A 111,360-nucleotide genomic window follows, 5' to 3' on the forward strand; every position below is an offset into this window, starting at 1 on the left:
GCGAGCGCACGTTGATCGCGGCGGCGGGCACTTCGATCATCGCGCCCAGCGGCAGTTTCTCGGGCAGGTCGATGTTCTCGCGCTTCAGGTCCTGCCGCGCCAGCTTGAACAGTGTGCGCACCGCGATCAGTTCGTCCGGCTGGGTCACCATCGGCACCAGCACGCGCATCGGGCCGTAGCAGGCGGCGCGCAGGATGGCGCGGATCTGCGTGGTGAACACCGCAGGGTAGCGCAGCGACAGACGCACGCCACGCACGCCCAGCGCAGGATTGTCTTCGCCGCGCATCACCAGGCCGGCGGCGTCGGCCTTGTCGGCGCCGAGGTCCAGCGTGCGGATCGTGACCGGCAGGCCGCCCATGCCCAGCACCAGGTCGCGGTAGGCATTGAACTGCTCGTCTTCCGTGGGCAGGCCTTTGTGGCGCAGGAACAGGAATTCGGTGCGGTAGAGGCCCACGCCGTCGGCGCCGCGCGTGCGCGCCAGCGCAACATCGGTGGGTGTTTCCGCGTTCGCCAGCAGGCGGATGGCCACTTCGTCGCGGGTGCGCGTGGCCGCGTTGGCAAGCGTGGCCAGGCGGCGGCCCTCGGCGGCGGCCTCGCGCTGCCACGCGCGGTAGCGGGCGAGGTCCTGCGCGGTGGGGTGCACGATGGCCTCGCCGCGGTCGGCGTCGAGCAGGATCAGGTCGTCGTCGTGCAGCAGCGACAGCGCATCGCGCGCGCCCACCAGCATCGGCAGGCCAAGGCTGCGCGCGAGGATGGCGCTGTGCGAGTACGCGCTGCCGGAACTGGTGACCGCGCCGAGCAGGCCGTTGCCGGCCAGCTGGGCCATGTCGGCCGGTGCGATGGTGTCGGCGATCAGGATCTCGCCCACGCGCGCAGCGATCTTGCGTTCTTCCGGTGTGGTGTGGCGCTGCAGGGCCGAGACCACGCGGGCGATGACCTGGTCGATGTCCTCCTTGCGGCTGCGCAGGTAGGGATCGTCCATCGCCTCGAACACTGCGGCCAGGCGATCGCGCTGTTTCTTGAGCGCGGCGGCGGCGCGGTAGTGGCCGATCTTCACCAAGTCGTCGAGGCCGCGCAGCAATTCGGCATCGTCCAGCAGCAGGCTGTGCGCGTCGATGAACTCGTTGACCTCGCGTGCCAGCGCGCCGTGCAGCTTGCCGCGCAGTTCGCGCAGCTCCTGCCGCGCCGTGTCCAGCGCGCGATGCAGGTGCTCCAGCTCGGCTTCGACTTCGTCCTCGGCCAGCGGGCGGTTGTCCACGGCGTAGCGGCTGGGGCGCACCAGGCGTGCGCGCCCCAGCGCCATGCCGCGCGAGGCCAGGGTGCCGGGCAGGACATGCCTCATTCCGATCAGGCTCCTTCGTCGAATTTGCGGTCGAAAAGATCGGCCACGGCATCCAGCGCCGCCTGCTCGTCCGGGCCATCGGCGCGGATCGTCAGCGACGTGCCGATGCCGGCGGCCAGCATCATGACGCCCATGATGCTCTGCGCGTTGACTTCGCGGCCCCTATTCAGCAGCAGCACGGTGGATTTGTAGCCCTGCACCAGTTGCACCAGCTTGGCCGAAGCGCGCGCGTGCAGGCCGAGTTTGTTGGAGACGACGATTTCTTTTTCAAGCATGGGTCAGGCTTTTCGAGAATGGCTCATGGACAGGCTTTGTCGATGAAGATGCCGCCGCGGCCGCCGCTGGCCGCGATCTCGGCTAGTTCGTCCAGCGTCTTGTCGGAGTAATTGAGCACGCGCAGCAACATCGGCAGGTTGAGGCCGGATACGCAGCGCAGACGCACGCCCAGCGAGCTGAGCGACAGCCCGATATTGCAGGGCGTGGCGCCGTAGAGGTCGGCCAGCACCAGCACGCCCTCGCCCTGGTCGAGCGCACGCGCATGGCGCGCGGTGAGCGTGCGCATCACGTCGGGATCGGCCTGCGGCGGCACTTCCACTGCCTCCACCTGCAAGGGCAGTTTCGGCATCACGTGATGGGCGGCGGAAATCAGTGCCTGGCCGACCGCCTCGTGGGTCATCAGCAGCACGCCGACGCTCATGGCCGTGCTTCCGTCTGGTTGGTTTGTCGCGGCGACATGGCAGTCAGTCCAGCTCACGGTGGAAGGTGAGCACGCCTTCGCGCGTAGCGCGGTAATGCGCGGCGAGTTGCTCGACGAGGTATACCGAGCGATGGCGGCCGCCGGTGCAGCCGATCGCGATCGTGACGTAGCTGCGGTCGTCCTGTTCGAAGCGCGGCAACCATGCATCCAGCCAGCGCGTGGTGTCGGCGAGGTATTCGTTGACCAGCGGCTCGGCTTCGAGGAACTCGCGCACCGGCGCGTCCTTGCCGGAGAGCGGGCGCAACTTCGGTTGCCAATGCGGGTTGGGCAGGCAGCGCGCGTCGAACACGAAATCCGAATCCAGCGGCAACCCGCGCTTGAACGCGAAGGACTGGAACATCAGGGTCATGCCCTCGGTGGCCTGCGCGTAGCCCGTAGCGACCAGCCGGCGCAACTGGTGCACGTTGAGTTCGCTGGAATCGATCACCTTCTCGGCAATCGCCATCAGCGGGCGCAGCAGGCGGCGTTCCTCTGCGATCGCGTTGGCCAGCGACTTGCCGCGCGTGGCGAGCGGATGGCGACGACGGGTTTCCGAATAGCGCTTGAGCAGCACATCGTCGCTGCAGTCGAGGAAGATCAGGTGCAACTGCACGCCGGTGGCGGCCAGTTCGGAAAGCGCCTCGGGCAGGTGTTCGAGGTCGGCGCCGCGATTGCGCACGTCCACGCCCACCGCGATGCGCCGGTAACGGCCCGCGCCGCGTCCCGCCGCGTCCACCAGTTGCGGCAGCAGCGAGGGCGGCAGGTTGTCCACGCAGTAGAACTCCAGATCCTCCAGCGCGCGCAGGGCCACCGTCTTGCCGCCTCCGGACATGCCGGTGAGCACGATCAGGTGGGTTTCGTGCGGGTTGGTGAACAGGTTGCTCGGTGTGGATTCTTCGATCATGAACAGGCTCTACTCACCATGGCGGCAGCCGGCGCAGCTGATGCGCCTGGCGGTCGATGAAGGTCTGCGCCGGGTCGATGCCCTTGCTCTTCAGCGCGTGGCTGCGCACGGCTGCTTCGACCAGCACGGCGATGTTGCGGCCCGGCGCCACCGGGATGGTGATCATCGGCACCCGCACGTCGAACACCTCGCGGTGGCCGGTGTCGCCGGTCAGGCGGGTCAGCGCGTCGATGTCCTCGCCTTCGCGCAGCGGCTTCAGGTGGATCACCAGCCGCAGGTACTTGGACGGCTTGACGGACATATGGCCGAACATCTCGCGCACGTTGAGCACGCCGAGGCCGCGCACTTCCAGCAGGTCCTGCAGCAGCTCGGGGCAGGTGCCGTCGATCACGTCGGGTGCGATCAGGGTGAACTCGGTGGCATCGTCGGCCACGAGCCGGTGGCCGCGGCTGATGAGTTCCAGCGCCAGTTCGCTCTTGCCGGAACCTGCCTCGCCGGTGATCAGCACGCCGATCGAGAACACTTCCAGGAACACGCCATGCAGGGTGACCTTGGCCGCCAGCTGGCGTGCGAGGTGGTACTGCAGGAAGGTCAGCAGCTCATGCCCACGCTTCGAACTGACCCACAGCGGGGTGTCGGTTTCCTCGGCCACCTCGCGCAGATCCGAGGGGATGGTCTGATCCTTGGTGACGATCATCGCTACCGGACGGGTGGCGGCGATCTTGTGGATCGCTTCCCAGCGCTGGCGCGAGTCCATGGCGTCGAGGAAATTCAGTTCCTCCGAGCCGATGATCTGGATCTTGTTCGGGTAGATGACGTTGAGATAGCCGATCAGCGAAGGTCGGCGCGATTGCGCCACGTTGGGTTCCAGCATGCGCGATTCGCCGCGCATGCCGGCGATCCAACGCAGCGCCATGCGCTCGTTGACGCCGTCGAAGAGTTGTCGTGCGGTGAGCCGATCCAAGCTTCGGTCCTTTGCGTCGCGCGCCGCGCGTGGAGGTTGCGGCGGAGCAGGGCCATTGTGCCAGCTTGGGGCGGAGCTGTGCGGGGAAGAGCAGGCCGCCCGTGCGCTGGGCGGCCTGCGGCAAGCGTCAACCGTACTGCACTTCCGTGCGCGTGGCGCGATGGTGCTTGTCCACGATCTTTTCGCGGTGGCGGCGCAGTTGTGCCACCAGCTTGTCGAACAGTGCGTCGATGGAGGCGTACATGTCCGCCTCGGCGGCCTCGGCGTGCAGGGTGGCACCCGTGATACCCAGCGTGGCATCCGCGCGATGTCGCAGCTTGTCCACCGAGAGGATCACGGCGAGGCTGACCAGCTTGTCATCGAGGCGGTGGAGGCGGTCGAGCCTGGACTCGACGTGTTGACGCAGCGCGGGGGTGACATCGATCTGCTGGCCGCTGAGTTGGAATTGCATGGTACGCCTCCTCTGGTGGTGCAGGCCGCGTTTCGCGGCGGGATCGGCGCGCTTCGGTGGATGCGGGCGCGCCTTCGAACATCCTTCGCTACAAATATGAGAGCGTTTTTCCGGGGAGCAAGTTCCCTGCTCAACTCTTGCGCTGGCGTTCGCTGGAACTCGGGATGCGCAATCCCTCGCGATATTTGGCCACGGTGCGTCGCGCGACCTGGATGCCTTTGCTTTTCAGCTCTGCGGCCAAGGCCTGGTCGGACAGCGGCTTGCGCGGATTCTCCGCATCGATGAGCTTGCGCAGCATCGCCTGGATCGCCGTGGCCGAGGCGCTGCCGCCGTCTTCGGTGGAGACGCCGCTGGAGAAGAAATATTTCAGCTCGAAAGTGCCGCGCGGCGTATGCAGGTACTTGCGCGTGGTAACGCGCGAGATGGTGGATTCGTGCATGCCAACCTCCTCCGCCACTTCGCGCAACACCAGTGGATGCATTGCCTCCGGCCCGTAGTCGAGGAAGGCACTCTGTCGCCGCACGATGGCGCCGGCCACCTTGAGCAGGGTTTCGGCACGCGACTCCAGGCTCTTTAGCAGCCAGCGCGCCTCCTGCAGTTGGCCCTTCATCCAGTTGGCGTCGTCGCCGCGCGCGCGGGCGATCAGGTTGCAGTAGTGCTGGTTGAGGCCGAGCCGCGGCTGCGCGTCCGCATTCAGGCGCACCTGCCAGCGACTGCCTTCGCGCACGGCATAGACGTCCGGCGCCACGTATTCCACCGGGGTGGCGTCCAGCGCCGCGCCGGGGCGTGGGTCGAGGCTGCGGATCAGGGTGGCGGCGGCGGCCACTTCTTCCTCGTCGGCGCGAAGCTTGCGCGCGAGTTTCGCGACGTCGTTGCGTGCAAGCAGTTCCAGTTCGTTTTCCACGATGGCGAGCGCCAGCTCGCGTTGCGGCGTGCTGGGGTCGAACTGCTGCAGCTGGCTGCGCAGGCAGTCGCGCAGGTCCAGGCTGGCCACGCCCAATGGGTCGAAACCCTGCAGGCGGCGACGCACGGCCTCGATCTCGGCGAGACTGGCGTCGAGGTTGTCGGGCAGCGCCGTGCGCACGGCTTCGATGCCGTCGGCGAGATAGCCGTCGGCGTTCAGCGCGTCGATCATCACCGTGGCGATGGCGGTCTGGCGCGGGTTGAAGCCGGCCAGATTGAGCTGCCACAACAGATGCTGCTGCAGGGTTTCGGGCGCGGCGTTCTGCGGCTCGAAGTCTTCGTCGCCACGCGCGTTGCCGCTGGCGGAGCTGCTGGAAAAGTCGATGGGGGTTTCGACATTGCCGCCGCCGTCGTCGGTCCACTCGGCACTGTCGTCGGCGTCGATGCCGTGGTCGGTGACGGCCTCGGCGGGGCCGGGCGTCTGCGCGTATTCGGCTTCCGGTGCGGCTTCGTCCGCGCTGGCGTCGCTGTCTTCGCTCTCGTCGGCGAATTCCAGCAGCGGGTTGCCTTCGGCGATTTGCCGCAGTTCGGTTTCCAGCTCAAGTTGCGACAATTGCAGCAGCCGGATCGCCAGTTGCAGTTGCGGCGTCAGGGTGAGCTGCTGATGGAGACGAAATTGCAGTGCAGGTTTCATGCCGGCCCGTGGAATGGACTGGCAGTCATCCTACTCCGCAGCCGGCGGGCGCGGCCATAGCCAGTTCGCCCGCCGTGAAGCCAACGTCAAAGTTTGAATTCGCGACCCAGATAGACCTCGCGCACCTTTTCGTCGGCGAGGATATGGGCGGGCGTGCCGCGCGACAGCACCTCGCCCTCGTTCATGATGTAGGCGCGGTCGCAGATGCCCAGTGTTTCGCGCACGTTGTGGTCGGTGATGAGCACGCCGATGCCGCGTTCCTTGAGGTGGCGCACGATGCGCTGGATCTCGCCCACCGAAATGGGGTCGACGCCCGCGAAGGGTTCGTCCAGCAGCATGTAGCGCGGGTTGGCGGCCAGGGCGCGGGCGATCTCCACGCGGCGGCGCTCGCCGCCGGACAGGCTGATGCCCTTCTGCGTGGCGATGTGGCCGATTTTCAGCTCGTCGAGCAGCTTCTCCCGTTCGACTTCGCGCTGCTGCTGGGTGAGGCTCTCGCGCAATTCCAGCACGGCCATGATGTTGTCGGCCACGCTGAGCCGACGGAACACCGAGGCTTCCTGCGGCAGGTAGCCGATGCCCAGGCGTGCGCGCAGATGCATCGGCAGGCCGGTGATGTCCTGCTGGTCGAGCTTGATCGTGCCGCCATCGGCTTCGATCAGGCCCACGATCATGTAGAAGCAGGTGGTCTTGCCGGCGCCGTTGGGGCCGAGCAGTCCCACCACCTCACCCTCGCGGATGGAGAAGGCGAAATCGCGCACCACCTGGCGCGCCTTGAAACTCTTTTGCAAACCTTCGGCGGACAGCATCGATCAGTTGCCCTTTGCCGGTGCGGCGGGTTTCGCCGGAGCGGCGACTGCCTTGGGGGGCAGCTTGCCGGCCACCGGCTCGTTGTCGGGCACCGGCATCGCGGTGGGCGGCTTGGCGCAGACGACCGGCGCGCCCGTGGTGTTCTTGGGCAGGATCACGCCATGCACCAGGCCGTTGCTGGCGGTGTCGCCGGTGATGTAGTTGGTGTTCTGGTTGTAGGTGAGCTTGTCGCCATGGAATTCGCCACGGCACTGCTGCACCACCACCGCGTTGCCGATGAGCACGGCGATGTTGTTGACGTTGTCGTAGTCCAGGGTGGCGGCGTCGCCGGTCACCAGGTTGTTGTTCTCGTCCAGTTCCTGGATGTGCGCCGGATGGCCGGGCGTGCCGGTGACCACCACGCGCGATACCTGCTGGTCGCCATCGAGGTAGATCTTGGCGATGTCGCCGGTGAGCAGCATGGTGCCCTGGGTGATCCTGACGCTGCCGGTGAGCGTGGTGACCGTGTTCGGCGCGTTGTAGGCGTCGGTCTTCACGGACCAGGTGTTCATCAGCTGCTGGCGATCCGACTTTTTGGCGCTGGCCGCCAGCGGAGCCAGGGCGAGCAAGGCCGCCACGCAGGCAATGCCGAGAGCCTCACGATTTGCGTTGCGGACGCGGGCGCGGCGGGAAGGTGCCATGGCTTGCATCGAACAGCTCCAGATGGTTTTCGTTGAGGTTGGCACGCATGCCGATGCCGTCCAGTGTACGGGCGCCCTGCACGGCGTGCGCCGCTTCGGCCGTCACCATGCGGTTTTCCTTCGGCCAAGCGGTGACTTCGGAAGTGTCCAGGGTCGCCATGTCCACCGGCTGGCCCTTGGCATCGGTGTAGGCGGCGCGCTGCATGTGCACCGGGCCCTGCAGCTTGATCAGGGTGCCGCTCTTGTCCACCCAGCCGTACAGCGAATGGCCGTCCCAGTCCGGGATGCCGGGCTTCTTGGGGGAGATCTGGAAGACCGGTGCGTTGATGTACAGGGTGTCATCGTCCTCGCGGCGCTCCATATGGGGCGCCTGCATGCGGAATGCGAGCAATCCTTCGGGGTTGTACGACCACATCTTGGCGTTGTAGAGCACGTAGCCCGAGCGCGGCGGCCCCACGAAGTCGTTCTCCTTGGGTGTCCCGACCACCCACCACAGCAACACCTGGGCGAGCCCGGCGGCCAGCGCCACCAGCACGATCATGGCGGGCAGCTTGCGGTCGCGGAACCAGAGCCGCAGGGAGGCGATCACTGCCAGCGCTCCCGCTCGGCGGCGCTCTTGCCCTGCGCGTGCAGGATCAGGTCGCAGGCTTCGCGCACTGCGCCCATGCCGCCGGGCAGGCGGGTCTGCCAATGCGCGGCCTCGGCAACCCACGGGTGCGCGTTGGCCACCGCCACGGCGAGGCCGGCGATGCGCATGGGCGGCAGGTCGGGCAGGTCGTCGCCGACGAAGGCGGCCTGCTCGGGCGCGAGACCCAGCGCTTCCAGCAGGGCGGTGAAGCAGGCGTGCTTGTCGGCCTGCCCCTGGTAGACGTGGGCGATGCCCAGTTCTTCGGCGCGCAGCGCCACGGGGTGGCTGATGCGCGCGGTGACAATGGCGACCTGCACGCCGTTCGCCTGCAGCCGCTTCAGGCCGAGGCCGTCGTGGACGTGGAACACCTTGGTTTCGCGGCCGTCCTCGCTGTACCAAAGCCGGCCATCGGTGAGCGTGCCGTCCACATCGAACGCAGCCACGCGGATTTTCGCGGCACGGGCGAGGAGGTCGGCGGGGAGATCGGCCAGATACATGAGTCGGTTCGCAGAAGTGGCGGGAGAGATAAACGTGCGATCAGACCACGCGTGCACGGAGCAGATCGTGAATGTTGAGCGCGCCGACCACGCGCCGCTCGTCGTCCACCACCAGCAGGGCATGGATCTGGTGCTTCTCCATCAATTGCGCGGCCTCGGCGGCCAGCTTGTCGGGGCCGATGGTCTTGGGGCCGCGGGTCATCAGCGCCGCCACGGTGGCGTCGCGCAGGTTCACCCCCTCGTCGTCCAGGGCGCGGCGCAGGTCGCCGTCGGTGAACACGCCGAGCAATTGCTGCTGTTCATCCACCACGGCGGTCATGCCCAGGTGCTTGCGGGTCATCTCCACCAGGGCGGCGGTAAGGCTGGCCTCGGGCGGCACGCGCGGCACGTCTTCGCCCGAGTGCATCACGTCGCTGATCCTGAGCAGCAGGCGGCGCCCCAGGCTGCCGGCGGGGTGCGAGCGGGCGAAGTCGTCCGAGGTGAAGCCGCGTGCCTCCAGCAAGGCGATCGCCAGCGCGTCGCCCAGCACCAGTGCTGCCGTGGTGCTGGTGGTCGGGGCCAGGCCCAGCGGGCAGGCTTCGTTGCTGATGCTGCCGTCGATATGCACGTTGGCCTGGGTAGCCAGCGAAGAAGTCGGTTTGCCGGTGATCGCGACCAGCGGAATGCCCTGGCGCTTGATCATCGGCAGGATGAACAGCAGCTCGTCGGTCTCGCCGGAATACGAGAGCGCCAGCACCACGTCGTCGGGCTGGATCATGCCGAGGTCGCCGTGGCTGGCCTCGCCGGGGTGCACGAAGAAGGCCGGGGTGCCGGTGGACGCCAGCGTGGCGGCGATCTTGCGCGCCACATGGCCCGATTTGCCCATTCCGGTGACCACCACGCGGCCGCGGCAGGCCAGGATCAGCCGGCAGGCTTCCGCGAAGGCGCCGTCGATGCGCGGCCCGAGTTCGGCAATGGCCGCGGCCTCGGTGGCGATCACCGCACGGGCGCTGCGCACGATGGCTTCGGGTGCGAGTTCGATGGCGGCGTGCGGGACGGGACGTGGGTTCATGGGGGCTCGATACGGGGCGCGGGAATGCCCATGGCGGGATCGCTGTCGTTTCTGCGACAGGGGATTTCCATTACCATGGCATATTCGCATTTTAACGTCACAAGCCGACGCGATGCCGATTCCGGTCGCGTCCGCCGCCCTTTGCTCGTGGAAGCCCGATGGACCCAGCACGCATCCAGACCCTGATCGAAACCGGCCTGCCCGGCGCGCAGGCTGAGGTCAGCGGCGACGATGGCGTGCACTTCGAGGCCACCGTGGTCGCCAGCCAGTTCGCCGGCAAGCTGCCGCTGGCGCGGCATCGGCTGGTCTATGCCACGCTGGGCGAACTGATGGGCGGCGCGATCCACGCATTGGCATTGAAGACGCTGACCCCCGAGGAAGCCGCCGCGCGCCGAGGGTGATTTCCGCTCTTATTGAAAAGTCCGGCACGGATGCCGGTTCTTCTTCGCGCTCATGGAGGAGCGTACAAGTTTAGGACACCGTTCGATGGCCAAGATCCTGATCAATGGCGGCGTGCCGCTCCAGGGCGAGGTAGGCATTTCCGGCGCGAAGAACGCCGTGCTGCCCATCCTCGCCGCCTGCCTGCTGGCCGATGCGCCGGTCAGCATCGGCAACGTGCCGCACTTGCATGACGTCACCACCTTCATCGAGCTGCTCGGCCAGATGGGCGTGCAGCTGGTGCTGGACGACCGCATGAAGATCCACGTCGATCCGCGCACCACCAGTACCTGCATCGCTCCCTACGACCTGGTGCGTACCATGCGCGCCTCGATCCTGGTGCTGGGGCCGCTGGTGGCGCGCTTCGGCCAGGCCGAGGTGTCGCTGCCCGGCGGCTGCGCGATCGGCTCGCGCCCGGTGGACCAGCACATCCGCGGCCTGCAGGCGCTGGGCGCCGAGATCACCGTGGAGAACGGCTACATCAAGGCGCGCGCCAAGCGGCTCAAGGGTGCGCGCATCGTGATGGACATGGTCACCGTCACTGGCACCGAGAACATCCTGATGGCCGCCACGCTGGCCGAAGGCACCACGGTGATCGAGAACGCCGCGCAGGAGCCCGAGGTGGTGGATCTCGCCCATTGCCTGATCTCGATGGGCGCGAAGATCGAAGGCGTGGGCACCTCGACGCTGGTGGTCCATGGCGTTGACCGCCTGCACGGCACCGACTACCAGGTGCTGCCCGACCGCATCGAAACCGGCACCTTCCTGGTCGGTGCGGCGATGACCGGCGGCAAGGTACGCGCCCGCGGCGCGCGCGCCAACACGATGGACGCGGTGCTGGCCAAGCTGGAGGATGCCGGTGCGCACATCTCCAGCGGCGAGGACTGGATCGAACTGGACATGGGCGGCCGCCGGCCGAAGGCGGTCAACATCACCACCGCGCCGTATCCGGCGTTCCCCACCGACATGCAGGCCCAGTTCACCGCGCTCAACTGCGTGGCCGAGGGCATCGGCATCATCACCGAGACGGTGTTCGAAAACCGCTTCATGCATGCCCATGAGCTGCAGCGCCTCGGCGCCGACATCCAGCTCGAAGGCAACACCGCCGTCATCAAGGGCGTGAACCAGATGAGCGGTGCGCCCATCATGGCCACCGACCTGCGCGCCTCCGCTTGTCTGGTGCTCGCCGGACTGGTGGCACAGGGCGACACCACGGTGGACCGCGTGTACCACATCGATCGCGGCTACGAGAACATCGAGGAAAAGCTGGGCACGCTGGGCGCACGCATCCGGCGTCTACCGAACTGAGCTTTGGTTGTGCGGGCACATGGGCCGGGTATGCCATGTGCCAGCGCAGACCGTGGAACCTCTGCGATCTCCGTCTGTCTGGCACCGGAAGTTATTTGAGCGAGTGCCCTATGGCTGCGAATAGCTCACGAGTTCCAGCGTGAGATTGCCGCCATCCTTCTGGGAAATCTTGACCGGCACCGGATATTTCGCCGGCACATACCAGGCGTTGAAATCGCGTTCTTGATCGGTGCGATCCACGCGTACGGCATCGAACGAACCGGCGGGCACGCTGACCTTTTCGCTGGCGGCCACCTTGAACGTCTGCATCTCGACAGCCTGCCTGCCGCCGACGCCGAAGGTGGCGCTTTTCGCGCCGTCACGCAGCGCGACGCCCAACGCCAGCGGCAGCGTATTGCGTTCCACCATGCCCGGTTGCATGGGATAGCTGTGATGCTTGCCGTTGTCATCCATTTGCACGGTATTGCCCTGCACGACGAGTTCGCGGTTCTTCGGCTTGAACGAAGAGGCGAAGGCGTACTTGTATGACACCGCCTGCGGTACCTGGCCGGCCCAGGTGAAGTGCGACACTTCCGACGTGCTGGCACCGAAGGCGGCGGCGAGGCCGGAAGTGCCGGTGACCTTGTCGGTGTATTCGAACTGGCCGTTGCCGACTGGCTTCAACGTGAGCTTGGCTTCGCCCATCGGCTCGCCACCCTGCAGCACGTGGTAGGTGGCGGTGAAGGACTGCGGCACGCTCGCGGCGGAAACAGCCGTGGCGGACAGGACGAAGGCTGCGGCAAGGCCGGCGCGGAGGAGGGAGATTTTCATTCCGCCGAATATAGGCCGTGTGGCTGAATGCCGCACGACCTGTGTATCTACGAAAGCTGCGCCAGCGTGAGCGGCGCGGTCACCGGTCGGCCATCGAACATCGCTTCGCCGTTCCAGCGCAGGCGGCCGCGGGCGATGGCCCCGACTACGGCGGGCAGCAGCCGGTGTTCTTCGGCAAGCAGGCGATCGGCAAGCGAAGCTTCGGTATCGCCCGGGCCGACCGGGATGCGTGCCTGCGCCACTACCGGGCCGCCGTCCAGTTCGGCGGTGACGTAATGGACGCTGGCACCGTGCTCGGTGTCGCCGGCTTCGAGGCAGCGGCGGTGCGTGTGCAGGCCGGGGTACTTCGGCAGCAGCGACGGGTGGATATTGATCGCGCGGCCTTCCCATTGGGCCACCACAGCGGCGTCGATCACGCGCATGAAACCGGCCAGCACCAGCAGTTCCGCGCCACTGGCCGCGACGCGCGCGAACAGGGCGCGGTCGAAGCTGGGTCGATCCGGATAATCCTTCGGGTTCAGTGCCAGCGTGGGGATGTGCGCCGCCTCGGCCAGCCGCAGCGCGCCGGCAGATGCCTTGTCGCTGCCAACCAGCACCATTTCCACCGGCAGCCCACCGGCATCGCGCGCCGCGACCAGCGCAGCGAGGTTGCTGCCGCGGCCGGAGGCGAGCACGGCAACCTTGAGGAGGGACTGGCTCACGACAGGCTCAGCCGATATGGACGCGCTCGTCGTCCGTGGCCTTGACCACTTCGCCGATCACGCGGCTGGAAAGCCCGTGCTTGCCCAGCAGGGCGGACGCCGCAGCCACCGCGTCGCGCGGCAGGATCACGGTGAAACCCACGCCGCAGTTGAAGGTGCGCCACATTTCCTCGCGCGCTACCTTGCCCTCGCGTTGCAGCCAGTCGAATACCGGCGGCAGTTCGATGCTGTGGGCGTCAAGTGCGAGGCCGAGGCCGTCGGGCACCACGCGGATGATGTTTTCCTTGAGACCGCCGCCGGTGATGTGGGCCATGCCGTGGATGGACGCACCCTGCGTGGCGATCAACTCCAGCATCGGTTTCACGTAGATCGTGGTGGGGGCCATCAGCGCGTCGACGAGCTTCACGCCGCCCACGTCGAGGTCCAGCGGGCTGCCGGCACGTTCGAGGATCTTGCGGACCAGCGAATAGCCATTGGAATGGGGGCCGCTCGACGCCACGCCCAGCACCACGTCGCCGGACACGATGCCGTCGCCCGAGAGCAGCGCGGCTTTTTCCACCGCGCCCACGGTGAAGCCGGCAAGGTCGTATTCGCCGGGCGGATACATGTCCGGCATCTCGGCGGTCTCGCCGCCGATCAGGGCGCAACCGGCCAGCTCGCAACCCCTGGCGATGCCGCCCACCACGGCAGCGGCCGTGTCCACGTCCAGCTTGCCGGTGGCGAAGTAGTCCAGGAAGAACAGCGGTTCCGCGCCCTGCACCAGCACGTCGTTCACGCACATGCCGACGAGGTCGATGCCGATGGTGTCGTGGCGGTTCAACTGCTGGGCGAGCTTGAGCTTGGTGCCCACGCCGTCGGTGCCGGAGACCAGTACCGGCTCCTTGTATTTGCCGCCCAGGTTGAACAGGCCGCCGAAACCCCCCAGTCCGCCCATCACTTCGGGACGGCTGGTGCGCTTCACCAGCGGCTTGATACGTTCGACCAGGGCATTTCCGGCGTCGATATCGACGCCGGCGGCGCGGTAGGTGAGGGCGTCGGACATGGCGGAAACCGGCGTGGGAAACGCGCAATTCTACTGCATGCGGACGGTTGCCGACGCGGTCGTGCGCCAGTTCCTTGTACAGCGGCATGGACGCCGCGGGGGCGATTGGGCAGACTTCCGTGGTATTCCCCGCCAAGTGCCCCGCCGATGCGCCCGTTCGCCATGCGCCTGCCGCGCCTGTTCTTCATCGTCCTGCTGCTGGGCCTGGCCGGGTTGCCGCCCCTGCATGCGCAGACCGTATCGCCGTATTCGGTGACGGTGCCGGTGACCGACACCAGCGACACCCAGCGTGGCGCGGCCTTCGCCAGCGCGCTCAGCCAGGTACTGGCGCGGGTGGCCGGCGGCCAGGATCTGCGCGGCAAGGCGGGTTACGACGATGCGTTGAAGAACGCCGCAGCGCTGGTGCTGCACTTCCAGTACGCACGCACCACCGGCGGCATGAACCTTTCGGTGGATTTCGAGCCGGGCGCGGTGCGCCACCTGGTGACCCAGCTCGGCGTAACGGACAGTGTGGGCGGCAAGCCGCCGGTGTTGTTGATGGTGCGCGGCAGCGACGGCCAGTTGCTGGACAAGGACGCGCTGGCCAGCCTCGCCGGTGCCGCCGCCGCGCGCGGTTATGGCGTGACCTACGTCGATCCCTCGAACGCACCCGATCCGGCCAAGGTGGACGCCGCCGATCCTGCCACCCTGGTGGCGATCAATCAGCAATACCACACCGGTCTGGTGCTGCTGGGCAGCCTGCACGACGGCGGCGCCGACTGGACGTTGGTGTCCGGCGGCAAGGCGCAGCACTGGAACGACAAGGCCGCCACCGAAGACGCGCTGATGACCGATGCCGGCAACGGCATGGTCGACCGCATCGGGCAGCAACTCAACGTGATCGGCTCCACCGTCAACGACGAGAAGCTGTGGGTGAGCGGCCTCGCCAGCGCGATGGACTATGCGAACCTGCTCAGTTTGCTGCGCAACGATCCTTCGGTGCGTGGCGTCGCCATGTTGGGCGCGGACAACGACGGCATGTTGTTCGAGGTGAAATCGGTGATGCCGGCCGATGCGCTGGCTGCGAACCTTGCGGCGAGTGGACGGTTGATTCGCAGCGAGGCGCATCCGGATACGGATGCCAGCCTGCAGTGGCTGCACTGATCTCGCATGCAGGCTCCTCGCGATACCACGCACACCTGCATGCGAGTTGCCCGCGAAGGCCCGCGCATCCATGTGCGGTCATATGCGGACCCTTCGCAAAATCCCGCACGTCTCCGTGCGGACTCTTCGGGAGAGCCGGTTTTGCATAGGGCCTTGGGATGATGAACCACGACGCCTATCGCCGCTGGCAGATGCTGGCGATCATCGCGGTCATCGGCTTTCTGCTGTGGCGGCTGGCCCCGATGCTGACGCCCTTCGTGGTGGCGGCGATGCTGGCCTATCTCGGCGATCCGCTGGCGGACCGGCTGGAGCGCCTGCACATGGGCCGCACGCTGGCGGTGACCATCGTGTTCCTGGTGCTGCTCCTGCTGCTGGGCGGTGCCTTGCTGCTGCTGATACCGCTGATCTCGCACCAGGTCGAAAACCTGATCCAGAACGTGCCGCGCTACGTGGACTGGGCTGAGCACACGGCGTGGCCATGGCTGCAGGTGAAGCTGCACCTCGATCCGCGCACGTTCGACAGCGACCAGCTGATCGCCACCATCAAGGAGCACATCGGTTCAGTGGGCGGCGTCGCCGGCCTGGTGCTGGGCAAGGTGTCGCGTTCCGGTCTGGGTTTCGTGCTGTGGCTCACCAACCTGGTGCTGGTCCCGGTGGTGGCGTTCTACCTGCTGCGCGACTGGGATCGGCTGGTAGCGGCCATCGACCGCCTGTTGCCGCGTTCGATCGAACCCACCATCGCCCACCTTGCGCGCGAAACGAATGCCGTACTTGGCGCGTTCGTGCGCGGCCAATTGCTGGTGATGCTGGCGCTGGGCGTGTACTACGGAGGCTCGCTGTCGCTGGTCGCCGGGCTGTCGGTGGGTGCGCTGATCGGCATGGTCGCTGGCCTGCTGAGCTTCGTGCCCTACCTCGGGTTCATCACCGGCTTCGGCGCGGCCATCATCGCCGCACTGGTGCAGTACGGCGACTGGAACCATGTGCTGATTGTCTGCGGCGTATTCGTGGTGGGGCAGTTGCTGGAAGGCTACGTATTGGTGCCCAAGCTGGTGGGAGAGAAGATCGGCCTGCATCCGGTGGCGGTGATTTTTGCGGTGCTGGCCGGCGGCGAGCTGTTCGGCTTCCTCGGTGTGTTGCTGGCGTTGCCGGCCGCGTCGGTGGTGATGGTGTTGTTGCACTATCTGATGGAGCGTTACCGCCTGAGTGAGCTGTACACCGAAGAGGGCGAGGCCGACCCCGCCATCCATGAGACCGTCGTCGAAGTGGATGTCGCCGTGAGCACTGCGTCTGACGCGGGGGAGACCGCGTCGCCGCACGAGCCATCCGCCCGGCCATGATTCCGCAGCTGCCGCTTGCGTTGCGCTGGCCGCGCCGCCAGCGATTCGAACATTTCCATGCCGGCGCCAACGCCGCCGCACTCGCCGCGGTTGAACGGCTCGCGCGCGAGGCCGCTGCGCCATGGCTGTACCTGCATGGACCGGCGGGCAGCGGCAAGAGCCATCTGCTGATGGCCGCATGCCAGGCCGCCGGCGACGCCGGGCGCAGCGTGCAGTACCTGCCGCTGGCGAAGTTTGCCGATCATGCCGCCGCGATCCGCGGCGTTGCGGGCGGTGCCTTGCTGGCGCTGGACGACCTCGGCGCCATCGCCGGCATCCGCGAGGCCGAGCACGCGCTGTTCGACCTCTACAACCGCGCCAAGGCGGAAGGCGCAGCCCTGCTGTTCGCTGCCGAAACCACGCCTGCCCAGTTGGGCCTGGGGCTGCCCGATCTTCGCTCGCGCCTCGGCGCCTGCACCCAGCTCGCGCTGCGACCGCTGGACGATGCCGAACGCCGCGACGTGCTCAAGGCGCAAGCCGCACTGCGCGGCATCGAACTGGACGAAGGCGTGCTCGACTGGCTGTTCGCCCGCCATACCCGCGACCTCGGCGCGCTGCTGGACCTGCTGGACCGGCTGGACCAGGCTTCGCTGGCGGCGCAGCGGCGGGTGACGATCCCGTTCCTGCGCGAGCTGCTGAAATAGCCGCAGAAGCCAACTGCACCCATGGTGGATTGCCCATGCCCGACATCCAGTTCAGCAGCGACGAGAAGGAAATTCTCGTGCGCAAGATCAAGCTCTACTTCACGGAAGAGCTGAAGCAGGAGATCGGGCGCTTCGATGCCGAATTCCTGCTGGATTTCTTCGCGGGCGAAATCGGCGGCTATTTCTACAACCGCGGCCTGTACGACGCCCAGGCCATCCTCTCGGGCAAGCTGGACGAGCTGGGCGAAGCGATCTACCAGTTGGAGCGGCCGACCGAATTCCGGCGGTGAGGCCCGGTCTGCAACAAGGGTTTTCCTTGCGAAATTTGCCGGGTGAGCAGGAAGATGGGCCGCACGAATCGCGACGGAGACGCCTCCAATGTCATGGATGCATGCCGGCCTGCTTGCTCCAGCGCTTCTCCTGGCAGCAGGCGCGGCCGATCCGTCGTCGTATGCGGCCACGCACCCGGCGGCCTATGCGGGAACCTACGTTCTTCGCGTGTGCCATGGCCCATGCACCGCAACGCCCGATTTCACCGGAACACTGGTGTTGTTCGAGCGTCCGATACGGAATGCGCAGGGGCGTCTCTTTCGTGCCGACCTCGACACGCAATATGCCAACGGCTGCTTCGTCTGGTCGAAAGCAACAGGCGGCCCGTTTGGCAACGAGCGGCGCGGCTTCTTCTCATGGGCGTTGTTTGAAGGTGCCGCTGATCTTGAGCTGATGCGTTCGCCGGATGGTGGTTACCGAGTACGCATGCAACTGACGCCGAAAGGCTTGCGTGGCGAAGCTGGGATCTGGGTTGATCCAGGCCCCGCAGATGCGGGGCACGAGGCTCGAGATCAATTGATTGCTGAGCGTTTGGGTGAGCCGGATATCGCCGCGTGCAATTCGCCGCCTTGATCTGGTGGTTCCGGTCGAGTGATCAGGCTTTCAACAACTCTGGTGTCGCCTGGGCGCCGATCGCGTCGGTCATCGCCTTCGCCACGTTAAGGTTGCCGGCGATGATGTTGCCGCTTTCGGGGATGCCGTCGCGGCCGGCGAAGTCGCCGTAGCGCCCGCCCGCCTCGTGCACCAGCAGCACGCCGGCGGCCATGTCCCAGGGCTTGAGGCCGATCTCGAAGTAGCCGTCGTAGCGGCCGGCGGCGGTATAGGCGAGGTCAAGCGCGGCGGAGCCGGAGCGGCGGATGTCCTCGGCCTGGCCGAGCAGGGCGCGGGTCATCGCGAGCTGCGCGTCGAGGTGGGCGCGCTGGCGGTAGGGAAAGCCGGTGGCGATCATCGCGCCGCCCAGGTTCTCGCGCTTGCCGACGCGGACGCGCGTCGGGCCGGTGCCCTTGTCCAGATAGGCGCCGTCGCCCTTGCTGGCGGTGAACAGTTCGCCACGCAACGGATCGAACACCACTCCATAGACCGGCACGCCCTTGTCCAGCATGGCGATGGAGACGCTGAAATGCGGGATGCCGCGCAGGTAGTTGTGGGTGCCATCCAGCGGGTCGATCACCCAGGTGAGCGGGTTCTTCTTGCCGATGGCGCCGCTTTCCTCGGCGAGGATGCCGTGGTCGGGGTAGGCGCGGCGCAGTTCCTTGACGATCTCGGCCTCGGCCAGCTTGTCGACCTCGGAGGCGAAGTCCATGCGCTGCTTCTCGACGACGGCGAGGCCTTCGATGCGGTTCATGTAGCGCAGGATCACGTTGCCGGCGGCGCGCGCGGCGCGCACCGCGATGGTGATGGCGGGTCGGGTCATGGCTTCGGCTGTCGAAAGAACGGGTTGCGGCCGGCGATTCTAGCAGATATGGCCATCTGAACCATCAGGGATGGTGAAGGTCACCTGCTTGGCGTGACGCATGTTGTTTCGAGGTGTGCGTGGCTGACAAGCGGTGCTGCATACTGAGCAGATTGGCTTCCATGTGGTCATATCAAGGGGGAGTAAATGACTGTTCGTCAGTTGGTTGGTCTCGGTTTGCGCCTGCTAGCTTTGTGGCTCTTTTTTGGAGCGCTAACTTGTTTCGGGCAAATTGGATCTGTCATGACGCGGGGTGCCGGCTTCACGTCGTCGCCGGTGATTACTGGATCTGTTGTGGCATTGGCATTCCTGTTGTTTGGTCTGATGTTTTGGATATTCAGTGATGGCATAGCAGGCGCGTTGTTATCCGGACTTTCAAAGGACGTACAGATACAGATAGGGGCCTCCGACTTAATGGTTGTCGGGTGTGCGCTCACGGGCCTGTGGTGGCTAAGGAGTGCTGCGCTGCCACTAATTTCGATATGGCTCAGGTCTCTATACCTTTCAACGACGACGACGGATCAGTCGTCGTTGGACGTGATGAGTGCGTCTACCCGAATTGACTGTGGTCTCTGTTTGCTTCAAATCGTCATAGCGTTAGCTCTTGTATGCCGTCCGCGATGGATTGCCAGTCGGCTGCTACGCGATACCGAACGAACTCCTCGTGAAACACATGAAAGCGAAAGATCAATGGGGTCATAAGTTGATGCCGATGACCGAAATTCACGACCTTACCTCCCTGTTCCGCTTCGTGCTGGTACGCACCTCCCATCCGGGCAATATCGGCGGCGCGGCGCGGGCGATACGTACCATGGGCTTCACGCGGCTGGAACTGGTGGCGCCGCAGCGTTTCCCCGACCGCGAGGCGGACGCGCTGGCGGCGAACGCGGTGCAGGTGCTGGCCGAGGCCGGCGTGCACGAGACCCTGGTCGAGGGACTTTCCGGGGCGAGCTTCGCGCTGGGCCTGTCCGCACGCCGACGCGGGGTGAACCTGCCGGAGCTGTCGCCACGCGAGGGGGCCGCGCAGGCGCTGGCCGCAGCCGCGCGCGGCGAGCAGGTGGCGCTGCTGTTCGGCAACGAGCGCACCGGCCTGGAAAACGAGGAGCTGGCGACCTGCCATGCGATGGTGCGCATTCCCAGCGTGGACGACTTCAGTTCGTTGAACCTTGCACAGGCGGTGCAGGTGATGGCCTACGAACTGCGCCTGGCGATGCTGGGCGATGCGCTGCCTGTGCCGCCGCCCGAGAACGACGAGCCGCCCGCCGATGCGGGGCAGATGGAACGCTTCTACGCCCATCTTGCCGAGACACTGGACGACATCGACTTCCACAAGGGGCGCGAGCCGACCACGATCATGCTGCGGTTGCGGAAGCTGTTTCAGCGTGCGCAGCCGGATCAGCGCGAGTTGCGTGTGCTGCACGGGATTCTGGCGGACGCGCAGCGGATGGCGATGCTGGCACGCGGAAAACGGTAGGAACACACCCTGTGCGCGATTGCCTTTCGCTTCGATCAGAGCGAAAAGCAATCGCGCACAGGGTGCACTCCTACCCTTCGGCTTCGTCCGTGCTCTCGCGCGTGGGTTCGCGGGTGACCAGCAGCTTGTCGATGCGCGCGCCGTCCAGATCCACCACTTCGAAGCGGATGCCTTGCCAGGCGAACACCTCGCCGACTTGCGGAATGTGACCGAGCGCGGCCATCACCATGCCGGCGGCGGTGCGGAATTCGTGCTCGGCTTCGCCGGGCAGGTGGTCGAGGCGCAGCAGTTCGCGCAGGTCGTCGGTGGCCAGGCTGCCGTCGATCAGCCAGCTGCCGTCGGCACGCTCGACGATGGGCGCGTTTTCCGCGGTGTCGCCGTGGGCGAGCTGGCTGGCGCCGACCACAGCGGCGAGCAGGTCGTTGACGGTGACCACGCCCTCGATGTCGCCGTATTCGTCCACCACCAGCGCCAGCGGGGTTTCGGCGTCGCGGAACTCTTCCAGCAAGTCGAGTGCACGCGCGGTGGCCGGCACGTACAGCGGCTTGGCAAGGTGCTCGAACAGTTGCGGGCGGCCCTCGGCGAAAGACTGCAGCAGGCGCTTCACTTCGACCACGCCCACCACCTCGCTCTCGTCGCCGCGGTACACCGGGTAGCGCGAGTACGGCGTCTGCCGCAGCACTTCCACGTTCTCCTCGCGCGGCGCGGCCATGTCCAGCCACGCAATACGCACGCGTGGCGTCATCACGCTGTCCACGCTGCGGTCGCCGAGACGCAGCACGCGGTTGACCATGGCGTGTTCGTCCGCGTCCAGCACGCCCTGTTCGGCGCTTTCGGCCACCAGCAGGCGGATTTCCTCTTCCGTGGCGGCGGCATGGCTGTGGCCGCGCACGCCCAGCGCGCGCAGCAGCAGGTTGCTGGCGGTGTTGAGCAGCCACACGAACGGCGCGGTGGCGCGCGACAGCAGCAGCATAGGAATGGCCACGATGGCCGACACCTTCTCCGGTGCCGACAGCGCCAGGCGCTTGGGCACCAGTTCGCCCACCACGATCTGGATGAAGGAGATCAGCACGAAGCCCAGCACCACGCCGATGATGCGGGCGTAGGGCTCCAGCCACGCGGCGTGGCCACCGTGCAGCAGGTCGGCGATGTGCGCGCCCAGTGCGTCGCCGGCCACCGCGCCGGTGACCAGCATCATCAAGGTGATGCCGACCTGGATGGTGGAGAGGAAATATTCCGGATTCTCGGCATGCCGCAGCGCCACCGTCGCGCGGCGGCTGCTGCGCGCCATCTGCTTGAGGCGGCTCTTGCGCGAGGCGACCAGCGCCATCTCGGACAGCGCGAAGAAGCCGTTGCACAGGGCGAGCACGAGGACGAGCGCGATTTCGGTCAGCATCGCGTGGGGCGTGAGGCGGAATGCATTGAGGGAGTTTAGCGGCTAAACCGGCGCCGTTACGGGGCGCCATGCTGCGATGCGAGGTAACTGTCCTGTAACATCGCCGCCATTCGACCCAAGGCGCGACCCGCATGTTTTCACTGCAGACGATCTTCGGCAAAGGCGACAAGTTCTACGGCTTGCTGGAGCAGAGCGCCGAGGCGGCGCACGAAAGTGCCAAGGCGCTGCACGCGCTGGTCACCCAGGCCGATCACGCGCCGGTGATGGCCGCGTTCGCGGCGACCCGGGCGCGTGAGAAATCGCTGGCCTCGAAGATCAGCGAGGAACTGGTGAACACCTTCGTCACCGCGCTGGATCGCGAGGACATCGAGGCGCTGAATTCGGCCTTGTACAAGATCCCCAAATCGGTGGAGAAGTTCGCCGAGCGCTACGACATCGTGTCCGTGCGCCTGCAGGGCGTGGACTTCGGCCAGCGTGCACTGGTGCTGGAGCGCTCCGCCACCGTGGTGGTGGAGATGATCGGCGAACTGCGTCGCGGGCTGCGCATCGATCCGGTGAAGAAGCTGCAGGACCGCCTGCAGACGCTGGAATCCGAAGGCGACCGCATGCTGCTGGCGCCGTACCGCACGCTTTACGTGGAAGGCAACGACGCCATGAAGGCGATGCTCGCGAAGGACTTGTTCGAGCTGATCGAGAAGGCCATCGACAAGTGCCGCGACGTTGGCAACATCGTCTATTCGATCGTGCTAAAGAACTCATGAGCCTCGGACTCGTGGCAGTGGTGGTGCTGATCGCACTCGCCTTCACCTACATCAACGGCTTCCACGACACCGCCAACTCGATCGCCACGGTGGTGGCGACCAAGGTGCTCACGCCGGGTCAGGCGGTGCTGCTGGCGGCGGTGACCAACCTGATCGGCGCGCTGTGGGGCACGGCGGTGGCGGCCACCATCGCCGCCGGCATCGTCAACACCGGCGTGGTCGAGGCCGGTCCGCAGTTGCTGATCTGCGCACTGCTGGCAGCCATCGTGTGGAATCTCATCACGTGGTGGCTGGGCCTGCCTTCCAGCTCCAGCCATGCCCTGGTGGGAGCGCTGGTAGGTGCGGCAATGGCTGAAGCCGGCGACCATTTCAACGCGGTGATCTGGTCGCAGGGCGGCGCGCACTGGTGGCTGGGCAAAGGCGTGATCCCGAAGGTGGTGGTGCCGATGGTGGTGTCGCCGTTCGCGGGCCTGGTGATCGGCTTCCTGCTGATGGGCGGCCTTTATGCATTGTTGGCGTGGTTCTCGCGCCGCAGCGGCTGGTTGCGGCTGCTCGGCCGCACGCCCTTCGTCAACAGCTTCTTCGGCAAGGCGCAGATCGCCTCGGCCAGCGCCATGGGCCTGGCCCACGGCATGAACGACGCGCAGAAGAGCATGGGCATCATCGCGCTGGCCCTGGCCAGCGCCACCGCGGCGGGCCAGTTCGATCATCTGCCGGGGTGGCTGCATTTCCTGCGCATCAGCGGCTCCGCCCACGGCGGCTTCGTGGTGCCGGCGTGGGTGGCGGTGGTTTGCGCGCTGACCATGGCCGGCGGTACGGCTGGTGGCGGCTGGCGCATCATCAAGACACTGGGCCACAAGATGGTGAAGCTGCATCCGATCAACGGCTTCGCGGCCGAGGGCAGTTCGGCCATCGTGATCCTGGGCGCTTCGGCGTTCGGCCTGCCGGTGTCCACCACCCACGTGGTGTCGTCCGCGATCATGGGCGTGGGCTCGGCAAAGCGTTCCAACGCCATCCGGTGGTCGGTGGTGGAACGCATGGTGTGGGCATGGATCCTCACCTTGCCGATCACCGCGCTGGTCGCATGGGGCTTCGTCCGGATCGCCCGCCTGCTGGGCTAGGAGCGTGGGCGGTAGAAGCCGTCCAGGCTGCGAAGCCCGCCACGCAGTCCATTTTCCCGCCGCTTCTTGGCCCATAGCGCCGACTATGGGCCGGCGAACCGTCGAAAAACTGTCCTCGCGCGACAGGCTTCTCGCCGCGAACGTTTCTACCGCCCACGCTCCTAGAACGCGTCGCTGCCGCTGGCGACCAGTTGTTCGAGCTGGTCGCCCAACCGGCCCAGTTCCACGATCAAGCGCTGCAGCTCGCCCTCATCGAGCAATTCGTAGGGGCGGTTTTCGCACAGGTGCAGGTAGGGCGCGCCATCCAGGTCGGCCACGGCGAGGAAGCCGCAGCGCTGCTCCCAGTTGAAGCGCAGGCAGCGCTGCGCATCCGTGCCCGCCAACGGGCCTATGGGCGTGGAGATGCGCAGATAGCGGTGGCCCGATTCGGTTTCCAGTTCGGCCAGATAGATGCCCTGATGGCGGCCATGCGGCAGGCTCAGATCGAAGCTGATGAGGTAGGGATCGTTCTGGCGCAGCCCGTGCAAGCTGCCCAGGTGGGAACGCACGGCTTCGAAGTGGTGCATAGGTTGCCCCCGAGGCTGACCATGGCGCTGCTACTCTGACACGTTTGCCACCCGGCTTGGTCAAGGCTCTGTTATCGCCATGCAAGACAGCCACGCCCGCGTCTATGCCGCCATCGCCGCGATTCCACCCGGGCGCGTGGCCAGCTACGGCGCCATTGCCGCCCGTGCCGGCCTGCCGGGGCGGGCGCGGCTGGTTGGCAAGCTGCTGGGCGAAGTGCCCGATGGCATGGAGTTGCCGTGGTTCCGCGTCCTGCGTTCCTCGGGCGAGATCGCCCTGCCCAAGGGCAGCCGCGGCTTCCGCGAACAGGTGCGGCGGTTGCGCGCCGAGGGTGTGGAAGTGAAGAACGGCCGCGTGGCGCTCAGCGCGTTCGGGCTGGATGCCGATCTCGACCGTGCGCTGTGGGGCGCTATTTGAGCGGGGTCGCAGCGAATCAGGTCGACGCGATGCCGGCCGCACCGAACGCGGCGGGGCCATGCATACGTTTCGAATCCTGTTTTCGAATGCTGCGCGACCGAGCCCGTCAGCCCAGGCGGGTGCGCCACAGCAGCAGCCATGACGTGCCCCACAGCACTGCAGCCATCACCAAGCCCACGCATAGCAGGCGCAGCGCCATGTCGGGAATCAGCAGGCAGGCAAGGACGCCGAGTACGCTGAAGATGCCGGTGCCGTAATAGATCGGTGCGGCGAATACGCGGGCCAGCGGCAGAAAGTGGATGCCGACGATGAGTGCCGCCGTCGCGGGTATCCACAGCCCCAGTCCGCCGCGCGCAAGCAACACCGAGCTGATGGCGATCAGCGCGGCCTCGGCTCCGAAGATGATGCCGAACCAGATGCCGGCGCGTTTGCCGGCTGCGGATGCGGCTGGGTCGTCGGCGCTGCGGGTTCGGCGCGTTGCCAACAGGCGGGCGGCGCACAGGCCGAGCAGGGCGATGGTTGCGACCATGGCGCCCGGTATGGCCCAGGCGGAGCGGGCGTTCCAGTTGAGCAGCGCGGCAAAACACCAGGCCGCACCGCCTGCACCGAGCACGGTCGCGCCGCTGAGGATGCCGCGCGTACGCGCCACGTTCGTTTCGTCCACTTTTCCCAGTAGCAGCGACATGGCAGGTACCCCGTCAAGGCATCGGAAGAAGCGGATGCGCTACGTCGCGCACCCAGCCGGATGCGGTGATTCTGCGAGCCTCGCCCCTGCGCCGGCAGTGACGCTTGTCATCCGCTTGCCGTGAAACCAGGCAGGAGGCGGAGCGCCGTGTCGGCATGGGTATCGTCACGTCCCCTGTTCGAAAACGGGTTGGGTAGCGCGTATTTGTCCTGCCTGTCGCTCAGACCGTCGGCTTGTCGAAGCGACGGATGAAGTCGCGCACCTGCGGATAGACGATCTCGCGCCAGCGTCGGCCGCTGAAGATGCCGTAGTGGCCGGCACCCTCGATCACCTTGTGCGCCCGGCGCTTGGCCGGGATGCTGCTGCACAGATCGTGCGCGGCCTGGGTCTGGCCGAGGCCGGAGATGTCGTCCAGCTCGCCTTCCACGGTGAACAGGGCGCTGGTCCTGATCGCGGCAGGCGTCACGCGCTCGCCGTTCACGTCCCACAGGCCGCGCGGCAGCAGGAACTGCTGGAACACCGCTGCGATGGTGTCGAGATAGAACTCCGCCGGCAGGTCGAGCACGGCGTTGTATTCGTCGTAGAACTTGCGGTGCGACTGGGCGTCGTCCAGGTCGCCGCGCAGCAGGTTCTCGTAGAAATCCCAGTGCGATTGCAGATGGCGGCCCGGATTCATCGCGATGAATCCGGCATGCTGCAGGAAGCCTGGATACACCTCGCGACCGCGGCCGGGATAGTTCGGCGGCACGGTGTGGATCACGCTGCCCTTGAACCACGACAGCGGTTGCGTAGTGGCGAGATTGTTGACGCTGGTTGGGCTGCGCCGCGGGTCGATCGGGCCGCCCATCATGGTAAGGCTGCGCGGCGTGGGCTCGCCGCGCGCCGCCATCAGCGATACCGCTGCCAGCACCGGTACGGTGGGCTGGCATACCGAGATCACGTGCAGCGATTCGGCGCCGATATGGCGGATGAAGCGCTCGATCAACGCCACGTAGTCGTCCAGTCCGAACGGTCCCGCCTCTGCCGGCACCATGCGCGCGTCCACCCAGTCGGTGACGTACACCTTGTGCTCGCGCAACAGGGTGCGCACGGTGTCGCGCAACAGGGTGGCGTGGTGCCCGGACAGCGGTGCGACCACCAGCACTACCGGGTCGTTCTTCATCGTCTCGACGATGGCCTGCTCGTCGCTGAAGCGCTTGAAGCGCTTCAGCTGGCAAAACGGCGTATCCAGCGCCACGCGCTCGATCACCGCGATCTCATGGCCGTGCGCTTCGACCTGATGGATGCCGAAAGCCGGCTTCTCGTAATCCTTGCCGAGGCGATGGATCAGCTCATAGCCGGCGGCCAGCCGTTGCGTGGCAGGCCAGGAGGCGAACGGGTTGTTCGCATCGTTGAGCATCTGCGCGCTGGCGTCGGCGAAATGGCTGAGCGGGCCCAGGAAGGCGCGTTGCCACTCGTGGATCTGATAGAGCATGAGGCGATCCGCCTGGCTAAAAGTTCGCCATTTTAGCGCGGACCGCCGATTTCTGCTGCGCCGCCGCATGACGGCCGCCGGATCGCTCAGGAGGCGGGCAGGCGACGTACTTCGGTATCCGCGGCGATGTCGTGCAGCGCACGGCGGCGCGGATCGAGCAACGCCACCCCGAACCACAAGGCCCACGCAGCCAGCACCGCCCACAGCGTCGTGTGCAGGCCGAGCGTCGGCTCCAGCGCCAGCAGCAGCATGGGCGCGGCGGCCGCCGATACGCGAACCACGGCTTGCAGCAAGCTGATCGTGCCGCCGTCGTCGCGGCTCACCCGGATGCGCCAGGGACGCATGCCGACGGTCTGGCCGCCGCGCCGCCAGGAAGCGACGAAGTACGCAGCCACCACCACGCATTGCAGTGCCTGATACCACAGCGGAACCATGGCATGCGTGCCAGTGGCGATCAGCTCGCCGCCGGTGGCGAGCTGACACAGCAGGCCGACCACCATCACGATCGCGACCACGATCAGGAGGTCGTAGACCAGCGCGACCAGGCGACGCCACAGCGGGCAGGGCAGGTTGGCGGCGTTCATCGGGCGGCTTGCACTCGCTTGGCGCCATGTCCAGCATGGCGCGCATGAAGAAGGAAGATTCTCCCAGTATCGCCGAAGCAGATGCCGCGAACATCGACGCCTTCATCGAGCGCGTGTGGTCGGAGGACGGCCTCGCCGACCGCACGCTGGAGGCGTATCGCCGCGATCTCGAAGCGCTTGCGCGCTGGCTGGCCGGGCGCGGGCGATCGCTGCACGATGCGCGGCGCGAGGACATTTCCGCCTACCACGGCATGCAGCCGGCGGCGGTGCGCTCGATGGCGCGGCGGCAATCGGCATTTCGCCGCTACTACGCGCTCCGTTCACGCGAGACGCCGGGTGCAGACGACCCCACGTTGCTGATCGAGCGTCCGCGCATGCCGCGCAGCCTGCCCAAGGCGCTGGCCGAGCGCGAGATCGAGGCCCTGCTGAACGCGCCGGACACCGACGGCATGTTGGGCCTGCGTGATCGCGCGATGCTGGAGCTGATGTACGCCTCGGGCCTGCGTGTGTCCGAACTGGTGGAGTTGCCGCTGGCCGCGTTGAACCCGCGGCAGGGTGTGCTGCGCATCACCGGCAAGGGCGGCAAGGATCGTCTCGTGCCGGTGGGCGAGGTCGCGCTGGGTTGGATCGAGAACTATCTCGCGAGCGCGCGGCCCGCGCTGGCGAGAGGACGCCAGCCCGTGGCGCTGTTCCTCAGCAAGCGTGGCGAAGGCATGACGCGGCAGATGTTCTGGACGCTGGTGAAACGCCATGCGCTCAAGGTCGGCATCCAGTCGAAGCGCATCTCGCCGCACGTGTTGCGCCACTCCTTCGCCACCCATCTGCTCAACCACGGCGCGGACCTGCGCGCACTGCAGATGCTGCTGGGCCATAGCGCGCTCAGCACCACGCAGATCTACACCCTGGTCGCGAAGGAGGGGTTGAAGCGGCTGCATGCACAGCACCATCCGCGTGGTTGAGACGCCGGTTCACAGGCGAGAAGGGCGGTTGTGCGAAAATCGGGACGCTGCCGTCTCCCCGCGGCCATCGAGGTGCAAGATGTTGAAGAAGTTGTTGCTGGCCGCGTGCGTCAGCGGATTCGTCCTGACTGCCTGTGCGGCCGGCAACTCCGCTGCGGCCACGACGCTGGGTAGTGGCGTCGACGCATCCGCGGTGCAGGTGGTGCAGCGGGCACTCGCCAAGCTGGCGCCGGGCGTGCAGGTGGACGTGGTGAACCGTGCGCCGCTGCCCGGTTTCTACCAGGTGATCGCCTCCGGCCAGCTGCTTTACGTGAGCGCCGACGGCAAGTACCTGATGAACGGCGAACTGGTCGATCTCGACGCGAAGAAGAGCGTCAACGATGCCGCGTGGGCGGCGTTTCGCAAGGCCGAGCTGGCCAAGGTGCCGGCAGCCGCGCGCATCGAGTACGCACCCGCCAATCCGAAATACCGCATCACCGTGTTCACCGACGTCACCTGCCCGTATTGCCGGGTACTGCACGAACACATGGCCGAGCTGAACCAGGCCGGCATCGCGGTCGACTACATGGCATGGCCGCGCTCGGGCGTGGAAGACGAGACGGGACGCCCCACGGAAACCTACAAGGCCATGGTGTCGGCCTGGTGTGCCGCCGACCCCAAGGCCGCGCTCGATGGTGCGTTTGCCGGGCGCGAACCCAAGCCCGCCAGTTGCGCCAACCCTGTGCAGCAGGAGTTTGATCTGGGCATGCGGCTGGGCGTCAACGGCACGCCGGCCATCTTTACCGCCAGCGGGCGCCAGATTGGGGGCTATCTCACGCCGTTGCAGTTGCTGCAGGCGTTGCAGAAGGATTGAGCTGGTGCAGGCAGTCGCCGGAAACCGCTCCGTCGCTTGCAACAAAATCCCGAACCTGCAACGAAAAGCGCCAAAAGACCGCCAAAACGCCATGCAGGCGAGCCGCCGCGGCTCCTCGGTCGCACAAACATCCGGGAGAGCACCCCTCCCCCGGTTATGCCGTACTGCAGCATCAGCTAGAATGTGCGTTTCCACTCGCATAGCTCCGTTCCCCGCATGATCGCACTCGACGGGCAGAGCGCCCTTTCGTCCTTCCGCCTCGAACGCCTCAACGCCCGCCTCGATGCACTGCATCGCGGGGCGCACGTGCAGGCGGCCTGGTACGTGTATTTCCTCGATGCCGCCGCGCCGCCGGAGGGTGCGTTGCGCCAGCGCCTGCTGGAAGTACTGGAGGCCAAGGATGCCGCTCCCGCACCGGCCACGCTCTGGGTAGTGCCACGGCTGGGCACGATCTCGCCATGGTCGAGCAAGGCCACCGACATCCTGCATGGCGCCGGTTTCGACCTGCGCCGGGTGGAGCGCGGAATGGCGTGGCAGCTCGCCGGCATGCCTGCGGCGAATACGCCTGCCCACGACGCGGTGCTGAGTCTCCTGCACGACGCGATGACCCAGTCGGTGCTGGATTCGCTGGCTGGCGCGCAGAGCCTGTTCCTTGCCGGCCAGCCAGGCGATCTGGTGCATATCGCGCTGGGTGGCGACGCCGGGGCGGCGCTTTCGCGGGCAAACAAGGAACTGGGCCTGGCGCTGGCCGAGGACGAAATCGACTATCTCGCCGCGCGGTACGCCGAACTGGGCCGCGACCCTACCGACGCCGAGCTTTTCATGTTCGCCCAGGCGAACTCCGAGCACTGCCGCCACAAGGTGTTCAACGCCAGCTGGACGGTGGACGGTCAGGAACAGGACAAGAGCCTGTTCGCCATGATCAAGAACACGCACCAGCATTCGCCCGCTCACACGTTGTCCGCCTACAAGGACAACGCGGCGGTGATCGAAGGCAGCATCGGCAAGCGCTTTTTCAGCGACGAGAGCGGTGTGTGGCGCGCGCGCGAAGAGCAGATCGACTACGCGATCAAGGTCGAGACGCACAACCATCCCACCGCCATCGCGCCGTGGCCCGGCGCTGCGACGGGTGCCGGTGGCGAGATCCGCGATGAAGGCGCGACCGGCCGTGGCGCCAAGCCCAAGGCCGGCCTTACCGGCTTCTCGGTATCCGATCTGCGCATCCCCGGTCGTCCGCAGCCGTGGGAAGTGGATCGCCCGTTGCCGCCGCGCATGGCCAGCGCGTTCGAGATCATGCGCGACGGCCCGCTGGGTGCCGCGGCGTTCAACAACGAATTCGGCCGTCCGTGCCTCGGCGGTTATTTCCGCACCTACGAGCACGAGACCGGCGAAGCCGGCGTGCGCCGCGGCTACGACAAGCCCATCATGCTGGCGGGCGGTCTCGCCAACATCCGCAGCGCGGATGTGCAGAAGCACGAGATCCGGCCCGGCCACGCGGTGATCGTGCTGGGCGGTCCGGCGATGCTGATCGGCCTCGGCGGCGGCGCGGCCTCCTCGGTGGCTTCCGGTGCGTCGAGCGCCGAGCTGGACTTCGCTTCCGTGCAGCGCGACAACGCCGAGATGGAGCGCCGCTGCCAGCAGGTGATCGACGCCTGCTGGGCGCGCGGCAGCAACAATCCCATCGTCAGCATCCACGACGTGGGCGCGGGCGGCCTGTCCAATGCGATTCCCGAACTGCTCAACGATGCCGGCGTGGGCGGCGAGATCGACCTCTCCAAAGTGCCCTGCGACGATCCTTCGCTGTCGCCGATGCAGGTATGGAGCAACGAGTCGCAGGAACGCTACGTGCTCGGCATCGCGCAGGAAAACCTGCCGGAGTTCGAGGCGTATTGCGTGCGCGAACGCTGCCCGTACGCCGTGGTCGGCACGGCCACGGAAGCGCGCGTGCTGCGCGTCACCGATCCGCGCCGCGACCTCACGGTGATCGACCTGCCGATGGACGTGCTGTTCGGCAAGCCGCCGCGCATGCATCGCGAGGCGAAGCGCATCAAGCCGCGCGTGGACCTGGTGCCCGACCTCACCGGCATCGGCATGGACGAGGCGCTGTTGCGCGTGCTGCGCCTGCCCACCGTGGGCAGCAAGAGCTTCCTGATCAATATCGGCGACCGCACCGTGGGCGGCCTCAATCACCGCGACCCGATGGTCGGTCCGTGGCAGGTGCCGGTGGCTGATTGCGCGGTGACGATGGCGGATTTCGACGGCTATCGTGGCGAGGCGATGGCGATGGCCGAACGCGCGCCGGTGGCGCTGCTCGGCAGTGCCGATGCCGCGCGGCTGGCCGTGGGCGAAGCGATCACCAACCTCGCCGCGGCGCCGATTGCTTCGCTGGGCGAGATCCGTTTGTCGGCGAACTGGATGGCTGCGGTGAATCACCCCGGCGACGACGCCGCATTGTTCGATGCGGTGAAGGCCGTCGGCATGGAGCTGTGCCCGCAGCTGGACATCTCCATTCCGGTGGGCAAGGACTCGCTCTCCATGCAGACCGTGTGGAAGGACGGCGCGACCGCACAACGTACTGTTGCGCCGGTGTCGCTGGTCATCACCGGCTTCGCCCGCGTGGACGACGTGCGCCGCACGCTCACGCCGCAGCTCAAGCTCGACCGCGGCGACACCGACCTGTGGCTGCTCGACCTCGGCGCCGGCCGCGACCGTCTCGGTGCCTCCGCGCTGACCCAGGTGTTCAACCGCAGCGGCGGCGTGCCGCCGGATCTGGACGACGCCAAGCGCCTGCGCTCGCTGTTCGAGCTGGTGCAGGAGGCGAACCGCAGCGGCCTGCTGCTGGCTTACCACGACCGTTCCGACGGCGGCGTCATCGTCACCCTGCTGGAGATGGCCTTCGCTGGCCACTGCGGCCTGGAAATCCAGCTCGACGGCTGGGCCGACGCCGCGCTGCGCGCGCTGTTCAACGAGGAACTGGGCGCGGTGCTGCAGGTGGCCAAGGCGAACCGCGAAGCCTTCGAGGCGCTGCTGGTGAAGCACGATCTCGCCGGCATGAGCTATCGCATCGGCCGCCCCAAGGAGAAGCTGGGCATCAAGCTCTTCGCGGGCGGCGAGACGTTGTTCAAGTGGAACTGGAGCACCTTGTACCGCGCGTGGAACGAAACCAGCCACGCCATGCAGCAGTTGCGCGACAACCCCGCCAGCGCGGACGCCGAACTGGAATGGCGGTTGGACGACGCCGATCCCGGCCTCAATCCCAAGCTCACGTTCGACCCGGCAGAAGACATCGCCGCGCCGCTGATCCACGCGGCGATCGCCGGTGGCGCGAAGCCGCGCGTGGCGATCCTGCGCGAGCAGGGCGTCAACGGCCAGGTGGAAATGGCCGCCGCGTTCACCCGCGCCGGCTTCGAGGCGGTGGACGTGCACATGTCCGACCTCGCCAGCGGGCGCATCAAGCTCTCCGACTTCCGCGGTTTCGCAGCATGCGGCGGCTTCTCCTACGGCGACGTGCTCGGTGCGGGCCGCGGCTGGGCCACTTCGATCCTTTACAACGACTACCTGCGCGCGGAGTTCACCGCGTTCTTTGCCGACCCGACGAAGTTCGCGCTGGGCGTGTGCAACGGTTGCCAGATGATGAGCCAGCTCAAGGACATCATCCCCGGTGCGCAGCACTGGCCGAAGTTCCTGCGCAACGCCTCCGAGCAGTACGAGGCGCGCGTGGCGACGCTGGAGTTGCTGGATTCGCCCAGCCTGTTCTTCAAGGGCATGGCCGGTTCGCGCATCCCGGTGGCGGTGGCGCATGGCGAGGGGCGTGTGCATTTCCCCAACACGTGCAGCCCGTCCAAGGCGCAGGCTGCGGTGCGTTTCGTGGACAACCGCGGCAAGCCGACCGAACACTTCCCGCTCAATACCAACGGCTCGCCCGGTGGCCTGGCTGGCTTCACCGCCGCCGATGGCCGCGTGACCATCCTGATGCCGCATCCGGAGCGCGTGTTCCGCAGTGTGCAGATGAGCTGGCATCCGGAGAAGTGGGGCGAGGATTCGCCGTGGATGCGCATGTTCCGCAACGCTAGGGTGTGGTGCGGCTGAGCAAGCCCGCATAAAGGTGCCGGTAGCCGATGGCTGCCGGCGCTTCCTCTCCGGGCGAGACGGAATGGCCGACCTGGTACACCCGCTGCACATTTCCTGCCGCATACTTGCGCCGTGAACATACCTTCTCCCTTCTCGCCATTGCCGCTCAGCGTCATCGTGGTGTCCGCCGACAGCGGCCCGGGGCTGCGCGACTGCGTGCGCCACGTGCTTGCCTGCACCACGTCGCTGGAGCTGTTGCTGATCGACAACGCCTCGGCTGACGGCGTGCCGCAAGCGGTGGCGCGCGCGCGCGAGCACGATCCGCGATTTCGATTGATCCAGAGCCATACCAACCTCGGCTTTGGTCGGGCGGTGAACCGCGCGGCGGCGCAGGTGAAGGGCGAGTTGCTGCTGGTGCTCAATCCCGATTGCCTGCTCGAGCAGACCAGCCTCGACCGCCTGCTTGCCGTGTTCGCGAGCGAGAAGCAGGTTGGCCTGCTTGGCGCCGTGGCCTGCGATGAGCAGGGCGTGCCCGATCCCGCCTCGCATCGGCGCGATCCGCTGTTGCGTCGCGCGCTGGCCAGCCTCTCCGGCGGCAAGGGCGAGCGTGTCGAAGTCGAGGGCGCGATGCCGGATGGTCTGGTCGAAGCCGAGGCGGTGTCCGGCGCATTGATGCTGCTGCCGCGCCACGTGTTCGAGCGGTTGCATGGTTTCGACGAGGGTTATTTCCTGCATTGCGAGGATCTGGACCTGTGCCGCCGCGTGCGCGATGCCGGCTGGCGCGTGATGCTGGCGGGCGACGTGCGCGTACCGCACACCAAGGGCGGGTCCAGCCGGCACCGGCCGATTTTCGTGAGTCGCCACAAGCATCGCGGCATGTGGCGCTGGTTCCGCAAGTTCGATCCCGCCGCCCGCAATCCGCTCGTGGCGGCAACGGTGTGGCTGGGCATCTGGGCGCACTTTCTTGTGCAGCTTCCCGGCCAGCTGATGCGAAGAGCGTCGGGAAAATAGGCGAGCGATCCGCGGCATCACGCTTCTCCCACGTCACCCCGCCACTCCTCGCCCGATGACCTCACGCACCAGCTTCCTTCCCACCCTCGGCCTGCTGGCGATGACCGCCGTGTGGGGCTCCACCTTCGTGCTCATCAAGGACGTGGTGGCGCGCATGCCGGTGGCTGATTTCCTGGCCGTGCGCTTCGCCGTCGCTGCGCTGGCGATGCTGGCGTTGTTCCCTCGCCATGTCTGGCGCCTGGGACGCACGGGCATGGTGCGTGGCCTCGCGCTGGGCGCCATCTACGGTTGCGGCCAGTTGCTGCAGACGTGGGGGCTGGCATTGATCTCGCCCAGCGTCAGCGGCTTCGCTACTGGCATGTACGTGGTGTTCACGCCCATCCTCGCGACGCTGCTGCTTGGTCAGCGCATGGCTGGCGTGGTGTGGTTCGCGGTGGGGTTGGCCACGGCAGGCCTCGCATTGCTTTCGCTCAACGGGATGTCGGTGGATGCGGGCGTATGGCTCACGCTGGCCTCGGCCGTGCTGTATGCGCTGCACATCGTGTTGCTGGGACAGTGGTCGCGCCCGGACGTGGCCTTCGGCTTGACCTCGTTGCAAATGGTCGCCATCGCACTGGTCTGCCTGCTCGCCACGTGGCCGCACGGCGGCCCCATGCTGCCGCCGGACCGCGCCGCATGGCTGGCCGTGCTCTACATGGGGCTGGTCGCCGGCGCCGGCGCGATTCTGGTGCAGACCTGGGCGCAGGCCCACCTGCCCGCCACCCGCGCCGCCATCGTGATGACCACCGAGCCCGTGTTCGCCGCCGCCTTCGCGGTGGCCTTGGGCAGCGACGTGCTTACCTGGCGCATGCTCGCCGGTGGCGCACTGGTGCTGGGGGCGATGTATCTGGTGGAACTGATGCCGCGCCGGTCAGCGGCCTTGGGGGCGGAGGCGGCGCATCACGAGGTGTGAGAGCGGACGGGCTCGAGTGGCCTGCCCGGCGCCACTTTGCGCATCTCCCGCGTATGCAGCGCCACACGTACCAGATACACCACGATCACTACGTTGCCGACCAGCGTGGCGAATTTCACCCATCCGAAATGGCGCACTGTCTCGTAGAGCTCCAGCGGTATCAGCGAACCCGTGGCGATCACGGTGAACCATTCCGCCCAGTACTTGCCCATCAACAGGCCTACGCCCTCGATGCCGAACAGTACCGCGTAGACCAGCGCCACCAGTCCCACTGCCACGAAGCGGCTGGGGCCGAAGTTCTGCAGTGCATCCACCAGGCGCCAGCGCAGTTCGTTGCTGTCGGTGAGCGTCAGGTGTCCCAGCCAGTACACCAGCCGGTCGAAGTTCTGCTGGTGCTCTAGGTGGAAGGCGGCAATGGCCACCAGCACGAGGCAGGTGGTCTTGATGATTTCGTAGACCGCGATCACTCGCAGGCCGGTGCGATGTTGCGAAGGGGTTGTGATGGCGGTTTTGGTATGGAGCATGAGGAACCGTTCAGGGCGCGCTCAAGGGCGCGGCGTTGGTGGCGTGGCATGCAGCCAGCCAGTGCTGGAATTCTTCCGCGGGCATGGGCATCCCGATGAAATGGCCCTGCATGAGGTTGCAGCCCAGCGCGGCCAGCATGGTCCGTTGCTCGTCGGTTTCCACGCCCTCGGCCACAGTGATCATGCCCAGCCGCTTGCCGATGTCGACGATGAAGCCGGCCAGCGGGTTGGTGCTGTCGGGCTGCAGCGCGACGACGAAGGAGCGGTCGATCTTCAACTCGTCCAGCGGTAACTGCTGCAGGCTGGCGAGCGACGAGTAGCCGGTACCGAAGTCGTCCAGCGACAACCGGAAACCTGCATCGGACAGCTGTTGCAGCGTCTGCCGGGCCGCATCGAAATCACCCAGCAGGGCGCTCTCGGTCAACTCAAGGGTCAGCGCGGAGGGTTCGATGCCCGCGGCCAGGACGCGCGCGGCGAGGTCGTCCGCGAACTGCGGCTGGGCGATTTGCCAGGGGCTGACGTTAATCGAGAGATGGATGCCGTCGGCGAGGCCCAGTCGGTACCACTCCCGCAACTGGCTGCAAGCGGCATCGACCACCCACTGGCCCAGGGCGTGGATCAGCCCGGTTTCCTCGGCAATGTGGATGAAGCCGCCGGGCAGTAGCATGCCGAGCGTCGGATTGCGCCAGCGCAGCAGGGCTTCGGCACCGGCAAGCCGGCCCTCGGCATCCACCTGCGGCTGGAAGTACAAAGTCAGTTCGTCGCGCTGCAGGGCAAGGCGCAGGCCACGTTCCAATTCCAGCCGGGCATCCGCCTCGGCCTGCATCTGCGGTTCGAACAGCCGCGCCGCATGGCGCCCGGAGGTCTTGGTGCGATGCAGGGCGATGTCGGCGCGTCGGACGATGTCGGCGGCACTGACGCCGGCGTCGGGAAAGGTCGCCACGCCGATGCTGGCGCCGATGGCCAGCGGGCGGCGCTCGATCACCAGCGGCTTGGCCAGGTGGGCGAGCACGTGCGTGGCCATGGCCATGCCGCGTCGCGCGGCGGTGGCGGCGTCGGCCGAGGAAGGGCTCAGCAGCACCAGGAATTCGTCACCACCGAGCCGCGCCACGGTGATGGCATCAGGCACCGCATCGGGCAGGCGTTCGGCGACGGCCTGCAGCAGCAGGTCGCCGAAGCGGTGACCCAGCGATTCGTTGATGGTCTTGAAATGATCGAGGTCGACCAGCAGCACGCTGCCGTGCAGACCGTTGCGCGTGGCATCGTCGAGCAGGCCGCATAGCCTGTCCTGCGCATGCAGGCGGTTGGGCAGGCCGGTCAACGCGTCGTACCAGGCGGCGTGGCGCAGGCTTTGTTCGGCCTGGTGGCGCGTTGCCGCTTCTGCACGCAATTGCGTGGCCGTGCGTTCGAGTTGTGCCGTATGCATGCGCATCTGACCGACCAGCGACAGGCCCATCAATAGCACGAAGGAGAGGAAGGCGAAGGCATCGGTGGCGGGGTAGGGGCGCCCCATCGCGTCGATCACGACGCTGCTCCACAACAGGGCGAGGAACTGCACCAGCAGGCAGGCCAGCAGCATGCCGCCGCGCAGACGCTGACCATCCATCACGCATTGGCGGGATGCGCGGTAGAACGCCCACGCGAAGGCCGCATAACAGAGCCAGTAGAACACCTGCCCGGATGCCGAGTGCGCGCCATCGATGGCGTAGAGCGTTTCGCCCCAGGGCAGTTGTATTGGCATGCGCGTCCGTACCGAGGCGTACAGTACGGTGCCCGGTTCGAGCAGGTTGAGCACGGACATGGCCAGCGTCAGCAGCAGCACAACCATGACCAGACGCTGCGACATGGGCCGGTTCGTGTAGCCTGCGACGAAGAACATCAGCGTCGGCAGCGCGAGCAGGACGGTGCCGGCCAGCACGCGCAGGGCGCGCATGGCCTGGGGCAGCGTCTGTGCGGAGTAGATGCCTACGCGGCCGAGCGCGATCACCGCGACGCACAGGCACAGCACGGCGAAGGCCAGGGACGTGCGGTCGCTCCCGCGGCGCCAGCCGACCAGCAGAAACTGGATGCCCGCAGCCACCGCTACCGCGGCCGTGGCGATCAGCGCGGTGGCGAAGTAACCGAAGTTGGTGAAGTTCGTCGCTACAGGCATGCATTGCACCTGGAAGCCGGCGCAACCGCCGCCGGCGTCCGTCGGGAAACGCGCGGCCCCGCCTGATTGCTGCGGCGGGGCCACGAAAGCCTGACATTCTAGGGCCTGTCGGCGGCTTATAAGCGCTGCTCATGAGCTCACCGTGCGGAATGCCCGGAGATCGTGAACGGATTCTCAGCAGCAGCGTCCGCCACCGCCCTTGTAGCGAGCTTCCTGCCGCTCGCGGAAGAATTCGGCGTAGCTGGGCACCCTGCGCTCGGGATGATGCTCGCGCAGGTGTCGCACGTAGGCGTCGTAGTCGGGTATGCCGCAGCAGAGGCGGGCGGTTTGCACCGCCCACTTGCGTACGGATTGCAGTCGCGCCTGGAGGTTCATGGCGTCAATGATGCGCGGCCAGGCTCGCCCCTGTCAGAGCCACGTACGGTTCCTCATGGGCCGTGGGGTGGTTGGTGTGCCAGGCCTGCAACAGGGCGCGCAGACAGAACAGCGTCATCACCACGACCAGTGCCATGAAGATCGCAGTCATCGCCATGTCGACGCGATTGTTGGTGATGATCTGCTGCATGGCCGCCGCGGTCTTGGCCGGCGCCAGCATCTGCCCTTGCGCCAGCGCGGCGGCGTACTTGTCGGCGGCCGCGGTGAAGCTGATCGGCCCGACCAGCTTCTCGTAGCCGGCCGCCAGTGTGCAGGTGATCAGCCAGATCGCCGGGACGCCGGGCACCCATACGTAGCGTTCGCGCTTCAGCTTCACCACCACCACCGTGGCCAGCATCAGCGCAATGGCGGCGAGCATCTGGTTGGCGATGCCGAACAGCGGCCACAGCGTATTGATGCCGCCCAACGGATCGACCGCACCCTGGTAGAGGAAGTAGCCCCACAGTCCCACGCAGATCGCGGTGGCGAGCAGGTTGCCAGACCACGATTCGGACTCCTGCAGGGGCTTGTGGATGAGGCCGGCGATCTCCTGGATCATGAAGCGGCCCACGCGGGTGCCGGCATCCACCGTGGTGAGGATGAACAGCGCCTCGAACAGGATGGCGTAGTGGTACCAGAACGCCATCATGCCTTCGCCCGGCAGGATGTTGTGCAGCAGCTGCGCCATGCCCACCGCGAGCGTGGGTGCGCCGCCGGCGCGGCTGAGGATGCTCTGTTCGCCGACGTCCTTCGCGGTCTGCACCAGCGCATCCGGAGTCACCACGAAGCCCCACTGGCTGATCACCTGTGCCGCGTGTTCCGCTGTTGTGCCGATGAGCGCGCCCGGCGCATTCATCGCGAAATACACGCCCGGGTGCAACGACACTGCCGCCACCAGCGCCATGATGGCCACGAAGGCCTCGCACAGCATGCCGCCATAACCGACCAGGCGCGCCTGGCCTTCGTTCGCCAGCAGCTTGGGCGTGGTGCCCGAAGCGATGATCGAATGCCAGCCCGACACCGCGCCGCAGGCGATGGTGATGAACAGGAACGGGAACAGGTTGCCCTGGAACACCGGGCCGGTGCCGTCGATGAACTTCGTCACCGCCGGCATCTGCAGCATCGGCGCGGCGAGGAAGATCGCCAGCGCCAGCAGGGCGATGGTGCCGATCTTGAGGAAGGTGCTGAGGTAGTCGCGCGGCGCCAGCAGCAGCCACACCGGCAGCACCGAGGCGCAGAAACCGTAGCCGATCAGCCACCACGCCAGCGCCTTGGCGTCGAGGTCGAAGACCGGTGCCAGCGTGGCCGACTCGGCCACGAAGCGGCCGGCCCAGATCGACAGCAGCAATAGCGCGAGGCCGATGATCGACACCTCGAGGATGCGTCCCGGCCGCAGCCAGCGCAGGTAGCCGCCCATCAGCAGTGCGATCGGGATCGTCGCCGCCACCGTGAAGGTGCCCCACGGACTGTGCGTGAGCGCCTTCACCACCACCAGCGCCAGCACCGCCAGCACGATCATCATCAGCACCAGCACGCCCACCATCGCGACGATGCCGGGCAACGGCCCCAGCTCCTCGCGCAGCATGTGCCCCAGCGAGCGGCCGTCGCGGCGCAGCGAGAGACCGAGGATCATGAAGTCCTGCACCGCTCCGGCGAACACCACGCCGAACAGGATCCACATCGTGCCGGGCAGGTAGCCCATCTGCGCCGCCAGCACCGGCCCCACCAGCGGACCGGCGCCTGCGATGGCGGCGAAGTGGTGGCCGAACACCACCCACTTGTCGGTGGGCACATAATCCAGACCGTCGTTGCGCAGCACCGAAGGCGGCGCCCGGGTGGGATCCAGGCGCAGCACGCTGTGCTCGATGAACTTGGCGTAGAAGCGGTAGCCGATCAGGAACACGCACAGCGACGCGGCCACGAGCCAGATCGCATTGATCGATTCACCGCGACGCAAGGCCACCACGCCGAGGCACCAGGCGCCCACGATGGCGATGGCGACCCACAGGATCTTCGCCGCCGGGCTGGGTTTGACGGTCGCGCTGTGCATGGGGTCTCTCCCGGAAAGTCCCTGCAAGAGTCTCGCCGGGCGTGGCAGGGGTCAATGCCGCAAGGTGTAGCCTTTGGTCGAATGCCGGTGGCGCCACCGGCAAGCGGGCTGCGGTATGTGCATGGCGGCCGCCAATGCCTTGGCCAGTTGTCCGCCTTGCAGAGGTTATTGCGGGGCGGACGGTATGGCGCAAGGCCGCCTCCACCGGTTTCACCGGCGTGTATCGATGTTGCTGCTATAAGTCGGAACGCTCGCCGGCCTGTGGCTTCGGGCCGGTACCGCTTCCGACGAGGCCCGCATGATCCGCGAAATCCTGAAGATGGGCGACCCGCGCCTGCTGCGCGTGGCGCCGCCGGTGCCCGACGAAATGATCGGCAGCACCGAGCTGCAGAATCTGATCGACGACATGTTCGACACCATGCACGATGCCGGCGGCGTGGGCTTGGCCGCGCCGCAGATCGGCGTGGACCTGCAACTGGTGATCTTCGGCTTCGAGCGATCGGAGCGCTACCCCGATGCACCTGCCGTGCCGCAGACCATCCTGCTCAACCCCGTCATCACCCCGCTGTCGCAGGACATGGAGGAGGGCTGGGAAGGTTGCCTCTCCGTGCCCGGCCTGCGCGGCGCGGTAAATCGCTACAGCCTGATCCGCTACCAGGGCAGCGACCCGCATGGCGCACCCATTGATCGCGATGCCGAAGGCTTTCATGCCCGTGTGGTGCAGCACGAGTGCGACCATTTGATCGGCCGCCTGTATCCCTCGCGCATCACCGACTTCAGCAAGTTCGGCTACACCGACGTACTGTTTCCGGGTATGGGCGTGGCGGACGAATAGCTGGCTCAGGGTGCGCAGACAGCAATCCGTGGCGAGGGAACGCGGCGACGCAGACCGCTGATCAGCGCCGCCAGCCCAAAACCCAAGGCTGCCAGACAGGTGCCGTCCCAACCCGCGCGAGCCCAGGCGAATCCGGCCAGTGCCGAGCCGACCGCACCACCGACGAAGAACACGCCGGTATACAGGCCGTTGATGCGTCCGCGTGCTTCCGGCCGCAACAGATTGATCTCGCGCCGTCCCAGGGTGAGGTCGCCGATAGTGCCGGCATCGAGCAGGATCGCCGCGAACACCAGCGTCGCCAGTGCAGACGTCGGTGATGCAAACAACCCTGCGTTTCCACCCAGCCAAGCCAGCAGCGTTGCCAGCACTACACAGGTGTGCGCCGCCAGTGTGGCAATGCGCGCCTTGCCGGCGTCGCCCAGTCGTCCGGCCAGTGGCGCGCTGATCGCACCGCTTACCCCGGCGAGCGCGAACAGCGCAATGCCGTTCGCATGCAGTCCGAACGGCGTTGCCGTCAGGCGTAGCGCCACCATTCCCCAGAAGGCGCTGAACGCGCCGAAGCACAGTGCCACCGACAGCGCGCGTTCGCGCAGCAGCGGTTCCGCGCGCCACAGCGCGGCCAACGAAGAGAGCAGGGCCGGATACGCCATGCGTTGCCGCGGCGGCAGGCGGGGCATCGAGCGCGCCAGCGCGAAGAGCAATACCACGATGGCTATCGCCAGCACGGCGTAGCTGGCGCGCCAGCCCAGGTAGCCGGCGATCACGCTGGCCAGCGGGCGCGACAACATGATGCCCAGCATCATGCCGCTGGTGATGTTGCCGATCACGCGGCCACGCTGCGCCTCTGCCGTCATCGCGGCGGCCAGCGGGATCAGCATCTGGATCACCGTGGCGCTGAAACCCGCCAGCAGGCTGGTGGCGAGGAAGACCGGTGCCGACACCGGCAGCGCGGCAACCAGCAGGGTGAGTGCGTTGATCGCGAGCGTCGCCAGTACCAGTCGACGGTTCTCCACCAGGTCGCACAGCGGTACCAGCAGGAACAGGCCGAGCGCGTAACCGAGCAGGGCCAGCGTGGCGACCAGGCTCACCACCGCGGGCGGCAGGCCCAGCGAGTGGGCGATCACGCCCACCAGCGGCTGGGCCACATACAGACTCTGCACGATCACACCGGTGGCCAGCGCAAACAACAGCACCGGGGCTTGCGCAGCCGGTGCGGAGACGGTCCCTGCCGTGTTCATCGCACGGCCTCTTGATAAGCGGAGAGCAGGGCAGCGTCGTCGAAGGAGCCGTGGTGGTGCACCTGCCGCCAGGCGCCATCGATGCGGCGGAACAGCCGGCTGGTGCGGATCGCCGGTTCCAGCCGCAGACCATCGCGCACCAGCGTGCCGCGCTCGCGGCCGACGGCGTAGAACATGTCGCCAGCCACGTGCAGCGTGTAGTCGTGGAACGCCACGTGCACCCGTGCCCGGCCTTCGAAGATGCGCTGATACACCGCGCGGATCGCCGTCCAGCCACGCGCGATGCCGCCCAGTGGGTTGCTCATCGACGCGTCGGCCTCGTCATGCCAGTTGCGCGCCATCGCTTCGATGTCGCGGTTGTTGAAGGCGCGATAGAAGGCGCTCAGCGCGGCCAGCGGCGAAGCGGAGTCGAGGTCGGTTTCGTTGCCGTCGATGGCGGCGGGAAGCAGGGTGGACATGGGTGTCTCCTCGGGTGGGAATGGCGTTGGAGCCATTCTTCGGCGAAAGGCAGTCGGAGAGAATCAGCGTTAGGATGGATTGACTATCCATCAAATCGAGATAATGCCGTGGCCAACCTGGATGACTACCGCGTCTTTGTCGCCATCGTGGAGCAGGGCAATCTCACCGCTGCGGCGCGACACCTGCGCCGTTCGCTGCAGGCGGTGAGCCGTTCGCTGCAGGTACTGGAGCGCGAGCTCGGGGTGGAGCTGATCCAGCGCACCACACGCCGGGTGCAGCCCACCGCGGCGGGACTGGCTTTCCATGCGCGGATCAGGACGGCGCTGGCCGACATCGACCTGGCCCGCTCGGCACTCGCCGAGCATGGTGCGCGCATCGACGGCACCCTGCGCATCGGCGGTTCCACCCAGTTCAGCGCGCCCTATCTCGTGCCGCTGGTGGCAGCCTTCATGGAGCGCTATCCCGACGTGATCGTGGAGCTGGTGGTCACCGACCAGCACGTCGACCTGCAGCGCGAAAAGCTGGACGCCACCGTGCGGTTGGGCGAGCTGGCATCCAGCCGGTTGCATGCGCGCCAGCTCGGCACGATGCGCATGCTTACTGTCGGAGCTCCCGGCTACTTTGCACAGCATGGCCGCCCACGCAAGCCTTCCGAGCTGGGAGGGCACGACTGCATCGCGCGCCAGGGCAACGGCACGAAGCAGCGCTGGGAATATCGCCGCGGCAATCGCCGCGAATCGGTGGAAGTGCATGGCCGCTTCAGTGCGAACAATGCCGCTGCCTGCAACGCGGCGGCGGTGGCAGGCCTTGGCATCGCGATGGCGGCGGCGTGGCAGGTGCGCCCGCTGCTCGACCTGGGGCGGCTGGAAACCGTACTCGACGACTGGCAGGCGCCTGGATTGCCGCTGCACATCGTCTGGCCGCCCGGCAAGCAATTGCCTGCGCGTACGCGCGCCTTCATCGATTTCGCCGCCGCGCGCTGGACCGCAGAACCGCCGGGCTGACGCAGAGGGTGGCTTGCCCGCCATCCTCCGTGCCGCCACCATCGCGGTTCGACACGACGGGGCAGGGTGCATGCGCGATACGGTTCGTTCCACGGCAACGAAGGGTGCGGTATCCCGCAATCCCGGCATCGACCTGTTGCGCGGACTGGCCATCGTGCTGGTGGTGTTCAACCACCTCGGCATACGCATTCCGCTGGAGAAGAGCGCGTTGGCCGATGTGCTGCCGACATGGCTGCTGAACCGATTGAACTGGAACGGCTACGAGGCCGTGTACGTATTCTTCGTGATCTCGGGCTTCCTGATCGCGGGCAACGCGTTGCGCCGCTGGGGCAGCCTCGCGGCCATCGACCCGCGAGCGTTCTATGCGCGGCGTTTCGCGCGCATCGTGCCCTGTCTGCTTGCATTGCTCGCCGTGCTGAGCGTGCTGCACCTGCTCGGCGTGCAGGACTACGTGATCCATCGCGCCGGCCAGTCGTTGCCGGGCGCGTTGCTGTCGGCGCTGGGCCTGCATCTCAACTGGTACGAAGGGCATACCGGCTACCTGCCCGGTTCGTGGGACGTGTTGTGGTCGCTCTCGATCGAGGAGGCGTTCTACCTTGGCTTTCCGCTGGCCTGCTTGCTGTTGCGGCGGCGCGTATTGCTGGTGCCCCTGCTGGTGTTGCTCGCGCTGTCGCTGCCGTGGGCGCGCGCAGCGTTGCACGGCAACGAGATCTGGCTGGAAAAAGCCTACCTGCCGGGCATGGCGGCGATTGCCACCGGCGTGCTCGGCGCGCTGCTGGCCGACGCCTGCCGTCCGCCGCGGCGCACCGCCTTGCTGCTTGGCTGGCTGGGTGCCTTGGGCCTGGTGGCGGTGATTCTCGATGGCTGGGCGATGTGGCACTGGCTGCGCGACGGCTACATGCTCCTGCTCACGTTTTCTACCCTATGCCTGCTGCTGTGCTGCCAGTGGCGTGCCGAAGCGGGTGGTGTGTCGCCGTTGCGCGGTTTCGGCTGGCTGCGCTCCTGGGGGCGGATGAGCTACGAGATCTACCTCACCCACATGTTCGTGGTGTTCGCCGTGATACGCGCGTATCACGCCTTGGATGGCCATCCGGCACGCGGCTGGCTGTGGTACCTGCCGGCGCTGGTGTCGTGCTGGGTGCTGGGCGCGGCGGTGGAGCGCTGGTTTTCCGTGCCATGCGAGCGCCGGTTGCGGATGCGCCTGTCGGGCGCCACCCATTGCGACGCAGTTCGCTGATCGGGGCCGCCAAAGCCGGCAAGCTCGTATGAATGGCCTCGCGCGAATTTAACTCTTGAGTCGGTACTTTCGAAACCGTCCGCATAGTCGTGTGCGGCGTGCATCCACGAAATATTTTGCGGTGCCAATGTCAGGCCAGGAATTCCCTCCGGCATGAGCCATTCAAGCAAACCGCCATCCGGCAACGTCGTGGATTGGAACAATCCGGATCTCCAGTCTCTGCTCAGCAAGACCGAGGGCTGGAGCCTGGACAAGCGTGGCGTGTACACCCCTACGGCGTGCGAGCTGCACGTTGGCTGGGGCGCGGGTACGGGGCGGCCCGCCACCCTGGTCTACGAGCGCGATGCCGTGTTGGTGGTGGAGACGCGTTTCGCGATCCCCAAGGGCGAGCACGTGCGTGTGGATCGCGTCCGCTCAGGGACGATGAGTTCGACTTGGGGCATCGTGGCGGATGGTCGCGAAGGCTTTCGCGACGAAGACCGGGTCAACGGCGTCTACGTGCATTGGGTGCACACGCGCTGATCGAAGCCGCGGGTCCGACTGACGCGCATACCGCGCCTGCGGGCATGCTGTTCGACCACCGGCACGTGCATGTGCGTTCGCTGGCAGATGCCTGGCCGAGCAGCTGTCATTGTCGATCTTGCTGGCTTCCGTGCGTCGCATGCATGCGTTGAATGCGCGCGATGCTGCCGCCTTCGTACGTCACCACGTAGGTGGCGCCTTCGTGCGATTGCCGGGCGACCCGCACCGGGTCGCTCCGGATGGCCTTCTGCAGGACTTCCTGATGGAACGCCGCCAGGCCGCCGCTCGGAATCAGCACCAGCGGCGGGCTGATCTGCTGGAAGCTGGTGAAGTGACTGCCGCACTGGGTGGTGTCGCTGCTGAACTTGAGCCAGCCCTGGCCGCAGCTCTGGCCCGATACGTCGGGGAGGCGCTTCAGCCAGATGAAATACTTGTTCTCGTGCGTGATCCGCACGCGGTTGTAGCGCGCGTCGCCTCCGCCGATGTTGTCGGCCGTCCAGAAGCGCACGACGCTGGCCTCGCGGCAATCGGCCGATGCGCACTCCTGCAACACCAGGTATTCGTCGTCCTGCAGGGACACCGGTTCGATGCTGAGGATGTCGCCCTTCACCAGAGCCTGCGCGGGGAACACCACCGATGGCATGCGCGGGTCGACCTTGAAGTCCCCGGAAACCAGGTAGCCGCCATGCTGCGACGAGAACGGTGGCGCGGTGACCTTGACGGCGGGGAGATCGGTTTGCGCCAGGGCAGCAAAACTCGCCAACACGCAGCAACCCAGGAACGCGATATCCATGGTCTTCATGAAAGCTCCAATGGTTACCCGCCGGCGACCCGCTTGACGATCAGGCTGGCGCGCCGCGCAGCACCCGCCCGTAAGTGTGCACCTCATCGACCAGTACGCGCACGTGCTCGGGATCGACCTCCGGCGTGATGCCGTGGCCCAGATTGAACACGTGGCCGGGGTGGTTGCCATAACTGTCGAGCACGGTACGTGCTTCGCGGCGGATCACCTCAGGAGCGGCGCGCAGGATCGCGGGATCGAGGTTGCCCTGCAGTGCGACCTTGCCGGCCACTGCTCGGCGCGCAGCGGCGAGATCGGTTGTCCAGTCCACGCCCAGTGCGGCGCAACCGGTATCGGCCATCGCAGCGAGGTGAGCGCCGGCGCCCTTGGAGAACAGGATCAGCGGCAGCTCGCGTGCGTGCGTGTCGGTGTTCAGTTCGCCGACGATCTGCGCCATGTAGCGCAGCGAGAACTCGCGGAACGGCGCGGGGCCGAGCAGGCCGCCCCAGGTATCGAAGATCATCAGCGCCTGTGCGCCGGCGGCGGCCTGCGCCGAGAGATAGGCGGCCACGCTGCGCGCCAGCACGTCGAGCAAGCGGTGGACCAGCGCAGGCTCGTCCCAGCACATCGCCTTGAGCGTGGCGAAGTCGCGCGAGCCGCCGCCTTCCACCATGTAGCAGGCCAGCGTCCATGGGCTGCCCGAGAAACCGATCAGCGGCACGCGGCCGTCCAGTTCCCTGCGGATCAGGCGCACCGCGTCCATCACGTAGCGCAGCTCGCCGTCCATGTCGGGCACGGTCAGCTGCGCGACGTCGGCAGCGGTGCGCACGGTACGCGCGAACTGCGGCCCCTCCCCCTGCGCGAAGCTGAGGCCGAGGCCCATCGCGTCGGGAATGGTGAGGATGTCGGAGAAAAGGATCGCGGCGTCGAGGTCGAAGCGCGCCAATGGCTGCAGCGTCACTTCGCAGGCGAACTCGGGATTCTGCGCCAGGCCCATGAAACTGCCGGCGCGTTCCCGCGTGGCGCGGTATTCGGGCAGATAGCGTCCGGCCTGGCGCATCACCCAGATCGGCGTGGTGTCGACGGGTTCGCGGCGTAGCGCGCGCAGGAAGCGGTCGTTCTTCAGTGCCGCATTCATCGGGTCAACGGCCATAGGGGCCGTCGAGGCCCTGGCTGAACATCAGGCGGTAGCCGCGCTTGAGCTGGGCGTCGCGTGCTTTCTCGAACGCGGCGATGGCCTCGTCGCGTTCCAGGAACTGCTCGCGCTTGAGCGTGGCCTTGCCGCCCTGCTGGCCCGTCTCGCGATACAGCGTCCAGCCGCCGAGCAGGTCCTGCTCCAGCACGATCTGGACATAGCGTGGCGGCTCGGCGCTGCCGGGCAGGTTTTGCAGATAGAGGCGCATGGGGCAGGGCGTTGGGCGTGAGCCGGAGTTCAGAGTTTATAGGACGCGCCTCCGCTTTGTAGGAGCGCGTTCTGCGGGGACGGATTGTCGTCAATGGAGCGGTCGGGCTGGCGATGCGAAATTGTTGTGGATGGCCATGGCAGTCCACGCGCAGAGCAGTACGCCCAAGCCGGTCAGAGCGCCGCGATCGGCATCGCGTGCGAGGGCCGGACCGTGAGGATGGCGCCCGAGCGTGCAGCGCAGCGGGGTGCCGCGGCCCAGATTGAACAGCACGAATTGCCAGATCAGCGAGACCGGCAGAAAGCGGTCCAGCTCACGGAGGGCAACGGTGAGGGAGTCGGGCGCGGTCTGGATTGCCCAGAGCCGTTAACCGGCGATCGCTGCTTGGAGCGTGGCGAGCACGTCATCCTCGCCCACGCCAGCCACGATTTCGGCCTTGCCGATGCCGCGCCACAGGATCAGCCGCAGCGTGCCCGCGGTGTTCTTCTTGTCCAGCCGCATCAGTGCCAGGAGTTGCTGGGCGTCCATGCCCGGAGGGATGGCCACGGGCAGGCCCACGGTTTCCAGCAGGCGCTGCAGGCGCGCAGTGTCGGCGGCCGAACTCATCTCAAGCCGCTCGGACAGCCGCGCGGCGAGCAGCATGCCGATGGCGACGCCTTCGCCGTGCAGCAGCATGGTGTAGTTTCCGGCGGTTTCCAGCGCGTGGCCGAAGGTGTGGCCGAGGTTGAGCAGGGCGCGTTCGCCCTGTTCGGTTTCGTCGCGCGCCACCACGCCGGCCTTGTAGCGCAGCTTGCGGGCGATGGCTTCGACCACGGCGTTGTCGTCGCGCGCGGCCAGCGCGTCGGCATGCGTTTCCAGCCACGCGAAGAACGGCTCGTCGCCGATGGCCGCGCCCTTGATGACCTCGGCCAGCCCGGCGCGGTATTCGCGATCCGGCAGGGTGGCCAGGGTGTCGATGTCGGCCACCACCGCGCGCGGCTGGTGGAAGGCGCCGACCAGGTTCTTGCCGGCAGGCAGGTTCACGCCGGTCTTGCCGCCCACGGAAGAGTCCACCATCGACAGCAAGGTGGTGGGCATCTGGATGAAATCGATGCCGCGCATCCAGCATGCCGCGCTGAAGCCGGCGAGGTCGCCCACCACGCCGCCGCCCAGGGCGATCACGCAGGCGTCGCGGGTGGCACCGAGTTCGGCCAGTGCAGCCAGCGCGCGTTCCACGTTGGCGAAGCTCTTGTGCGCCTCGCCGTCCTCTATCAGGAAGCTGGACCACTTCAGGCCTTCGAGGCCGCGCGTCACGCGATCCAGGTAAAGCGGCGCCACCGTGGTGTTGCTGATGACCAGCACGTGGCGGCCGCGCAGGCGTTCGCGCCAGCGCGCGGTATCGGCCAGCAGGCCGCGACCGATCCATACCGGGTAGCTGCGTGCGCCGAGGGTGACGTCGAGGGTGGTCGGGCTGTTCTGGTTCATGCGATGGACGTCTGACGTTGCCAGTGTTGGTCGATCAAGGCGATGGCCTGCGTGCTGACGGCTGCGATGCCGTGGATGGCCGGCAGGGCCAGGTCGGCGGTTGCGCGGTACAGCGGTTCGCGGATCGCCACCATCGCCTCCAGCCGCGCGCGGCGATCCGCGCCGGCCAGCAACGGGCGCTTGGTGTCGTGCACCAGCCGTTCCAGCTGCTGGTCGATGGTGGCCTGCAGCCATAACACATAGCCGCGCTCGGTCAGCAGCGCGCGATTGTGCTCGGCCAGCACCACGCCGGCACCGGTGGCGATCAGCACGCCTTCGCCTGCGCCGAACTCGGCCAGCAGCGTGCTCTCGCGCTGGCGGAAGCCGGCCTCGCCTTCGATCTCGAACACCGTGGCCACAAGGGTGCCGGTACGACGCTCGATCTCGCGGTCCAGGTCGACGAAGCGCAGGCCATAATGCGCGGCGAGGCGACGGCCGAGCGAGGTCTTGCCGGCGCCGGTCGGGCCAATCAGGAACAGGTTGCGCGACGGATTCATTCCTTCACTTTAGCAGCAGGCGTTTGGATGGCTGAACGGATTTTGCTCGCAGGTTGCGGCGATGTGGGGTTGCGGGTCGCCGCAGGCCTGCTGGCGCGAGGCGATGAAGTGTGGGCGTTGCGCCGCAGCCCGTTGCGCGAAAACGTGCCCGGCTTGCGCTGGCTGGGCGTCGACCTCACGGAGCCGCGCACCTTGGGAAACCTGCCTGCCGGCATCGACCGCGTGGTCTACCTGCCTGCCCCCGACGTGCGGGACAAGGCGGCGTATCGCGCGCTGTTCGTGGATGGCCTGCGCCATCTGCTGGAGGCGCTGGATACGCATGCGCTGAAGCAGGTGCTGCTGGTGTCCTCCAGTGCGGTGTACGGTGAGCACGACGGCGATTGGGTGGACGAGGACACGCCGCCCGCGCCCCTGGGCTTCAACGGCGCGTTGCTGCTGGAAGCGGAGCAGTGGCTGGCGGCGCAGGCCGTGCCGTCCACCGTTTTGCGCCTCGCGGGACTGTATGGGCCAGGCCGGATGCAGCTGGTCGAGCGCCTGCGCTCCGGTGCGCAGCGCGTACCGCGCGAGATACCCCATTGGGCCAACCGCATCCACGTCGACGATGCGGCGGCGGCCATCGGGCATCTGCTGCGCCTGCCTGCGCCGTCGCCGCTTTACCTGGGCGTGGACGATACGCCGCTGCTGCTGGACGAGTTGTGCGACTTCATCGCTCAACTGCTCGACGCGCCGCTGCCGCGTGAGGGTGCGGCGCCCGTCGGCGTGGGCAGCAAGCGGCTCGGCAATGCGCGCCTGCGGGCGAGCGGCTGGGCGCCGCGGTGGCCGGATGCACGCGACGGCTACGCGGCCTTGCTGGATACTTGAGACTTCCCACCACTGGAGTCCGCTCATGGTCAACTTACCGATCCCGCACGGCATGGTCACCACCGGCAACGACCTGCACGGCTATCGCGTCACTCGCACGCTGGGCATCGTGCGCGGCATCACGGTGCGTTCGCGCAGCGTGGTGGGCAATATCGGCGCCGCGCTGCAGACCCTGGTGGGCGGCAACATCACGATCTACACGGAACTGTGCGAGAAGGCGCGCGAGGAGGCCTTCGAGCTGATGCTGCAGCATGCCGCCGCGATGGGTGCGAACGCGGTGGTGGCGATGCGCTACGACGCCAACGACGTCGCCGAGGGCGTCACCGAGGTGCTGTCCTATGGCACGGCGGTGCAGGTGGAGCCGGCTCAGACTTGAGTGTCACGAATCGCTCCGCAAGGAGTGATTCGCTTTTGAGATTGGGGTTGCCAGGTCGCTTGCTACTTGCTTGGCAAGTGTTCTCGTGTCTGTTGCCCGACCGCCGCAGTGTTTTGAATTACTAATGTAATCTGATAGCGCCACATCAATCGATGGATGGCAGGCATGCGGGATCACCCAGGGAAATTGAATGCTTCGCTACAACCTCGAACTGGCCCTGCATGGCTTGAGGCGCTTTCCAAAGAGCACCGTGTTGGTGGTGTTGACGACGGCGCTGGGCATGGCGGCATGCATGACCACGCTCATTTTGTTGCATGTGCTTTCGGCCGACCCGTTGCCGGGCCGTAGCCAGAGCCTGTATCTGGCATGGGTGGATACCGTTCTGGCAAAGCCGGCGGCCAACTCGGAAGACGATGCACTCAACGGGTTCAAGAACAACAACCTCCACCGCATCAAGTTGGCCGATGCACAGGCGTTGCTGGCAGCGCGCCGCGCGGTACGGCAGACCGTAGTGACCGATATGGCCGCCGATGAGGTGTCCGACGACGGCAAGCATGTGCAGGGCCAGCAATTAGTGTTGGCGACGACCTCGGACTTCATCCCGATGTTTGGTGTGACCCTGCACGATGGTCGTGACTGGACGCCCGCCGAGGATGCTGCTCGCATGCCGGTGGCAGTGATCGACACCGATCTGGCGAGGAAGCTGTTCGGTACGGCAGATGCGCTGGGACGCAGCGTGCGCCTCAAGAACACGCTGTTCCGCGTGGTGGGTGTGATCCAGCCTTTTGTGACGCAGCCAAGGTTCTATACCTTGAGTGTGGGGGCCTACAGCCGCGACGGCGGGGAAAACCTCTACGTACCTTATGCCGCTGCACTGGATGCGGGGCTGGTGCCTTACGCTACGGACGATTGCGACGCGTCGTATAAGGGTTCCATCAGTACCCCTGTCGATCCAGTGCGTTGCGCCTCGCTGGGTGTTTGGGTGCGACTCGACACGCCGCAACAGGTATTGGCTTACCGCAGCTTCCTGCAGAACTACGTAGAGCAGCAGGCAGCGCTGGCCGGTTTCGGCAAGAAGCCGCGTTCGGAACTGACTGGTGTGACAGGCTGGCTGAAGCAGAACGACGTGGTGCCCGACAGCGTGCGCCTGAACGTGTGGTTGGCCGGCTCGTTCCTGCTGTTGTGCATGTTCAATGTGGCAGGCCTGCTATCCGCGCGTTTCCTGCGCCGCAGCGGTGATGTGGGCATACGCCGTGCGCTGGGGGCGCCGCGGCGAGCGGTGTTCATGCAGCATGTGCTGGAGTCGGGATTAGTCTGCCTGGTTGGCGGCATGCTCGCGCTGCCGCTGACGTTGCTGGGACTTTGGATACTGCGCCAGCAAGACAACGGATTCTCCGGCTTGGCGCGACTTGATCCTGCGATGTTCGGCGCGTTGTTCGCGCTTGCACTGACGGTGGGGGTGTTGGTGGGTCTAGTGCCTGCGTGGCGGATGTCGATGATCGACCCGGGTCTGCAGATCAAGAGCGAGTGAGGGATTGGCATGTCGCTGCGCATCCATTTTTCCACCTTGCGCCGGCAAAGCCTGATGCCTTTGCTGGTGCTGCTGCAGGTGACATTGGCCTGCGCCATCCTTTGTAACGTGATGTTCCTCACCTGGCAGCAAATGGAGCCGATGCTGGCATCCAGCGGCGTCGACACAGCCAACCTGATCTTGATCGACCAGCTGGTCGCCGCCGACGGTAAATGGACGGCCGCAGACGTGCGGGCTGGCACGAGGGCGCTGCACGAAGTGCCTGGCGTGCGCGCGGTCAGTCCAGCACACAGCCTCCCGATGACATTCAGTACTATCTATGCCTTTGGCATGCTGGGATCGACCGGCGTCAAGGTGGGCGTCAACGTGTACGCTGGCGAGGGGCTGCGCAATACCTTGGACATCCCCATGGTGGAGGGGCGCGATTTCCTGTCCGGCGAATATCGGGCCATGGATGGCTACAAGGGCGTGCCGATGCCGGTGATCGTCACGCAGGCGTTGGCGCGCAAGTTGTTCGGTAATGCAGATGCACTGGGGCAGCAGGTGGCCGACCCCGATGAGCCGGCAGGTGCCGGGTACCGGATCGTCGGCATCGTGCGCCACCTGCTGCGCAACCAGCTCGACATGGCCACCAGTGGTCGTGCGGACGACACCATGTTGATGCCGCAGCGCGTGGGCGATACGGCCATGCCGCTTTCCTACGCGGTACGGGTCGATCCAGCCATGCGTGAGGTGGCGCTGCGTGATGTGAGCAAGGCTATCCAGAGTCAGTTCGGCATGCGGCAGGCGGAAGGGGTAAAGGTGCAGGTCAGCTTCTACGACACGCGCAGCGGCGCAGCCTTCAAAAGCCGACGCGCCGCACTGTGGCTGTTCGGCGGTGTGTCGCTGACGGTGGTGATCGTCACCGTGATCGGCATCATGGGCCTTACCGGCTTCTGGGTGCAGAAACGCACGCGGCACATAGGTATACATCGTGCGCTGGGTGCGCGGCGCATCGATATCCTGCATTACTTCCTTGCCGAAAATGCACTTATCGTCGGCATTGGCGTGGTGCTTGGCATGGCGCTGGCGTACTTCGGCAACGCCTGGTTGATGCGCTACTACGAACTGCAGCGCCTGCCATGGCCCTTCCTCGCCTATGGTGCAGCGTTGATGCTGATGCTCGGCCAGGTCGCCGTGTTGTCTCCCGCGTTGCGTGCTGCGCGCGTACCACCCGTGATGGCGACGCGCGGGATCTGAGGCGAGAGTGTCGCAGTGCACGCGGTGCTGCTCGTCAGGATGACAATGAGGCGCTCGTCACGCGTGCGTGAGTCCGGTCATATGTCGGTCGTCGTCGTATTCCACGACGCTGTCCGCGAGCGCAGGCAGAGTGACTAGCGCATGGCGGCTGAGCCGCTCGAAGTGCTGCAGGAAACGCGTCATGGTGGCGGCGTCCATCGCCAGCGGGGCATGCCGTGCCAGCAGTTCTTCCTCGGTCCCGCCGCGCCAGCGGCGCACAACGTTCCAGCTTGGCGCCTGCAGCACGATCAGCGCGTCGAATTTGCGCCACAGCGGCTGATAGCCGCGCAACTGCTTGTTGACCCAGTGTCGCCAGCTGCCGTCGGGATCCTCTTCGCGTTCCAGCTGGTTCACGGGTTCTTCCAGCGCGGCCTGCACCTGCGGCCGGATGCCCAGCGCCCAGCCTTCCACGATCACCAGCTTCGGTGGTCGCGTCACGCGGGGCCAGCGCGAGGGTTGTACGCGCGTGTCGCGCCCCTTGTCGAAGCGCGGCCATGCCACCGGCAGCTTTTCCGAAGCCTGCGGCAGCGCGGCCAGCACGGAGAGCAGCAGCTCGATCTCGTGCGTGCCCGGCACGCCGCGGGTACGCAGCAGCGGATGGATCTGGTGGGCCATCAGTTCGCGGTCGGCACGCGCGTAATAGAAGTCGTCCAGCGACAGGATTTCGGTGGCCCAGCCGCGCGCCTCGGCCTGTGCCTTCATTTCGCGCGCCAGCGTGCTCTTGCCGCTGCCCTGCAGGCCGGACAGGCCGATGATGTAGGGGCGGCGCGAGCGGGCGATGCGCCCGGCGTACTGGTCCAGCAGGTGCCCGGCCAGCGAGGCGTTCGGTGCGGGCGGATGCGGCTTGGCGGCCGTCATCGGCAGGCTTCCGCCATGGATGGGTGAAGGCCGCCGCGCACAAGGGCGGAAATGGGGATTGCGTTAAGATAAGCGGGCTTCATCCGCGTCATGATGGCGCGGTCGCGCCACGATTCAAGGAAAAATTTTCCAGCCATGCTGAACCCAGAGATTCTGCAGACTTTCCGGCAGTTGCTGGACGAGGCGAAGGCCTCCGGCGACCCCGAGCCCACCGCGATGAACCTGGCCAGCCTGGGCGCCGACGGCCGCGTGGCTTCGCGCATCGTGCTGCTCAAGGGTGTGGACGAGCGTGGTTTCCGTTTTCATACCAACTACGAGAGCGACAAGGGTGGCCAGTTGGCGGCACATCCGCAGGTGGCGTTGTGCTTCCACTGGAAGCAGTTGCGCCATGGCGTGCAGGTGCGCGTGGAGGGTGTGGCGCGCAAGCTGCAGGCGGAGGAATCCGATGCCTACTTTGCCACCCGCCCCCGCGGCAGCCAGATCGGCGCCTGGGCCTCGCTGCAATCGCAGACCCTGCCCGACCGGCACAGCTTCGACGAGCGCGTGACGCGCTACGAGCACGAGTTCGAGGGCCGCGACGTGCCGCGCCCACCGCACTGGGGCGGCTTCCTGATCGAACCGGACATGGTCGAGTTCTGGTACGGCGCCGAGTTCCGCCTGCATGACCGCGTGCGCTGGAGCCGGCACGGGCAGACCTGGACACACCGGTTGCTGTATCCGTGAAGATGTCCCCGCCATGAGCCGTTCCGTGCCTGCAGAGCACGTTGCGCAGCACGGCTTCACGGTGCACGCACGTGGCCGCGGCTTCACCGAGATCACCGGCCAGGTCGCCGACAGGGTGACTGCCAGCGGCGTGTGCGTCGGCATCGCCCACGTGTTCACCGCACATACCAGTTGCTCACTGCTGCTCAGCGAGAACGCCGACCCCGCGGTGCGCGAGGATCTCGAGCGCTGGCTGGCCCGCGCGGTGCCAGACGGTGATGCGATCTTCGAACACGATGCCGAAGGGCCGGACGACATGCCTGCGCACGTGCGCTCTGTGCTCACCGGCGCGAGCCTCGTCGTGCCCGTGCATGGCGGCAGGCTGCAGCTGGGCACCTGGCAGGGCCTGTTCCTGTGGGAACATCGCCGCGACCCGCATCAACGCAAGGTCATCGTGACCGTGCTGGGGCATTGAGCATGGCGGATGCCTTCCCGCAGCGCATCGTCTGTCTCACCGAAGAACCCACCGAAGTGCTCTACGCATTGGGCGAGCAGCAGCGCATCGTGGGCATCTCCGGTTTCACCGTGCGTCCGCCGCGGGCACGCAGGGAGAAGCCCAAGGTTTCCGCTTTCACCAGCGCGAAGATCGGCGAGATCCTGAAGCTGGAGCCGGACCTGGTCATCGGCTTTTCCGACATCCAGGCCGACATCGCGCGCGAGCTGGTGAAGGCCGGTATCGAGGTGTGGATCAGCAACCACCGCAGCGTGGACGGCATCCTTGCCTATATCCGCCGCCTCGGTGCGATGGTCGGCGCACACGAGAAGGCCGAGGTTTACGCGCGGCGCGCCGAGCAGCACATCGCCGACATTCGCGTCGCTGCGGCGCGGCTGCCGCGCCGGCCCAAGGTGTACTTCGAGGAATGGGACGAGCCCATCATCACCGGCATCCGCTGGGTGGCCGAGCTGGTGCAGATCGCCGGCGGCGAGGATTGCTTCCCCGAACTGGCGCGCGAGCCGCTGGCGAAGCAGCGCATCCTCGCCAACGGCGACGAAGTGGTGCGACGCGCGCCGGACATCGTCCTTGGCTCGTGGTGCGGCAAGCGCTTCCGGCCGGAGAAGGTGGCGGCGCGGCCGGGCTGGGAGGCGATTCCCGCGGTGCGCGACGGCGAACTGCACGAGATCAAGTCGCCGATCATCCTGCAGCCGGGGCCGGCGGCGCTGTTCGACGGGCTGGACGCGATCCATCGCATCATCGTGGCGTGGGCGGGTCGCCCGGGCTGACCCGCATCATGTGACGCGAGTCAGCCCGAGCATCGTTGCTTACCAGACCTGCACGCGGTCCTTGGCGTCGCGCCACATCGGCTGGCCGGGCTTGACGTCGAACGCCTCGTAGAAATCGGGGATGTTCGACAGCGGCCCGTTCACGCGCCACTTCGCCGGGGCGTGCACGTCGCTGAGCAGGGACTGGCGCAGCATGGCGTCGCGTTCTTCGAAGATCCACGACAGCGCGTAGCCGAGGAAGAAGCGCTGCAGCGGTGTGTAACCGGCGACCTTGTCGCCCTTCTTGTATTCCTCGGTCTGCTTGAATGCATCCAGGCCGATCAGCACGCCGCCCAGGTCGGCCATGTTCTCGCCGAGGCTCGCGCTGCCGTTGATGTGCAGGCCGGGCAGCGGTTCGTAGGCGTCGAACTGCTTCGCCAGCACGTCGGCACGCTGGGTGAATTTCTGCGCGTCCTGCTTCGTCCACCAGTCGGCGAGGTTGCCCTTGGCGTCGAACTGACGGCCCTGGTCATCGAAGCCGTGGGTGATCTCGTGGCCGATGGTCGAGGCGGCGGCATAGCCGTACACGACGGCGTCGTCGACCTCGCCGTCGCTGAAACCCGGGATCATGAACTGCGCGGCCGGCAGCACGATCTCGTTGTTCGACGGGTTGTAGTAGGCGTTGTAGGTCTGCGGCGTCATGTCCCATTCGCTGCGGTCGACCGGCTTGCCGAACTTCGACACCTGGTCGTTGAAGGCCCAGCGCCGTGCGCTCATCTCGTTCTGCGCCCAGGAGTCGCGACCGATCTGCAGCGCGGAATAGTCCTTCCACTTGTCCGGGTAGCCCACCTTCTTGGTCACCGCGGCGAGCTTCTCGTGCGCCTTGGCCTTGGTGGCGGGGCTCATCCAGTCCAGCTTGTCGATGCGCGCGCCATACGCGGTGCGGATGGCCTCCACCAGGGCGTTGTAGCGCTGCTTGGTTTCCGCGGAGAAATAATCATGCACGTAGATGCGGCCGAGGATCATGCCGATCGCACGGTTCTCCGCGCGCAGCGCACGCTTCCATCGTGGCTGCTGTTCCTGTTGGCCGGTGAGCACGCGGCCGTAGAAGTCGAAATGCTCGTCGTCGAAGGGTTTGCTGAGTGTTGCGGCGTAATCGTCGACCAGGTGCACGCGCAGGTAATCGCGCAGCACCGGCACCGGCGTCTGCCCGAGCAGCTTCTGCAGGCCGCCGAAGAATTCGGGCTGGCCGACGATGACGTAGGACGGATCCAGCTTCCACGCCTGCAACTGCCGGTTCCACGCGATGCCCGGCGTGTACTTGCGGGTCAGGTCGGCGGGAGACATTTTGTTGTAGTTCTTCTGCGGATCGCGCAGGTCGGCCAGCGGACGGGACACTTTGGCCAGCGCGGTCTCGAAGGCCATCACCTTGTCTGCGCTGGCGCCTGCCGTGGCATCATCTTCGCCCAGCAGCTTGAACATGTGCTGCAGGTGCACAACATAGGCAGCGCGGGCCTTGGCCACGCCGGGTTCGGTGTTGAAGTAGTAGTCGCGTTCGGGCAGGCCCAGTCCGCCCTGTTCGAGGTAGACCGCCATCACGTCGCTCTGCTTCTCGTCCTGCTGCACGCCGAAGTCGAACAAGGCATCGACGCCCAGCGACTGCAGGGCGAAGGCTTCGTCGAGCGCGCCCGGCACGTCCTTGACGGCGTCGATGCGGTCAAGCTCCGGCTTCAGCGGCGCCAAGCCCTGGCGGTCGGCCAGGTCGGTGTCCATCGCAGTGCTCCAGAAGTCGCCGATCTTCTGCTCGTCGCTGCCAGGCGCGGCATCCTTCTCCGCGGCGGCATCCTCGCTGATCTTGCGCAGCTTGCCGTACAGGTCCTCCTGCACCAGCTTGCCGATGCCCCAGGTGGCCTCGGATGCAGGGATGGGATTTTTCTTGAGCCATGCGCCGTTCGCGTAGCTGAAGAAATCGTCGCCGGGGCTCACCGAGGCATCGATGTTCGCGGCAACCACGTCTGCCTTCGCCGCGGGAACCGCCGCCGCCGTCGCAGCGTGGGCCGGGGCAGTGGTGGCTGCGGGTGCGGCAGTGTTCGATGCCTGCGGTGGCGTCGCGTTGTTGCAGCCGCCGAGGGCGATGGCGACGGATGCGGCCAGCAGGCAACAGGACAGGCGGCGTGGGTTCGCTTTCATGCGCAGGGTTCCGGAAGAATGTCGGCGCATGCTAGCGGATCGTGGTATCGCTGGATCCGGGCGAGAGGCATGACTTTCGACGTGGATCGATCGAACGTCGCCGCCGGAAATTCGCCCATCCATGGCCGCCGTTGAGCAGTTCTAGCGTGCCTGCCGCGGGGGCACGCGTTCCTTCCCGCGAATATCAGCCGACCACCGCCAACTGCGTCCCGAGGTCGAGCAACGGTTGCGCCACCAGCATCCTCGCCAGCAACAGGGCGACGATCACCACCGTCGGCGAAAAATCGATCATTCCCACCTGCAACTTGCCGCGCAGCGGGCGCAGCAGAGGGTCGACGATCGTGCCCAGCAGGCGTTGCAGCGGGTGGTAAGGATCGGGCGCGAACATGCTCATGAGCGACCAGCCGAACACCAAGACGAGATAGAACAGCAGGGCATAGTCCAGCAGTTCCGCCAAGGACAGCACGAACAAGCCGAGCGGATGCGCCACCAACCCCACCAGCGCGAACAGCACGATGCGCTTCAGCAGCATCGCCAGCCACGCCACCAGCAAGGCGGCGAGGTTGATGCGCCGCCAGTTCGGCAGCACGCGGCGCAGCGGCGCCAGCACGGGGTTGGTGGTGCGGTAGATGAACTGGCTGAGCGGGTTGTGAAAGTCCGCGCGGCAGGCCTCGGCGGCGAGGCGCAGCAGGAACAGCGTGGCGACGGCGTCGAAGGCCAGCTCGACCAGCAGGGCGATGGCGTTGAGCAGGTAACTCACGGATTAGAGCCTGGTTGTGATCTCCAAGCACTCCGCGCCGAGAGCTGTTTGCGCGCGAGCCGAGGAAGAGCGGGGGAGTGGACGTCGGTCCATGGCGGAGTAATGACGCAGGGATGCGGGCAAACAACCACGGCCCGTGCAGGTTGCCATCGAGCGGTAGCCATGCGGTAGCGAACGGCCTGACCAGCCAGCCACGCAGGCCATGCGCCACGCCCTGCCGTCTGACGGCCACTTGATGGCAATGCGGAGTGCTTGGAGATCATAAACAGGCTCTAGGTCTCCTTGTCCAGGGCGTCGGCCAGTTCCGCGCCGCGACGGGTGGCCGCGGCGACGGCACGGGCCGTGACGCGCGGCAGGTCGTCGGCAGCGAAACTTTCCAGCGCGGCCTGCGTGGTGCCGTTGGGCGAGGTGACGCGGCGGCGCAGTTCGGCGGGATCCTCGCCGCTTTCCACCAGCATGCGGCCTGCGCCCAGGCAGGTCTGCGCGGCCAGCGCGCGGGCGGTGTCGCGAGGCATGCCTTGTGCCACGGCGGCGTCTTCCAGCGCCTCGACCAGGGCGAAGAAGTAGGCGGGACCGGAACCGGAGAGCGCGGTGACGGTGTCCATCAGCGACTCGTCGGCGATCCAGCGGGTCAGGCCGGCGGCATCCATGATGTGTTGCGCCAGCGCCTTCTGGGCAGGGCTGACGCGGCCGTTGGCGCACAGGCCGGTGGCGCCGGCGCCGATCAAGGCGGGTGTGTTCGGCATGCAGCGCACGATGGGCAGGTTGCCCAGCCAGCGTTCCAGCTGGTCCAGCCGCACGCCGGCGGCGATCGAGATGACCAGCGGTCGCTGGCCCTGCATGGCCATGCGCAGCTCGGCCTGCACTTTGGGCATGGCCTGCGGCTTCACCGCCAGCACGATCACCTCGGCGTCGGCCACGGCCAGCCGGTTCTCGGCAAAAGTGGCTATGCCGAAGTCATGGCCCAGCTTGTCGCGCGTCTCGGCCAGCGGTTCGGCCACGCGGATGTCGGCGGGCGCCAGGCCGGTGGCGAGCAGGCCGCCGATCAGGCTGCGTGCCATGTTGCCGCCGCCGACGAAGGCGATACGTGTCATGAAGGCACCTGGGTTGGGGGGGAACGGTCGCATACCTTACCGGAGTGGGCGTCGTCCTGGGGTGCCGCGGTTTCGGTGACGCGGTGCGCAAACCGGGGCGAAGGCTGGCCGTTCGCCCCGTGCCGCGAGTAGTATCGACTCGCTGCAAGGGGGGGATGGCCAGAGGTGTCCGCGCGTCGGTGGCGCGCCGCGTCCGCGCATCGTCCTTTCGCCGCAGCCATTGCCACAGCATCCGACGACTGGTCGAGGGGAACCACAGATGGATATCGCCGAACTGCTTGCCTTCTCGGTGAAGAACAAGGCTTCGGACCTGCACCTGTCCGCGGGCCTGCCGCCGATGATCCGCGTCGACGGCGACGTGCGCCGCATAAACATTCCCGCGCTGGAGCACAAGCAGGTGCACTCGCTGGTGTACGACATCATGTCGGACAAGCAGCGGCGCGATTACGAGGAGTTCCTGGAGACCGACTTCTCGTTCGAGATCCCTGGCCTTGCCCGTTTCCGCGTCAATGCGTTCACCCAGAATCGCGGTTCCGGTGCGGTGTTCCGTACCATTCCGTCCGAAGTGCTGACGCTGGAGGATCTCGCCTGCCCGCGCGTGTTCAAGGAGCTGATCGAACAGCCGCAGGGCCTGATCCTGGTGACCGGTCCCACCGGCTCGGGCAAGTCCACCACGCTGGCGGCGATGGTCGACCACATCAACAAGAACGAATACGGGCACATGCTCACGATCGAGGATCCGATCGAGTTCGTGCACACCTCGCAGAAGTGCCTGGTCAACCAGCGCGAAGTCCACCGCGACACGCATGGCTTCAACGAGGCGCTGCGTTCGGCGCTGCGCGAAGACCCGGACTACATCCTCGTCGGCGAATTGCGCGACCTGGAAACCATCCGGCTGGCGCTCACCGCCGCGGAAACCGGCCACCTGGTGTTCGCCACCGTACATACCAGCTCGGCGGCCAAGACCATCGACCGCATCATCGACGTATTCCCCGCGGGCGAAAAGCCGATGGTGCGCTCGATGCTGTCCGAGTCGCTGCGCGCGGTGATCTCGCAGTCGCTGCTGAAGAAGACCGGCGGCGGCCGCATCGCGGCGCACGAGATCATGGTCGCGGTGCCCGCCATCCGCAACCTGATCCGCGAAGACAAGGTGGCGCAGATGTATTCGGCGATCCAGACCGGCCAGCAGTTCGGCATGCAGACGCTGGACCAATGCCTGCAGGACCTGGTGAAGCGTGGCCTGGTGTCGCGCCAGGAAGCGGGCAGCTATGCCAAGAACAAGGATCTGTTCAAGTAAGTAATGGAATAGCAGATGGGGCGCGGGGAATGGGGGTCGACACCCCGCGCTGCTATGCCCCGGCTCCACGGGGCGGTGGGTTTCGCGTTTGGCGAGCCCTGGGCTCCACCTTTTGACTCCCGGACAAAGCCATGAGCGACTTCGACTTCACTTCCTTCCTCAAGCTGATGGTGCACAAACAGGCTTCCGACCTGTTCATCACCGCGGGTGTGGCGCCGTCGATGAAGGTGCAGGGCCGCATCGTGCCGATCACGCAGAGCCCGCTGTCCATGCAGCAGTCGCGCGACATGGTGCTCAACGTGATGACGCCCTCGCAGCGCGAGGAGTTCGAGAAGACCCACGAGTGCCAGTTCGCGATCTCCGCACAAGGGGTGGGCCGATTCCGCGTGTCGTGCTTCTACCAGCGCAATTGCGTGGGCATGGTGCTGCGCCGGATCGAGTCGAAGATCCCCACCATCGAGGAGCTGACCCTGCCGCCGGTGATCAAGCAACTGGCGATGACCAAGCGCGGCATCATCATCTTCGTGGGCGGTACCGGCACCGGCAAATCCACCTCGCTGGCCTCGATGATCGGCTACCGCAATGCCAATTCGACCGGCCACATCATCACCATCGAGGACCCGATCGAATACGTGCACAAGCACGAGGGCTGCATCATCACCCAGCGCGAGATCGGCATCGACACCGACAGCTGGGAGAACGCGCTGAAGAACACCCTGCGCCAGGCGCCCGACGTGATCATGATCGGCGAAGTGCGCACGCGCGAGACGATGGAGCACGCGATCAATTTCTCCGAGACCGGCCACCTGTGCCTGTGTACGCTGCACGCGAACAATGCCAACCAGGCGATGGACCGCATCCTGCATTTCTTCCCCGAGGATCGTCGCCAGCAACTGTTCATGGACCTGTCGCTGAACCTCAAAGGCGTGGTGGCGCAGCAGCTGATCCCCACGCCTGACGGCAAGGCGCGACGCGTGGCGGTGGAAGTGCTGCTGGGCACGCCGCTGGTGCAGGACTACATCCGCCAGGGCGAGATCCACAAGCTCAAGGACGTGATGAAGGAATCCAACCTGCTCGGCATGAAGACGTTCGACCAGAGCCTGGTCGAGCTGTACCACGCCGGCGAGATCAGCTACGAGGACGCACTGCGCCACGCCGACAGCTCGAACGAAGTGCGTCTGCGCATCAAGCTGGCGCACGGTGGCGATGCGCACACGTTGTCGCAGGGTCTGGAAGGCGTGGAGGTGGAGCAGCCTCGCGGTGGCGACAGTTTCGGCGGCGGTTTGCTGCAACGTTGAACCATGCCTGCCAGTAGGAGCGCACCCTGTGCGCGAAAGCTTTTGCCTTGATCGAAGCGCAAGGCAGTCGCGCACAGGGTGGGCTCCTACAGATGCGTGGAAAAGAAGAAGGCGCCCATTGGGCGCCTTCTTCTTTTCGTTCGCGCAACTCCAAATTACTGCTTGAGCGTCGTGTGGCTGGTGACGACGATTCCGCTGTCGGTCACATGCATTTCGGCATCAATGCCGTCCACGCGCTGCGCCTGCGCTTCCATCGCGGCGAATTGCGCCTTGCTGCGGGCGGCATCGGCGGCGGCCTGCGCGGCTTCGTTGGCCGGCGAGGGTTCGCCATTGGCAGGGGGTTCGTCGTTCTTGCTCATTTCCGCGGCAGCGGCGGCGAGGCTGTCGGATTTCTTCTCCATGAACTTCAGCCAGTCCAGGTACATCGCTCCGGAGAGGTGCATGCGCGCCATCTGGCCGGGTTCGCCCGACGCATCGTGCAAGGTGCCAGCGAGCTTGGCGTCTTCGCCAGAGCCGATGCCAAGTGCGAGCGCTTTGTCGCCGCTGGCCAGCCAGCTCGGCTGGCCGAGCATGCCGGTCACATCCTTCGGCAGGGCCACCGGTGCGGCATTGGCGGCTGTCTTCACCGTGGCCAATGCGGGGACCATCATCTGGCCGGTGGCGAGCAGGCCGGCGGGGTCACTGGTGCCCAGCACGATGCGGCCGGTGAAGTCGGGCAGGCTGCTGGTGCTGTCGGTGCCCAGCGTGTCCAGCGCGACACGCAGGCCGAGCAGGTTGCCGAACGGCGGGATGGCCGTCTTCGGCAGCGCGTCGCCCAGCTTGGCAAAGCTGTCGTTGAGGTCGGTGAGCATGGGGCAGGCGAACGGCTTGGCCGCCACCGCTTCGGCCTGTGCCGACCAGAACGTGCGCAGGGCGGCCACCGGCAGGGCGAGACTGAAGTCGAACGGTGCCGTACTGGCGCCGCTACCCAACCCCGGCAATTCCACCTTGAGGCCGCTGAAGGCCTTGGCGATGTCATCGGCCAGTGCGAGGTCGAAGCGCGCGTCCTGGTGTGTGGCATCCAGCCTCGTGTAGCCGAAGCTCATGGCCGGCACGCGCGCGGCAATGCGGCTGGCTTCGGGGGCGCAGTCGGGCGAGTTCTTCAGCAGGTTCGCCACCGGCTCGCCAGTCTGGGCCGACTCGGCGCTGGCACGGGCCTTCTCCACCGCGGCGACCAGCGGATCGGAGCCTGTGAGCACCAGCGGCAGCGCACGGGTGAGGTCGAACTGGCCCACCAGCCACTTCGCATAACCCTTGTCACTGGCCAGTGTGTCGAGGCGGCCGTCGTCCTGCAGACTCTTCGCCGGGCGGTCCAGGCCCAGCGTCTGGCGCAGCAGCGGCGTGGCGGCGTCGGCCGGGAGCAGGGCGCCCACCATCTGCTTGCCGACCACGGCCAGCACCAGCTCCGCGCCGGAGGCAGGGAACACGTGCAGGCGGTAGGTCTGCTTGCCGATGGTGGCGGTGTCCAGCTTCTTGCCGTAGGCGGTTTCAAGCCGGGCTACGAAGCCATCGAAGGCAGCCGGGTCGCTCAGTTCGACGCGCAGCACCGGCGCCATGCCTTCGCCGTACAGCGCGAAGCGGCCCTTGAGGTCGAAGCCGGTGGACTGGGCGAAGCCTTCCACGGTCTTGCCCTTGTACTCGGCGGCGAAGGCCTGCACGAGGCGCGCGGCGTCAGGGTCGCTGGCCTGCAGGCGGGTCGCATAGGCCTCCATCTGCGCGACCTGCGACGGCAGCTGCAGATTGGCCTGGGCGAGCAGCGCCTTGCGGGTGTCGTCGTCCAGCACGGCCAGGTTGGCGGCCACGTAGGGCGTATCCGCGGGCACGAAGGCCAGCGGTGCGTCCTTGTCCTTGTGCGAGCAGGCCGCCAATGCGGCGCAGGCCAGACCCAGCGCGATGAAGCGCGTCCTCGATTGCATGGTGTTCCCCGGTAATGAAAGCCGTCGCAGGCATTATGCCCGTTTTGTATGCTTGTTGCGGTGCAAGATTAGGGCCGCCCGGCTGTCGGGCAGACCTATCCGCGGGTGTTCAACGTGCCAGCAGCTCGCCCAGCACGGCCATCCGCACGAACACGCCGTTGGCCACCTGCTCGAGGATGCGCGACTGTGCGCCGTCGGCCACCGCGTCGGCGATTTCGATGCCGCGGTTGAGCGGGCCTGGATGCATCACCAGGCAGCCCTTCGCGGCAAGGGCGAGGCGGCGGCTGTCGAGGCCGTAGTGGCGGAAGTAGGCAGCCTCGTCGGGCAGGTCGGTGGAGGCCATGCGCTCTTTCTGAAGGCGTAGCATGATCGCCACGTCGGCACCTGCGATGGCGCTGTCGAAATCCTCGGTAAGGCGGCATTGCGGGAGTTCGTCCGCTTCCGGCAGCAGTGCGGCGGGCCCGCACAAGCGGATTTCGCCCACGCCCAGCGCGGCGAGCGCGTGCACGTCCGAGCGCGCCACGCGCGAGTGGCGGATGTCGCCGCAGATCGTCACAACGAGATTCTCGAAATCCGGCCGGTGCTGGCGGATGGTCAGCGCATCGAGCAGGCCCTGGGTGGGATGGGCGCGGTTGCCGTCGCCGGCATTGATGACCGACACGCCGCTCATCGCATGGCGCACCAGTTCCTCCGGTGTGCCGGACACCTTGTGGCGCACGACGATGGCATCGAGGTGCATGGCCTCCAGCGTGTGCAAGGTGTCGTAGAGCGCTTCACCCTTGGTGGTGGAAGAGAAGCCGATGTCGAAGTTCACCACGTCGGCGCCGAGCCGGCGCGCGGCCAGCTCGAACGAGGTGCGCGTGCGCGTGGACGGTTCGAAGAACAGGTTGAGCACGGTGCGCCCGGCCAGCGTGTCCAGCTTGCGGGTGCCATGCGCGCAGGCGTCGCGCAGCGCGATGGCGCGGTCGAGCAGGTGCTCGATGCTGGCGCGTGGCAGGTGTTCCAGCGTGGTGAGGTGGCGCAGGCGTGGGCTCATGGAGAGGATGCTTGGGCAGGGAAAGTTGAAGTGGTGTCGGCCAGCCAGCGTTCGAGGATCACGGCGGCGGCCTCGGCGTCGATGGTGGCGGTGTCGCGGCGGCGCTTGAGGCCGGCAGCGCGTGCGCCGGCAAAACGGCGTGCGGCTTCGTGCGAGCTGTGGCGTTCGTCCACCAGCGCAACGGCGGTGCCGTAGCGGGCCCCGAGTTGTTCGGCAAAGCGGCGGGCTCGGCGCGTGGCGGGCTGCTCCTCGCCGGCGAGTGTCAGCGGAAGGCCTACCACCAGGGCCTCGGGCAGCCATTGCGCCTGCATGGCATCGAGTGCGGGCCAGTCGGGCGAGCCGTCACGCATCGCCACCACGCCCAGCGCACGTGCACTGGCGGTAAGCGCATTGCCCACGGCGACGCCGATCAGCTTGCTGCCAACGTCGAAGCCGAAGGCGCAGTTCATGCGTGGCCCGCGTAACCGGCGAGTTGCAGCGGATCGACGCCGACCAGGCCGGCGGCGGCGCTCCAGCGCTCCTCCAGCGGGGTATCGAAGATCACCCGTTCGCTGGCTTCCACGGTGAGCCACGCGTTGGCCATCAGCTCCTGTTCCAGCTGGCCGGCGTCCCAGCCTGCGTAGCCCAGCGCCATGATCGCCTGGCGCGGACCTTCGCCCGCGGCCATCGCCACCAGGATGTCGCGCGAGGTGGTCACCGACCACTGTGCGTTGATGCGATAGCTGGAATCCCAGTGGCCCGGCTCGCGATGCAGCACGAAGCCGCGTTCCTGCTGCACCGGGCCGCCGATCAGCACCGGGGCGTCGACCAGATCGGGGTCGCTGCACTCCAGTTTCATCTGCGCCAGCACGTCGCCGAAGCGGTAGTGCGAAAGCTGGTTTACCAGAAGGCCAACCGCGCCTTCCTCGTTGTGCTGGCAGAGCAGGGCCACCCCGCGCGAGAACGGCGGTTCGGCCAGGCCGGGCATGGCGATCAGGAAGTGGCCGGTGAGGGTAGGCGGTTCGGTGCGGCTCATGCGCGCATTGTAAACCGCCCGACGTTATTTGCTCCGCAGCACATTGCCGGGCAGGAACTGCCAGGTGCGCGTTATGTAGAGCTGGTCCACCTTCGCCTCGGGCGGCAGCGGGGGGAACGGCGCGGCCAGTTGCACGATGCGCTTGGCGGCGGCATCCAGCAGCGGCTGGCCGGAGCTCTGGATCACGTCGATGCTGCTGATGCTGCCGTCGCGATTGATGCATACGGTGAGCAGCAAGTCGCCATGCAATTCCCGCCGGCGTGCCTCTTCCGGATAGTTGAGGTTGCCCACCCGTTCGACGCGGTCGGACCAGCCGCGCATGTAGGCGGCATAGACGTATTCGCGGGTGTTGGCCGATATGTATTTCTTGCGCGGGCGCTTGGCGTAGTCCTCGATCGCCTGGCGCCGTTCGGCGGAGAGCTGCGCCATTTCCTGCTGGCGGCGCAGATCCTCGGCGGTAGGGGCATCCTGGGGCGGGACTTCGGTGTGGGCGGTGTCGCTGGCAACGCTGAAATTGCTTTGCCCGCTGGTGGTCACCATGCGCTGCGGAGTGGCCTCGCGGGGCAGAGGCGTGGCGGCTTCGGTCGACTGCATGGCCGTGCCCGGAAATGGCTTGGGCAACGCGCCGGAGAGCGGTTGCGACGGTCGCGCGGCCTGGTCGCTCTGGCCACCGCCGCGATTGTTCGCCTGCGCCAGGAAATCAGCCTGATCCGGCGCTTCCCGGTTGGCCACGTTGACGAGGGTGACGTCCAGCGTGGGCAGGCCCGGATCGATCTTGGCAAAATGAAAGGTGATGCCCAGCAGCAGCACGCCATGCAGCAGCAGCGAGAACAGCAGGGTGGCGCCGATGGGGGCGGCGCTGGGGCGTACGGCGGCAGGACTCACGAAGCGGTGTTCTCGATGGCGTCGAACAGCAGGCCTGCGATATTAAGGCCGAACTGCGCATCCAGCTCGCGCACGCAGGTCGGCGATGTGACGTTGATCTCGGTGAGGTAATCCCCGATCACGTCCAGGCCCACGAAGCGCAGGCCGCGCCGACACAGCTCCGGCGCCACCTGGGCGACGATCCAGCGGTCGCGCTCGCTCAGCGGCACGCCCTCGCCGCGGCCGCCGGCGGCGAGGTTGCCGCGGAACTCGTCGCCTTGCGGGATGCGCGCCAGCGCATACGGAACCGGCTCGCCGTCGATCAGCAGGATGCGCTTGTCGCCTGCGCTGATCGCCGGGATGAACTTCTGCGCGATGGCGAACTGCCGCCCCTCGCCGTGCGGGCCGCCGGCCAGCAGGGTTTCCAGCATGGAGTTGAGGTTGCTGTCGCCGGCTTTCACCTTGAAGATGCCGCGTCCGCCCATGCCATCCAGCGGTTTCAGCACCGCCTCGCCGCATTCGGCGACGAAACGGCGCAGCTCGCCGGCATCACGACTCACCAGGGTGGGGGCGATGCACTGCGGGAACTGCAGCGCGAACAGCTTCTCGTTGCAGTCGCGCAGCGCACGCGGATCGTTCACCACCGCCAGGCCGCCGCGCTGGGCTGTTTCCAGCACCATGGTGTCGTAGACGAACTGCGCGTCGACCGGCGGATCCTTGCGCATCAGCACCACGTCCAGTTCGCGCAGGTCGCGCCATTGCGCCTCGCCCAGCGTGGACCAGTCGTGCTGGTCGTCGCGCACCGCCAGCGGGCGCAGCCGGGCCCACGGTGCGCCATCGCGCAGGGCCAGGTCGCCCTGTTCCATGTAGAACAGGGTGTGGCCGCGGCGCTGAGCTTCCAGCAGCATGGCCAGGGTGGTGTCCTTGGCCGGCTTGATCGTGCCGATGGGATCCATCAGCACCGCGACTGAAAGTGGCATCGTGATTCTCCGCGAAAGGTTTTGCGGCGCGGCACGCCGGCGACAGGGTGACGATGTTCGCCCACGCGGCAGGTCGCGACAAGCGCGCATGGGCCCCGCATGCCGCGGGAGGTCCGACATGGCCGGTGAAGGTCACATTGCGCGCCGACGGATGCTTGACGATGCGAATGTTGCTTGACGCCATGGCAGGCAGGCAGTAAACAACGACTGCTAGCGCATCCCGCCGCAGAGCGGGGTCGTGTGCTGCAATACCAAGTGTTGTTTTGTCATGTGCATCAGCGGCATGCTTGTTGCCTGCCTTGCTGATTGTCCTGGGCCCGGTGTTGGGCGACAGGGGGAGAAATGAATCTGAACGCGAACGCGAATGGTCTGGCCGGCCTGCGGGTCATGGTGATCGACGATTCCAAGACCATCCGTCGCACGGCAGAGACCCTGCTGAAGAAGGAAGGCTGCGACGTACTGACCGCCGTGGACGGCTTCGAGGCGCTCGCCAAGATCGCCGACCAGAAGCCTGCCATCATCTTCGTCGACATCATGATGCCGCGGCTGGACGGCTACCAGACCTGCGCGCTGATCAAGAACAACCCGCAGTTCCGCGCCACGCCGGTGATCATGCTCAGCTCCAAGGATGGCCTGTTCGACAAGGCGCGCGGCCGCGTCGTGGGCGCTGAGCAGTACCTCACCAAGCCGTTCACGCGTGACGAGTTGCTGGGTGCCATCCAGCAGCACGTCGGCGCGGCGACCGGTCGCTGACCGCGGAACTCAGGGGGAACCGTGGCCAATATCCTCATCATCGACGACTCCCCGACCGACGTGCGCGTGCTAACCACGCTGCTCGAACGTGCGGGGCATCAGGTCGCCTCGGTCGGCAACGCCGAGGAAGGCATCGAGCGCGTGCGCAGCGCGCCGCCGGCGCTGGTCATCATGGACGTCATCATGCCCGGCATGAACGGCTTCCAGGCGACCCGCACGCTTACCCGCGACCCTGCCACCGCCGCGGTGCCGATCGTAATGATCACCACCAAGGCGATGGAAACCGACCGCGTGTGGGGCCTGCGCCAGGGCGCGCGCGCCTTCATCACCAAGCCGGTGAACGAGGGCGAGTTGCTCGCCTGCATCAACCAATTGCTGTCCAGCGCGAGCGCGGCATGAACGCAACCCCTGGCCTTACCCCTTTCGAAATCCTGGCTAGCTACGAGCGGTTGTCCCTGGCGCATGCCTCGGATACCCGCGAGCGGATGGATGCGCCCGGTCTGTGGCGCGGCATCGGCTACCGCGTGGGGCAGCGCATGCTGGTCAGCGAAATCGGCGAGATCAATGAATTGCTGGCGATGCCCCCGCTCACCGCCGTGCCCCGCACGCAGCCATGGCTGCTCGGCGTGGCCAACGTGCGCGGCAACCTGATGCCGGTAGTGGATTTCGGCCGCTTCCTGTTTGGCGAGCGCACCCCGCAAACCGACCGCGCGCGCCTGCTGGTGGTGCGCCAGGGTGGCGGCAGCGTGGCACTGCTGGTGGACGAGGTGTTCGGCCAGCGCACGGTGGACGAAGAGCAGCGGCGCGCGGCTGGGCAGGAGGACGATCCACGGCTGGCCCGCTTCGCCGAGCAGTTGGTGGGCGACGGCGGGCAGCAGATGGCGATATTCAGCATGGGCAGGCTGGTGCGTGCCCCGGACTTCCGTCAGGCCGCGGCCTGAGCCCGGACGGTTGCAGACAACAGGTTCGGTGCCGCCAAGGGCCGGCAATTCCAAGATGGCAGACCAAGGATCCGATGCCGCCCCAGTAGGCGGAACGGATCCGGCGAAGTAGACGGACGAGGTGAACATGAGCACTACAGGGGGCGTCGGCAAAGAGCGGGGGAACACCGCGCTCATTGTCATGTTGCTGGTCGCGATCGGTTTCGCGGCCCTGGATTTCTGGCAGCTCAACGTGAAGAACGGCGAAGACCGGCAAGCCGTAGCGCTGACCACGCAGATCCAGGTGCTGTCGCAGCAGACCGCGAAATTCGCGCTGGAATCGTCCGACGGCAACGCCGATTCGTTCAAGGAGCTGGAAAGCACCCGCAACGCGATCGATTCCGCCGTGCGCAAGCTGAACAGGGGCGATGCGACCACCGGCATGCATGCCTACGCCGACAACAACACCTCGCTGGTCGGCCGCTCGTACAGCGCGCTGGATGGCGCGTGGAAGCAGCTGGACAGCGACATCGGCAAGATCCTGTCGAACCGGTCCGTGGTGCTCGACTCCGGCCAGAACGCGGCCACCGTGTCGCAGCAGATGCCCTTGCTCAACTCCAGCATGGAGCAGGTGGTCACCATCCTGCAGCAGCGCAACGGCAGCGCCGACCAGATGCTGGGCACCTCGCGCCAGATGCTGTCGGCCGACCGCATCATCCGCCGCGTGCAGGAAGTGCTGCAGGGCGGCGACAACGCCCAGGCGGCTGCTGACGGCCTGCAGCGCGATGCCCAGCAGTACGGCAACGTGCTGCAGGGCCTGACCGAGAACAATGCGAACAGCGGCGTGAAGCCGATTGCCGACGCCAACGCCCACAAGATCCTCACCGACATGCAGGGCGGCTGGAGCAAGCTGGCCGATCCGCTGGCCAAGCTGGTGTCCGCTTCCGGCAACCTGGCGGCGGTGAAGCAGGCAGGCACTCAGGCCTCGCTGGATTCGCAGTCGGTGCTGCTGCGCGCGAACGATCTCGCCGACCAGATCGGCAAGCTGCCGCTGCGCCGCCTGTTTCCGAACGTGTGGTGGGGCCTCCTGGCCGCCATCGGTGCGGTGGCCTTCGCCCTGTTGCTGGTGGTCAGCCTGGTGCGCGACCAGCGCCGCCGATTCGCCGAATCTACCTCGCTCAACCAGCGCAACCAGGAGGCGATCATGCGCCTGCTGGACGAGATGGGCGCGCTCGCCGAAGGCGACCTGACGGTGAAGACCACGGTGACCGAGGAAATCACCGGCGCCATCGCCGACTCGGTGAACTACGCCATCGACGAGTTGCGTACCCTGGTGACCACGATCAACGAAACCTCCGAGCAGGTCTCTTCGTCGGCGCAGGAAACGCAGACCACCGCCCGCCATCTGGCCGCCTCGGCCGAGCAGCAGGCGCAGCAGATCAGCACCGCGACCAGCGCGATCAACGAGATCGCCAACTCGATGGACCACGTGTCGAAGAACTCCGCCGAATCGGCCGACGTGGCCGAGCGCTCGGTGCAGATTGCCTCGCACGGCGCCGAGGTGGTGCGCGAGACGATCTCCGGCATGGACTCGATCCGCGACCAGATCCAGGAAACCTCCAAGCGCATCAAGCGGCTGGGTGAGTCTTCGCAGGAAATCGGCTCCATCGTGGAACTCATCAACGACATCGCCGAGCAGACCAACATCCTCGCCTTGAACGCGGCCATCCAGGCGGCTTCGGCCGGCGAGGCGGGCCGCGGTTTCGCGGTGGTGGCGGACGAAGTGCAGCGACTGGCGGAACGCTCCACCAGCGCCACGAAGCGAATCGAGACACTGGTGCAGACCATTCAGTCCGATACCAACGAAGCGGTGAATTCGATGGAGCAGACCACCGCCGAAGTGGTGGCCGGCGCCCGCAAGGCGGAGGATGCAGGCAGCGCGCTGGGCGACATCGAACGCGTGTCGCATGACCTGTCCGCGCTGATTCAGAACATCTCCAGCGCGGCACGCCAGCAGTCGGCGGCGGCGACGGACATTTCGCAATCGATGAACGCGATCCGGGAAATCACCTCGCAGACCTCGCAGGGTGCCAGCCGGACCGCGGACTCGATCGGTACGTTGGCGCAGTTGGCCAGCGATCTGCGTCGCTCGGTGGCCCACTTCAAGCTGCCGGGCTGACGGTTTGGCGGCGACATTTACTGACTGGGGCAGTCTCGATGGTGGCGTGGCGACTCGCCGCGCAACCGCTGAGGGAAGTGCATGAGACTTCAAGACAATATCGATTTCACCACCCTGCAGTGGGTTCGCCCCGAGCTGGAGCAGACACTGGCCAGCGCCCGCGAGTCGCTGGAGTCCTACGTGGCCAATCCGGCCCGCGGCGACGCCATGCGATCCTGCGCCGACAGCCTGCATCAGGTGCAAGGCACGCTGCGGATGGTCGAGCTGCCTGGCCCCGCCATGGTGGCGACGGAGATGGAAGAGCTTGCCATCGCGCTGCTGCAGGACAAGGTCGCGCAACGCGAGGACGCCTACGCCGCGATGATGCGCGGCCTGATGCAGTTGCCCGACTACCTTGAACGCGTCGCCAGCGGCCATCGCGACGTGCCGGTGGTGCTGTTGCCGCTGCTGAACGACCTGCGGGCCAGCCGTGGCGAGGAGGAGCTGTCGGAGGCGGCGCTGTTCCGCCCGAACCTCGACGCCTTCCTGCCTACCCAGGCGCCCGCCGCGATGAGCGAGGCGCAGGCGCGGGAGCGTCGCGGCGAGCTGGTGGCACTGCGCCTGCAGTTCCAGCAGCACATGCTCGCGTGGTTCCGCGGCCAGTCGCAGGCGCAGCCGCTGGCCGGCATGCGCAAGACTTTGCTGGCGATCGCCGCGCGCTGCTACCACGTGCATGGGCGACGCCTGTGGTGGATCGCCGCCGGTGTGGTGGAGGGGCTGGAGCACGGCATGCTCGGCGCCTATTCCACCGAGTTGCGCCAGCTGATCGGCAAGGCCGATCGCCATATACGGCAGTTGATCGAACAGGGCGAGGACAGCCTGCGCGGCGGCGACGCCGACGACCTGTGCAACCGGCTGCTCTACATCGTGGCGCAGTCGCGCCAGCACAGCCCGAGCATGGAGCTGCTGCGCCGCACCTATTCGCTGGACAGCCTGCTGCCCGGCGCCGAGGAACTGGAGCACGCCCGCGGTTCCATGGCCGGGCACAACCGGGCCTTGCTCGACTCGGTGGCCAAGGCGCTCAAGGAGGACCTGCTGCGCGTCAAGGAAGCGCTCGACCTGTTCCAGCGCCAGCCGAACGCCGATCCGGCCTCGCTGGAGCCGCAATGCGAATTGCTGGGCCGTGTCGCCGATACCCTCGGCATGCTGGCCCTTGCCGTGCCGCGCCGGGTGGTGGACGAGCAGCGTCGCGTGCTCGAGGAAGTCACCAACAAGCTGCGCGCCGTCGACGAGGAAACCCTGCTCGACGTGGCCGGTGCGCTGCTGTACGTGGAAGCATCGCTGGACGATCACATCGAGAGCCTCGGCGCAATCGAAGAATCGAAGGACGGCGAGGCCGACGCGTCGAGCCTGCCGCGCAGCGAAGTGCAGGGCATCCTCAGCACGGTGATGCAGGAAGCGATCCGCAACACCGGAAAGGTGAAGGAAGCCATCGTCGCCTTCGTCGAGTCCGGCTGGGATCACGCCGGGCTGGCCGAAGCGCCGGCGCAGATGGCCGAGGTGGCCGGTGCCGCGCGCATGCTGTCCGCCGATCGCACGGCCGAGCTGGCCGAAGGCATCGGCCGCTTCATCCACAACGAATTGCTGGTCGACCGGCGCGTACCCAGCAGCGTGCAGATGGATCATCTGGCCGATGCGCTGGCCGCGCTGGAGTACTACCTGGAAGCCGCGCGCGAGCACCGTGGCGGCCTGGCGCACATCATCGACGTCGCCGAACACAGCCTCGGCCAGCTCGGCTACTGGCCGCTGCCGGCCGAGCGCCCGCTGCCGGGCGCCGATGCGTCGGCGATGCCGGAGGGGCATGCTCACGAAGCCCTGTCCGAGCCGGTGAGCATCTATCCGGGCAGCGATGCCAGCCACCTGTTCGTTGCGCCGGAAGCGCCACAGCCGGTGCATACCCACGACATCGATGGCCTGCGCTTCGCGCAGACCGAGCCCACCGCGCCGCCCGCACCGGCCGCTGCCGCTGGCGACGAGTGGATCGAAGTCGAGGAGGAAATCGAGGAACAGGTGCCGGTGGACGGTGCTCTGGCCGAAGGCTTCCGCTTCGACCAGCAGGCCGAAAGCATCGACGACGACATCCGCGACATCTTCCTCGAGGAAATGCAGGAAGAGATCGACAACCTGCGCAGCGCCGAGAGCGCGTGGCTGACCGATCCCGCGCAGCTCGCCGCGCTCACGCCGATCCGCCGTTCCTTCCACACGCTCAAGGGTTCCGGCCGGCTGGTCGGCGTTCCCGCGCTGGGCGAGTTTGCGTGGAAGGTGGAGGACATGCTCAACCGCGTGCTCGACCACACCATCGAGCCGCACGAGGGTGTGCGGGCCGTGGTGCACCATGCCATCGCCGCGCTGCCGCAACTGCTGGCCTCGCTGAAGGGCGAAGGCGTGCCGCATGCGCCGGTCGAGGCGATCATGCAGACCGCCGGCAAGCTCGCTGCCGGTGACGCTACCGCCCGCATAGAGGATCACGCGCCGGTCGCGATGGAAACCGTGCGTCGCATCGTGCGCCGTCGCGTGCCGCGGTTCGACGCCGCTGCCGCAGGGATTCCCGCTGCCGGCATCACCGATGCCGGCAGCATCGCCACCCCGGAACCGGTCGAGCCGCCGGCAATGGCGACGTTCGCCATCTCGCCGTTGCCCTCGGTCGACCCGGTCTTGCTGGAAATCCTGCGCAGCGAGGTCGCGCAGTACCTGCAGGCCATTCGCACCGCGATCCACCGCAGCGGCGGCGAACTGCCAGTGGGCGAAGACCTGCTGCGCGCCGTGCACACGTTGCATGGCGCCATCGCGATGGTCGACATCCCGTTGCTCATCCAGCTGCTGTCGCCGCTCGAAACCTTGCTCAAGCGTTTGCGGCACACCGCGCAGTCGTTGCCGGTGGAGGGCGTGCGCCTGCTCGACCGTACCGCCGATGTGGTCGACCAGACCATGGCGCAGTTCGACGTGGCTCTGCCGCAATTGCCCAATGTCGACCAGCTGACGCTCCAACTGATCGAGCTGCGTGACCGCTATCCGGAAGTGCAGGGGGCGCACATCATCGCCGAGCATCCGGTGGAAGCCGCACAGCCGCCGGTGGAACCCGCCGTCGACGAGGTTGCGGAAGAGGCCGCCGAGGACGACCACGAAGTGGTTGCAGCCGAGGAGCATGCATCGCCGTTGCTGGACGACGGCTCGCACGACCACTATGCCAGCGAACTGATGGCTGCCTTGGGCGCCTTCGAGCCGAATGCGCCGACTGAGGCCGAACCGGTCGACGACGAGCAGCACGCTCGCGAAATTGCGGAACAGGAAGCGGCCGAGCACGCCGCAGCCGAAGAGCGGGAGGCACAGGCGAAGGCTGAGCAGGAGCAGGCTGAGCAGGAGCAACAACGCCTCGAACAGGAGCGCGTCGAGCAGGAGCGTCTGGAACAAGAACGCATCGAGCAGGAGCGCATCGAGCAGGAAGAACGCGCCGAGCAGGCCCGGTTGGCGCAGGAGCGCGCCGCACGCGAGGCCGCCGAAGCGCAGATGCGCGCGGCGGCCGAGAAAGCGGCGGCCGAGCAGCGCGCCGCGGAAGCCGCAGCGGCGGAACAGGCTCGGCAGGAAGCGGAACGCGCGGCCGAGGCCGCTCGTCGCGCTGCCAACGAAGCCGTGCGCGCCGCGCCGGCGGTCGATGCGTCGGCCACGAACGCTGGCATGCCGATTGACGCCGATCTGCTCGAGGTCTTCGTCGAAGAAGCGCGAGAGATACTCGACCACGCCGATGGCGTACTGGCGCAGTGGCATGCCGAGCCGACGGCAGCCGGTCATCTGGGCGAACTGCAGCGCGACCTGCACACGCTCAAGGGCGGCGCGCGCATCGCCGGCATGATGTCGGTGGGCGACCTGGCCCATGCCATCGAAACGCTGCTGGAAAAGCCAGTGGCGGGCGTGGCGCAGGTGATGCCGCTGATCGCCGTGTTGGAGGCCAGCTTCGACCAATTGCACACCATGGTGCAACAGGTGGGGCAGGGGCTGGTGCCGGCTCATCCGCAGGCCGCGATCGAGCACCTGCTGGCGTTGTCTGGCGAGCAGGAGTTCGCCGACGAAGCGGCATTGGCTGCCCGGATGGCGCCTGCGGAGGCGCAGCCTGCCGAGGTGGCACATGCGGCAGCCGCTGCCGAGCCGTTGCCCGAGCTGCTGCCAACGGAGCAGGGTGCCGATGCGGCTTCGTCGCAGGAACAGATCCGAGTCCGCGCCGAACTGCTCGACAATCTGGTGAACCATGCCGGCGAGGTGGCGATCTACCGTTCGCGCCTGGAACAGCAGGTGTCCGGCTACCGCTTCAACCTGGTCGAACTGGATCAGACCGTGCAACGCTTGCGCGGCCAGTTGCGCATGCTGGAAATCGAAACCGAGGCGCAGATCATCGCGCGTTTCCAGCGCGAGCACCGCGAGGCCGGCAGCGCCACCGCCTTCGATCCGCTCGAGCTCGACCGTTTCTCGCAATTGCAGCAGTACTCGCGCTCGCTGGCCGAGTCGGTGTCCGACTTGGTGTCCATCCAGGGCGTGCTGGACGAATTGACCCGCCAGGCCGAAAACCTGCTGGTGCAGCAGTCCCGCGTCAGCACCGAGTTGCAGGAGGGCTTGCTGCGCACGCGCATGCTGCCGTTCGACACCATGGTGCCGAATCTGCGTCGCACCCTGCGCCAGGCTGCGCAGGAGGAAGGCAAGAGCGCGCAGCTCTATGTGGACGGCGCACACGGCGAAATGGATCGCAACCTGCTTGATCGCATCAAGGCGCCGTTCGAGCACATGCTGCGCAACGCCGTGGCGCATGGCTTCGAATCGCCGGAAGATCGCCGCAAGGCAGGCAAGCCGGCAGAGGGTGCGGTACGCATCCGCGTGACGCGCGAAGCCACCGAGGTGGTGGTGCGCGTCAGCGACGACGGCCGCGGCCTCGACCGCGAGGCCATTCGCAAGCGCGGCGTGGAACGCGGCCTCATCGGCGCTGATGCCCGCCTGAGCGACGACCAGGTGCTCGCCCTCATCACCCAGCCCGGATTCTCCACCGCCAGCACGGTCACCCAGTTGGCCGGCCGCGGCGTGGGCATGGACGTGGTAGCGAACGAGATCAAGCAGCTGGGCGGTTCGCTGGCGATCGAGTCGCAACAGGGCCAGGGCACCACCTTCGTATTGCGCCTGCCATTCACCCTTGCCGTGACCCAGGCCATCCTGGTGCGCATCGGCGAAAGCACCTTCGCGATCCCGATGACCTCGGTGCAGGGCGTCGCGCGCGTCGACGTCGACGAGCTGACCTCGCGCATGGCCGAACACGAGCCCGTGTTCGCACACGGCGACGAGCAGTTCGGCATCCACGACCTGGCCGAATTGCTCGGTCTGCCGCCTGGCGTGATGCCGGAAGGCGAGCAACCGCCGTTGCTGCTTGCCCGCACCGGCGACCTGCGTGCGGCGATCCGCGTCGACGCGGTGCTGGGTTCGCGCGAAATCGTGGTGAAGTCGGTCGGCCCGCAGGTGAGCTCGGTGCCGGGCGTGCTTGGCGCCACCATCATGGGCGACGGTTCGGTGCTGGTGATTCTCGACCTGGCGCCGCTGGTGCGCCATGGCGTGGTGCGCCGCGAACAGCGCCTGTCCGAGGGCCTCACCGCGGTCGAGTTGCCGAAGATCGAGGAGCAGCGCACCCGCCCGCTGGTCATGGTGGTGGACGATTCGATCACCATGCGCAAGGTCACCGGTCGAGTGCTGGAGCGCCACGAATACGAAGTGGGCACCGCGAAGGACGGTGTGGACGCGCTGGAGAAGCTGCACGAGCGCGTGCCCGACCTGATGCTGCTGGACATCGAGATGCCGCGCATGGACGGCTACGAGCTGGCCACCCATATGAAGGCGGATCCGCGCCTGCGCGACGTGCCAATCATCATGATCACCTCCCGTACCGGCGACAAGCATCGCCAGCGTGCGTTCGACATCGGCGTGGATCGTTACCTCGGCAAGCCCTACCAGGAAGCCGAACTGCTGTCGCAGATCACCGAAGTGCTGGATCAGCGCGCCGAGATGTTGGAGCGGCGCGCCGTCGAACAGCTTTCGCAGGAGCCGCACCATGGTTGAAGCACTGCCTTCGGTGGCATTGCTGTTCGACGACGCCGAGCTGGGGGGGCACCTGCGCCAGACGTTGCAGGAGCGCGGCGCGCGCATCGTGCACGAAGGTGCCGTCGCGGGGTTCGATGCCGGACTGCTGCGTCAGCTCGATCCCGACGTGCTGGTGGTGAACCTGGACGAAGAGGACGACGAGGCTTTCGACCGACTGTTCGGCATGGTCGAGGGCGACCACCCGCGCCTGGTGCTCAACGATGCCCGTGCCAGTCGCGCGCTGGACGGCTGGGATCGCGCGCGCTGGGCGCGCCACCTTGCGATGAAGGTGCTGGCCAGCGGCGACGTGGACCCACCGCGCCCGGCCGACGCACAGACTGTGGAAACGTTGCCGGCGATTGCACCGGCTGCCGAAGCGACCGAAGCGCTAGCGTTCGAGCCGACGGAGGCCGAGCAGGCCTCGGCGGAACCGGAAACGATGCATGCGTCGGAGTCGGCCGAACAGTACGGCGATGCCGCCGGGCACGAAGCAGATGATCGTGCTGCCTCGGACGACCTGGAAGCGGAACTGGCAGCACTGCTGGCCGCACCTGAGCCGGCGTTGCCATCCGAACCGTTGGCCGATGCGCCGCCTGCGTTGCCCGAAGCGGATGTGCATGCCGCTGCCGAGCAGGTCGCATTTCATGGCGAAGCCGACGAGCATGCGGAACACGGGCTTGCCGCGACGGACGATCTGGAAGCGGAGCTGGCCGCGCTGCTTGCTGGCGAGATCGAGTTGCCCCACGAAGACTTCGCACCCGCCGTGCCGCGCCATGAACTGCCGCTGCATGACGGCAGTTTCGGCGTCGCGCAGCAGGACGATGCACCGCACCAGTCATTGCCGCTACCCGAGGAGCAATCCGCCCCCTTCCCGCAGGTCGATGAGGTGTCGCCCGCATCGGCCGCCGCGTCGGATGTGACGGCAAGCGCCCCTGCAGCCCCCGACAACTGGGCGCTGGTGGATCACGATGACGTTGCCGCGGCCCCGGCACCCCCTGCGAAAGTCGACGATTTTGGCATCCAGAAGGTGAGCGCCGCCGATTACCTCGCACCGGACGTCGAGCCGGCGACGGAGGATTTCAAGCCGACGCTGACGCTGGAACTGGTATCGCTGGAAGAGGCTGTGGCCCCCACCGAATGGGAGCCGACCGAGATGCTGCTGGACGACCTCGGCGGTGCGCTCAGCCGCGTGGTGCTGCTGGGTGCCTCGGCCGACGGCCTGGATTCGGTCTGCGAATTCCTGGCCAGTCTGCCTGCCGGCGCGCGCCATGCCATCCTGCTTACCCAGCATTTCGGCGCGCAGCCGGTCGATACCGTTTTGCAGCGCTTGCTGGAGCGCTCCAGCCTGCCGGTACGGCTCGCCAGACACGGTGGCCGCGCACGCGCCGGCGAAGTATTGCTGGTGCCGGCCGCGGCCCAGGTGCAATTGCGCCGCGACGGCAGTATCGAGTTGCGCACCCGCGACGATGCACCGGAGCCCTCGATCGACGCCAGCTTCACCATGGCGGCGAGTGCCTTCGGGCGCGATGCGCTGGGTATCGTATTCGCTGGCCGTTCCACCGATGCGGTGGCCGGCGCGCAGGCGATCCACGACCGCAACGGCCAGGTATGGGTGGAGTCCGCCGATGGCGGGTATTCCGCCGACATGGTCGGCGCCATCTTCGCCGAGCGGCTGGTGAGCTATTCCGGAACGCTGCACGAACTGGCGGCGCATCTGATCGAGGTCTATCCATGAGCGTCGAGTTGCCCCGCGAAATCCGTTGCGTGCTGGTGCCGGCCGGCAGCCTTCGCCTGCTGTTGCCCAACGCCACCGTGGCCGAAGTCATTACCCGCCCTGTCCACGAGGCGGTGGCCGGCGCGCCCGAGTGGCTGGTCGGTCGCTTCGCCTGGCGCGGCTGGCGCGTGCCGTTGGTGTCCTTCTCGCGCCTCGCCGGCGCGGACGAGGGCGACGCCGAGCTCACCGTGCGCGTGGCGGTGCTGAAGGCGCTGGGCGGCGATCCCAAGATGCCCTTCATTGCCGTGCTCACGCAGGGCTTTCCGCGCCTGACCACGCTCAACTCCGAGCTCATCATTCCCACCCACGACGGCAACGAATTGCCGCCGGGCGTGCGCGCGCAGGTACTGGTGCGCGACGACGTGGCGGTAATCCCCGACCTCGAAGGCATCGAGGCGGAGTTGGTGCGCCTGTTGGCGCAGGACCAGCCGGAGGACAAACCGGAAGATCAGGAAGTGCACGACCTGTCTCGCGGGGATGACGAACCGGAAGAGCTGGACGGCGCGGCTTGATGGGGCGTCGTCGCGCCTGGTTGCCGAGCGTGCTGTTCGCGGTAGCGGCAGTGATGGAGTTCGCCGCTGCGGCGATAGGCAAACGACCGGCTTTCTACGGTGTTGGAGCAGCTTTTATTGGCGTCGCGGTGATATTCCTGTCGCAGGCGCGCAAGAAAAAATAGCCGCGCTTCCGGCTGTCAGAAATCCCCGTGCAAGGCCTGCAACGCAGCCAATGCCGCGAGGCCGGCCGTTTCGGTGCGCAGGATGCGTGGCCCCAGGCGCAGGCCGGCAAAGCCGGCATCCCTCAGCAACGCGGTGTCGCGTTCGCCCAAGCCGCCTTCCGGGCCCACCACCAGCAGGGCGCCATTGCTGCCAGGGCGCAGCTCGCGCGCGGAAGCGGTGGCTTCCGGCAGCAGCGCCAGGCGCAGGGCCGCATCGCCATCCAACGACGCCAGCCACGCAGGCAGGGTTTGCGTAGGAAGGATTTCCGGCAGATGCGCACGGCCGCATTGTTCGCAGGCACTGGCAGCCACTGCCTGCCAGTGCGCCAGCCGCTTCTCCGCGCGGGCGGCATCCAGCTTTACCTCGGAGCGTTCGGTGAGCAGCGGCACGATGCGCACCACACCCAGCTCGGTGGCCTTCTGCACGATCAGGTCCATCTTCTCGCCACGTGCCACGCCTTGCGCCAGCGTAAGCGGCAGCGGCGACTCGCGCTCCACGATCTGCCGATCCAGCACTTCGACCAGCACTTCGCGCTTGCCGACGCTGCGTATCGCGGCGGCATAGTCCGTACCGTCGCCGTTGAACAGCGTCAATGGATCGCCTGCCACGAGGCGCAGCACGCGCGCCACATGCTCGCCCGCCTGCGCCGGCAACGCGATTTCGGTGCCGACGGTCAGCGGCAGGTCGACATGGATACGGATGGTGCGCATGTCAGAGGCCACCCACGGTTTTCAGGAAGCTGTTCGCGCGCAGGCAACGGAAGAACGAAGGAGCGGGCCTCAGTCCGCGACTGGGTGACGGCGCTGGAAGGTGGGCGAATGGCTCCGGCCTTGCGGGATGCTGGGAGATCATCGGCAGGCTCCCGCTACACCACGGCCTGTTCGATGCCGGACGTGGCCGCCGCAACCAGATGGTCGATTTCCGCCTCGTTCACCACATAGGGCGGCATGAAGTAGATCACGTTGCCCAGCGGACGCAGCAGGGCTTCGTGCCGCAGGCCATGCAGGTAGACGCGCAGACCGCGGCGGTCTTCGGCGGGGAAGGGGCAGCGCGTCGCCTTGTCGGCCACCAGTTCCACCGCGGCGATCATGCCGGTCTGGCGCACCTCGGCCACGTGCGGGTGATCGCGCAACGGTTCCAGGCGGCGGCTGAGATGGGCAGCCAGCGCGCGATTGCGTTCCAGCACCGGTTCGTCGCGGAAGATCGCCAGCGTGGCCAGCGCCGCGCTGCAGGCCAGCGGGTTGCCGGTATAGCTGTGCGAATGCAGGAAGGCCTTGCCGGCGCTGTATTCGGCGTAGAACGCCTCGTACACGTGCTGCGTGGTGAGCACGGCAGACAGCGGCAGCGTACCCCCGGTGAGGCCCTTGGACAGGCACATGAAATCGGGCGAGACCCTGGCCTGCTCGCAGGCGAACATCGTGCCGGTGCGGCCGAAGCCCACGGCGATCTCGTCGGCGATGAAGTGCACCGCGAACTCATCGCAGAGCTTGCGCAGGCCCGCAAGGTAGTCCGGGTGATACATGCGCATGCCGCCTGCGCACTGCACCAGCGGTTCCACGATCACCGCGCAGGTTTCGTGCGCATGGCATTCCAGCAATGCACGCAGCTCGGCCACGCGGCGCGCGGCGACCTGTGCCGGCGGCTCGCCGGGCTTGCCTTCGTAGGCATCCGGCGAGGGGGCGAGAATGGGCGTGAGCAGCAGCGGCGCATAGGTCTTCCGGTACAGCGCCACGTCGCTCACCGACAACGCGCCCAGCGTCTCGCCGTGGTAGCTGCCGGTGAGCGCGATGAAGCGGGTCTTCTCGCCATGGCCCTGGTTGAGCCAATAGTGGAAGCTCATCTTCAGCGCCACCTCGATGGCCGCCGAGCCGTTGTCGGCGAAGAACACCTTGTCCAGCCCGGGTGGCGTGATGCGCACCAGTTCTTCGGCCAGTTCGATCGCGGGCGGATGGGTGAAGCCGGCGAAGATCACGTGTTCCAGCGTACGCGCCTGTTCCGCCAGTGCGGCGGCGATGCGCGGGTTGGCGTGGCCGAACAGATTGGTCCACCACGAACTGATGCCGTCGAGGTAGCGCCGCCCCTCGGCATCGATCAGCCACGCACCCTCGCCGCGCACGATGGGCAGCATGGGGACGCCGCCCTTGCTGGTCATGGCGTGGTCATGCATCTGGGTGCACGGATGCCAGATGTGTTTCAGGTCGCGCGCGGCGAGCGCGGTGTTGCGGTCGGCTGGATTCGTCATCGCGTTATGATCGGCGTCCATAGCTGCGCGCTCAAGTGTGCGCATGAAAATTGCGGAAAGCCTGCTTGAAACTCCTCAGGAAAATCCTTGCGGTCGTGGCCGTCCTGCTACTGGCCGTCGCGGCGCTGCTGTGGTGGCTGCCTGCGCGCTGGGCGATGCCGCTACTGCAGCCGTCGCTGCACGGCCTGCTCTTGCAACAGGTGGGCGGCACCGTGTGGGACGGCCATGCGGATCGCGTGCAGTCGTCGGACGGCAGCGAACTAGGGCACGTGCAATGGCAGTTGTCGCGCCGCGTACTGCTCGGACAGACCGAGTTGCAGCTCGATTTCACGGGGTCGCGGTTCGGCTTGCGTGGGCATATGCGGAAGCTGTCGGCGGATCAGGTGGAATGGAGCGACCTGCAAGCGCATGCGGATCTGGCGGCATTGGCCGATCCGCGCCTTCGTCTGCCCCTGGGCGAACCGCGTGGCGAACTGGTGTTGGGCGTGCAACGCGCCGTGCTGCAGGGCGGCTGGCCGCTGGAACTGCAGGCCGACTGGCAGTGGCGGCAAGCCGCGATGCATATGAAAAACGGCGATGCCCCGCTGGGCAATTTGCATGGCACGCTCACCGCGCAGGGCGGTGTCATCCATGCACAATGGCAGGACGACGGCCAGGGGCCGCTGCGCACTGCCGGTCGTTTCGAATTGAGCCTGCTGGGCTGGCGTCTCGAAGCCGCGTTGCAAGCACGGCGGCCCGACCCGGCGCTGCAACGCTGGCTCGCCGCGTTGGGCAGGCCTGATGCCGACGGCACCATCCACATAGCACGCAGTGGCGGCATGGCCGCCGCCATCACGGGAAAAACCGCACCATGAACTCCGAAACCGCCGCGCAGGCCCTCGCCGCCGCCCGCGAAGCCGCCGCCGCCGCCGCCGAGGTGATCCTGCATTACTGGAAGCGCGGCGTGGATGTGGAGATCAAGGGTGATGCCACGCCGGTGACGGCGGCCGACCGCGAGGCCGAGCAGGCGATTCGCAGGGTACTGCGCGCGGCGTTGCCGGGAGCGGCGATCTATGGAGAGGAATTCGGCCTCGACGGCACGCGCGACGGCCTGCTTTGGCTGGTCGATCCGCTGGACGGCACCAAGAGCTTCGTGCGCCGTACGCCGTTCTTCTCCACCCAGATCGCCCTGATGGATCGCGGCGAACTGGTGCTGGGCGTATCCAGCGCGCCGGTATATGGCGAGACGATGTGGGCCAGCGCGGGCAACGGCACATGGTTCGAAGGCGAGCGCGTGCATGTGGCCGACACCGCGGATTTTTCGCAGGCATCGATCTCCACCGGCAACGTGAAGACGCTCACCGGCGACGCACGCTGGGCCGCGCTGGGCGCGATGATCCGCGACAGCAACCGCATCCGGGGCTACGGCGATTTCTGCCATTACCACCTGCTGGCACGCGGCTCGCTGGATCTCGTGGTCGAATCGGATGTGAACATTCTCGACATCGCCGCGCTGGCGGTGATCGTGCGTGAGGCCGGCGGCGTATTCACCGATCTGGATGGCCACGCACCGACACTGGAAACACGCAGCGTGCTGGCCGGCACGCCGGCGATCCACGCAACGGCGTTGCAGCGGCTCTCCCTCAATCGCAACGGAGGCGCGTGACGGTGGAATCCACGATGGTTTTCCTGATGGCCCTGCTGGGTGCGAGCCCGGTGCTGTTCGCCACACTGGTCGGTGGCGTGGTGGCCCTGGTGCTGTGGCGGCGTGCGCCGCGACCGGCACTGCTGGTGCTGATCGCCTGCATCCTGCAATTTGCGGTGACGTCGTTCGGTGCCTGGCTGCAGGGCTGCTGGTTGCCTGCGTCCAGGGCAGCAGGCGAGCCGATTGTCCATTTCGCGCAACTCATGGGCATCTGGGCGATGTGCAGCAGCATTCTGCATGGTGTGGTGATCGGGCTGCTGGTATGGGCGGCGTTCGCCCAGCGCGTGCGGGGCATTCCGCCGCCCATGGTTTGAGCCACGTTACAATCGCCCGATGCCCAAACCGCCCATCATCCACGCCACGCGTGATGTCACCGACAGCCGTTTCCTGCGGCTCGAGCAGGTCGATCTGGAGTTTTCCAACGGCGAGCGCCGCACCTTTGAGCGCATGAAGCCGGGCGGCCTTGGCGCGGTGATCATCGTGCCGATGCTGGATGCGGACACCGTACTGCTGGTGCGCGAGTACGGTGTTGGCCTCGAGCGTTACGAACTGAGCCTGCCCAAGGGGCGGCTCGATCCAGGCGAAACGGTGGAAGAGGGCGCCAACCGCGAACTGAAGGAAGAGGTGGGCTACGGTGCGCGCCGACTGACGTCGCTGCACGCACTCTCGCTGTCGCCTTCCTACATGACCCACATGGCGCACGCGGTGCTGGCGCAGGATCTTTATCCCGAACGCCTCGAAGGCGACGAACCGGAACCCCTGGAAGTGGTGCCGTGGAAGCTCGCCGACCTGCACACCCTGGTGGCGCGCGACGACGTCACCGAAGGCCGTTCCATTGCCGCGCTGTTCATGGCGCGCGAATACCTTGCCGGAAGGATGCAGCTGAAGTGAGCGTGCCGTTTGATCATCCCCTGTTGCTCGACATCGCCACGCTGGCGCGTCGTGCTGGCGAAGCCATCCTCGAAATCTATCGGCAGGACTTCGACGTCGAGCTGAAGGACGACCGCTCCCCGCTCACCGCCGCCGATCTTGCCGCGCAGAAGGTGATCGCCGAGGGACTGGCCCGTATCGAGCCCGCGTTGCCGCTGGTTTCCGAGGAAGCCAGCCAGGCTCCGTGGGAGCAGCGCCGCACCTGGACGTTGCACTGGCTGGTCGATCCGCTGGACGGCACGCGCGAATTCGTGAAGCGCAACGGCGAGTTCACCGTCAACATCGCCCTGATCGACAGCCACGAACCCGTGCTCGGCGTGGTGCTGGCACCGGTCACGGGTGATCTGTACGCCGCGGCGCGTGGCGTCGGCGCATGGTGGCAGGCCGAGGCAGGCGGCGATTGGGAGCGCATCAGCACACGCGAGCTGGCGCAGCCAGCCATCGCTGCCGGCAGCCGCTCGCATGGCGGATCGCAGGAGGACACCCTGCGCCACCTGCTCGGCGAGGATTACACGCTGCAGCCGCTGGGCTCCTCGCTGAAGTTCTGCCTGCTCGCGCGTGGTGGTGCGGACGTCTATCTGCGTCGCGGACCGACCAGCGAATGGGACACCGCCGCCGCGCAATGCGTGCTGGAAGAAGCCGGTGGTGCCGTGCTCGACCTGCACGGCAGGCCGCTGCGTTACGACCGCGGCGAATCGGTGCTCAATCCCGAGTTCATCGCGGTGGGCGACGCCGGTCTTGACTGGACGGCCAAGCTGCGCGACGCCGGCCTGCCATGAACGACACCCCGCGGCGCGGCATCGACGAGCTGCTGGCGATCATGGCGCGCCTGCGCGACCCCGAACGCGGCTGCCCGTGGGACGTGCAGCAGGACTTCGCCAGCATCGCGCCTTACACCATCGAAGAGGCCTACGAGGTGGCCGACGCCATCGACCGTGGCGACCTCGACGACCTGCGCGAAGAGCTGGGCGACCTCCTGCTGCAGATCGTGTTTCACGCACAGATGGCGGCCGAGCAGGGGCATTTCGATTTCGACGACGTAGCGCAGGCGATCAGCACCAAGATGGTCCGCCGCCACCCGCATGTATTCGGCGAAGCACGCTACGCGGACCTCGCCGCGCAGAAGCAGGCCTGGGAAGAACTCAAGGCCGCCGAACGCGCCGCCAGGGGTGACGTGCATGACGCCAGCACGCTGGCCGGTGTCTCGCATGGCCTGCCCGAATGGAAGCGTGCGACCAAGCTGCAGCAGCGCGCCGCCACGGTGGGCTTCGACTGGCCCGACCATCGCCCGGTGCTGGACAAGCTGGCCGAGGAAATCGACGAAGTGCGGGCCGAGTTCGATGCGGGCGCCGACCCGGTGCGGCTGGAAGACGAGATCGGCGACGTGCTGTTCGTGGTGGCCAATCTCGCCCGCCATGCGGGCGTGGATTTTTCGCGCGCGCTGCGCCATGCCAACGCCAAGTTCGAGCGCCGTTTCCGCCGCATGGAACAACTGGCCGCCGCGGCTGGCGGCACGCTGGCCGGGCACGACCTCGCCGCACAGGAAGCGCTGTGGCGGCGGGCCAAGCGCGAAGAAGGTTGACGTCGGCCTCGCGTAGGATCGCGCCCTGTGCGCGAACGCCCTTGGCCCTGATCGAAACCCTGGGGCAATCGCGCACAGGGTGCGCTCCTGCTGAAAGCGGCTTGCAACCTTTTGCCGTCGGGCTGCATCAGATCAGGCGATACCCAACCAGGAGTTCCGCCATGCGTCGCACCGCATTTGCCCTGTTGCTGCTTGCTCCGCTCGCCGTTTACGCCGCCGACGATTGCAAATACCAGGCGCCGCGCAATCTGCAGGTCGACCTCGCCGGCGTGCGTGGCGTGCAGATCGACGTCAACAGCTACGACCTGCACGTGAACGGCGCCCCGGGTGCGAAGCAACTGGTGGTGAACGGTCGCGCCTGCGCCTCCGACCAGTCGTTGCTGGACAAGCTGCAGATCACCCAGCGCCGAGAAGGCGACCAGCTCATCATCGAGCTGGGCGGGGAGAACACCTTCTCGTTCCATCTCTTCGGCAATTACTCCACGAATCTCGAAGCCAACGTGCAACTGCCGCCGGACCTGCCGGTGACGGTGCGTGTGGGCTCGGGCGACGCCAGCGTGAACGGCGTGCAGCAGTTGCACAGTTCGGTGGGTTCGGGCGACCTGCACGTGTCCGGCATTTCCGGCGCGTTCGACACCAGCGTGGGCTCGGGCGACGTGGACGCCAGTGACGTCGGCAGTCTGGAGGCGGGTTCGGTGGGTTCGGGCGACCTGAAGGTCAGCGGCATCCGCGGTGACGCAAGGGTCGGCAGCATCGGTTCCGGCGACGTCACCCTGCGCAACGTGGGTGGCAGCGTACATGCCGACACGCTGGGTTCGGGCGACCTCGGGGTGCACGACGTGGGCGGCGATCTCAGCCTGGGCGCCAAGGGCAGTGGCGACGTCAGCCAGAGCGGCGTGAAGGGAAAGGTCAACGTGCCGCAGGATGACGATTGATCTCTCTGCGCCTTCCTTTTTTCGCAAGGGATTTATTCTTTGCGCCTGGCAAATGACAGAGCGGTTTCGGCCGGCTGGCGGTTGCCGAGCCACATCTCTTTTGCGTGCCCATAAGGGCATCCTGCGGCAGCGCTCTCCATCCACCCCTGGACGGAAAGCGCGTGAGGCGTGGCCGTGTTCTTCCGCCGGGCATCGTGCCAGGTAGAAAAGGCGAGTCCATTCATGGACTCGCCCGCTGCACGGCCTGATCGCCCATGCCTCACCGCCGCATGAGGGCACAGAAAAAGCAGGGCGCTCCTGGTGCGCAGAAGCAACAACCAGAGCCGAGCCCAGAAAAGCAGAGTGAGGCGCCCCACGGCTCTAGCCGTCATTCCGGCGCAGGCCGGAATCCGGGAGCGATCACGCCTGTTCGAGCATCACGGTCACTGGATGACCAGCTTCGCTGTTATGAAGCTCCTCCGGCCTGCGCCGGGATGGCAAGCCAGAAGCAGGGTGACTGCTGCAAGATACTCCCCTCAATACCCAGATACGGTGCGATGTTGCCGCGCTGTCTATCGAGTAAGTTCGCCATTCGCCACCGCTCCTGCGGTAGCTTGGGTCGGCAGAGAGAAGGAGCTAGGGCACCGGCAGGCGACCGAAACCGCTTTGTCGCTCGCGATAAGCGATCCGGACGGTGCTGGGGAAAGATGCCCATTACCCCATCCACCGCCAGACCACATACGCCAGCGGCGCCGACATCGCCAAAAACGGCACCGACACACGATGAAACAGCCGTAGCCCTTGCGGCTGCTTCGCCAACCGCAAGGCGATCAGGTTGGCGAGCGATCCGATCGCCAGCCCGGCGCCGCCCACGTTCACCGCCACCGCCAGCGCGATGGCATCGTGCGCGTGGCCCAGCAACAACACAGTAGCCGGCACGTTGCTGATGACCTGGGAAATGGCGATGCCGCTGATGAAAAGCGTCAGCGGACGATCGGGCGCAAGCCGGTCAAGGCCGTGCTGTATCAGTGGCAGGGCAGCGAAATGCCCGAGGCCCAGGAAAATCGCCGCGAACGTGGCCAGCAGCAGCCAGTCGATGCGCCCAAGCACTTGCCGCGCCACCAGCGCGTAGGCCGCAACGAGCGTCACCGCGCCCGTCAGAGCCAGGCCATTCTCCATCGCCAGCACCATCAACCCCAGGGCAAGCAGCGAGCCGGTAGCCAGTCTGGCGCCTACGGGATGGCCATCCACCAGCGCAGGTTGCAAGGTCATACGGCCTTTGGGCAGCCATGCCAGAGCAAGCACCGCCACCAGCGCAAACAGCACGGTTGCCACGGGCAGCATCGCCAGCGCGAAATGCAGGAACGGCAGTTGCGAGTGCTGCCACAGCAGCAGATTCTGCGGGTTGCCGATGGGGCTGAGGGTGCTGCCCGCATTCACCGCCAGCGCTTCCAGCACCGCCATGCGCGCCACCGGCAGGTTGGACAGGGTGCCTATCGTCAAGGTCAGCGGCACGATCAGGAACAGGCTCACGTCGTTGGTCAGCACCGTGGCGAGCAGCGCGGTGGTCGTCACCAGCAGCAGGCCCAGTGCACGCAGGCTGTGTACGCGTGCCACCAGTGCGCCCGCGGCATGCTGCACCAGACCGCTGTCACGTATGCCCTGGATCGCGAGCATCAGGCCCAGCAGGCCGCCCAGCGTCGGAACCTGCAGCCAGCGGCGATAGCTCGCCCACGGATGCGGATCGAGCAGCGCCAGCACGAGTGCGAGTGCGCCGAACAGCAACAACAGCCATTCCGATTTCAGCTTGACCCGCCAGCGGCCTATGGCATCGGCAAGCGTCACTCGCGACCCGACTTGTCGTTCTTGCGGCCGCCGGCACCCATCGCGACGCCGATGGCTACGCCCAGGCCGATGCCCAGCGCCAGGTTGTGCATGGCCACGCCGATGCCGCCGCCGATGGCAGTGCCAATGGCGATGCCCGCAAGGAACTTGCGTTGGCGTTCGGGATCGGGTTTGCCGCAGGGATCGTGGTCAGCCATGGAGGGTCCTCGTGAAGTGGGCGGGTGGATCTTCCGCAGTTACGGTGTGAAGGAAGCGCGCATCACCACCCGCTCAAGCCCTCCAGTTCGTACAGCTTCGTCCAACTGGGCCTTGCGCGCACCAGGTCGGCAAGTTGTTTCAGTGCAGGCCACTCGGTGGCGGGGCGGGGCATGTTGCGCGACCAGCGCATCAGCATGGTGAGCAGCAGGTCGGCACCGGAGAACGTTGCCCCGAGCAGGTAGGGGCCGTCCTTCGCGAGCTGCGCGTCGAGCAGATGCCACACCGCCTCGATTTTCTTCTGCAGGGCAGCGCGAACGTCCGGGGTGTGCTCCGCCATGCCTAGGTCGGCCGGGTAGAACCAGAAGCGGTAGGCGGACATCAGCGTATTGCTGAGATAGACCACCCACTGCAGCCACGCCTCGCGCTCCGGCGTGCCCGATGGCGGAATCAGCTTTGCTTCAGGGTGTCGCTCGGCCAGCATAGTCAGCAGCGCCGCCGATTCGTTGCGGGGCCGGCCATCGATCACCAGCGTGGGCACGATGCCCCGCGGGTTGAGCCTGAGGTATTCGTCGCTGTGCTGCGCGTCACGCTCGAAATCGACCAGCCGCAATTCGTAGGGCGCGTCGATTTCCAGCAAGGCCAGATGCACCACCATGCTGGCGGTGCCGGGTGAGTAGTAGAGCGTATACATGGGTTCCCCGCGTCGTGGTGCGAACGCGCCGATGGTGACGGTTGTCCAGAGCCTGTTCAATGTCTCCGCATGATCCGCGTTGCCTCGCATTGGCAGTCAGGTGGTGGCGCGTGGCGCAGCGCCTGCCTGGCGGGTCCAGCCGCGCGCTGCCGCATGGCGGCCAATGCAAGGCAACCCTCCCGGTCGGGTCTGTTTGCGCGCACTCCTGCGTCATCACTCAGGCGTGGACCGGCGTCCACTCCTTCGTTCTTCCTCGGCCTGCGCGCAAACAGCGGACCATGCGGAGACATTGGACAGGCGCTTATCCTTCCCGCAACAGACGCATCGGCGAGGTGCGCACCACCTTGCGCGTGCCCGCCAACCCCAGCAGCATCACCACGAAGGCGCAGCCCAGCGCGCCCAGCATCAATGGCGCGAGCGGCGGCACGAAGTTGTCGATGTGGAACACCGCATGGCCCAGCCACAGGCCCGCGCCCGCGCTGCCCAGAACGGCGGTGAGCCCAGCGATCAGGCCGAGCAGGGCGAATTCGCAGGCAGCTGCCACGCGCAACTGCGCACGACGCGCGCCCAGCGTGCGCAGCAGCGCGGCTTCGTGGCGCCGTTCGGCGGCGCTGGCAGCCAACGAAGCGGCCAGCACCAGCGCACCGGCCAGCAGGCTGAAAGCCAGGATCCAACGCACCGCATCGCCCACCCGGTCGACGATCTGGCGGATGCGCGCCAGCAGGTCATCCACGTCCACCAGGCTGAGGTTGGAGTAGTCGCGCGACAGTTGCGCCATGGCCTGCGCGTGACCTTGCGGCAAGTGGAAGCTGGCCAGCCATGTATGCGGCAACGCCTCCGCGTGTGCAGGGTCGAGCAGCAGGAAGAAGTTGACGCGGAACGAACTCCAGTCCACCTGGCGGAAGCTGGTGACTTTTGCATCGATATGGCCTTCGCCCACGTCGAAGCTCATCGTGTCGCCAAGTTTCAGCGCAAACATGTCGCGCCACATGCGGTCCGCCGAGACTTCGGCTTGCGCCGGCCGCGCTCCGAACCACTGTCCGGAGACCACGAGGTTGGCGGGCGGCAGCGCATCGGCCCACGACAGGCGCAACTGGCGGTCGGCCGATTCCTTCGCACGCGGGTCGGAAAAATGCAGGTCGTCCACCGGCCTGCCGTTGATCGCGGTGAGCTTGCCCACCGCCAGCGGCATCATGTTGAGCTGGTCGGCACCGATGCGCGCGAGTGCGTGGGTGAAGTTGTTGCGCTGCTCGTCCTGCAGGTTCAACGCGAACCAGTTCGGCGTGTCGACGGGCAGTTCGCGACGCCAGCCGTCGAGCAGGGCAGGTGCCACCACCGACAACAGCAGCAGGGCGGTGAGGCCGAGTGCGAGCGCGGTAGCCTGCACCACGCTGAGCCCGCGACGACGTGCCAGCGCGGCAAGGCCAAGCCGCAGGGCGGGATGCGCGCCCGGTGCCACGTGCCGCGCCAGCCACAGCAGCAGGCTCGCCAGCAATGCCGCCACCAACGCCACGCCGGCAAGGCTGGCAGCAAGGATGGCGGCGAGCTTCAGCGAGCCGCTCTGGCTCCAGATCAAGGCCAGCGCCACCAGCGCGGGCAGCAGGTACAAGGCGTCGAAGCGTCGCACGCGGCGCGCGAGGCTTTGGCGGAACACGGCGACCGGTGCCACCTCGGCCAGCCGCAGCAGCGGCGGCAATGCGAAGCCGGCCAGCACGGCGAGGCCCATCATGCCGGCACCCAGCACGGGCAACAGCGGCAGCTCGGTGGGAATTCCACCGAACAGCACGCTGGCGAAGTGCCATGCCAGTTGTGCTGCACCCAGGGTGAGCAAGGCGCCGATCAGCGCCGTGGGCAAGGCCAGCGCGGCGAGCGTGAGCAGCAGCAGGCCGAGCACGCGCCTGTGTGGTGTGCCCAGCGCGCGCAGCAGGGCCACTTCGGGAGTCTTGCGCCGCGCGTAGCGCTGCGAGGAGAGCGCAATCGCCACGCCGGCAAGCAGCGCGGCGAGCAGGGAGGTAAGGTGCAGGAAGGCACCTGCGCGGTCGAATGCCGTCCGCATGCGTTCCTGGGTCTGTTCCGGTGTAACCAGTTCCGCGCCCTGCGGCAGGGTTTGCCGTTCTGCCCATGTGCGCCAGCGCTGCACGGCATGCGGTGCGCCGGCCAGCAGCAGGCGATGGTGTGCGCGGCTGCCGATGCCGAGCAGTCCGGACTGTTCTGCGTCGGCCAGGCTCATCAGCGCGCGCGGCGCCAGGGCTACCAGCGCGCCTCCATCGGGCTGCTGTACCAGTTCCGCCGCGATGCGCAGCTCCTTGCCGCCGAGCTGCAATGTATCGCCCGGTTGCAGCGACAGCGCCACCAGGGCGCGATGGTCGAGATATACCGTGCCCACTGCAGGGCCGTGGCCATTGCGCTCGTGTCCAGCAGCAGCCAGCACCAGCTTGCCGCGCAGCGGATAGGCGTCGTCGGTGGCTTCCACGTCGAGCAACTGGCTGTGGCCATGGGCGAAAGCCACGCTGGGGAAGCCGGCGGCGTGGGCGATGGCGAGACCGTCGCGGCGCGCTTCGGCGACGAAGGCCGGCGGCACGGTCTGTGGCGCCGAGATGCCGATGTCGCCGCCGATCAGCTCCGCCGCGCTGGCGAGGATGCCGCGTTCCACCCGTGCGGCCAGGGTGGCCACCACGCCCATCGCCAGCACCGCCAGCAGCAGGGAGCCGGCCAGGGTGCGCAGTTCGGGCAGCCGCCATTCGCGACGCAGGTTGCGCAAGGCGAGGCGCAGCAGGTTCATGCTCTTGCTTCCGCGACCACGCGACCTTCCTGCAGCTCGATGCGCCGCCCGCAGCGCGCGGCGAGTTGCACGTCGTGGGTGACCAGCACGAGCGTGGTGCGGTGGTCGCGATTGAGCGCAAAGAGCAGGTCGGTGACGTGATGCCCGGTGCGCTGGTCGAGGTTGCCGGTGGGTTCGTCGGCGAACAGCAGGCGCGGGCCGTGGACGAAGGCGCGGGCAATCGCCACACGCTGCTGCTCGCCGCCCGAGAGTTGCGCCGGATAGTGGCGGCGCCGGGCGGCGAGGCCGACGGCCTCCAGTGCCGCGCGTGCCTTGGCACGTGCCTGGGTGTCGCCTTCCAGTTCCAGCGGCAACATCACGTTTTCCTCCGCGCTGAGCGCAGGCAGCAAGTGGAAGGACTGGAACACGAAACCCACCAGGCGACGGCGCAGGTCGGCGCGGGCTTCCTCGTCCATGCTTTCCAGTGCGTGGTCTGCCAGGCGGATGCTGCCCGTGCTTGGCGTGTCCAGTCCGGCGAGCAGACCGAGCAGGGTGGTCTTGCCCGAGCCCGAGGCGCCCACGATGGCGAAGCTTTCGCCTTCCGCCACCTGCAGGCCGACGCCGTCGAGTATGTCCAGCCGCCCCTCGGGGCCGTGCACCGACTTGCTAACATCGCGCACGTCGAGAACCAACCGGGGCGTATTGCTCATGCGTCGTTTCCTGTGTCTGCTGCTGTTGCTGTTTGTTGGTGCCGCCGCCGTGCAAGCCGCCCCTGCACGTAGCGTGCTGGTGCTGGGCGATTCGCTCTCCGCCGCGCACAACATTGCGACGGAGCAGGGCTGGGTGCATCTGCTGGAAGTCCGTCTGGGCAAGATGGTGCCGCCATGGGCTCTGGTCAATGCCAGCATCAGTGGCGAGACCTCGCTGTCCGGGCGCAATCGCCTGCCGGCACTGCTTGCAACGTATCGCCCCGCCGTGGTGGTGATCGAACTTGGCGCGAACGATGGCTTGCAGGGTCTGCCGCTGGCGCAATTGCGCGATAACCTCGTCGCCATGGTCAGTGCCGCGCAGGCAACGCATGCCCGGGTGCTGCTGCTGGGCATCGAGCTGCCGGTGAACTACGGCCCGCAATACCGCGATGACCTGCGTGCGATCTATGCCGATCTGGCGAAGCAGAAGCACGTGGGGCTGTTGCCGTTCCTGCTCGATGGCGTGGCTTTGCAACCGGCGCTCATGCAGGACGACGGCCTCCATCCCACCGCCGCCGGCGAGCCGAGGGTGCTGGCCAACGTTTGGGCGGTGCTGCAGCCATTGCTGAACGGTTGATCGAAGTTTTCACGCAATCATCACCAGATGCCCGCTTAGCTCTTCACATTTGTGAAGCCAAGAGGAGGAAGCGACATGAATGGACACACTGAGCAAACCGGCCTGATCCTGCTGGTGGAAGACAGCCGCCAGATTGCCGAGTCCGTGGGGGCTGCCCTTGAGCACAGCGGCTACTCCGTGGACTACGCGGCCGATGGCCCCAGTGGCCTGCATCTGGCGGTGGCCAGCAGTTACGACGCCATCGTGCTCGACCTCAACCTGCCTGGCATGGACGGCCTCGAAGTCTGCCGCAAGCTGCGCCGCGAGGCGAAGAAAGCCACGCCCGTGCTGATGCTGACCGCGCGCGGCACGCTGGAAGACAAACTTGCCGGGCTGGAGTCCGGCGCCGACGATTACCTCGTCAAGCCCTTCGAGGTGCGCGAACTGGATGCGCGGCTGCATGCGCTGATCCGCCGTGATCGCCGGCAGGTGTCCTCCGAGGTGTTGCGCGTGGGCGACATGACGCTGGATACCGCCACGTTGCGGCTGACGCGCGCCGGCGAGGAACTCTCCGCGTCACCGATCGGGCTGAAGCTTCTGGCGATCCTGATGCGCGAATCGCCGCGCGTGGTGAGCCGGCGCGACATCGAGCGTGAAATCTGGGGCGACATGCTGCCCGACTCCGACACCCTGCGCTCCCACCTCTACAACCTGCGCCGCGTCATCGACAAACCCTTCGAGCGGCCGTTGCTGCACACCATCCATTCCGCCGGCTACCGACTTGCGGATCTCGACGCGGAAGTGGCATCGGTGCGCACGGCATGACGCGCGCCGCGGGATCGTTCCGCGGCGCATCCTGACTGACGGTTACTTCTGCAACGACGGGCTGATCGCGAACGCGCAGCCCGTCTTCGCCTTCACCTCGTCCAGCGTCACGCCGTCCTGCAGCTCGATCAGGGTGAGGCCCTTGCCTTTTTCCACCTCGAACACGGCGAGGTCGGTGATGACGAGATCCACGCATTCCTTGCCGGTGACGGGCAGGTCGCACTGGTCCTTGATCTTGGGCGAGCCGTCCTTCGCGCAGTGCTCCATCAGCACCACCACGCGGCGCACGCCGCTGACCAGGTCCATCGCGCCGCCGGGGCCCTTCACCATCTTGCCTGGCACCATCCAGTTGGCGAGGTCGCCGGTGACCGACACTTCCATGCCGCCCAGGATGGCCAGGTCGATGTGGCCGCCGCGGATCATCGCGAACGATTCGGCGCTGGAGAAGAAGCTGGAGCCGGCCAGGGTGGTGACGGTCTGCTTGCCCGCGTTGATCAGGTCGGGGTCGATCTGCGCCTCGGTGGGGAAGGGGCCGATGCCGAGCAGGCCGTTCTCCGACTGCAGCACTACGTCCATGCCTTCGGGGATGTAGTTGGCCACCAGCGTAGGGATGCCGATGCCGAGGTTCACGTAGAAGCCGTCGCGCAGCTCCTTCGCGGCGCGCTGCGCCAGCGCGGTGCGCATCGGGCTTTCCTTGCCGGTGTTGGCGCCGGCGATGGTGCGGAACTCGATGCGCTTCTCATACGACGGTCCCTGGACGATGCGGTCGACGTAGATGCCCGGCACGTGGATGTTGTTCGGGTCCAGCGTGCCGACATCCACCAGTTCCTCCACCTCGGCCACGCAGACCTTGCCGCAGGTGGCGATCATCGGGTTGAAGTTGCGCGCCGTCTCGCGGAACACGAGGTTGCCGAGGCGGTCGCCCTTCCACGCCTTGACGATGGAGACGTCGGCGCGAATGGCTTCCTCCAGCACGTATTCCTTGCCGTCGAACACCTTGGTCTCCTTGCCTTCGGCCAGCTGGGTGCCGAACGCGGTGCGCGTGTAGAAGCCGGGGATGCCCGCGCCGCCGGCGCGCAGCTTCTCGGCCAGGGTGCCCTGCGGCACCAGGTGCAGCTCCAGTTCGCCGGCCAGCACCTGGCGCTCGAATTCCTTGTTCTCGCCCACATAGGAGGCGTACACCCGTTTCACCTGCCGCGTCTTGAGCAGCGGGCCCATGCCGAAGTCGTCCACGCCGGCATTGTTGCCGACGATGGTGAGGCCCTTGGTGCCGGCCGCGAGCAGAGCGGCGATCAGGTTCTCCGGGATACCGCACAGGCCGAAGCCACCGGCCGCGATCGTCATGTTGTCGAACAGCAGGCCGTCGAGCGCCTGGGCCGCCGTTGCGTGAACCTTGTCCATTGCCGTGCCTTCGTGCAGGGAAACCAGCTGCCAAGGATACGACGGATCGGCTGCGGGCCGTGCTGTACGAAGGTCGCACGCGGCTTGCCGTTCCTCTTGGCAGGCAGGGTGGGCACGTCTTGACTCCATCAATTACGCATGTAAACATCAATTCACTTACACGCGTAAACGGTGGCATCATGGCAGTCAGCGAAGCCGAAGCGGCAGTGATGGAAGTGTTGTGGCGCGCGGCGCCGCGCAGCGCCGAGGAGATCCTCGCCGAGGTCGGCCCGGCGCAGGGCTGGCAGGAGGGCACGGTGAAATCCCTGCTCAACCGCCTGCTGAAGAAGAAGGCGGTGAAGGCAGAGAAGGATGGTCGCCGCTATCTCTACACGCCGCTGCTGAGCCGCGAGAAATACGTCTCGCAGGAGAGCAAGGGCCTGCTCGACCGCCTGTTCGACGGCCGCGTGGCGCCGCTGGTGGCGCACTTCTCCGAGCAGCGCAAGCTGACCAAGAAGGATGTCGCCGAACTGCGCAAGCTGCTCAAGGAGCTCGACGATGAGTGACCTTCCATTGCCGGGCATTGAGTCGTTGACGATGACCTGGGCCGCGCACGGCTGGTTGGCGCTGCTGGCGTTCACCGCAGCGGTGCTGGTCGTCGCCGCGTTGCGCAAGCCGTGTCGCCGCTGGTTCGGCGCGGAGCGCGCCTTCCAGCTGTGGCTGCTGCCGCCACTGGCCTTGCTGACCAGCCAGTTGCCGCATGTCACCGCATCGCCGGTGCAACTGCCGCCGCTGGTGTACACGATCACCTCGGCGGTCGGCGCAGCGGCGCCGCATGCGGATGTCACGGGTAGTTTCGACTGGCGCGCTACCGCCTTGCCGCTGTGGTTGGCGGGCGTCGCCGTCGTGTTCGGGTTCGCTGTCGTGGCGCAGCGCCGTTACCGCGAGCGCTTGCACGGCGCCACACCGATGGCAGAAGTGTCGACATCCCGGCCGGTAGTGCGTGCTGCGAGCGCCGGCGTCGGCCCGGCCTTGGTTGGTGTGTGGCGCAGCCGCATCGTGCTGCCCGCGGATTTCCGCCAGCGCTACGACGCCACCGAGCAGGCGCTGATCCTTGCCCACGAGACCATGCACGCGCGCCGTGGCGATGGCTGGTGGTGTCTGCTTGCGCAGATGTTCGTTGCACTGCTGTGGTGCCATCCGCTGGCATGGTGGGCGCTTGTCGCGCTGCGCCATGACCAGGAGCTGGCCTGCGATGCCGCGGTGCTGCGCGAGCACGGCACGCAGCGCCGCAGCTATGCGAATGCGATGTTGAAAACCCAGTCGGCTGCGTTCGCGTTGCCGGTGGGCTGCACCTGGTCCCCTCGTCACCCACTTACGGAGCGTATCGCCATGCTGAAACTGCCCGCACCAAATCGTCAGCGTCGCCACACCGGCATTATTGCCATCTGCGGGCTGACGATGGCCGTGGCCGGTTCCGTCTATGCCGCCAGTACCCCGGTGAAAGGCGCGGAAGACAGCGCGAAAGCGACCACCGTGTACCAGTTGAACATGAAGGTGGAGCAAAACGCGGACGATGGGCATACCAGCCAACCCGAAGGCATGTCGGTGGAGCTGTGCATGGTGCCAGGCAAGACCGGCACGGTGGCCAATCGTGATCATGGCTGGCAAATCGATGCCACGCCGTCGCCTGAAGGCGGCAATCGGCTTCGTATCGACGTGGCAGTGATGGTGGCTGGGAAGCTGGTGGCTAAGCACCGGATGGATGCCAAACTTGGCGAACTGGCACATGTGACTGACAAAGGGCCGGATGGCGTTCACGACTACACCATCGAGGTGACTTCGTTGGCTGGCTGTCCGGCGCGCGTGGCCGCTGAAGCTTCTCCGGCCAGGGTCACCGAGCACGCCAAGAATGCTTCAGTACGCGTGATGGCGGAGGCGGTGGCGGCCGCGGCGGGGTGGACGCTCGTGAATCCGGATGCATTGGGCAATGGCTCCGTCACGTTGTCGTTCAAGGACATGCCTGCAGGAACGGCCCTGCAGCGACTGGCTGATCTCGCCGGCATGAAGCCGATATTCGAGAGCAAGCAGGTGCGCTTCGAACCCAAGTGACGGAAACGGCTCGCTATACTTCCCCCGTTGTCCTCAGGGAAAGAGCTCCGTGAAGCCGCGTTACCTGTTGCCTGTCCTTGCCGCTCTCGGCGTCAGCGCGATGAGTCACGCCGCCGTGCCGCCCGTGCTGGTGATCCACGGCGGTGCCGGTGTCATCAAGCGTGATCTCACTCCTGCAAAGGAGAAGGCGATACGTGCGGCGCTGACCAAGGCCTTGCAGGACGGATACGCGCAACTCAAGGCGGGCAAGAGCGCGGTGGACGCGGTGAGCACCGCGATCATGGTGCTGGAGGACGACTCGGACTTCAACGCCGGCAAAGGTGCGGTGTTCACCCACGACGGCAGGAACGAGCTGGACGCCGCGATCATGGACGGCGACAGCCAGGTCGCCGGTGCGGTGGCCGGCGTCATGCGCATCAAGAACCCGATCCTGCTGGCCCGTGCGGTGATGGAAAGGACGCCGTACGTGATGCTCTCCGGCACCGGCGCCGAGGCGTTCGCGCAGAGCATCGGCATGCCGCTGGTCGATCCCTCGTATTTTCGCACCCAGGAACGCTGGCAGCAGTTGCAGAAGGCGCTCAAGGAAGATGCGGCCGGCAAGTCGCACGAGGACGAGGAGACGGCCAGACACTTCGGCACCGTGGGAGCGGTGGCACTGGATGCCCAGGGCCATCTGGCGGCCGGCACGTCCACCGGCGGCATGACCGACAAACGCTGGGGGCGCATCGGCGATTCGCCGATCATCGGCGCGGGCACCTATGCGAACAGCGACTGCGCGGTGTCGGGCACCGGTTGGGGCGAGTACTACATCCGCACCGTGGCGGCGCATGCGATCTGCATGCAGGTGAGCGAAATGCGCGTGCCGATCAAGCGTGCCGCGGCGGTGGTCATCAACCAGGATATCCCCGCGCTGGGCGGCAACGGCGGCGCCATCGCGCTGGACGTACACGGCGACATCGCCATCCCGTTCAATACCGACGGCATGTACCGTGGCTGGATCGATGCCAGCGGCGTGCCGCACGTGGCGATCTATGGCGACGAGGATGACGGCACTTCCGCGCCCCCGGCGCCAGCACCGGCCGACAGCACGGGCGATCCCGACGAACAGCCGTAGGAGCGCACTTTGTGCGCGGCTTTTTTGTGCCAAGCCGGAGTCATGGCAATCGCAAGCAGAGCAGGGCGGCGCGAAGCATCCGCGGCTTTGCCCGCCATTCCTGGTGTAGGCCAGATAGGCACGCATTGCGCACTATGCTCGCAGGGCGGCCGCACGAGCGCGTGGCGTAGCGAGTCGTCCAGTAGCGATCACGCGTGCTCAAGCCATACAGTCACGGGATGACGAGCTTCGCTGTTGCGAGGCACCTCCGGCCTTCGCCGGAATGATGGATACGGGAGATCCTCAGTATCCCGGATACGGCGCGGCGTGGCTGCACTGTCTATCGCGTAGCAGGGAGTGGTTCTAGACCCTAGACGCGGCCGGCTTCTGGTCCCGGCGGATTGAGCCAGGCCGTTCCTCTTTGCCTCTCTTGACTCCAGGCGTCCTGCTCTCAGCCCCAGGGTTCGACTTCGCCGTTCGCCACGGCTCCTGCGGTGGCTAGATCGGCAGAGGGAAGGAACCGGCCCCTGACGGTCGACCGGAGCCGCCCTGTTCCTTGCGACGGCGGAAACAGTCTTCTCCACTCCGACAAGCCGGGAGCGGTGGAAAGCTGGAAGCTTTGAACAAGCTATTACGGAAGTCCCTGCAACTGCGCCGCGGTGATCTCGCCGCTGATACCTTGCCGGGTGCCATCGGAACGGATGATCTCGGTGCGTGGCGTCTCGCCGCCCCAGTCGGGATCGATCAGGAAATCCAGGCGCTCAGGCGAGCCCTCGACATAGGCCAGGGCCGGATAGGCTTCCATGTGCGCGGCCTTGAGGCGCGCTTCGAGAGCGGCGCCCTGCGCTACATCGTCGGTAGCCACGGTGACAAGTTCGATGTCATGCGGATGCGTGCGCTGCCATTTAGCCAGCGTCTGCATGTTCGCCTCGCAATAGGCGCAGTCCAGCGACCAGATCGCGAGGATGCGCATGCCGTGAGCGGGCGGTTTGAGCAGCGCAGGAACATCGGCGGCGGAAAGCGGCACAAGTTTGCCGGCGCGTGCGAAGGCGGGCAGCGCCAGCAGGAGCAGGGCGACGAAGAGGGTGCGACGCATCAGCGCGCCCCGCTGGAAACCAGGCGGAAGCCGTCTGCAGTGTTCCATGCGATGGAGGCTTGATCGTGCCACACCAGCAGTTGCGGTGAACCCGCCGCGGCGACGGACGTGGCGATGGCACGCGGGGCGTCGAAGTGCAGGCCGCCATCGGTGGACACGCGCAACATCAGCGCATAGCCATTCGCAGCTACCTGGTTCCATGCCAGCCACACGGTCTTGCCGCGCACGGCCACGTCGGCATGGCTGGCGCCGGGGCCGGCGAGTTTCAGCACGTGCTGCGGTGGGTGGCCTGGATCGAGCTGGCCATACCAGATTGCGGGGCCGTGGCTGGCTTCGTACCACACGGCGTGGCGTGTGCCGTCTTCGCCGACGGCGAGGCCGGGGCCTTGTTCCGGGCAGGCGGCGATGTGCCAGTTGCTGAAGGTGGTGCGTGCGGCATGTACGGGACCACCGTTGGTGGGCAGGAGGGCGTAGGCATGGTCGCGGATGTTGTCGCCGAATACGCCACGGAAGAGCGCGGCAATTCCGCCGTCCGGCGTTCGTGCCAGCGCGATGCGGCAGCATTCGCAGCTGTTGTCCATCACCTTGCGCTCGGGCACGAAGGTCCGACCTTCGTCGCTCGACCAGCTGTAGTACACGGCGGCGCCAAGGTAAGGCTCGCCTCGCGCCTTCGCTGCTTCAAGATCGCGCTTGTCGATCCATGCGAGCAGTACACGGCCTTGCCCGTCCACCGCCAGGGCATCGAAGCGATGGGTGATTTCGGCCGTGTCGTGGTGCACGGTGAGCGGCGCGGAAAAATGCGCGCCATCGTCCAGCGAACGGGCAAAGCGCACGAAGCCGGTCCACGGCTTCGCGCGCGGCTGCGACCAGCTCACGTACAACTCGCCTTTGGGGCCGAACGCGATCTTTGGCCGGTTCTCGCCGGAGTCATAGATAGGCTCGGCGACGGCATTGACGTCCACGGGCAGGCTCAGCGTCCTGCCCAGATCGTCGGAGTGGCGCAGCCGCACATGGCCGTTCGCGGCATCCACCACCCACAGGCGGCCATGTGCGTCGAACGCGGCGCTGGCGCCGAGTGCGGGGCCGCCGGCCATGGCCATGCCGGGCATGTCGTGGGCGACGGCCGTGAAGGAAAGCAGGCAGAGCAGGATGGTGATCAGGTTGCGCATGATGGATCGGGTGGTTGGGTTTGTCGGCAACGCTGCACGGCTATAGCTCCCAGCGCAGTTCGCCAAACCACGTGCGGCCGGCGTAGGGATGGTAGACCCAGTAGTGCTCGTTGGTGAGATTGTCCACGCCCAGCGACGCTGTCCATTGTGGCGCGAAGCGCCAGCGCAGCTTCGCATCGACCACGGTGAAGCTGCTGACGGCACCATAGGTGTCGATGGTGTCGCTGTTGTTCAGGTTGCTGTACTGGCGGCCGGAACGGCGCACGCCCAGCGAGGCGTCCCAGCCGGGCGCGAAGCGGTAGTCGGCGAACACGGTGGCGCGCAGGCGCGGGATACGCGGGAAATCCTTGCCGTCGGCTACCGGGTATTGCTGGTCGCGCAGGGTGGTCGCCTGATTCCACGCGGCGCTGGCGCTGATGTCCAGTCCGGGTGTCCAGACGTCCGTGAGCACCAGCTCGCCTTCGATGCCGCGTGTGCGCACGCTGTCTATGTTCTGCACGCTGGTGACCGGCACGGGCAAGGTGATGTCGGTCTGCGTGTAGAGCGTGTCGGCCACGCGATCCTGATACAGCGACACGCGCCAGTGACCCTGCGGCAATGTGCGGATCAGGCTGAGATCGGTGGACCAGTCGCGTTCCGGTTGCAGGTTCGGGTCGTTGTTGACGATGGCGCCGTTCGAGATCGAGCCCTGGAACAGCTCTTCCACGGTGGGATAGCGCACGGCCTTGCCGAAGGACAGGCGAAGTTGCCAGTCCTCGGCGACGTCCCAGTTCAGCGAAGACTTGGGCGAGAAGTCGCTGCGCTGGCGCGTGGGGTAGGCGAGCACGCTGCTGGCGTTGGCGAGCAGGCCATCGTACGCACGCCACTGTTCCCAGCGCAGGCCGGCGGTGAGCGACCAGGCCTGGGCGAAGCTCCACACGTCCTGCAGGTAGAGCGCGCGCGTCTGCGTGCGGCCGGCGTAGGTGCTGATCGGTGCGCCGTCGGCCGGGCCCAGCCAGTCGCTGGCGGCTTGCACGTGCGAGTCGAGCACGTAGCGGTCGAGGTGCGCGCCGGCGTACAGCATGTTCGCGTCGCCTAGCGGGCCGGAGCTGCGCAAATCGAAGGTGCTCCAGCCGGAGCCGCCCATGTCGGCCACCGAACCGGGGCCGCCATAGGCGCTGGTCGGCGATGCGGCCGCGGCATCGTGTTGCAGGTCGTGCTGGTAATCGTAGTGGCTGGCCACGGCTTCCCAGCACCAGTCGTTGTCGAAACGGCCGTCGAGCTCGGCGCCGTACAGCACGTGGGTCTGCTCGTAGGAACTCGGCGCAAGGCCGCTGGCGGGCAGGCTCCAGAGCTGACCGTCGGCGAGGATGCTGCCGGTGTAGACCGGCTGGCCGGCGGCGTTGCGGATCAGGCTGCGGGTGGCGTCGAAGGCATCGTTGTGCCACCAGCCGAGAGTGAACAGCGCATTGACGTGATCGGTGATGTCCACGCCCAGTTGCAGGTTGGCCTGGGTCTGTCTGGTGTGTTCGATGGTGTTGGCGCCATAGACCAGCCGCGGCGTGCCGTTGGGGTTGCGGTCCAGCGTGGCGCCGTCCACCGGCACCGCACCGGCCGCATTGCCGCCGGCCTGCGCGGTGGCGTACTGCATCGGCTGGCCGTGATTGTCGAGCTGGTTGAGCGAAAGCAGCCAGCGCCAGCGGCCCTGCCTGTCGCCGAGCACGCCGGCGAGGCGATGGCCGTCGTAATGGCCACCCGCACCGTAGTGGTCGCCGTAGTCCTGGCTGAAATATTGCGAATCGACGCTGGCGATCAGCTTGTCGGGCAGGCGGGTGTGGATCAGTACCGTGACGCCCATCGAGTTGCCGGGGTACAGCGCAGAATAGGGGCCGTACAACACGTCCACCGCGCCGATTTCCTCGGCCGGCACCATGCCCCAGCGCGGCGCGCCGTCCCAGCCATTGTCCATCAGGTCGGAGAGCAGCAGGCCGTCGGCGTAGAGCAGGCTGCGCGCACTCTGCAGGGTGCCGCTGTCGCGGCCGCTGAGGGTGGCGTTGGGGTCGCCGATGTAGCGTTCGCGCACCTGCAGGTTGGGCGCGTAGCGCACCACGTCGGTGCTGCCGACGATGTTCTGTTGCTGCAGCTGCTTGCGGCCGATGTGCACCTTCACGCTGGGCGTGTCGATCACTGCACTGTCGCTGGCGTGCACCTGCACGGGCGTCAGGGTGGTGGTTTGCGGCGGATCGCCGGCAAAAACCGTTGTGCTTGCGGCGCACAGCAGCAGGGCGATGGAAAGTCGTGGGTTCAAGCGAAACTCTGGACCAGGGTCGAGGCTTGCGAGCTTAGACGCCTTTCATGACGGCGCCAGACGGCGTGTTGTCGCAGTCGCTGGCCATGCGGAGATATTGAGCAGACTCTCAGTCGTTGTCGCTGGGTCGTTCGCGCACCGGGTGCTTGCCCAGCTTGCGTTGCAGGGTACGGCGGTGCATACCGAGCTGGCGCGCGGTTTCCGAGATGTTGCCGTCGCACTCGGTGAGCACACGCTGGATGTGTTCCCACTCCAGCCGGCGCAGTGCCAGTGGCACCTCGGGGGCTTCGGGCAGGGCTTCGTCGTCGCCATCCGCATGGCCATCGATGTCGAGCAGGGCACGTACCACGGCATCGGCATCCACCGGCTTGGCGAGGTAGTCGTGCGCGCCGCGCTTGATCGCCTCCACCGCCGTGGCGATGGAGGCATAGCCGGTGAGCAGCAGGATGCGCATGTCCGGTACCAGCGCGTGCAATTCCGGGATCAGCCGCAGGCCGTTCTCGTCGCCCAGTTTCAAGTCGAGCACGCAATAGCGCGGCAGGCGATGGCGCGCCTGCGCTCGCGCGTCGCCTGGGGTGGTGGTCGCGATCACCTCGAAGCCGCGCGAGGTCAATGCGCGGCTCAGCACGCGAACGAAGGTGGCGTCGTCGTCCACCAGCAGCAGCGGACGCACGGCGGCGGACGAGGTTGGCTCATTCATGTGCGTATTTTCGTCGCAGGCAGCATCGGTTGCACACGCTGGGGGTGCGACTCAATGCCGCAAGACAGTCGCCAGCGGCAGACGCAGGCATGCCATCGCGCCGTCGCTGGTATTGCGCGTCAGCAATTCCCCATGAAGGCGCTCCGCCGTGGCTTCGGCGAGGGTGAGGCCGATGCCGAGGCCCGCCTGCTTTTGCGTGTGGCCAAGCCGCGCATTGCCTTCGGTGCTGGCAAAGCCGGGGCCGCGGTCGATCACCGCAAGCTGCAGCCAGTCGCCTTCGCACGCCACCTGCAGCAGTACATCGCGCGAGTCGTGCTCGGCGGAGGCTTCGGCGGCATTGTGAAGCAGGTTCAGCAAGGCATGGCGAAGACCGGCCGGTACTTGCAACGGCAGGTGCGCAATGTCTTCATCCAGTTGCAGTTGCAGTTCCGCCTCGGGGCGCAACAGTTGAAAGCGTTCGGTGCAGCCGTGCAGGAATTGCGTCACGTCCAGCTGTTCCGGCTCCTGCGAGAGCTGGGCCTGACCGAAGGCCACCATCTCGCGCAGGATGTCGCGGCAGCGGTCCACCTGGCCTTCGAGCAGGCCGAGATCCTCGGTCAGCGCGATATCGGCGGCGTGTTCGCGGCGCAGCTCCGGCAGCAGCGTGCGCATGGTGGAAAGCGGCGTGTTGAGCTCGTGTGCCGCGCCCGCGGCCTGCGTGGCGATGGCGAGGATGCCTTCGTCGCGCAAGGCGCGCTCGTGCGCCCGCTGCATGGCCTGTTGCTGCATGCGCAGTGCGCGCGCCAGCCGGTTGATGAAGAAGCCGAGCAGCAGGGAGGTGACGACGAAGTTCACGCCCATGCCGACCACGTGCAGCCCGAAGCCGTCGTCGTGCATGCCGTCCAGCATCGGCAACGGCACATGCCAGCGCATCAGCAACAGGTACGCGGTGCCGGCGATCGCCGCCACCGCGAGCGTGGTGCGGATCGACAGGGCGGCGGCAGAAAGCGCGATGGGAACCACCAGCAGGGTGGCGAAGGGGTTGCTGCCGCCGCCGGTGAAGTAGAGCAGCGCGCCTAGCACCAGCGTATCCACGCAGATGTGGGCAATCGTCTCCAGTTCGTGCATCGGCCACGGCTGGCGCAGCCGCCATGCCGCCAGCACCGAGAACACCGAGAGCAGGCCGATGCAGGTCAGCAGCGGCAGCAGCGGTATCGGCAACTGCAACCACAGCGCGCAGACCAGCACGGCGATGCTTTGGCCGCCGATGGCGCACAGGCGCAACCAGGCCAGCGTGCGTGCCAGCGCGAACGGGCCGATGCGGTTCTTGAGGGAGCGATGCGGCATGGGCTGCCGTCCGGCGCCGCCGATCCGCCGCATCCGGCGGATCGGCGATGAGGATCAGGGCGTGTCGAATTCCTCGCTGCGCACGGCGGGCAGCGGCTCGTTGTGCTTCGCCATGTCGGCATGGCTGGACGACAGCCTCTTCATCAGCGGCAGCATGGCCAGCGCGACGGCCGTGCACCCGATGCCGACAACGCCGAGGATGTTGAACAGATGCGTATAGATCGCCAGCGATTGCAGCGGCGAGGTGATGTTGTCCGGGATGTGCGCGATGTTGGCCACCACGCTGCCCAGGTATTGCGAGATGCCCACGGCGACGAAGTACGCGCCCATCATGAAGCCGCCCATGCGCTCGGGCACGTAGCGCGCGATCATCGCCAGGCCCAGGCCGCTCACCAGCAGCTCACCCAGCGAGTACAGGCCGTAGCCCCATACCATGATCCAGGAAGAAATCTTGCCGTCCACCGCCCAATTCGCGCCGAACCCGTACATGAAGAAGCCCAGCGCCACGGCAGCGAAGCCCCATGCGAACTTGGCAGCCACCGACGGATCCTTGCCGATGCGGCCCAGCGAGTTGTAGATGAACACCAGTACCGGGCTGAGTACCACGATCCAGATTGCGTTGAGGTTCTGATACTGCTCGGGGATCCAGGTGAGCATGTGCCAGCCGAACAGATTGAAGTCGAGGTCCACGTTCTTCTGCGCGAACAGGTTCAGCGACGTCGCCATCTGCGCGTAGAAGATGAAGAAGAAAATGGTCTGCACGGTCAGCACCAGGGCGGCGATCAGACCTGCACGTTCGCTGGACTGGCTGCTGCGGATCAGGTGCACGAAGATGCCCAGGATGACCACGCCGGCTCCGTACACGCACCACCGGGCCACGGCTTCGCTCTGCAGGATGAAGGCGGAAATGAATACCGTGGCAAGCCCGGCCAGCAGCACCAGGGCCAGGCGCTTGAAATCGATCGGGCGGTCGTCGGTCGGCGAGCCGATGTGCGACAGCGTGCGACGCATGAACGAGTAATTGATGAGGCCGGCGACCAGACCCACCGAGCAGGCGCCGAACGCGGTGTGCCAGCCGATCGAGTCGCCGAACTTGCCCGCGATGTAATCCCGGATCCATGGCGTCGCCGTCATGGAGATCATCGAGCCCACGTTCACCGCCATGTAGTAAATGGTGAATGCGCTGTCGATGCGCGTCTCGTCGCCTTCGTAGATCTTGCGCACGAGATTGCCGGCGTTGGGCTTGAAGAAGCCGTTGCCGACGACGATCACGCCGAGCGCGAAATAGGTGGCCCCTGCGCTGTCGGAAGGCATCCACAACAGGCCATAACCCAGCGCGAGGATCACCGCGCCCATCAGCATGGTGCGGCGGGTGCCCAGCAACTTGTCGCCCACCCAGCCGCCGATGGCCGGGGTGGCGTAGATCAACGCCGCCGCCGCGCCCCACACCAGGTTCGCCTTGGTATCGACGAAGCCCAGCTTCTTCATCATGTAGGTGACCATCAACACCTGCATGCCGTAGAAGCCGAAGCGCTCCCACATCTCGATCAGGAAGACGGTGCTGAACGACCGGGTTTGCGAAACGGGTGGATTCTGGATTGCCATACAACTGTTCCGTGCTTGAGGATTACAACGGCCGCGTAAGCGGGCCGGCATGTCGTGGCTCCTGACGGTGCCAAACCGTCGAAGCCTACCCCATCCGCCGCATTGCCCCCGCTGCAGCGCAATATGCAACGGGCGCGACGCCGGCCTATGGCAAAATCGCCTTTTGGCCCCGCAAGGCGGGGCGACACTTGTCGGAGATTCGCGTCCCATGCCCAGTCCCGGTTTTCGCGGCGACCCGCGCCAGCTATGGAAAGCCTTCCGTTGGTCGATGCTGGGCCTGCGTGCCGGATGGCGGCACGAGGCTTCGTTCCGGCTGGAAGCCATGTTGGCCGTGGTTCTGATTCCGTTGGGCTTGTGGCTGGGGCAAGGGGCGTTGGAAAAAGTTGCGCTGGTGGCACCGGCCTTTCTCGTGCTGTCGGCCGAGTTGCTGAACTCCGCCATCGAAGCCGTGGTGGACAAGGTCAGCCCCGAATTCCACGAGCTGGCCGGCCGCGCCAAGGACATGGGTTCGGCTGCAGTGTTCCTCCTGGTGGTGCTGATGGTGCTGAGCTGGGGGCTGGTACTGGGCTTGCGTTAGCCGATTGCGCCGCCATGTCCGGAATGCTGCAATGCCGCCCTCATCCGAACGGAGTTCCGCCATGAAGCTGTTGCGCAATCTGGTGCTGTTGGTGCTCGCCATCGGACTTGGCGGATGCGGCTACAACGCCATGCAGCGCCAGGACGAGGCCGTCAAGGCCGCCTGGTCCGAAGTGCTCAACCAGTACCAGCGCCGCGCCGACCTAGTGCCGAATCTGGTCGCCACGGTGAAGGGCTATGCCCAGCACGAGGAGAAGGTGTTCACCGAGGTAGCCGACGCGCGCGCCAAGGTGGGCAGCATCCAGGTGACGCCGGAACTGGCGAACGATCCGCAGGCGCTGGCGAAATTCCAGGCAGCGCAGGGCGAGCTCGGCAATGCGCTGTCGCGCCTGATGGCGGTGAGCGAGAACTACCCGACCCTCAAGGCCGACGGCCTGTTCCAGAATCTGCAGGCGCAGTTGGAAGGCACCGAGAACCGCATCACCGTGGCGCGCCAGCGCTATGTGCAGGCGGTGCAGGACTACAACTCGATGATCCGCACCTTCCCGAACAACCTCACCGCCAAGATGTTCGGCTACACCGTGAAGCCGAACTTCAGCGTGCAGAACGAGCAAGCGATCTCCACTGCGCCCACGGTGGATTTCGGCACCGCCACCCCAGCACACGCGGCCTCGGCCCATTGACATGACAATGCGCAGCCCCAGGGCGCTGTGCGTGTGGCTGCTGGCAGTTGCCCTGCTATTGCCGGCCCTGTCGCACGCCGACGTCGCCATGCCGAAGCTCGCGCGGCACGTCACCGATCTCACCGGTACGTTGAGCGCACAGCAGGTGGATCAGCTCGACGCGCAACTGGTGGCTCTGGAGAAATCCAAGGGTGCGCAACTGGTAGTGCTGATGGTGGACAGCACCCAGCCGCAGGACATCGATGCCTATTCGCTGGATGTGTCGATGGCGAACAAGGTAGGACGCGAGGGCATCGACGATGGCGTGCTGCTGCTGGTCGCCAAGAACGACCATGCCGTGCGCATCGAAGTAGGTGCGGGTCTGGAGGGTGCGATCCCCGATGCGGCGTGCGCACGGATCATCCGCGAGTACATCGCGCCGAAGTTCCGCGGTGGCGATTACTACGGCGGCATCAATGATGCCGTGGGTGCGCTGACGTTGCTCATCAACGGCGAATCTCTGCCGCCACCCGTGCAGGGAGCGCCGCACGAGCGTCATGGCCTGGACCTGCAGACCCTGCTCACCGTGGGGTTCTTCGCATGGCTCTTCCTGCGGGGCATCCTGGGGAGTGCGCATGCGTTCGTGCGCGTGCCCGTGGGCGGCCTGGTCATCGGGGGCCTGTTCTGGCT

Annotated in this window: 108 protein-coding genes (2 of these 108 cut by a window edge); 52 read left to right on the forward strand and 56 right to left on the reverse strand. The window is 66.7% G+C overall.

Annotated features, from left to right (window positions below):
- The 12 genes from ptsP to IHE49_RS00770 form a co-directional block, all read right to left on the reverse strand.
- Positions 1–1,342: the 5' portion of a phosphoenolpyruvate--protein phosphotransferase gene (ptsP, locus tag IHE49_RS00715; RefSeq protein WP_192153988.1), read on the reverse strand. Its footprint begins 389 nt before the window's first position; only the first 1,342 of its 1,731 coding nucleotides appear in the window; its start codon is at positions 1,340–1,342; its stop codon lies off the left edge, out of view.
- A 5-nt stretch (positions 1,343–1,347) separates the two neighbouring features.
- Entirely contained in the window at positions 1,348–1,617 is a 270-nt protein-coding gene (locus IHE49_RS00720; RefSeq protein ID WP_192153990.1) for an HPr family phosphocarrier protein, read from the reverse strand.
- Positions 1,618–1,640: 23 nt separating this feature from the next.
- Positions 1,641–2,039 (reverse strand): PTS fructose IIA subunit family protein, encoded by a 399-nt coding sequence (locus IHE49_RS00725; protein WP_192153992.1) that lies wholly within the window; start codon positions 2,037–2,039, stop codon positions 1,641–1,643.
- 43 nt (positions 2,040–2,082) lie between these two features.
- On the reverse strand, positions 2,083–2,982 hold the full coding sequence (gene rapZ, locus IHE49_RS00730) for an RNase adapter RapZ (protein ID WP_192153994.1): 900 nt from the start codon (positions 2,980–2,982) through the stop codon (positions 2,083–2,085).
- Positions 2,983–2,995: 13 nt separating this feature from the next.
- A complete protein-coding gene (gene hprK / locus IHE49_RS00735; protein WP_192153996.1) occupies positions 2,996–3,946 on the reverse strand; it encodes an HPr(Ser) kinase/phosphatase in 951 nt (316 codons plus the stop codon).
- A gap of 127 nt (positions 3,947–4,073) precedes the next feature.
- Positions 4,074–4,397: a ribosome-associated translation inhibitor RaiA gene (gene raiA, locus IHE49_RS00740; protein WP_192153998.1), complete on the reverse strand. Its 324-nt coding sequence runs from the start codon at positions 4,395–4,397 to the stop codon at positions 4,074–4,076.
- Between the two features lie 130 nt (positions 4,398–4,527).
- The gene (locus IHE49_RS00745; RefSeq protein ID WP_192154000.1) at positions 4,528–5,994 is read right to left on the reverse strand and encodes an RNA polymerase factor sigma-54; all 1,467 of its coding nucleotides are present in this window, start codon (positions 5,992–5,994) and stop codon (positions 4,528–4,530) included.
- Positions 5,995–6,080: 86 nt separating this feature from the next.
- Positions 6,081–6,800 carry an LPS export ABC transporter ATP-binding protein gene (gene lptB, locus IHE49_RS00750; protein WP_192154002.1) on the reverse strand — a complete coding sequence of 240 codons (720 nt, stop codon included), beginning with the start codon at positions 6,798–6,800 and terminating at the stop codon, positions 6,081–6,083.
- Positions 6,801–6,803: 3 nt separating this feature from the next.
- Positions 6,804–7,490 (reverse strand): lipopolysaccharide transport periplasmic protein LptA, encoded by a 687-nt coding sequence (gene lptA / locus IHE49_RS00755; protein WP_192154004.1) that lies wholly within the window; start codon positions 7,488–7,490, stop codon positions 6,804–6,806.
- Positions 7,438–8,070 (reverse strand): LPS export ABC transporter periplasmic protein LptC, encoded by a 633-nt coding sequence (gene lptC, locus IHE49_RS00760; protein ID WP_343227514.1) that lies wholly within the window; start codon positions 8,068–8,070, stop codon positions 7,438–7,440. The genes lptA and lptC overlap by 53 nt, the downstream gene beginning before the upstream one ends.
- Positions 8,067–8,606 carry an HAD hydrolase family protein gene (locus tag IHE49_RS00765; RefSeq protein ID WP_192154006.1) on the reverse strand — a complete coding sequence of 180 codons (540 nt, stop codon included), beginning with the start codon at positions 8,604–8,606 and terminating at the stop codon, positions 8,067–8,069. Before IHE49_RS00765 ends, lptC begins: the two co-directional genes overlap by 4 nt.
- A gap of 40 nt (positions 8,607–8,646) precedes the next feature.
- Entirely contained in the window at positions 8,647–9,657 is a 1,011-nt protein-coding gene (locus tag IHE49_RS00770; RefSeq protein ID WP_192154008.1) for a KpsF/GutQ family sugar-phosphate isomerase, read from the reverse strand.
- Between the two features lie 158 nt (positions 9,658–9,815).
- Between IHE49_RS00770 and IHE49_RS00775 the strand changes: the two genes are divergently transcribed.
- Both IHE49_RS00775 and murA read left to right on the forward strand, forming a co-directional pair.
- Positions 9,816–10,058, forward strand: coding sequence for a BolA/IbaG family iron-sulfur metabolism protein (locus tag IHE49_RS00775; RefSeq protein ID WP_192154011.1), 243 nt, complete (start codon positions 9,816–9,818; stop codon positions 10,056–10,058).
- An 85-nt stretch (positions 10,059–10,143) separates the two neighbouring features.
- Complete coding sequence (gene murA, locus IHE49_RS00780) at positions 10,144–11,403, forward strand: UDP-N-acetylglucosamine 1-carboxyvinyltransferase (protein ID WP_192154013.1); 1,260 nt, start codon at positions 10,144–10,146, stop codon at positions 11,401–11,403.
- A gap of 108 nt (positions 11,404–11,511) precedes the next feature.
- On the opposite strand, the gene IHE49_RS00785 is transcribed toward murA, so the two are convergent.
- From IHE49_RS00785 to purM, 3 genes are read right to left on the reverse strand one after another with little or no spacing between them, the layout of a single operon-like run.
- The gene (locus tag IHE49_RS00785) at positions 11,512–12,213 is read right to left on the reverse strand and encodes a DUF3108 domain-containing protein (RefSeq protein WP_192154015.1); all 702 of its coding nucleotides are present in this window, start codon (positions 12,211–12,213) and stop codon (positions 11,512–11,514) included.
- A 47-nt stretch (positions 12,214–12,260) separates the two neighbouring features.
- A complete protein-coding gene (purN, locus tag IHE49_RS00790) occupies positions 12,261–12,914 on the reverse strand; it encodes a phosphoribosylglycinamide formyltransferase (RefSeq protein ID WP_192154017.1) in 654 nt (217 codons plus the stop codon).
- Between the two features lie 7 nt (positions 12,915–12,921).
- A complete protein-coding gene (purM, locus tag IHE49_RS00795) occupies positions 12,922–13,956 on the reverse strand; it encodes a phosphoribosylformylglycinamidine cyclo-ligase (protein ID WP_192154019.1) in 1,035 nt (344 codons plus the stop codon).
- Positions 13,957–14,103: 147 nt separating this feature from the next.
- Between purM and IHE49_RS00800 the strand changes: the two genes are divergently transcribed.
- The 5 genes from IHE49_RS00800 to IHE49_RS00820 all read left to right on the forward strand — a co-directional run bounded on the left by IHE49_RS00800 (position 14,104) and on the right by IHE49_RS00820 (position 18,022).
- Positions 14,104–15,099 (forward strand): DUF2066 domain-containing protein, encoded by a 996-nt coding sequence (locus IHE49_RS00800; RefSeq protein WP_225578093.1) that lies wholly within the window; start codon positions 14,104–14,106, stop codon positions 15,097–15,099.
- A 161-nt stretch (positions 15,100–15,260) separates the two neighbouring features.
- On the forward strand, positions 15,261–16,436 hold the full coding sequence (locus tag IHE49_RS00805) for an AI-2E family transporter (protein WP_192154021.1): 1,176 nt from the start codon (positions 15,261–15,263) through the stop codon (positions 16,434–16,436).
- Positions 16,433–17,119 carry a DnaA regulatory inactivator Hda gene (gene hda, locus IHE49_RS00810; RefSeq protein ID WP_192154023.1) on the forward strand — a complete coding sequence of 229 codons (687 nt, stop codon included), beginning with the start codon at positions 16,433–16,435 and terminating at the stop codon, positions 17,117–17,119. The genes IHE49_RS00805 and hda overlap by 4 nt, the downstream gene beginning before the upstream one ends.
- A gap of 35 nt (positions 17,120–17,154) precedes the next feature.
- On the forward strand, positions 17,155–17,409 hold the full coding sequence (locus tag IHE49_RS00815; protein ID WP_192154025.1) for a DUF2164 domain-containing protein: 255 nt from the start codon (positions 17,155–17,157) through the stop codon (positions 17,407–17,409).
- A gap of 88 nt (positions 17,410–17,497) precedes the next feature.
- Positions 17,498–18,022, forward strand: a complete 525-nt coding sequence (locus IHE49_RS00820; protein WP_192154026.1) for a hypothetical protein — start codon at positions 17,498–17,500, stop codon at positions 18,020–18,022.
- Between the two features lie 22 nt (positions 18,023–18,044).
- Here the strand turns inward: IHE49_RS00820 and IHE49_RS00825 are convergent, their stop codons facing one another.
- Positions 18,045–18,863, reverse strand: coding sequence for an inositol monophosphatase family protein (locus IHE49_RS00825; protein WP_192154028.1), 819 nt, complete (start codon positions 18,861–18,863; stop codon positions 18,045–18,047).
- A 751-nt stretch (positions 18,864–19,614) separates the two neighbouring features.
- Between IHE49_RS00825 and IHE49_RS00830 the strand changes: the two genes are divergently transcribed.
- On the forward strand, positions 19,615–20,376 hold the full coding sequence (locus tag IHE49_RS00830; RefSeq protein WP_192154030.1) for an RNA methyltransferase: 762 nt from the start codon (positions 19,615–19,617) through the stop codon (positions 20,374–20,376).
- A 70-nt stretch (positions 20,377–20,446) separates the two neighbouring features.
- Here the strand turns inward: IHE49_RS00830 and IHE49_RS00835 are convergent, their stop codons facing one another.
- The gene (locus IHE49_RS00835) at positions 20,447–21,772 is read right to left on the reverse strand and encodes a hemolysin family protein (RefSeq protein ID WP_192154032.1); all 1,326 of its coding nucleotides are present in this window, start codon (positions 21,770–21,772) and stop codon (positions 20,447–20,449) included.
- 131 nt (positions 21,773–21,903) lie between these two features.
- Between IHE49_RS00835 and IHE49_RS00840 the strand changes: the two genes are divergently transcribed.
- Positions 21,904–22,533 carry a pit accessory protein gene (locus IHE49_RS00840; protein ID WP_192104970.1) on the forward strand — a complete coding sequence of 210 codons (630 nt, stop codon included), beginning with the start codon at positions 21,904–21,906 and terminating at the stop codon, positions 22,531–22,533.
- Complete coding sequence (locus IHE49_RS00845) at positions 22,530–23,654, forward strand: inorganic phosphate transporter (protein WP_192154034.1); 1,125 nt, start codon at positions 22,530–22,532, stop codon at positions 23,652–23,654. The genes IHE49_RS00840 and IHE49_RS00845 overlap by 4 nt, the downstream gene beginning before the upstream one ends.
- A gap of 161 nt (positions 23,655–23,815) precedes the next feature.
- Here the strand turns inward: IHE49_RS00845 and IHE49_RS00850 are convergent, their stop codons facing one another.
- Positions 23,816–24,220, reverse strand: a complete 405-nt coding sequence (locus tag IHE49_RS00850; RefSeq protein ID WP_192154036.1) for a hypothetical protein — start codon at positions 24,218–24,220, stop codon at positions 23,816–23,818.
- A 79-nt stretch (positions 24,221–24,299) separates the two neighbouring features.
- Here IHE49_RS00850 and IHE49_RS00855 point away from each other — a divergent pair, with 79 nt between their 5' ends.
- Positions 24,300–24,635 (forward strand): MGMT family protein, encoded by a 336-nt coding sequence (locus IHE49_RS00855; protein ID WP_192154038.1) that lies wholly within the window; start codon positions 24,300–24,302, stop codon positions 24,633–24,635.
- A 106-nt stretch (positions 24,636–24,741) separates the two neighbouring features.
- Here IHE49_RS00855 and IHE49_RS00860 read toward each other — a convergent pair whose 3' ends face one another.
- From IHE49_RS00860 to IHE49_RS00870, 3 genes are all read right to left on the reverse strand, one after another.
- Entirely contained in the window at positions 24,742–25,320 is a 579-nt protein-coding gene (locus IHE49_RS00860) for a hypothetical protein (RefSeq protein WP_192154040.1), read from the reverse strand.
- Positions 25,321–25,540: 220 nt separating this feature from the next.
- Positions 25,541–26,794, reverse strand: coding sequence for a polyhydroxyalkanoate depolymerase (phaZ, locus tag IHE49_RS00865; protein ID WP_192154042.1), 1,254 nt, complete (start codon positions 26,792–26,794; stop codon positions 25,541–25,543).
- An 86-nt stretch (positions 26,795–26,880) separates the two neighbouring features.
- A complete protein-coding gene (locus IHE49_RS00870; protein WP_192154044.1) occupies positions 26,881–27,378 on the reverse strand; it encodes an RDD family protein in 498 nt (165 codons plus the stop codon).
- 44 nt (positions 27,379–27,422) lie between these two features.
- Here IHE49_RS00870 and xerD point away from each other — a divergent pair, with 44 nt between their 5' ends.
- From xerD to IHE49_RS00895, 5 genes are all read left to right on the forward strand, one after another.
- On the forward strand, positions 27,423–28,337 hold the full coding sequence (gene xerD, locus IHE49_RS00875) for a site-specific tyrosine recombinase XerD (RefSeq protein ID WP_192154046.1): 915 nt from the start codon (positions 27,423–27,425) through the stop codon (positions 28,335–28,337).
- Positions 28,338–28,416: 79 nt separating this feature from the next.
- Positions 28,417–29,190, forward strand: a complete 774-nt coding sequence (locus tag IHE49_RS00880; protein WP_192154048.1) for a DsbC family protein — start codon at positions 28,417–28,419, stop codon at positions 29,188–29,190.
- 216 nt (positions 29,191–29,406) lie between these two features.
- On the forward strand, positions 29,407–33,279 hold the full coding sequence (purL, locus tag IHE49_RS00885; protein ID WP_192154050.1) for a phosphoribosylformylglycinamidine synthase: 3,873 nt from the start codon (positions 29,407–29,409) through the stop codon (positions 33,277–33,279).
- A 114-nt stretch (positions 33,280–33,393) separates the two neighbouring features.
- Positions 33,394–34,272: a glycosyltransferase family 2 protein gene (locus IHE49_RS00890; RefSeq protein WP_343227515.1), complete on the forward strand. Its 879-nt coding sequence runs from the start codon at positions 33,394–33,396 to the stop codon at positions 34,270–34,272.
- A gap of 55 nt (positions 34,273–34,327) precedes the next feature.
- Positions 34,328–35,224: a DMT family transporter gene (locus tag IHE49_RS00895; protein ID WP_192154051.1), complete on the forward strand. Its 897-nt coding sequence runs from the start codon at positions 34,328–34,330 to the stop codon at positions 35,222–35,224.
- On the opposite strand, the gene IHE49_RS00900 is transcribed toward IHE49_RS00895, so the two are convergent.
- From IHE49_RS00900 to IHE49_RS00915, 4 genes are all read right to left on the reverse strand, one after another.
- Entirely contained in the window at positions 35,212–35,748 is a 537-nt protein-coding gene (locus tag IHE49_RS00900) for a DUF2127 domain-containing protein (RefSeq protein WP_192154053.1), read from the reverse strand. The two genes, IHE49_RS00895 and IHE49_RS00900, sit on opposite strands and share 13 nt — an antisense overlap.
- Before the next feature lie 10 nt (positions 35,749–35,758).
- The gene (locus IHE49_RS00905; protein WP_192154055.1) at positions 35,759–37,900 is read right to left on the reverse strand and encodes an EAL domain-containing protein; all 2,142 of its coding nucleotides are present in this window, start codon (positions 37,898–37,900) and stop codon (positions 35,759–35,761) included.
- Positions 37,901–38,074: 174 nt separating this feature from the next.
- Complete coding sequence (locus IHE49_RS00910; protein ID WP_192154057.1) at positions 38,075–38,275, reverse strand: YbdD/YjiX family protein; 201 nt, start codon at positions 38,273–38,275, stop codon at positions 38,075–38,077.
- A gap of 4 nt (positions 38,276–38,279) precedes the next feature.
- Positions 38,280–40,364: a carbon starvation CstA family protein gene (locus IHE49_RS00915; RefSeq protein WP_192154060.1), complete on the reverse strand. Its 2,085-nt coding sequence runs from the start codon at positions 40,362–40,364 to the stop codon at positions 38,280–38,282.
- Between the two features lie 298 nt (positions 40,365–40,662).
- On the opposite strand from IHE49_RS00915, the gene def reads away from it, so the two are divergent.
- On the forward strand, positions 40,663–41,199 hold the full coding sequence (def, locus tag IHE49_RS00920; RefSeq protein WP_192154062.1) for a peptide deformylase: 537 nt from the start codon (positions 40,663–40,665) through the stop codon (positions 41,197–41,199).
- A gap of 5 nt (positions 41,200–41,204) precedes the next feature.
- Here the strand turns inward: def and IHE49_RS00925 are convergent, their stop codons facing one another.
- On the reverse strand, positions 41,205–42,437 hold the full coding sequence (locus tag IHE49_RS00925; RefSeq protein ID WP_192154064.1) for an MFS transporter: 1,233 nt from the start codon (positions 42,435–42,437) through the stop codon (positions 41,205–41,207).
- Entirely contained in the window at positions 42,434–42,895 is a 462-nt protein-coding gene (locus IHE49_RS00930; protein ID WP_192154066.1) for a nuclear transport factor 2 family protein, read from the reverse strand. The genes IHE49_RS00925 and IHE49_RS00930 overlap by 4 nt, the downstream gene beginning before the upstream one ends.
- Positions 42,896–43,003: 108 nt before the next feature.
- Here IHE49_RS00930 and IHE49_RS00935 point away from each other — a divergent pair, with 108 nt between their 5' ends.
- From IHE49_RS00935 to IHE49_RS00945, 3 genes are all read left to right on the forward strand, one after another.
- On the forward strand, positions 43,004–43,900 hold the full coding sequence (locus IHE49_RS00935) for a LysR family transcriptional regulator (protein ID WP_343227516.1): 897 nt from the start codon (positions 43,004–43,006) through the stop codon (positions 43,898–43,900).
- Between the two features lie 70 nt (positions 43,901–43,970).
- The gene (locus tag IHE49_RS00940) at positions 43,971–45,137 is read left to right on the forward strand and encodes an acyltransferase (RefSeq protein WP_192154068.1); all 1,167 of its coding nucleotides are present in this window, start codon (positions 43,971–43,973) and stop codon (positions 45,135–45,137) included.
- A 153-nt stretch (positions 45,138–45,290) separates the two neighbouring features.
- Positions 45,291–45,659, forward strand: coding sequence for a hypothetical protein (locus IHE49_RS00945; protein WP_192154070.1), 369 nt, complete (start codon positions 45,291–45,293; stop codon positions 45,657–45,659).
- Positions 45,660–45,765: 106 nt separating this feature from the next.
- On the opposite strand, the gene IHE49_RS00950 is transcribed toward IHE49_RS00945, so the two are convergent.
- The 5 genes from IHE49_RS00950 to IHE49_RS00970 form a co-directional block, all read right to left on the reverse strand.
- On the reverse strand, positions 45,766–46,461 hold the full coding sequence (locus tag IHE49_RS00950; RefSeq protein ID WP_192154072.1) for a hypothetical protein: 696 nt from the start codon (positions 46,459–46,461) through the stop codon (positions 45,766–45,768).
- A 40-nt stretch (positions 46,462–46,501) separates the two neighbouring features.
- On the reverse strand, positions 46,502–47,578 hold the full coding sequence (gene hemE / locus IHE49_RS00955; protein WP_192154074.1) for a uroporphyrinogen decarboxylase: 1,077 nt from the start codon (positions 47,576–47,578) through the stop codon (positions 46,502–46,504).
- 4 nt (positions 47,579–47,582) lie between these two features.
- Complete coding sequence (locus tag IHE49_RS00960; protein WP_192154076.1) at positions 47,583–47,843, reverse strand: WGR domain-containing protein; 261 nt, start codon at positions 47,841–47,843, stop codon at positions 47,583–47,585.
- Positions 47,844–48,209: 366 nt separating this feature from the next.
- Positions 48,210–49,307, reverse strand: coding sequence for a 3-dehydroquinate synthase (gene aroB / locus IHE49_RS00965; RefSeq protein WP_192154078.1), 1,098 nt, complete (start codon positions 49,305–49,307; stop codon positions 48,210–48,212).
- On the reverse strand, positions 49,304–49,843 hold the full coding sequence (locus IHE49_RS00970; protein WP_192154080.1) for a shikimate kinase: 540 nt from the start codon (positions 49,841–49,843) through the stop codon (positions 49,304–49,306). The genes aroB and IHE49_RS00970 overlap by 4 nt, the downstream gene beginning before the upstream one ends.
- Positions 49,844–49,870: 27 nt before the next feature.
- Here IHE49_RS00970 and IHE49_RS00975 point away from each other — a divergent pair, with 27 nt between their 5' ends.
- From IHE49_RS00975 to IHE49_RS00990, 4 genes are all read left to right on the forward strand, one after another.
- The gene (locus IHE49_RS00975) at positions 49,871–50,704 is read left to right on the forward strand and encodes an NAD-dependent epimerase/dehydratase family protein (protein ID WP_192154082.1); all 834 of its coding nucleotides are present in this window, start codon (positions 49,871–49,873) and stop codon (positions 50,702–50,704) included.
- 25 nt (positions 50,705–50,729) lie between these two features.
- Positions 50,730–51,080 carry a YbjQ family protein gene (locus tag IHE49_RS00980; protein WP_192154084.1) on the forward strand — a complete coding sequence of 117 codons (351 nt, stop codon included), beginning with the start codon at positions 50,730–50,732 and terminating at the stop codon, positions 51,078–51,080.
- Positions 51,081–51,270: 190 nt separating this feature from the next.
- The gene (locus IHE49_RS00985) at positions 51,271–52,611 is read left to right on the forward strand and encodes an ABC transporter permease (protein WP_192154086.1); all 1,341 of its coding nucleotides are present in this window, start codon (positions 51,271–51,273) and stop codon (positions 52,609–52,611) included.
- Positions 52,612–52,620: 9 nt separating this feature from the next.
- The gene (locus IHE49_RS00990) at positions 52,621–53,850 is read left to right on the forward strand and encodes an FtsX-like permease family protein (protein ID WP_192154088.1); all 1,230 of its coding nucleotides are present in this window, start codon (positions 52,621–52,623) and stop codon (positions 53,848–53,850) included.
- 57 nt (positions 53,851–53,907) lie between these two features.
- Here the strand turns inward: IHE49_RS00990 and IHE49_RS00995 are convergent, their stop codons facing one another.
- On the reverse strand, positions 53,908–54,747 hold the full coding sequence (locus IHE49_RS00995; RefSeq protein WP_192154090.1) for a kinase: 840 nt from the start codon (positions 54,745–54,747) through the stop codon (positions 53,908–53,910).
- A 93-nt stretch (positions 54,748–54,840) separates the two neighbouring features.
- Between IHE49_RS00995 and pdxH the strand changes: the two genes are divergently transcribed.
- From pdxH to IHE49_RS01010, 3 genes are read left to right on the forward strand one after another with little or no spacing between them, the layout of a single operon-like run.
- Positions 54,841–55,470, forward strand: a complete 630-nt coding sequence (gene pdxH / locus IHE49_RS01000; protein ID WP_255523408.1) for a pyridoxamine 5'-phosphate oxidase — start codon at positions 54,841–54,843, stop codon at positions 55,468–55,470.
- Positions 55,471–55,483: 13 nt separating this feature from the next.
- Positions 55,484–55,924 (forward strand): secondary thiamine-phosphate synthase enzyme YjbQ, encoded by a 441-nt coding sequence (locus IHE49_RS01005; protein ID WP_192154094.1) that lies wholly within the window; start codon positions 55,484–55,486, stop codon positions 55,922–55,924.
- Between the two features lie 2 nt (positions 55,925–55,926).
- Positions 55,927–56,730, forward strand: coding sequence for a cobalamin-binding protein (locus tag IHE49_RS01010; RefSeq protein ID WP_192154096.1), 804 nt, complete (start codon positions 55,927–55,929; stop codon positions 56,728–56,730).
- Between the two features lie 39 nt (positions 56,731–56,769).
- Here IHE49_RS01010 and IHE49_RS01015 read toward each other — a convergent pair whose 3' ends face one another.
- From IHE49_RS01015 to proC, 3 genes are all read right to left on the reverse strand, one after another.
- On the reverse strand, positions 56,770–58,899 hold the full coding sequence (locus IHE49_RS01015) for a M13 family metallopeptidase (RefSeq protein ID WP_192154098.1): 2,130 nt from the start codon (positions 58,897–58,899) through the stop codon (positions 56,770–56,772).
- A 184-nt stretch (positions 58,900–59,083) separates the two neighbouring features.
- Positions 59,084–59,659, reverse strand: a complete 576-nt coding sequence (locus IHE49_RS01020) for a YggT family protein (RefSeq protein WP_192154100.1) — start codon at positions 59,657–59,659, stop codon at positions 59,084–59,086.
- A 272-nt stretch (positions 59,660–59,931) separates the two neighbouring features.
- A complete protein-coding gene (gene proC / locus IHE49_RS01025) occupies positions 59,932–60,753 on the reverse strand; it encodes a pyrroline-5-carboxylate reductase (RefSeq protein WP_192154101.1) in 822 nt (273 codons plus the stop codon).
- 259 nt (positions 60,754–61,012) lie between these two features.
- Between proC and IHE49_RS01030 the strand changes: the two genes are divergently transcribed.
- Both IHE49_RS01030 and IHE49_RS01035 read left to right on the forward strand, forming a co-directional pair.
- Positions 61,013–62,050, forward strand: a complete 1,038-nt coding sequence (locus tag IHE49_RS01030; protein ID WP_192154103.1) for a type IV pilus twitching motility protein PilT — start codon at positions 61,013–61,015, stop codon at positions 62,048–62,050.
- A gap of 131 nt (positions 62,051–62,181) precedes the next feature.
- Positions 62,182–63,348 (forward strand): PilT/PilU family type 4a pilus ATPase, encoded by a 1,167-nt coding sequence (locus IHE49_RS01035; protein WP_192154105.1) that lies wholly within the window; start codon positions 62,182–62,184, stop codon positions 63,346–63,348.
- 155 nt (positions 63,349–63,503) lie between these two features.
- Here IHE49_RS01035 and IHE49_RS01040 read toward each other — a convergent pair whose 3' ends face one another.
- From IHE49_RS01040 to gshB, 6 genes are all read right to left on the reverse strand, one after another.
- The gene (locus IHE49_RS01040) at positions 63,504–65,303 is read right to left on the reverse strand and encodes a hypothetical protein (protein WP_192154107.1); all 1,800 of its coding nucleotides are present in this window, start codon (positions 65,301–65,303) and stop codon (positions 63,504–63,506) included.
- A gap of 109 nt (positions 65,304–65,412) precedes the next feature.
- Positions 65,413–66,339 (reverse strand): aspartate carbamoyltransferase catalytic subunit, encoded by a 927-nt coding sequence (locus IHE49_RS01045; RefSeq protein WP_192154109.1) that lies wholly within the window; start codon positions 66,337–66,339, stop codon positions 65,413–65,415.
- Positions 66,336–66,788 (reverse strand): Holliday junction resolvase RuvX, encoded by a 453-nt coding sequence (ruvX, locus tag IHE49_RS01050; protein WP_192154111.1) that lies wholly within the window; start codon positions 66,786–66,788, stop codon positions 66,336–66,338. The genes IHE49_RS01045 and ruvX overlap by 4 nt, the downstream gene beginning before the upstream one ends.
- Entirely contained in the window at positions 66,785–67,354 is a 570-nt protein-coding gene (locus tag IHE49_RS01055; protein WP_192154113.1) for a YqgE/AlgH family protein, read from the reverse strand. Before IHE49_RS01055 ends, ruvX begins: the two co-directional genes overlap by 4 nt.
- Positions 67,355–67,378: 24 nt before the next feature.
- Complete coding sequence (locus IHE49_RS01060) at positions 67,379–68,239, reverse strand: energy transducer TonB (protein WP_192154115.1); 861 nt, start codon at positions 68,237–68,239, stop codon at positions 67,379–67,381.
- Complete coding sequence (gshB, locus tag IHE49_RS01065; protein ID WP_192154117.1) at positions 68,236–69,198, reverse strand: glutathione synthase; 963 nt, start codon at positions 69,196–69,198, stop codon at positions 68,236–68,238. Before gshB ends, IHE49_RS01060 begins: the two co-directional genes overlap by 4 nt.
- 342 nt (positions 69,199–69,540) lie before the next feature.
- Between gshB and IHE49_RS01070 the strand changes: the two genes are divergently transcribed.
- The 8 genes from IHE49_RS01070 to IHE49_RS01105 all read left to right on the forward strand — a co-directional run bounded on the left by IHE49_RS01070 (position 69,541) and on the right by IHE49_RS01105 (position 81,647).
- Complete coding sequence (locus tag IHE49_RS01070; RefSeq protein ID WP_192154119.1) at positions 69,541–69,951, forward strand: response regulator; 411 nt, start codon at positions 69,541–69,543, stop codon at positions 69,949–69,951.
- A 21-nt stretch (positions 69,952–69,972) separates the two neighbouring features.
- Positions 69,973–70,350 carry a response regulator gene (locus tag IHE49_RS01075; RefSeq protein ID WP_192154121.1) on the forward strand — a complete coding sequence of 126 codons (378 nt, stop codon included), beginning with the start codon at positions 69,973–69,975 and terminating at the stop codon, positions 70,348–70,350.
- Positions 70,347–70,892, forward strand: a complete 546-nt coding sequence (locus IHE49_RS01080) for a chemotaxis protein CheW (protein ID WP_192154122.1) — start codon at positions 70,347–70,349, stop codon at positions 70,890–70,892. Before IHE49_RS01075 ends, IHE49_RS01080 begins: the two co-directional genes overlap by 4 nt.
- A 127-nt stretch (positions 70,893–71,019) precedes the next feature.
- The gene (locus IHE49_RS01085; RefSeq protein ID WP_192154123.1) at positions 71,020–73,050 is read left to right on the forward strand and encodes a methyl-accepting chemotaxis protein; all 2,031 of its coding nucleotides are present in this window, start codon (positions 71,020–71,022) and stop codon (positions 73,048–73,050) included.
- Between the two features lie 81 nt (positions 73,051–73,131).
- Complete coding sequence (locus tag IHE49_RS01090; protein WP_192154124.1) at positions 73,132–79,176, forward strand: Hpt domain-containing protein; 6,045 nt, start codon at positions 73,132–73,134, stop codon at positions 79,174–79,176.
- Complete coding sequence (locus IHE49_RS01095) at positions 79,169–80,932, forward strand: chemotaxis protein CheB (protein WP_192154126.1); 1,764 nt, start codon at positions 79,169–79,171, stop codon at positions 80,930–80,932. The genes IHE49_RS01090 and IHE49_RS01095 overlap by 8 nt, the downstream gene beginning before the upstream one ends.
- Positions 80,929–81,483: a chemotaxis protein CheW gene (locus IHE49_RS01100; RefSeq protein WP_192154128.1), complete on the forward strand. Its 555-nt coding sequence runs from the start codon at positions 80,929–80,931 to the stop codon at positions 81,481–81,483. Before IHE49_RS01095 ends, IHE49_RS01100 begins: the two co-directional genes overlap by 4 nt.
- On the forward strand, positions 81,483–81,647 hold the full coding sequence (locus IHE49_RS01105) for a hypothetical protein (protein WP_192154130.1): 165 nt from the start codon (positions 81,483–81,485) through the stop codon (positions 81,645–81,647). Before IHE49_RS01100 ends, IHE49_RS01105 begins: the two co-directional genes overlap by 1 nt.
- Positions 81,648–81,662: 15 nt before the next feature.
- On the opposite strand, the gene IHE49_RS01110 is transcribed toward IHE49_RS01105, so the two are convergent.
- Positions 81,663–82,397, reverse strand: coding sequence for a 16S rRNA (uracil(1498)-N(3))-methyltransferase (locus IHE49_RS01110; RefSeq protein ID WP_192154132.1), 735 nt, complete (start codon positions 82,395–82,397; stop codon positions 81,663–81,665).
- A gap of 155 nt (positions 82,398–82,552) precedes the next feature.
- On the reverse strand, positions 82,553–83,929 hold the full coding sequence (locus tag IHE49_RS01115; protein WP_192154134.1) for an adenosylmethionine--8-amino-7-oxononanoate transaminase: 1,377 nt from the start codon (positions 83,927–83,929) through the stop codon (positions 82,553–82,555).
- A 95-nt stretch (positions 83,930–84,024) separates the two neighbouring features.
- Between IHE49_RS01115 and IHE49_RS01120 the strand changes: the two genes are divergently transcribed.
- The 7 genes from IHE49_RS01120 to IHE49_RS01150 all read left to right on the forward strand — a co-directional run bounded on the left by IHE49_RS01120 (position 84,025) and on the right by IHE49_RS01150 (position 89,060).
- Positions 84,025–84,783, forward strand: coding sequence for a type II secretion system protein N (locus IHE49_RS01120; RefSeq protein ID WP_343227517.1), 759 nt, complete (start codon positions 84,025–84,027; stop codon positions 84,781–84,783).
- Positions 84,780–85,574 (forward strand): inositol monophosphatase family protein, encoded by a 795-nt coding sequence (locus IHE49_RS01125; protein ID WP_192154142.1) that lies wholly within the window; start codon positions 84,780–84,782, stop codon positions 85,572–85,574. The genes IHE49_RS01120 and IHE49_RS01125 overlap by 4 nt, the downstream gene beginning before the upstream one ends.
- Positions 85,571–85,927, forward strand: a complete 357-nt coding sequence (locus tag IHE49_RS01130) for a hypothetical protein (RefSeq protein ID WP_192154144.1) — start codon at positions 85,571–85,573, stop codon at positions 85,925–85,927. The genes IHE49_RS01125 and IHE49_RS01130 overlap by 4 nt, the downstream gene beginning before the upstream one ends.
- Positions 85,928–85,946: 19 nt before the next feature.
- A complete protein-coding gene (gene nudE, locus IHE49_RS01135; RefSeq protein ID WP_192154146.1) occupies positions 85,947–86,504 on the forward strand; it encodes an ADP compounds hydrolase NudE in 558 nt (185 codons plus the stop codon).
- On the forward strand, positions 86,501–87,322 hold the full coding sequence (gene cysQ, locus IHE49_RS01140; RefSeq protein ID WP_192154148.1) for a 3'(2'),5'-bisphosphate nucleotidase CysQ: 822 nt from the start codon (positions 86,501–86,503) through the stop codon (positions 87,320–87,322). The genes nudE and cysQ overlap by 4 nt, the downstream gene beginning before the upstream one ends.
- A complete protein-coding gene (gene mazG, locus IHE49_RS01145) occupies positions 87,319–88,125 on the forward strand; it encodes a nucleoside triphosphate pyrophosphohydrolase (protein WP_192154150.1) in 807 nt (268 codons plus the stop codon). Before cysQ ends, mazG begins: the two co-directional genes overlap by 4 nt.
- A 161-nt stretch (positions 88,126–88,286) precedes the next feature.
- Positions 88,287–89,060, forward strand: a complete 774-nt coding sequence (locus IHE49_RS01150) for a DUF4097 family beta strand repeat-containing protein (RefSeq protein WP_192154152.1) — start codon at positions 88,287–88,289, stop codon at positions 89,058–89,060.
- Between the two features lie 693 nt (positions 89,061–89,753).
- Here IHE49_RS01150 and IHE49_RS01155 read toward each other — a convergent pair.
- From IHE49_RS01155 to IHE49_RS01175, 5 genes are all read right to left on the reverse strand, one after another.
- Positions 89,754–90,884 carry an SLC13 family permease gene (locus IHE49_RS01155; protein WP_343227518.1) on the reverse strand — a complete coding sequence of 377 codons (1,131 nt, stop codon included), beginning with the start codon at positions 90,882–90,884 and terminating at the stop codon, positions 89,754–89,756.
- Positions 90,881–91,081: a hypothetical protein gene (locus IHE49_RS01160; protein ID WP_192154154.1), complete on the reverse strand. Its 201-nt coding sequence runs from the start codon at positions 91,079–91,081 to the stop codon at positions 90,881–90,883. The genes IHE49_RS01155 and IHE49_RS01160 overlap by 4 nt, the downstream gene beginning before the upstream one ends.
- A 62-nt stretch (positions 91,082–91,143) precedes the next feature.
- The gene (locus tag IHE49_RS01165) at positions 91,144–91,773 is read right to left on the reverse strand and encodes a glutathione S-transferase family protein (protein WP_192154156.1); all 630 of its coding nucleotides are present in this window, start codon (positions 91,771–91,773) and stop codon (positions 91,144–91,146) included.
- Positions 91,774–92,074: 301 nt separating this feature from the next.
- Positions 92,075–94,555: an FtsX-like permease family protein gene (locus IHE49_RS01170; protein WP_192154158.1), complete on the reverse strand. Its 2,481-nt coding sequence runs from the start codon at positions 94,553–94,555 to the stop codon at positions 92,075–92,077.
- Positions 94,552–95,244: an ATP-binding cassette domain-containing protein gene (locus tag IHE49_RS01175; RefSeq protein ID WP_192154160.1), complete on the reverse strand. Its 693-nt coding sequence runs from the start codon at positions 95,242–95,244 to the stop codon at positions 94,552–94,554. The genes IHE49_RS01170 and IHE49_RS01175 overlap by 4 nt, the downstream gene beginning before the upstream one ends.
- Here IHE49_RS01175 and IHE49_RS01180 point away from each other — a divergent pair.
- Together IHE49_RS01180 and IHE49_RS01185 are read left to right on the forward strand one after the other, a co-directional pair.
- Positions 95,243–95,860 (forward strand): arylesterase, encoded by a 618-nt coding sequence (locus IHE49_RS01180; RefSeq protein ID WP_192154162.1) that lies wholly within the window; start codon positions 95,243–95,245, stop codon positions 95,858–95,860. The genes IHE49_RS01175 and IHE49_RS01180 overlap by 2 nt on opposite strands.
- Positions 95,861–95,935: 75 nt before the next feature.
- A complete protein-coding gene (locus tag IHE49_RS01185) occupies positions 95,936–96,664 on the forward strand; it encodes a response regulator transcription factor (protein WP_192154164.1) in 729 nt (242 codons plus the stop codon).
- A gap of 42 nt (positions 96,665–96,706) precedes the next feature.
- On the opposite strand, the gene IHE49_RS18625 is transcribed toward IHE49_RS01185, so the two are convergent.
- On the reverse strand, positions 96,707–98,065 hold the full coding sequence (locus tag IHE49_RS18625; protein WP_192154165.1) for a 3-oxoacid CoA-transferase: 1,359 nt from the start codon (positions 98,063–98,065) through the stop codon (positions 96,707–96,709).
- 179 nt (positions 98,066–98,244) lie between these two features.
- Between IHE49_RS18625 and IHE49_RS01195 the strand changes: the two genes are divergently transcribed.
- The 3 genes from IHE49_RS01195 (at position 98,245) to IHE49_RS01205 (ending at position 101,270) form a co-directional block, all read left to right on the forward strand.
- Positions 98,245–98,610, forward strand: coding sequence for a BlaI/MecI/CopY family transcriptional regulator (locus tag IHE49_RS01195; protein ID WP_192154167.1), 366 nt, complete (start codon positions 98,245–98,247; stop codon positions 98,608–98,610).
- Entirely contained in the window at positions 98,603–100,156 is a 1,554-nt protein-coding gene (locus tag IHE49_RS01200) for a M56 family metallopeptidase (protein ID WP_192154169.1), read from the forward strand. The genes IHE49_RS01195 and IHE49_RS01200 overlap by 8 nt, the downstream gene beginning before the upstream one ends.
- 100 nt (positions 100,157–100,256) lie before the next feature.
- Complete coding sequence (locus tag IHE49_RS01205) at positions 100,257–101,270, forward strand: isoaspartyl peptidase/L-asparaginase (RefSeq protein WP_192155357.1); 1,014 nt, start codon at positions 100,257–100,259, stop codon at positions 101,268–101,270.
- 610 nt (positions 101,271–101,880) lie between these two features.
- Here the strand turns inward: IHE49_RS01205 and IHE49_RS01210 are convergent.
- The 6 genes from IHE49_RS01210 to IHE49_RS01235 all read right to left on the reverse strand — a co-directional run bounded on the left by IHE49_RS01210 (position 101,881) and on the right by IHE49_RS01235 (position 109,432).
- On the reverse strand, positions 101,881–102,345 hold the full coding sequence (locus IHE49_RS01210) for a hypothetical protein (RefSeq protein WP_192154171.1): 465 nt from the start codon (positions 102,343–102,345) through the stop codon (positions 101,881–101,883).
- Positions 102,345–103,514, reverse strand: a complete 1,170-nt coding sequence (locus IHE49_RS01215; protein ID WP_192154173.1) for a sialidase family protein — start codon at positions 103,512–103,514, stop codon at positions 102,345–102,347. Before IHE49_RS01215 ends, IHE49_RS01210 begins: the two co-directional genes overlap by 1 nt.
- A 40-nt stretch (positions 103,515–103,554) precedes the next feature.
- On the reverse strand, positions 103,555–105,801 hold the full coding sequence (locus IHE49_RS01220; RefSeq protein ID WP_192154175.1) for a TonB-dependent receptor: 2,247 nt from the start codon (positions 105,799–105,801) through the stop codon (positions 103,555–103,557).
- A 109-nt stretch (positions 105,802–105,910) separates the two neighbouring features.
- A complete protein-coding gene (locus tag IHE49_RS01225; RefSeq protein WP_192154176.1) occupies positions 105,911–106,501 on the reverse strand; it encodes a response regulator transcription factor in 591 nt (196 codons plus the stop codon).
- Between the two features lie 51 nt (positions 106,502–106,552).
- On the reverse strand, positions 106,553–107,827 hold the full coding sequence (locus IHE49_RS01230) for an ATP-binding protein (protein WP_192154178.1): 1,275 nt from the start codon (positions 107,825–107,827) through the stop codon (positions 106,553–106,555).
- 54 nt (positions 107,828–107,881) lie between these two features.
- Positions 107,882–109,432, reverse strand: coding sequence for an oligopeptide:H+ symporter (locus tag IHE49_RS01235; protein WP_192154180.1), 1,551 nt, complete (start codon positions 109,430–109,432; stop codon positions 107,882–107,884).
- Between the two features lie 208 nt (positions 109,433–109,640).
- On the opposite strand from IHE49_RS01235, the gene IHE49_RS01240 reads away from it, so the two are divergent.
- The 3 genes from IHE49_RS01240 to IHE49_RS01250 all read left to right on the forward strand — a co-directional run.
- Positions 109,641–110,009, forward strand: coding sequence for a diacylglycerol kinase (locus IHE49_RS01240; RefSeq protein WP_192154182.1), 369 nt, complete (start codon positions 109,641–109,643; stop codon positions 110,007–110,009).
- A 61-nt stretch (positions 110,010–110,070) separates the two neighbouring features.
- Positions 110,071–110,691, forward strand: a complete 621-nt coding sequence (locus tag IHE49_RS01245) for a LemA family protein (protein ID WP_192154184.1) — start codon at positions 110,071–110,073, stop codon at positions 110,689–110,691.
- Between the two features lie 7 nt (positions 110,692–110,698).
- Positions 110,699–111,360, forward strand: partial view of a TPM domain-containing protein gene (locus IHE49_RS01250; protein ID WP_192155359.1) — the 5' portion only. Its footprint extends 223 nt past the window's final position; 662 of the gene's 885 nt are visible here — the first part of the coding sequence; its start codon is at positions 110,699–110,701; its stop codon lies off the right edge, out of view.

The sequence above is a fragment of the Rhodanobacter sp. 7MK24 genome (genome assembly GCF_014842995.1).
Taxonomy (GTDB): Bacteria; Pseudomonadota; Gammaproteobacteria; order Xanthomonadales; family Rhodanobacteraceae; genus Rhodanobacter_A.

Excerpts from the sequence above, each read along its gene's own strand:
- def (WP_192154062.1), top strand. The coding sequence starts at position 40,663 with ATGATCCGCGAAATCCTGAAGATGGGCGACCCGCGCCTGCTGCGCGTG.
- IHE49_RS01235 (WP_192154180.1), bottom strand. The coding sequence starts at position 109,432 with ATGGCAATCCAGAATCCACCCGTTTCGCAAACCCGGTCGTTCAGCACC.
- IHE49_RS00925 (WP_192154064.1), bottom strand. The coding sequence starts at position 42,437 with ATGAACACGGCAGGGACCGTCTCCGCACCGGCTGCGCAAGCCCCGGTG.
- IHE49_RS01230 (WP_192154178.1), bottom strand. The coding sequence starts at position 107,827 with ATGCCGCATCGCTCCCTCAAGAACCGCATCGGCCCGTTCGCGCTGGCA.
- IHE49_RS01215 (WP_192154173.1), bottom strand. The coding sequence starts at position 103,514 with ATGCGCAACCTGATCACCATCCTGCTCTGCCTGCTTTCCTTCACGGCC.
- IHE49_RS01100 (WP_192154128.1), top strand. The coding sequence starts at position 80,929 with ATGAGCGTCGAGTTGCCCCGCGAAATCCGTTGCGTGCTGGTGCCGGCC.
- IHE49_RS00845 (WP_192154034.1), top strand. The coding sequence starts at position 22,530 with ATGAGCCTCGGACTCGTGGCAGTGGTGGTGCTGATCGCACTCGCCTTC.
- xerD (WP_192154046.1), top strand. The coding sequence starts at position 27,423 with ATGAAGAAGGAAGATTCTCCCAGTATCGCCGAAGCAGATGCCGCGAAC.
- IHE49_RS00835 (WP_192154032.1), bottom strand. The coding sequence starts at position 21,772 with ATGCTGACCGAAATCGCGCTCGTCCTCGTGCTCGCCCTGTGCAACGGC.
- IHE49_RS01030 (WP_192154103.1), top strand. The coding sequence starts at position 61,013 with ATGGATATCGCCGAACTGCTTGCCTTCTCGGTGAAGAACAAGGCTTCG.
- mazG (WP_192154150.1), top strand. The coding sequence starts at position 87,319 with ATGAACGACACCCCGCGGCGCGGCATCGACGAGCTGCTGGCGATCATG.
- IHE49_RS01210 (WP_192154171.1), bottom strand. The coding sequence starts at position 102,345 with ATGCGTCGCACCCTCTTCGTCGCCCTGCTCCTGCTGGCGCTGCCCGCC.
- IHE49_RS00785 (WP_192154015.1), bottom strand. The coding sequence starts at position 12,213 with ATGAAAATCTCCCTCCTCCGCGCCGGCCTTGCCGCAGCCTTCGTCCTG.
- purM (WP_192154019.1), bottom strand. The coding sequence starts at position 13,956 with ATGTCCGACGCCCTCACCTACCGCGCCGCCGGCGTCGATATCGACGCC.
- IHE49_RS01160 (WP_192154154.1), bottom strand. The coding sequence starts at position 91,081 with ATGGCTGACCACGATCCCTGCGGCAAACCCGATCCCGAACGCCAACGC.
- IHE49_RS01165 (WP_192154156.1), bottom strand. The coding sequence starts at position 91,773 with ATGTATACGCTCTACTACTCACCCGGCACCGCCAGCATGGTGGTGCAT.
- IHE49_RS00975 (WP_192154082.1), top strand. The coding sequence starts at position 49,871 with ATGGCTGAACGGATTTTGCTCGCAGGTTGCGGCGATGTGGGGTTGCGG.
- raiA (WP_192153998.1), bottom strand. The coding sequence starts at position 4,397 with ATGCAATTCCAACTCAGCGGCCAGCAGATCGATGTCACCCCCGCGCTG.
- rapZ (WP_192153994.1), bottom strand. The coding sequence starts at position 2,982 with ATGATCGAAGAATCCACACCGAGCAACCTGTTCACCAACCCGCACGAA.
- IHE49_RS00980 (WP_192154084.1), top strand. The coding sequence starts at position 50,730 with ATGGTCAACTTACCGATCCCGCACGGCATGGTCACCACCGGCAACGAC.
- IHE49_RS01105 (WP_192154130.1), top strand. The coding sequence starts at position 81,483 with ATGGGGCGTCGTCGCGCCTGGTTGCCGAGCGTGCTGTTCGCGGTAGCG.
- IHE49_RS01110 (WP_192154132.1), bottom strand. The coding sequence starts at position 82,397 with ATGCGCACCATCCGTATCCATGTCGACCTGCCGCTGACCGTCGGCACC.
- IHE49_RS00995 (WP_192154090.1), bottom strand. The coding sequence starts at position 54,747 with ATGACGGCCGCCAAGCCGCATCCGCCCGCACCGAACGCCTCGCTGGCC.
- IHE49_RS01170 (WP_192154158.1), bottom strand. The coding sequence starts at position 94,555 with ATGAACCTGCTGCGCCTCGCCTTGCGCAACCTGCGTCGCGAATGGCGG.
- IHE49_RS01115 (WP_192154134.1), bottom strand. The coding sequence starts at position 83,929 with ATGACGAATCCAGCCGACCGCAACACCGCGCTCGCCGCGCGCGACCTG.
- IHE49_RS00910 (WP_192154057.1), bottom strand. The coding sequence starts at position 38,275 with ATGAACCTCCAGGCGCGACTGCAATCCGTACGCAAGTGGGCGGTGCAA.
- IHE49_RS00775 (WP_192154011.1), top strand. The coding sequence starts at position 9,816 with ATGGACCCAGCACGCATCCAGACCCTGATCGAAACCGGCCTGCCCGGC.
- IHE49_RS00725 (WP_192153992.1), bottom strand. The coding sequence starts at position 2,039 with ATGAGCGTCGGCGTGCTGCTGATGACCCACGAGGCGGTCGGCCAGGCA.
- purL (WP_192154050.1), top strand. The coding sequence starts at position 29,407 with ATGATCGCACTCGACGGGCAGAGCGCCCTTTCGTCCTTCCGCCTCGAA.
- IHE49_RS00820 (WP_192154026.1), top strand. The coding sequence starts at position 17,498 with ATGTCATGGATGCATGCCGGCCTGCTTGCTCCAGCGCTTCTCCTGGCA.
- IHE49_RS01240 (WP_192154182.1), top strand. The coding sequence starts at position 109,641 with ATGCCCAGTCCCGGTTTTCGCGGCGACCCGCGCCAGCTATGGAAAGCC.
- IHE49_RS00915 (WP_192154060.1), bottom strand. The coding sequence starts at position 40,364 with ATGCACAGCGCGACCGTCAAACCCAGCCCGGCGGCGAAGATCCTGTGG.
- IHE49_RS01175 (WP_192154160.1), bottom strand. The coding sequence starts at position 95,244 with ATGAGCAATACGCCCCGGTTGGTTCTCGACGTGCGCGATGTTAGCAAG.
- IHE49_RS00940 (WP_192154068.1), top strand. The coding sequence starts at position 43,971 with ATGCGCGATACGGTTCGTTCCACGGCAACGAAGGGTGCGGTATCCCGC.
- lptA (WP_192154004.1), bottom strand. The coding sequence starts at position 7,490 with ATGCAAGCCATGGCACCTTCCCGCCGCGCCCGCGTCCGCAACGCAAAT.
- IHE49_RS00850 (WP_192154036.1), bottom strand. The coding sequence starts at position 24,220 with ATGCACCACTTCGAAGCCGTGCGTTCCCACCTGGGCAGCTTGCACGGG.
- lptB (WP_192154002.1), bottom strand. The coding sequence starts at position 6,800 with ATGCTGTCCGCCGAAGGTTTGCAAAAGAGTTTCAAGGCGCGCCAGGTG.
- nudE (WP_192154146.1), top strand. The coding sequence starts at position 85,947 with ATGCCCAAACCGCCCATCATCCACGCCACGCGTGATGTCACCGACAGC.
- IHE49_RS00815 (WP_192154025.1), top strand. The coding sequence starts at position 17,155 with ATGCCCGACATCCAGTTCAGCAGCGACGAGAAGGAAATTCTCGTGCGC.
- proC (WP_192154101.1), bottom strand. The coding sequence starts at position 60,753 with ATGACACGTATCGCCTTCGTCGGCGGCGGCAACATGGCACGCAGCCTG.
- IHE49_RS01015 (WP_192154098.1), bottom strand. The coding sequence starts at position 58,899 with ATGAAAGCGAACCCACGCCGCCTGTCCTGTTGCCTGCTGGCCGCATCC.
- ruvX (WP_192154111.1), bottom strand. The coding sequence starts at position 66,788 with ATGAACTGCGCCTTCGGCTTCGACGTTGGCAGCAAGCTGATCGGCGTC.
- hemE (WP_192154074.1), bottom strand. The coding sequence starts at position 47,578 with ATGAATGCGGCACTGAAGAACGACCGCTTCCTGCGCGCGCTACGCCGC.
- murA (WP_192154013.1), top strand. The coding sequence starts at position 10,144 with ATGGCCAAGATCCTGATCAATGGCGGCGTGCCGCTCCAGGGCGAGGTA.
- IHE49_RS00745 (WP_192154000.1), bottom strand. The coding sequence starts at position 5,994 with ATGAAACCTGCACTGCAATTTCGTCTCCATCAGCAGCTCACCCTGACG.
- IHE49_RS01035 (WP_192154105.1), top strand. The coding sequence starts at position 62,182 with ATGAGCGACTTCGACTTCACTTCCTTCCTCAAGCTGATGGTGCACAAA.
- IHE49_RS00855 (WP_192154038.1), top strand. The coding sequence starts at position 24,300 with ATGCAAGACAGCCACGCCCGCGTCTATGCCGCCATCGCCGCGATTCCA.
- IHE49_RS01055 (WP_192154113.1), bottom strand. The coding sequence starts at position 67,354 with ATGAGCCGCACCGAACCGCCTACCCTCACCGGCCACTTCCTGATCGCC.
- IHE49_RS00970 (WP_192154080.1), bottom strand. The coding sequence starts at position 49,843 with ATGAATCCGTCGCGCAACCTGTTCCTGATTGGCCCGACCGGCGCCGGC.
- IHE49_RS01245 (WP_192154184.1), top strand. The coding sequence starts at position 110,071 with ATGAAGCTGTTGCGCAATCTGGTGCTGTTGGTGCTCGCCATCGGACTT.
- IHE49_RS01180 (WP_192154162.1), top strand. The coding sequence starts at position 95,243 with ATGCGTCGTTTCCTGTGTCTGCTGCTGTTGCTGTTTGTTGGTGCCGCC.
- IHE49_RS00825 (WP_192154028.1), bottom strand. The coding sequence starts at position 18,863 with ATGACCCGACCCGCCATCACCATCGCGGTGCGCGCCGCGCGCGCCGCC.
- IHE49_RS01225 (WP_192154176.1), bottom strand. The coding sequence starts at position 106,501 with ATGAATGAGCCAACCTCGTCCGCCGCCGTGCGTCCGCTGCTGCTGGTG.
- IHE49_RS01040 (WP_192154107.1), bottom strand. The coding sequence starts at position 65,303 with ATGCAATCGAGGACGCGCTTCATCGCGCTGGGTCTGGCCTGCGCCGCA.
- IHE49_RS01080 (WP_192154122.1), top strand. The coding sequence starts at position 70,347 with ATGAACGCAACCCCTGGCCTTACCCCTTTCGAAATCCTGGCTAGCTAC.
- IHE49_RS00895 (WP_192154051.1), top strand. The coding sequence starts at position 34,328 with ATGACCTCACGCACCAGCTTCCTTCCCACCCTCGGCCTGCTGGCGATG.
- pdxH (WP_255523408.1), top strand. The coding sequence starts at position 54,841 with ATGGCGCGGTCGCGCCACGATTCAAGGAAAAATTTTCCAGCCATGCTG.
- IHE49_RS00985 (WP_192154086.1), top strand. The coding sequence starts at position 51,271 with ATGCTTCGCTACAACCTCGAACTGGCCCTGCATGGCTTGAGGCGCTTT.
- IHE49_RS01070 (WP_192154119.1), top strand. The coding sequence starts at position 69,541 with ATGAATCTGAACGCGAACGCGAATGGTCTGGCCGGCCTGCGGGTCATG.
- IHE49_RS00950 (WP_192154072.1), bottom strand. The coding sequence starts at position 46,461 with ATGAAGACCATGGATATCGCGTTCCTGGGTTGCTGCGTGTTGGCGAGT.
- hda (WP_192154023.1), top strand. The coding sequence starts at position 16,433 with ATGATTCCGCAGCTGCCGCTTGCGTTGCGCTGGCCGCGCCGCCAGCGA.
- IHE49_RS01085 (WP_192154123.1), top strand. The coding sequence starts at position 71,020 with ATGAGCACTACAGGGGGCGTCGGCAAAGAGCGGGGGAACACCGCGCTC.
- IHE49_RS00930 (WP_192154066.1), bottom strand. The coding sequence starts at position 42,895 with ATGTCCACCCTGCTTCCCGCCGCCATCGACGGCAACGAAACCGACCTC.
- aroB (WP_192154078.1), bottom strand. The coding sequence starts at position 49,307 with ATGAACCAGAACAGCCCGACCACCCTCGACGTCACCCTCGGCGCACGC.
- IHE49_RS00830 (WP_192154030.1), top strand. The coding sequence starts at position 19,615 with ATGACCGAAATTCACGACCTTACCTCCCTGTTCCGCTTCGTGCTGGTA.
- IHE49_RS01005 (WP_192154094.1), top strand. The coding sequence starts at position 55,484 with ATGAGCCGTTCCGTGCCTGCAGAGCACGTTGCGCAGCACGGCTTCACG.
- IHE49_RS00800 (WP_225578093.1), top strand. The coding sequence starts at position 14,104 with ATGCGCCCGTTCGCCATGCGCCTGCCGCGCCTGTTCTTCATCGTCCTG.
- IHE49_RS01090 (WP_192154124.1), top strand. The coding sequence starts at position 73,132 with ATGAGACTTCAAGACAATATCGATTTCACCACCCTGCAGTGGGTTCGC.
- IHE49_RS01095 (WP_192154126.1), top strand. The coding sequence starts at position 79,169 with ATGGTTGAAGCACTGCCTTCGGTGGCATTGCTGTTCGACGACGCCGAG.
- IHE49_RS01010 (WP_192154096.1), top strand. The coding sequence starts at position 55,927 with ATGGCGGATGCCTTCCCGCAGCGCATCGTCTGTCTCACCGAAGAACCC.
- IHE49_RS00860 (WP_192154040.1), bottom strand. The coding sequence starts at position 25,320 with ATGTCGCTGCTACTGGGAAAAGTGGACGAAACGAACGTGGCGCGTACG.
- IHE49_RS00900 (WP_192154053.1), bottom strand. The coding sequence starts at position 35,748 with ATGCTCCATACCAAAACCGCCATCACAACCCCTTCGCAACATCGCACC.
- IHE49_RS01125 (WP_192154142.1), top strand. The coding sequence starts at position 84,780 with ATGAACTCCGAAACCGCCGCGCAGGCCCTCGCCGCCGCCCGCGAAGCC.
- IHE49_RS00770 (WP_192154008.1), bottom strand. The coding sequence starts at position 9,657 with ATGAACCCACGTCCCGTCCCGCACGCCGCCATCGAACTCGCACCCGAA.
- gshB (WP_192154117.1), bottom strand. The coding sequence starts at position 69,198 with ATGCCACTTTCAGTCGCGGTGCTGATGGATCCCATCGGCACGATCAAG.
- IHE49_RS01200 (WP_192154169.1), top strand. The coding sequence starts at position 98,603 with ATGAGTGACCTTCCATTGCCGGGCATTGAGTCGTTGACGATGACCTGG.
- IHE49_RS00765 (WP_192154006.1), bottom strand. The coding sequence starts at position 8,606 with ATGTATCTGGCCGATCTCCCCGCCGACCTCCTCGCCCGTGCCGCGAAA.
- IHE49_RS00960 (WP_192154076.1), bottom strand. The coding sequence starts at position 47,843 with ATGCGCCTCTATCTGCAAAACCTGCCCGGCAGCGCCGAGCCGCCACGC.
- phaZ (WP_192154042.1), bottom strand. The coding sequence starts at position 26,794 with ATGCTCTATCAGATCCACGAGTGGCAACGCGCCTTCCTGGGCCCGCTC.
- IHE49_RS00880 (WP_192154048.1), top strand. The coding sequence starts at position 28,417 with ATGTTGAAGAAGTTGTTGCTGGCCGCGTGCGTCAGCGGATTCGTCCTG.
- IHE49_RS00840 (WP_192104970.1), top strand. The coding sequence starts at position 21,904 with ATGTTTTCACTGCAGACGATCTTCGGCAAAGGCGACAAGTTCTACGGC.
- IHE49_RS01195 (WP_192154167.1), top strand. The coding sequence starts at position 98,245 with ATGGCAGTCAGCGAAGCCGAAGCGGCAGTGATGGAAGTGTTGTGGCGC.
- IHE49_RS00870 (WP_192154044.1), bottom strand. The coding sequence starts at position 27,378 with ATGAACGCCGCCAACCTGCCCTGCCCGCTGTGGCGTCGCCTGGTCGCG.
- IHE49_RS01045 (WP_192154109.1), bottom strand. The coding sequence starts at position 66,339 with ATGAGCCCACGCCTGCGCCACCTCACCACGCTGGAACACCTGCCACGC.
- IHE49_RS01205 (WP_192155357.1), top strand. The coding sequence starts at position 100,257 with ATGAGTCACGCCGCCGTGCCGCCCGTGCTGGTGATCCACGGCGGTGCC.
- IHE49_RS00720 (WP_192153990.1), bottom strand. The coding sequence starts at position 1,617 with ATGCTTGAAAAAGAAATCGTCGTCTCCAACAAACTCGGCCTGCACGCG.
- IHE49_RS18625 (WP_192154165.1), bottom strand. The coding sequence starts at position 98,065 with ATGGACAAGGTTCACGCAACGGCGGCCCAGGCGCTCGACGGCCTGCTG.
- IHE49_RS00805 (WP_192154021.1), top strand. The coding sequence starts at position 15,261 with ATGAACCACGACGCCTATCGCCGCTGGCAGATGCTGGCGATCATCGCG.
- IHE49_RS01185 (WP_192154164.1), top strand. The coding sequence starts at position 95,936 with ATGAATGGACACACTGAGCAAACCGGCCTGATCCTGCTGGTGGAAGAC.
- IHE49_RS01150 (WP_192154152.1), top strand. The coding sequence starts at position 88,287 with ATGCGTCGCACCGCATTTGCCCTGTTGCTGCTTGCTCCGCTCGCCGTT.
- IHE49_RS00945 (WP_192154070.1), top strand. The coding sequence starts at position 45,291 with ATGAGCCATTCAAGCAAACCGCCATCCGGCAACGTCGTGGATTGGAAC.
- IHE49_RS00990 (WP_192154088.1), top strand. The coding sequence starts at position 52,621 with ATGTCGCTGCGCATCCATTTTTCCACCTTGCGCCGGCAAAGCCTGATG.
- IHE49_RS00905 (WP_192154055.1), bottom strand. The coding sequence starts at position 37,900 with ATGCCTGTAGCGACGAACTTCACCAACTTCGGTTACTTCGCCACCGCG.